The following is a 114095-nucleotide window of genomic DNA, read 5'->3' as shown; positions in this document are numbered from 1 at the left end:
CGGCCCGGTGGCCGACAACTATCCGGACACCGTCGGCCTGCTGCAGATCCAGGCCATCACCCTGGGCGGCAGCCTGATCACGGCCAACATCCCGCTGCCCAAGCCGGGGCTGGACGGTTACGAGTTCAACCATTTCTTCACCACCGGCACCTTCGCCACCACCGAATTCGCCGAGATGTATCTGTTCGCGCTGGCCTGCAACGATGCCGGCGACTGCCACGCCTTCGACAGCAACCAGGGCCAGTTCGCGCTGGACAACCTGATCGTCAGCGTCTCGGCCGTGCCCGAGCCGCGCACCTGGCTGCTGATGGGCGCCGGCCTGATGCTCATGGGCCATGCCGCACGCCGCCGCAACCGCGCCTGATCCCGACGACTACAAGGAATCCTGTCATGAAACTCCGTACCATCCCGGCAGCCGCCATGCTGCTCTCCGGCGCCATGTCCGCCGCCCAGGCCCAAGAGGCCCGCCTATCCTATCTGGTGCAGTTGAGCGACAAGCCGGTGACCACCTACAGCGGCGGCATCAGCGGCATCGCCGCCACCCAGCCGCCGGCCGGCAACCGCATCGACATGAGCAGCGCCAATGTGCAGCTGTACGCCAGCTACCTCGGCCAGAAGGCCAGCGCGGTCAAGGCGCTGGTGCCGGCGGCCCAGATCGAATACGACTACAAGGTGGTGCTGAACGGTTTCTCGGCGCGCCTGACCGCGGCCGAAGTGCGCACGCTGCAAGCCAGCAGCGCGGTCAGTTCGATCCAGGCCAATGCCGAGCGCCACCTGGACACCAGCTACACCCCGACCTTCCTCGGCCTGGACGGCCCCGGCGGCTTGTGGGAACAGGCCGGCGGCAAGGAGCATGCCGGCGAGGGCATCATCGTCGGCATCATCGACAGCGGCCTGTGGCCGGAAAATCCGGCCTTCGCCGACCGCATCGACGGCGCCGGCCGACCGACCTTCGCCAACGACGGCACCTTGAACTATTCCATGCCGGCCGGCTGGCACGGCAGCTGCCAGACCGGCCAGGGCTTCACCGTGGCCAACTGCAACAACAAGCTGATCGGTGCGCGCTACTTCAAGAGCGGCTTCAACGCCAGCGGCAACACCCTGCACTGGAGCGATTTCATCTCGCCGCGCGACTCGATCGGCGGCACCGCCGGCCAGGGCAGCCACGGCACCCACACCGCGTCCACCGCCGCCGGCAACCACGGCGTGGCGGCCCAGCTGGGCGGCATGGCCATGGGCTCGATCTCGGGCATGGCGCCGCGCGCCCACGTGGCCGCGTACAAGGTGTGCTGGACCTACGTCGACGGCACCACGCCCGGCAAGAACAGTTGCTGGGAACAAGACAGCATCGCCGCGATTGAAACCGCGGTCAGCGACGGCGTCCACGTGCTCAACTATTCGATCAGCGGCGGCACCACCGCCAACAACAGCGTCGAAATGGCCTTCATGAACGCCGCCAGCGCCGGCGTGTTCGTTGCGGTCTCGGCCGGCAACGACGGCCCGGCGCGCGCGGTCAACCACGTCGGCCCGTGGCTGACCACGGTGGCGGCGGCGGCCCACAACCACTTCCGCAGCGCCACCGTCACCCTCGGCAACGGCGCCGGCTACACCGGCGCCTCGCTGAACGGCACGGCGCTGCTGGCCGGCACGCCCATCATCCGCTCGGAAGACGTGCGCAAGAGCGGCGCCAGCGCCGCCGCCGCCTCGCTGTGCTACAGCACCAGCTGGAACGGCGGCGCGCCGGCGCTCGATCCGGCCCTGGCCGCCGGCAAGATCGTCACCTGCCTGCGCGGCACCAACGACCGCGTCGACAAGAGCCTGGCGGTGAAGCAGGCCGGCGGCGTCGGCATGGTGCTGGTCGACAACGGCGGCGGCCTGGTGGCCGAGCTGCATTCGGTGCCGACCGTGCACGTGAGCGCCGCCGACGGCGCCCTGATCAAAGCCTACGCCGTGGCCGGCGGCGGCACCGCCGCACTGTCGCCGTTTTTCGAAGCGGTGGGCACCGGCCCGGTGATCGCCGGCTTTTCCTCGCGCGGCCCGAATGCGTATGACGCCAACCTGCTGAAACCGGACCTGGCCGCGCCCGGCGTCGACATCCTGGCCGGCGCCACGCCGCAGCTGACGCCGGCCCAGCAGGCCAGCCTGAACACCGGCACCCTGAATCCGGTGCCGCTGGAATGGAAGCTGCTGCAAGGCACCTCGATGGCTTCGCCGCACGTGGCCGGCGTCGGCGCCCTGCTGCGCCAGGCGCATCCGACCTGGTCGCCGGCGATGATCAAGTCGGCGCTGATGACCAGCGCCACGCCGACCTTCGCCGACGCCCAGCCCGGCATGGCCGCCGGCGCCCTGCCCTGGGCCCAGGGCGCGGGCCACATCAACCCCAACGGCAGCATGCTGCAGCCGGCCGGCGTCAGCACCAATCCGGGCGGCGCCATCGATCCGGGCCTGGTGTTCGACATCGCCGCCGCCGACTACCGCAAGTACCTGTGCGGCGCCGGCGTCAGCACGCAGTGCAGCTTCGGCACCATGCCGGGCCAGAACCTGAACCTGCCGTCGATCACGCTGAACAACGTGCTGGGCTCGGCCAGCGTGACGCGCACCGTCACCAACGTCGGCGCCAGCGCCGCCACCTACGAGGCCAGCATCGACCTCAGCGGCTACACCGCCTCGGTCTCGCCCACCAGCCTCAGCCTGGCGCCGGGCGCCAGCGCCAACGTCACGGTACAGCTGGCGCGCAACGGCGCGCCGGATGACGAGTGGCAATACGGCACGCTGACCCTGTCCGACGGCAGCCACATCGTGCGGGTGCCGGTGACGGCGCGCAGCAGCACGGCGGCCACCGCGCCGCGCCTGATCGCCAGCACGCGCGCCGCCGGCAGTTCGCTGCTGAACGTCGGTACCGGCTTCAGCGGCCGCATGACCACCAGGACCGGCGGCTTCAAGGCCGTGGCCAAGAGCGCCAGCCAGACCATCGGCACCTCCACGCTGCCGGTCGACACCGGCGCCGAGGTCGCCGCCGCCTGCAACGCCAACAATGTCGGCATCACGCGGATGCCGTTCGTCATCACGGCCGACAACGTGCTGGCCTCGTTCGAGCTGTTCAATGCCGACGCCGCCAACGGCAGCCTGGACGATCTCGACCTGGCGCTGCTGGACCCGTCCGGCGAGCTGATCGACTACAGCGGCCACGGCGGTTCGAACGAAGCGCTGCTGGACACCGCGCTGCCGGCCGGCACCTACCAGGTGTGCGTGATCGGCTACAGCACCAAGAGCCATGCGCCGACCAGCTTCAAGCTGTCGTATGCGGTGGTGGCGCGCAGCGACACCGGCGGCAACCTGCGCGCGGCCGCGCCCAGCCAGGTGTATGCGGGCTCCACGGCAACGGTCAGCACCAGCTGGTCCGGCCTGGCCAGCGGCCAGCGCTACTACGGCGGCGTGCAGTTGATCGATACGGGCGGCGCGGTGGCCGCGACCACCAGCCTGCTGGTGGAAACCAACAGCCCGCTGCCGCTGGTGGTGGGCGCGGACCGCACGGTGAAGAACGCCGGCGCCAAGTAAGCCGGCGCCGACCGCGAACGCCGCACCGCGAGGGGCGGCGTTTTTTTATGCCGCGCGCGCCAGCGGCTGCGGCGGACGGTCGAACAGGTCCAGCGCCATGCCGCGCGCGATCGCCTGCGCCCGGTTCGACACGTCCAGCAACCGGTACAGGCGCTGCAGGTGGTTTTTCACCGTCAGGCCACTGATGCCGAGGATCTGGCCGATCTCTTCGTTGCTCTTGCCTTCACGCACCCAGTGCAGGATTTCCGCCTCGCGCGCGCTGACCGGCCGCGCCAGCGTGCCCGCCCGCGCCTGCGCCTGCTGGCGGTTCACCCGTTGCAGGCCGATGTGCAGATAGGGCAGCAGCAGCGCCAGGAAGTAGCCGTGGCGCGCACGCGGACGGTGCGGCAGGCCGAACAACACGAAGAAGGTGGCGCCGCCCGGCAGGCGTTCGCTGCCGTGCATCAGCACATTCTCCAGGCCCAGCTCGCGCAGCTCGCCCTGGAACGGCGCCAGTCCCTGTCCGGCCTTGAGGGCGTCGGCGCCGGGACCGGCGTCCAGCATGGCCGGCAGGCGCTGCGACTGGCGGCAGTAGCGCGCCAGCCGCAGCGCCAGGCCGTCGTCGCGGTGGGCCAGGCGGGCGCGCAGCCCGGCGTCCAGCACCGTGCTGTGCAGGCACTCGACGTGCTGCAACTCATCCTGCGCGCCGAACTGCAGGCACACCATCACCTGGTGCGGCAGCAAGGCTTGCAACGGTCCCTGGCTCCACAGGAAAAACTGGCGCGCGTCCTGCACCGGCAGCGCCGCTTCGATGGCGTGCAGCAGGTACTCCTGCTCCCGATTGCTGAGGATGACCAACTGCTCCATCCTCACGCCTGCGCCGCGACAAAGCGGTAGCCGCTGCCGCGCACGGTTTCGATGCGGCGCTGGTAGCCGCTCGGCTGCAGCGCGCTGCGCAGGCGGCCGACGTGGGTGTCGACCGTGCGTTCATCGAGGTAGACGGCGCTGCCCCAGACCTGGTCGAGCAGCTGGGCGCGGGTGTGCACGCGCTCCGGGTGGCTCATCAGGAAATTCAGCAGCTTGAATTCGACCCGGCCCAGCGCCAGTTCGCGCGCGCCGGCCGTGACCCGCAAGGTGCAGGGATCAAGCCGCAGGCCGGCCAGTTGCACCGGCGCGTCGGCCGCGCCGGGCTGCGACCAGCGGCGCAGCAGGCAATGCACGCGCGCCACCATCTCGCGCGGGCTGAACGGTTTGGTCATGTAGTCGTCGGCGCCGGCTTCCAGCGCCATGATCTTGTCCGGCTCGCCGCAGCGGGCGGTCACCATCATGATCGGCAGGCTGCGCGTACGCGCCTGGGCGCGCAGGCGGCGCACCAGGGACAGGCCCGACTGGCCCGGCAGGTTCCAGTCCAGCAGCACCATGTCGGGCAGGCCGTCCTCCAGCATCAGCATGGCGCTTTCGGCATCGGCGGCGCGGCTGATGCGGTGGCCCGCCATGCCCAGGTTAAGGGCAATCAGTTCCTGGATGGCGGGCGTGCTTTCGACGACGAGGATATGGGCGGCTGGCATAGTGTTCCCCTGTAAAGGAATCACTATGCATTAAGCAATGGTGCATTACTAATATGATTTCCATCGCAAATTCAGCGATATAAATACCAGCCGTTTTAAATGTTTTACGACACTTGCTTACGACGACGAACCAGACCCAGCAGCGCCAGGCCGGCCGCCATCATGGCCCAGGTTTCCGCTTCCGGCACCGGCGCCGCCACCGCCGGGATGCTTGGCGCTTCCAGCAACGGCGCCGCTGTCACGGCGCCCTGGTTGGCCACCAGGCTGGCGGTCCAGTTCAGCTGCAGCAGCGAGCCGGAGATGTCGGTCGTGCCCAGGTAGGTGTCGGCGTCGGCATTCATCAGGCCGACCGCGAAGGTCGACTGGTTGCCGCCCTGGCCTGGATCGGCGTCGCCGCTGAAGGTGACGTTGAAGCCGACCGTGCCACCGAAATTCACCGCATGGAACAGGTCGTTCCAGCCGCTGGCATCGGTGTTGGCGATGGTGTAGCCGCTCGCCAGCGAGCCGCTGACGGCGCCGTTGATCTGGGCGCTGGCGGCGTCGCCGAAGCCGATGAAGTCGGTCAGGGTGACGGCCGCCACCGGCGTGTTGCTGTTGCCCGGATTGAACTGCAGGTCGATCCAACCGGTGCTGCCGTAGGTCGACACGAAACTCGCGGTGTTCAATTCGATATGGTAGGTGGCGGCGGAGGCCATGCCGGCCAGGGCGCTCAGGGCCAGCGCCAGCGCGCCGCGGCGCAGGGTCATCAGAGTGTTCATCTTGTTCATTCCTTACTGATTAAAAAGTGCCGCTGAAAATTTGGGTGGTGTAGTTGATGGCTGCGGTGCCGGTCCTGGTGAAGCTGACCGCGACGGTGGCCGTGGCGCCGGCCGCCAGGTTGGCGTTCAGCGTCAGGTACGGAGCACCGTTGCGCACGCCATTGGCGCCGGCCAGGGTCACGCCGGCCGGCAGGCCGTCCAGCACCACCTGCAAGGGGCCGTTGATGGCCTGGCCGCTGGTGTTGGTGAGGGTGAGGGTGCCGTTCCACTTATTGGTCGCGCGGTTCAGGACCAGGCCCGAACCGACCGTCTTGACGCCGGCGCTGACGTCGGTGTACGGCGCCACCAGGTTCAGGCTGACCACCACCGGATCGTGGTCCGAGGCGCGGTACGGTGCGCTGGTGTACTTGTCCTGCGGCTTGCCGTCGGTGTTGTAGTCCAGTACGGTCGGTTCGTCGGCGTTGTTGTGCCACTCGGCCGCGCCCACCACCTGCGGATTCAGCGCGGCACTGGCCTGGGCATGGTCCAGGTAGCCGGCCTCGCCGTTGAAGACGAAGGAGTACGGCATCTCGCCGGCGGCGCGCACGAAACGCTCCAGCTGGTTGACGTAGCCGGCGGCGTTGATGGCCGCGATCGGATCTTCCTGGCCGTAGGCGTTGAAGTCGCCCACCAGCAGCACCTTGGCGTCGCCCGCCGCCGCCACCACTTGCGGCACGAAGGTATTGATCAGGCGACGCGCCTGCGCCACGCGGGTACCGTTCCAGCACCCCTGGCCGTCGCCGGTGTCGGTGTCGGCGATGCCGTTGACCGGCAACGCGGTGGTCGAGCAGCTCCCCTTGGATTTCAGGTGGTTGACCACCAGCGAGAACTTGGCGCCGTTGGCGGCGCGGAAGGTCTGCGCCATCGGCGGACGGTTGTTGACGCTGTCGGCGTCGGACATCGAGCTGCCCACCAGGGTCAGCACGGACGGCTTGTAGATCATCGCCACGCGGATGGCGTCGGTGCCGGTGGCGGCCGGCTTCGGCACCACGGCGTAGGTCTGGAAGCCGGTGCCCGGCGAGATCGCTTCGTTCAGCGCGGTGACCAGGGTCGAGACCGCGTATTCACCGTTGTTCTGGATTTCCATCAGGCCGTAGACATCGGCGTCGATGGCTTTCAGCTCGCCGACGATCTTGGCGCTCTGGCGGTTGAACTCGTTCAGATTGTCGGCGCCACGGCAGTTCGACTTGTTCGAGACACCGCCCAGCAGGCAGCCCTGCCCGGTCTGGCCGGCGACATCGCTGCCGTTGGTGAAGGTGGTGAAGTAGTTCAGCACGTTGGCGCTGGCCACTTTCACATTGCCCGGCGCCAGTGCCGGCGGCGCGGCGCGCGGGTGGTCCTGCGAGAACACCGGTGCCGCGGTCGGCTGCAGCTTGAAGCCGGCGCCGCCGCCACCCTTGGCGCCGAAGTCGACCACGCCGGTCAGGCCGGAGACGGAGTCGCCGGCGCGCAGCGCGCCGTCTTCGGTCAGGTAAGGAATGGTGGCGGGCGCGACAAAGATGCCGTCGTCCAGGATGATCTGGTTGCGCAGGTTGGCGGCGGCTTGCGCAATCGCTTCCGGCGTGCCGGGACGGTAGCGGTTCGAGGCCAGCTCCAGGCGGCCCGAGGACAGCGTGATCTCGCCGCGCGAGCCGAGGAATTCCAGCTGCGACACGGTCAGGGCGTCGGCGAAGCGCACCAGCATGCCTTCCACCTGGCCCAGGTTGGCGTGCGGCAGCGCGATATTGGTCGGCGTGATGGCGACGCCGCCGGCCAGCTTGGTGATGGCGGTCACCGTGGTCAGCTCGGTGTACGAGCGGGTGGCGGCGGCCGGCGTGTATTCGGCCACGGTGGCGGTGATGCGCACCTTGTCGCCCACCTGCACCGTGCCGATGTTGGCGGCGGTGGTGAAGACGAAGATGCCGTCCGAGGTCAGCGGATTGCCGTCGCCCTGCTCATCCTGGATGAAGAAGCCGGAGCCGACCTTGGAGGTCACCACGCCCTCGGTGGTCTGGATGGTGTTGACCAGCGTGCTGGCGTCGCCCTCGCCCTGGATTTGCGGAATCGTGTGGGTGACGGTGGCCGGCGCGGCAATGCTGATGCTGATCTTGCAGCTGGCTTCCTGCGACTGGTCGTTGCCGAACTTGATGGTGACCGGATAGGCGCCGGCCTGCACGCTGGCCGCGATGCTCAGGCTGGCCGTGGCGACGCCGCCGGTGCCGGACGCGGCCAGGAAGTTGACCAGGCTGATGCCCGGCACGGCAGTCGACGTGATCACGGCGCTGTTGACGATGCCGTCGCCGTCGGTGGCGCTGAGGTCGGCAGTGCCGTTCACGCCGTAGGCCAGGGCCAGGTTTTCCGGGCAGGTGGCGACGATCGGCGGCGCCTGCACGCCGCAGCTGTTGAGCGCGCTGGAGCGGTTGCGCGGGGTCGGCGTGGTGATGCCGAAGTCGGCGCTGTTGTTGTCGGTGTCGACGCAGCCGCCGTTGTTGCGCAGCGCGCCGTTGGTGTTGCTCAGCACGGCCGTGGCCGTGCCCTCGGCGAAGTTGGCGCCGCCGAAGCCGACCAAGTCGATCACCGCGCCGCCGGTCGGCGAGGTGCCGGCCAGCGCTGCGGTGCTGTTCGACAACGCCACCTTGCCAGCGGTGGCGCTCATCGCGATGCTGCCCGACGCATCCGACGTCGGCAAGGCGTCGGTGCCGCCGCTGCCGGCCGCTTCCTGCACCAGATAGTACTGGCCAGGCTGCAGGGACACGTTGCCCAGGTTGGTCACCTGCCAGGTGTTGCCGCTGGCGCTGGCGTATTGCACGCTCCAGCCGCTCAGGTCGACGGCGGTGGCGCCGCGATTGAACAGCTCGATGAAATCGTTCTTGTATTTGGAGCCGCCGTTGCCGCCGCCGCCGTACACCTGGCTGATGACGACCGAGGAAGCGGCAAAGGCCGGCGCCACCAGGGCGCCCAGCAGCGCGGCGGCGATCACGGTACGACGGTGCGGCAAATCGAGCCCCAAGGTCGGGACGGAAAGACATGGTTTCATAAAGCTCCTGGAATATCGTATAGGTGTTCGTTGGCGAACGGGTGTAGTCACTGCGCACATACTAAGCGTCACCGGTGACGACATAATGACAACACTTTAGTCCGTTTGAACTAAAGCGAGCGTCCACCGCACCACGCGGCGGAGCGATGCCACATTTTTGTGCTATACTTATTTCCAATACGTAACAATAATTGTAATTTTGAAACCGATCGGTGCTACCGGCGGAGACGCCGGCAGCCATTTGCCGAAGGATGAGGCCATGAACCGTATCGCCAGAGTGATCACCATCTTGTTGCCCCTGGTCCTGGGGCTGGGCATCGACGCCCGCGCGCAAGGGGCACCGGAGGCCGTCGAGGTCGCACCGGCAGCCTGCCTGACTCAGAGAGAGGTCGAGTCGGAGGTCGGCAGTCCGTTCCGACACGATCCGTGCCGCCTGGACGACGCCGACCGCGTCATCAGCTACGCGGAGGGCTTGGAAAACCGGTCGCCGGCGCACGTCCAGCGCGCCAGCGACTGGATCGTGCCGCGCACCGGGGTAACCGAACAGGATGTTGGACTGCGCCGTACCGACGCGCCGACGCAGCCAATCACAGCAGCGATTCCAGCGGTACCGGAGCCGGCTACCTACGTGACCATGCTCGCCGGGCTGGTCGTTGTCCTGCTGGCGTCCAGAAAAAAAGGCAGCCGAAGCTGCCTTTATAACCCGCCAACGCGCGGAGCGTCGTTCAGCGTTCAGCGCCGCATCGACGCCGCATACGGCGCCGCCAGCGGCTCGCCGACAAACACGCCCTGCATCGGCCACGCCACGCTGCGCCAATAGGCCTCGATCGCCGTCGCGCCGCCCAGGTAATGCCGCAGCAGGACGGCCGGCTGCGGGAACTTTTGCCAGTAGTTGCACGGCTCGCTGACCGTGCCGTAGGTCGCGGTGGCGCCAGCCTCCAGCCAGCGCAGGCTGCTCATCTGCCCCGTCCCGTACAGATCACCGCCGTAGGAAGTCAAATGGTCGGCCAGCGCGCCGGGCAAAAACCGCAAGGTATCGAGTTTGTCGACCTTGGCCGCGCCGGTCTGGTACACCAGGATCGCCTCTTCCCCGCTGATGAAATCGGCCGAGACCCGCTTGATGTTCACTTTGCGCCCTTTCACCTCGCCGGCAGGCGGGAAATAAGGTGCGCGGCTGTTGCGCGCGCGGTCGCCGGTGGTGACATAAAATGCGTTGGCGCCGGGCACGGCGACGGCCTGCACACCGCGATCGATCAGGGCTTTGGACTGCGCCACAGAGTCGGTCGGCAGCAGCATCGACAGGCGCATCGCCATGCCGCTATAAGGCCGCGCGGTGGTCGCGTTAAAGTAGGGGCTAGGCCTGGTCTGCGGGCATGCGGGGCGGCAAACGCTGGCGTCAAAACCCATGGTGTAAGCGGCCGTGATCGAATTGCATTCGACCGCGTACGGCGCCGTCCACACCATCAACACCGCTTGCACGCCGCCCCCCAGGCGCGCATCGATCTGCGCCTTGAGCTTGGCGAAGCTGTCGGCGTCGAGCTTGCGCGGCTTGTCCGGAATCTGGACATGCACCACATTCTCCGGCGGGATGCCGCGCTGCTGGCGGTAATATTCGCCAATTTCGACACTATTGGGCTCGGCATCATTGATGACCAGGCCCAACTGCGCGGGCAGCAGGTGCCCGCCCTGCAGAAACTGCGCCCGCGCCGCCGGCGCCAGCAGCGCCAGCGCCAGCAGGAGGGCCGTCCCGGATGACGTCGACCGCATCAAGCGCGCTGGTAGACGTCCTCGAAGCGGACGATGTCGTCTTCGCCGAGATAGCTGCCGGACTGCACTTCGATCAGGTGCAGCGGCAACCTGCCCGGATTCTCCAGACGGTGGTTGACGCCGATCGGGATGTAGGTCGATTCGTTTTCGGTGAGCAGCGTGACCTGGTCGCCGCAGGTGACGCGGGCGGTGCCGCTGACCACGATCCAGTGTTCGGCGCGGTGGTGGTGCATCTGCAGCGACAGCTTGCCGCCCGGGTTGACGGTGATGCGCTTGACCTGGAAACGCTCGCCCAGGTCGATGCCTTCGTAGCATCCCCATGGGCGGTACACCCGGGTGTGCTGCAAGTGCTCGGTGCGCTGCTGTTGCTTGAGGTGGTCGACCACCTGCTTGACCCGTTGCACCTGGTCGCGGTGCGCCACCAGCACCGCGTCGTTGGTTTCCACCACGACCAGATCCTTCACGCCGATCAGGGCCACGATGCGGCTTTCGGCGCGCACCAGCGAACCGCTCACGCCGTCGAGATAGACGTCGCCGCGCACCGCGTTGCCGCTGGCGTCGTGCGCTTGCACCTCGTGCAGCGCGGACCATGATCCGACGTCGCTCCAGCCGATGGCGGCCGGAATGACCACCGCGTCACGCGTGCGCTCCATGACCGCGTAGTCGATCGAATCGGACGGCGACGCGATAAACGCCTCGTCGTTCAAGCGGCAGAAATCGAGGTCCTTGTAATCGCCGCGCACGGCGGCCTCGCAGGCGCTGGCCATGGCCGGCTGGAACTCGGCCAGTTCCTCCAGGTAGCGGCTGCTGCGGAACAGGAACATACCGCTGTTCCAATAGTAATTGCCGGCGGCGACAAAACCCTCGGCGGTGGCCAGGTCAGGCTTCTCGACGAAGCGGTCGACTACAAAGCCGCCAGCGGCGCCGGCCGCGTTGCCGCTCTGGATGTAGCCGTAGCCGGTTTCCGGGCCGGTCGGCACGATGCCGAAGGTCGCCAGCTTGCCCTGCTCGGCCAGCACGGCAGCCTGCTCGATGGCGCGGTAAAAACCGTCGACGTCCTGGATCACGTGGTCTGCCGGCAGCACCAGCATCAGCGCTTCCGGATCGACACTCTGCAAATAATGGGCGGCCACCGCCACCGCCGGCGCGGTGTTGCGGCCGACCGGCTCGAGCAGGATGGCCAGCGGCGTGATGCCGCTGGCGCGCAGCTGTTCAGCCACCAGGAAGCGGTGGTCGTTGCCGCACACCACCAGCGGCGCCATCACGTCGGGGCGCCCGGCCAGGCGCAGCACGGTTTCCTGCAACATCGTCTGCTCCGACACCAGCGGCAGCAGCTGCTTGGGCAGCGCCGCGCGCGACAGCGGCCAGAGGCGTGTGCCGGCACCGCCGGACAGGATAACGGGATAAATCTTCATTCTGCTTTTCTTCCTTTAAAATCTTCGGCCACATCGCCCTCCGTGCGGCGCTTGTTGCGGCGGTCGCGGGCATTGTTCCATTCGTCGGGATTGTACTCCGAAACATGGCGCATCTCGCCGGCGCGGTTGACACTGTAATCCTTGAAAACAATCTTTTCCTCCAAGGTTACATCATGTAACACCCGGGTGTACTCGAACAGGATGCTGCGCACAATGGTGGCGCCGCTGCAGATATGGCTGCCGTGGCCGATCCAGGTGGGGCCGATGATGGTGCTGCCGGCCTCGATCTTGCAGCCCGAGCCGATGTAGACCGGCCCCTCGATGGTGGTGCCTTCCCAGTCGATGGAGGTGTTCAGGCCGCTCCAGATGCCGTCGGCCAGCTGGATGCCCGGCACGTCCATGTGCGCGACCTCGCCCATCATCACACTTTGCGACACTTCCCAGTAATCCTTGACGCTGCCGATGTCGATCCAGCTGAAGGCGCGGGTCTGGGCGTAGAACGGCAAGCCCTTTTCCACCAGCAGCGGGAACAATTCGGAGCCGATGTCGAACGGCACGCCGCTCGGGATCAGGTCCAGCACTTCCGGCTCGAAGATGTAGATGCCGGTGCTGACATTGTTCGAGCGCGCCTCGCTCTGTTTGGGTTTTTCCTGGAAGGCGGTGACGCGGCCGGTGTTGTCCGACACCACCACGCCATAGCTCTCGACTTTGTCCCACGGCACTTCGCGGGTGATCACGCTGGCCAGCGCGCCCTTGCGGCGGTGCTCGAACAGCGCCGAGGTCAGGTCCAGGTTGATCACGGCGTCGCCGCACAACACGATCGTGGTGTCGTCGAAGAAGCCGCCGAACTCCTGGATTTTCTTCATGCCGCCGGCCGAGCCGATCGGCTGCGGCACGATTTCGCCGTCGCTCTTGGTATAGCCTTCGAAGGAATAGCCGATCTGCACGCCGTACTGGTGGCCTTCGCCGAAATAGTCCTCGATCTTTTCGTGCAGATAGCTCACATTGCACATGATATCGCGCACGCCATACTTGGCCAGGTGTTCAATCAGGTAAGCCATGACCGGCTTGCCCAGGATAGGAATCATGGGCTTCGGCAGATCGTAGGTCAATGGCCTGACCCTGGTGCCCTTACCCGCTGCCAATATCATTGCTTTCATCGTTTATCCCTTTTCAATGTAGACCTTCGCTGCCGCCGACGGCGCCAGCATGGATTGATAGAGCGCCGCAACTTCCTGATTCATGCGCGCGGCGCTAAACAGTGTTTCAAAACGAACTCTACCGGCCGCCCCCATGGCGGCGGCGCCGTCCGCCGTGCAGCGCCGCAGCGCCGCCACCAGCTCCGGCACGGAGTCGGGCGCAATCAGGTAGCCGTTGCCGCCGTCCTCCACCAATTCCTGCAAGCCGCCGACCCGGCTCGCGATCACCGCCTTGCCGGCGCGCAGCGCTTCCAGCGCGGCCAGCCCGAAGCCCTCCCAGCGCGACGGAATCACAAACACGTCGCAGCTCTGCAGATGCGCCTGCACCGCCTGGCGCGACAGCCAGCCGGTCTGGCGCACGTTGTCGGCTTGCCGCGTCAGTTCGAAATCGCCCAGGGCGGCGTCGCCGATGGCGATGGCCGCGTACTCCGGCCCCAGCTCCCGCATGGCGCCGAAAAACACGTCGACCCCCTTCTGGTAGTCGAAGCGCCCGGCGAACAAGATGCGCAGCCGGCTGGCCGGCCACGCCACCTCGCCGGCAACCGGCCCCTGCTCGCCGATGCCGTTGCGTATGGTCAGCAGCTTGGCGGCCGGCAGGCCGCGCGCCAGGGCGCTGCGCCTGTCATGCTCGGAAATGCAGACGATGCTTTCGCAGCGCAGCGCCAGCAAGCGCTCGGCCCACGCCACCAGCGCCAGCTTCCAGCCGGCGGCGCGGCGGTCGAAGGCCCAGCCGTGCGCGCAATACACCAGCGGCGGGCGCCCGCCCGGCCACCACATGGTACGCAGCGCGGCACCGGCGAAGGTGCTGTGCGCGTGGACCAGGTCAAACGCGCGGCGCCGCAGCAGTTGCCGCAGCGCCCGCTGCATGGCGCGGATGTTGTGGAGCCGCCCGCCGTTGGCGAACGTCACCACCTCCACCCCGCCGAGGGCGCTCAGGTGTGCGGCCTCGCTGGCAGGCACCAGCACGCACAGGTTTTGCTCGCCGTAGCGGCGGGCCTGATCGGCGATCAGCTCGTCGAGGTACGAGGCGATGCCGCCCTTGAGTACCTCGGCAACGTGTAGGACGGTCGTCATCGGATTGGCGGCCCGATGGCTTAACGGCGGCCGATGGCGAAGTATTCGAAGCCGTGCTCGCGCAGCTGCGACGGCTGGTACAGATTGCGGCCGTCGAAGATCACCGGCTCGCGCAGGCCGGCCTTGACCTGCTCGAAATTGGGCACGCGGAATTCCTTCCACTCGGTGACGATCACCAGCGCGTCGGCGCCGCTCAGCGCCGCCATCGGCGAATGCTCGTAGCGCAGGCGCGCGTCGTCGCCGAAGATGCGGCGTGACTCGTCCATCGCCACCGGATCGTAGGCCGTCACCGTGGCGCCCATCTGCCACAAACCTTCGATCACCACCCGGCTCGAGGCCGCGCGCATGTCGTCGGTGTTGGGCTTGAACGCCAGCCCCCACAGCGCGAAGTGCTTGCCGCGCAGGTCGCTGCCGTAGCGTGCCCGGATCTTGTGCAACAGCAGATGCTTCTGCGCGTCGTTGGCCGCCTCCACCGCGTTGAGCACGCGCACCGGCGAGTCGTTTTCCTCGGCCGTGCGGATCAGCGCCTGCACGTCCTTCGGGAAGCACGAGCCGCCGTAGCCGCAGCCCGGATACAGGAAGTGGAAGCCGATGCGCGGGTCCGAACCGATGCCCACGCGCACCTGCTCGATGTCGGCGCCGAGCTTGTCGGCCAGGTTGGCCAGCTCGTTCATGAACGAGATGCGGGTCGCCAGCATGGCGTTGGCGGCGTACTTGGTCAGCTCGGCCGAACGCACGTCCATCACGATCACGCGGTCATGGTTGCGGATGAACGGCGCATACAGCTCGCGCATCAGCGCCACGGCGCGCTCGTCGTTGGCGCCCACCACCACCCGGTCCGGGCGCAGGAAGTCCTCGACCGCCGCGCCCTCTTTGAGGAACTCGGGATTGGACACCACCGAATACGGCAGCGTCAGGCCGCGCGCCGCCAGCTCCTCGGCGATCGCCGCCTGCACGCGGTCGGCGGTGCCGACCGGCACGGTCGACTTGTCGATCACCACCTTGTAGTCCGTCATGTGGCGGCCGATATTGCGCGCCGCCGCCAGCACGTACTGCAAGTCGGCCGAGCCGTCCTCGTCCGGCGGAGTGCCGACCGCGATGAATTGCAGCTGGCCGAACGCCACGCTGTCCTCGATGCTGGTGGTGAAGCGCAGGCGCCCGGCGGCGACATTGCGGCGCACCATCTCCAGCAGCCCCGGCTCGTGGATCGGAATCTCGCCGTCATGCAGAATCTGGATTTTGCGGGCATCCAGGTCCAGGCACAGCACCTCGTTGCCCATTTCCGCCAGGCAGGTGCCCGTCACCAACCCCACATACCCCGTACCGATGACTGTAATCTTCATTTTTTCTCTGGTTAAATAGTTAAATATTTAAGTCTGCCCCGGACGAGCGGGGCGCCACACTACTTGCTCAATGCTGCGCGACAGCTGGCAGCGGCGCGAACGCCACCGCCGGCGCGGCGATCCCACAGGCGGCCAGCACTTCGCGCGCCGCCCGGTCCCACGAAAAGCGCTGCGCGCGCTGATAGCCGCGCTCGCGCATCTGCTCCCGCAGCGCACCGTCGCCGGCCAAGCGCAGCATGGCGTCCTTGAGCGCCACCGCATCATGCGGATCGAAATACAGGCCGGCGTCGCCGCACACCTCGGGTATCGAGGCCGCCGTCGACACCAGCACCGGGCAACCGCAGTTCATCGCTTCCAGCGGCGGCAGGCCATAGCCCTCGTACAGCGACGGGAACACGAAACCGAGCGCGCCGCCGTAGAGGGTGCGCAGGTCGACGTCGCTGACGTAGCCGAGCCAACGCACATTGGCGGTCTCGACATTGCCGGCGTTGCCGAACACGCGCGGGTTGGCGCCGCCGGCGATGGCGATGTCAAACGGCGGATGGTCCAGCAGCGCCAGGGCCTCGACGATCAGGCGGAAATTCTTGTTGGCGGCCATGCTGCTGACGGCCAGCAGGTAAGGCCTCTGGTGCAGGCCGAAGCGCTCCAGCGCGCCCGGGTCAGGCTGCACCCGCAAGATATGCTCGCCGCCTTCCGGCACCACCACCGTCTTGCCGGTGGGGAAAGCGTACACGGCCTCGAGCTCGCGGCGGGAAAACTCCGACACCGTGAGCAGGTGGCGGGCTCGGCGGCCAAGGGTCGGCATCAACACCCGGTACCACCAGCGGAAGCCGCGGCTATAGGCTTGCGGCATGCGCTCGGTGCCGGCGTCGTGGATCACCACGGCGTGTTCGCGGCGCAGCGCCGGGCCGGTGTTGCACAGGCTCAGCAGCAAGGCGCCGGACGGCACTGCGCGCGGCAACTCGAGCTGCTCCCACGCCGCGCCCTGGCGCTTGCCGACCTGGCGCACCGCGATGTGGCGGTATTGCTCCACCGGCTGCTCGGACTGCGGCACCAGCATCGTGACCGTCAGCCCGGCGACCTGGGGGTCGCCGGCGGCCAGCATGCGGTCGATGGCCGACGCCACCTCGCGCGCGAAGCGATCGACCCCGGTCATGCGGCGGGTCAGGAAGCGTCCGTTGATATACAGCTCTGCCACTATGGCTCCTTATCGATGGCCGGCGCTCAGCGGCGGCCGATGGCGAAGTATTCGAAGCCGTGCTCGCGCAGCTGCGACGGCTGGTACAGATTGCGGCCGTCGAAGATCACCGGCTCGCGCAGGCCGGCCTTGACCTGCTCGAAATTGGGCACGCGGAATTCCTTCCACTCGGTGACGATCACCAGCGCGTCGGCGCCGCTCAGCGCCGCCATCGGCGAATGCTCGTAGCGCAGGCGCGCGTCGTCGCCGAAGATGCGGCGCGACTCGTCCATCGCCACCGGATCGTAGGCCGTCACCGTGGCGCCCATCTGCCACAAACCTTCGATCACCACCCGGCTCGAGGCCGCGCGCATGTCGTCGGTGTTGGGCTTGAACGCCAGCCCCCACAGCGCGAAGTGCTTGCCGCGCAGGTCGCTGCCGTAGCGTGCCCGGATCTTGTGCAACAGCAGATGCTTCTGCGCGTCGTTGGCCGCCTCCACCGCGTTGAGCACGCGCACCGGCGAGTCGTTTTCCTCGGCCGTGCGGATCAGCGCCTGCACGTCCTTCGGGAAGCACGAGCCGCCGTAGCCGCAGCCCGGATACAGGAAGTGGAAGCCGATGCGCGGGTCCGAACCGATGCCCACGCGCACCTGCTCGATGTCGGCGCCGAGCTTGTCGGCCAGGTTGGCCAGCTCGTTCATGAACGAGATGCGGGTCGCCAGCATGGCGTTGGCGGCGTACTTGGTCAGCTCGGCCGAACGCACGTCCATCACGATCACGCGGTCATGGTTGCGGATGAACGGCGCATACAGCTCGCGCATCAGCGCCACGGCGCGCTCGTCGTTGGCGCCCACCACCACCCGGTCCGGGCGCAGGAAGTCCTCGACCGCCGCGCCCTCTTTGAGGAACTCGGGATTGGACACCACCGAATACGGCAGCGTCAGGCCGCGCGCCGCCAGCTCCTCGGCGATCGCCGCCTGCACGCGGTCGGCGGTGCCGACCGGCACGGTCGACTTGTCGATCACCACCTTGTAGTCCGTCATGTGGCCGCCGATATTGCGCGCCGCCGCCAGCACGTACTGCAAGTCGGCCGAGCCGTCCTCGTCCGGCGGAGTGCCGACCGCGATGAATTGCAGCTGGCCGAACGCCACGCTGTCCTCGATGCTGGTGGTGAAGCGCAGGCGCCCGGCGGCGACATTGCGGCGCACCATCTCCAGCAGCCCCGGCTCGTGGATCGGAATCTCGCCGTCATGCAGAATCTGGATTTTGCGGGCATCCAGGTCCAGGCACAGCACCTCGTTGCCCATTTCCGCCAGGCAGGTGCCCGTCACCAACCCCACATACCCCGTACCGATGACTGTAATCTTCATTTTTTTCTCTGTGAACAGTGGATTGACTTTTCCTGAGCCGCGCCACCAATGCGCCGCCCGTTTGTTTTTCACTCTGTCTCCACGGCCACTGCGTCCATTCTGAGGGACGCTACGCTTACAAGCGCGGACCGGGAAACCACTTCAGGCCAGCCTCGTCATTCGCGTCGCAAGCATGCCTACTGTAAACGAAAACCTACATCTTTGACAATCTTTATACTATCGTGCGCGCCCCCGGCAGCAGCGTTTAGAATACCCGGCTTGCCGCTTGCAAGCGGAGTATCGCATTGCAGCAAACTTTACCCCGCACGACATTGCAACGCATAACTTTTTTATATTGAGTATGGCATGATAGTCAACAATGCGCGGTTCTGCAAATCGACCGGCAAACGCGGCGTCATGTAATATCCAGGTGGCAACTTTGCAGAAGCTTGCATATTTGCAGTATTGCCACCATGATGTTTTTTTTACACGGCGTCAATCATTTCCGATACAATCACGCGACGCCCCAAGCATTTCCGGGGAGCGGCTACCGAACGGCGTGGTGATACATTTCTCTTCAGGCGGCCCCATTGAACATCTTATTTTTGAGCCATACGCCGATGGGCGGCACCTTCGTAGTGGGCTCCCACCACTTGGCCAAGGGCTTCGCCCGCCAGGGCCACGCGGTCACACATCTTAGTCCCGCTGTCACGCCCGCCCACGCCTTCAAGGCCAAGGATCCCTTCGAACGTGAACGACTGCGCCGCTGGTGGCGCGGCGGACGCCTGATCAACGGCGTGCGCGACCTCATTCCTGGCGCCTTGCTGACCTGGGGCATGGCACGCCGGCTCGGCGACCCCTTCCGCTACTACGGACGCGGGGTGTACCAGTCGGCCATGCGGCAATTGCGCCGGGCCGCGTCGGCGCCGCCGGACGTAATCTTCATCGACGAACCGCGACTGGGCTATCTACTACAGGCCTGGCCACAGGCGCGCGTGGTTTACCGCCCGACCGACCTGTATGCGCAGATTCGCGGCGACGCCAGCATCACCGATGCCGAGCGGGCCGTGATCGCGCGCGCCGACGCCTTCATCGCCACCTCCGAGCCGGTCGCCGCGCACCTGCGCGCGATGGGCGCCAGCGACGTGCTGGTGCTGGAAAACGGCGTCGACCTGGCGCATTTCACCGCCGGCCCCGACTACGATGTTGAAAGCGAGCTGCCGCCGACCCCGCGCGCAGTGTACGCGGGAGCGCTCGACAACCGCTTCGGCCTCGACAGCCTGGAGGCGGCGGCCCGGCACAATCCGGCGGTCAATTTTGTCGTGATCGGCCCAGCCAACAAGGACATCGGCACGCGCTTGAGCGCCCTGCCCAACGTCTTCCCGATGGGGGCCATCCCCTATGAAAAGCTGCCCAGCTACCTGCGCCGCTGCCAACTCGCGTTGCTGCCGCTGTCGGACGATCCGTCCAACCGCGGCCGCAGCCCGATGAAGATTTTTGAATACGCATCGCTCGGATTGAGCATTGTCGCGACTGCAACAGAAGAGTTAGAAAGACGAAGATTGCCGTTTTTGCTCGTTGCACAATCTCCACAGGATTTTTCTTTCCATGTGGCACAAGTCGTTTCAGATGGCTTACTATATCAACGTGCTGACGCAATCGCATACGCCGCAAGCCAGGATTGGCTGCAGAAATGCGACGACGCTTTGGCACATTCCACGAAGGCAGCACAGCATCATGATTAAACGGAAAAAAGTCGTTCCCCTGCAAGGGCCCCTTGCTTTCGCCCGGCCTGTATGGTGGTTACACCCATCGGCCCTGGTCTGCGGCGTCTTAATTCCCATCTATCTGTTGCTGTGGTGGGCTGGTTTGCGGACGCAGGGGGCGATTTCGACCGCGAAGAGCCTGTTTTTCCTGGAAGGGCCAATCGCGGTGCTCGGCTTGCTGGGTTTGCTGGCGCTGGCGCTCGGGACATTTTCCCCGGTGCGGGCGACGCCGGTACAGCAACTCGCAACGCGCAAGTTCTGCTCGCCGCGCGTGTTGACGCTGCTGGCCTTGCTGGCGCTGTTTGGCTATGTGTATTGGTTCAAGGATTTGATATTGCACCCGGCCACGTTGCTGACGGCATTGAAGAGCAAGGGTTCGATCACGTATGCGCTGCGGTCATCGACCGAACGCAGCGCGGGGTTGGCGAGCATGGCCCAGCTGGGCTTGCCTTTCCTGGTGTTGTACTCGCATGCCCGCTGGGCCGGCGGCGCAGCGATGCTGGGTAGGCGGCACCACTGGCTGTTCGGGGCCTTGCTCTGCTGCATGTTTTTCCGGGCCTTCGCGTGGGGCGAGCGGGTGGCCTTGATCGAGGCGGCGATTGCGATTGGTTTTGTTTGGGTGTCTTTTGCCCCCATTAAGTCGACCTTGCTCAAACGACTGCTGCCATGGCTGCCGTTGTTGGGCGGGGTGGGGGTGGTGTTGCTGTTTGCGGCCGGAGAATATTTCCGCTCGTGGGGCTACTATGCGAAATCCCATGCGTCGTTCTGGGACTTTATCCTGCAGCGATTGATGAATTACTACTTCACGGCGCTGAACACCGGCGCCGGGATTTTAACGATGTATGACTGGCCGACGTATTCGATGGAAAGCGTGCTGCGGTGGCTGCACAAACTGCCGATCCTGGGACCGATTTTCACGTTCCTGGTTCACGGCAAGCCACTGAACCTGCTGTTCTTGAGTATGTACGGCGACCCGGAATTCAACAATCCTTCCGGCCTGTTTTTCGTGTTCTCCGATCTGGGCATAGTCGGGGGGCTCGCGCTGTTCCTTCTGATCGGGGCCACCGCGAAGTACGTTTATGCCAACTGGCGCAATTCGGCCACGGCTGTTGGCGCAATGTATTTCGTGTTCCTGATGATGTTCATGGAATTATTCCGCTATTTTTACCTTGGCGATCCGAGATGTTTCATGGTCGTCCTCGGTTTTGCCCTTGGCGCACTTAACTTTGTAGAGGTAAATCATGAAACATCTATCCCGCCGAAACTTTCTGGCAACCTCCGTCGCAGGCACCACGCTCCTGCTTAACAGCCCGTTCGCTTTCGGGCAAGTCACCGTCACCCGCACTCCGTGGCCGTCGGCTGCCAGCGAGGGTTCGGTGTCGGCGCAAACCACCGAGCTGCAAAGTCTCATTAACCGCGGCATCCCGGTCCTGATCCGCGCCGGTGCCCCGCGCGCCATCTCCAAGCTGGTGATCGCCAATGCTATAGCGGTTGATATCGCCGGTGAAACGGGCGCCGTGATCAATGTCATGACCACCCTCGACGGCGCTTTCCGCGTCTACAGCGCACCGCGCGCCTACTTCAGCAACTTCTCGATCGTCTGGCCGGGTACCGGCCGCGCCAGCCCGCGCAACAACGCCGCGCCGGGCATCTATGTGGCCGGATCGCCCAACGTCGTCATCGACAACGTTTCGGTGAGCCGTCCTTCCGGCGCCGGCATCCTGCTGAACGGCTGCACCGCGCCGAAAGTGACCAATACCAAGGTCGACAACACCGGCGCCGATGGCATTCACTTCGCCAACTGCAGCGACGTGCTGGCCTCCAACCTGACCACCGCCTTCACCGGCGACGACGGCGTCGCTTTCGTCGACTACGACGACCGTGCCGCCCCGGGTGGCTTCACGCTGGTGGGCGCCAAGATCACGGAATCGCTGGCGCGCGGCCTGGCCATCGTCGGCGCCTCGCGCGGCACGGCCACCGATATCATCATTGACGGCTGCGCCTCCAACAATATCCACATTGAACAGGATCCCGCTTACAAGACGCGCTTCCCGTCCGACATCACGGTACGACGCGTGACCGCTACGCGCTCCGGCGGCACCCTACCGAAAGCCGGCAATCAGTATGGCATCAACGTGCTGCGCGCCACCAAGGTGCTGCTCGACGACATCCAGGTCAGCAACGGCACCGGCATGGGCATTTCCGTGGTCGCCTCGCAAAACGTGGCACTGAGCAATGTGCGCTCGAGCGGTTCGCCGGTCAACGGCATGCGCATCATCAACTGCACCACGGTCACGCTGAGCAAGGTGAAGCTCCAGGACACCGTCTCGCAAATCATCTACATTGGTGACTCCAACGGGGTGACCGGCGATGCTGAAGTGACCTACGTGCGCACCACCACCCTGCCGGCAGTGCAGATCTCCAACAGCAAGAATATCGGTATCAATGCACTGAGCTATGTCGGCTTCCCGATTAACACCTTGAAGCTGGCTTCGACCAGCAACACGGGTACCCTGGTCATTAAAGACACACCGCCGGCGGCCACCTCGCTGGTCAACGGCGTGCTGGCGGTCGTAACGCAGACCTACAACGGCGTGCGCCAGGCAACCGATAGCCTGGCGATTACTTTCCCGAAATAAGCAGTGCTGCGTCAGCATGGAAAACGGCGCCCGCGGGCGCCGTTTTTTATTATCTGAGCAGCATTTCCCGCGTCTTCGGCGGCACGGCCTGACTCAGCTCGACCAGAAAGCGGTCCAGCACCGGCCACGCTTGCTGAACCTCCTGCGGATCGCGCACCGACTGCGAGGCCCGCACCAGGATGCCGTCCGGGATGGTGCCGTTGAAGCCGTCCTTGAGGATGCGCATCCGCGTTTCCATGGCGTTTTCGCTGTAAAGCGAACCGATGCGGATCCAGTAGCTGACCGCTTCGATATTCCGCCCCGAGGTCGCCACCATGTGCTTGCCGGTGGCCGCAGCGCCGCTCGGACCGCTGAGCGGGAACACCGCCGGCGCCAGACTGTTGACTTTGTAGCCTTGGGCCACGTAGCACAGGTCCGGCCGGTGCACCTTCACTTCCTGCTGTTGCTTGTGCCCCCAGGCCAACGCCAGCATGACCACTTCGCCCTTGCTGTTGGAATAGGTGCGCATCACGGTCTGGTCATACGGCTGGTCGATATTCGGTTCGCCAGTCGAGGTGCTGACCTGGGCGCCCACAGTCGGCACCAGGCGCCAGTCACCGAAGGACTTGGGTACCGTGGTCTCGAGATCGGGCGGATTCTGCACGCTGATCAGGGTCGGGCGCGCTACCACCGCGCCAACACCGGCGGCCACCAACAGCGCCGCAGCGACCACGCTGGTCTTGAGCGCCAACACGGGAAGTTGGAATTTCATTTGCCCTCCTTGGCAACAGCACGGCCGCGCCAGCGGCCCCAGGTGGTGGAGATGGTGCGCAGCATGGTATCCATGCCGATGATCAGCATCAGGCCGCACAGGAACAGCACCATGCCGGAGAAACCGTGCAAGAAGCCCTGCCCCGCCTCGTCGCCGAGGTGGAAGGTGATCAGCGCCAACACGATGACGCGGGTGACGTTCGAGGCGAACGAAATCGGCACGATCAGCAACGCCAGCATGATGTTGCGGAACGCCGACTCATGGCGCATCACGTTCAGGTACAGCAGGCCCAGCGCTTCGAGCGTGAACAAGGAGTTCAAGCCCGAGCAGGCATCCGCCACCAGCAACTGGTAGGGTCCGATATTGATGATGACGCCGGCGCGCGAAACCGGGTAGCCGAGCAGGTACAGCAGTTCTTCGGCCGAGTAGGACACCGCCACTTTGAGCGGCTGTGTGACGGCGTCGACCAGCGAACCGGGCAGCGGCACCATAAAGCACAGGAAGAAAAAGGCGAACCATAGATGGCGGGCCACGGCGCCGCCGAAAAACAGCAAGGTTAGCCCCAGCAGTACCGGCATCAGCGAGCCGACCTCAAAGATCAGCACCGATTGCGAGCGGCCCACGATGAACAGCAGCAGGCCGATCACCAGCACGGTGTAGCCGGCCAGCGGCGCCGGCCGCACCGGCACCGCCTCGACGGCGACGCTCTTGGCGCGGTACCACAATAGCCACAAGGCCACGGCCAGCACAATCGGGCCGTGGGCGTTGCGGTCGGTACTCCAGACGCCCTGGAACAGGTCGATGAAGCTGGGCACATAGGCCGCGAGCAGGCCCAGCAGCACAACCATGGCGCCCGCCATAGGGCGCCAGCCGGCGCCGGCCTGCGGCACGTCGGGGGCGATCGCACGCATCGTTTCCACCTTAGAAATCAACCAATACGGTGCCGATCACCACCGCGCCGCTTTGCGTGACCTTGTCGGCCATTGCGTTCAAGTCATCGAGCCGTGTCTTGTCCTTGCGGGCCACCAGCAGCACGCCTTTGGCACGCATGGCCACGGCCAGCGGATCGGCGCCGAGGGCCCAGGCCGGCGCATCGTACAGCACCACGTCGTACAGCGATTCCAGGCGCGTGTTGAGGGCGCCGAAGGCGGAGCGGTTGAGCATCTCCTGCGGGTTCGGCGGCACGGTGCCGGCCGGCAGCACCGACAGCGACAGGAAATGCTCGATCTTGGCCACCGCCTCCAGATCGGCACGCCCGGCCAGCACGTCGGACAGGCCGGCGCGTCCCTTGAGCGCGAAAATCTCGTGCTGGCTCGGCGCGCGCATGTTGGCGTCGACCAGCAGCGTGCGCTCGCCCAACTGGGAGAACACCACCGCCAGGTTGGCCGCCAACAGGCTGGCGCCGTCGCCGCTGTCCACCGCCGCCACCAGCAGAGCGCTGTGACCGCGCGTAAACCAGCTCAGCATCAGCTGGCTGCGCACCGCGCGCAACGATTCGACCTGGGCGCTGAACGGCTCGTAGGCCGCCTTCAGGTGCGGCGAGTAGCCGCCCTCGCCGACCTGCAGGTACGGATAGTCGAACTGGCGCGCCAGGATTTGCTGAATGTCGGCTTCGGTGATCAGGCCCAGACGCATGGCAGCTTCGCCGAAGCGTATGCCCAGCTCCTTCTGCATGCGCAACACGCGCTCGGCGTTCTCCGGCGTGATTTTGCCGGAGTCGAGCAGCAGGCCGCCGATGCTCGATTCACGGCGCGGGGCGTTCTCGCCCGCTTCAGTATTAACGATCGCTGGTTGTGTCATCATGTTTTCCATATTTTAGTTCAGCTGCAACGCGCGCGAGGCAGCCCGGGAGCCCAGACGGCGCTTCGAGCGGCGCACGGTGGAACCGTTCCAGTCGATGCTGCCCAGTACCGGCAGCTGCGCCAACTCCACCAGGTCGTGTTCCGAACGCACGCGGCGGTCGAACATCTCCAGCACCAGCGTCAGGATCACACCCAGCATGGTGCCAACCAGCGCGGCCACCAGCGTATTGAGCCACACGATCGGAGTGGCCGGGTACAGCGGCGACACGGCCGGATTCAGCAGCGACACTTCCGACTGCTCGTAGGCGCCTTCGATGCTGGTCTGCGACAGGCGCAGCGCGGTGGCGTCGAGCGCGCGTTGGGCACTTTCCACATCGCGCTGCAGCACGCCGAGTTCATCGCGGGTACGATTGAGTTCCAGCAGACGGGTCTTCTGCTCCTGCAGGGCGGCGCGGATCGAGGCTTCGCGCTGTTGCAGGATCTGGGCGTTGTTGCCCACCGAGCTGCCGGCCAGGCCGGACTGGGCGGCCAATTCCGAGCGCAGCTTGTCCAGTTCGGCCTTGCTGCTCTGGTACAGCGGGTGGTTCTGAGCCAGGCGCGACGACACTTCGGCGAACTTCGCCTCGGCCGAGGATACCTGGGTTTTCAGGTTCAAGATCAGCGGGTTACCAGCTACATCCGGGGATTCGCCGCCGCTGCGCACCATGCGGTCGCGCGAGTTCGCTTCCATCAGGGCGCCCTGGGCCGCCACCAGCTGCGACGACAGGTCGTTGAGGCGGTTGGACTCGACGTCGAGACGGTTGTCCACGCTCACCAGGCCGTGCTCCTGCTGGTACTTCGACAGACGGCTTTGCGCCGCCTCATAGTTGTCGCGCAGCTGCTTGATCTGCACCGCGAAATACGAGCTGGCCTTGCGCGACGGATCAACCTTGAGCGCCACGTTGGCGTTCTGGTACTCGTGGGCGAAGGCGTTGGCGATCGCGGCCACGAAGTCGGGGTCGGAACCGCGGAAGCTGATCTCGATCACGCTGCTTTCGCGCGACGGCGTGATGTCGAGCTTGCGCAACAGCAGATCGGCCAGCCAGTCGCGGATATCGCCGCGGCCTTCGGTGGCGTCGCGGAACTGCTCGACCACCGCCGGCGCCTGCGCCAGCTTGAGCGCATCGACCACGCGCAGGGCGACGTTCTTGCTGCCGATGATGTCGATCTGGGTGGCGATGAAGCCCGGCATCATGGAACCGGCCGACGGCTGGCCGGTGACCGGATCGAGACCTTTGTAGTTCAGCACAACCGTGGCGGTCGCCTTGTATGACTTGGGCCACAGCAGGCTGCCGACCAGCACCAGTACGATCGTGGAGATCGCCACCGACAGCAGCACGACTTTGCGTGCCCGCAGTATCATTAGAAATTGAGAAAAATTCATGGCCAATGCTCACGTTGTAGTACTAAATTTACCGGCCGCCTTGCGCGGCCGGGACGAAGTTAAAACAGGCTTTCCTTGACGTAGACCACGTCGTCGACCTGCACCAGGTCGTCGTGCTTGGCGTCGAGCACCTGCAGCTGGCCATTGGCGTCGCGGCGCTTGATGCGGATGCCGCGCTCGGTGCCGCGGGCGGTCAGGCCGCCGCCGGTCGAGAGCGCCTGCAGCACGGTCATGCCACGCTCGAGCTTGAAGGCGCCGGCACGCTGCACTTCGCCGTAGATGTAGAAGCGCGGAGCGCGTTCGATGTACAGCACGTCGCTGCCGCTGAGCTCGTAATTGCGCGACAGGTCGCCGGTGCGCATCATCTCCACCACGTCGACCGTTTCCTTGGTGGTCTGGCCGTTGCGCTTGCGGATCACCGAGATGCTGTCGCCGCCTTCAGGCAAGATGCCGCCGGCCTGGGCCAGCAGGTCCAGGATGGTGCGGCGCGCTTCGAGCGGATAGCGGCCCGGACGCAGCACCTGGCCCAGCACCGACACCTGCTGGCTCTGTACCAGGCTGACCAGGATGTTGACCTGCGGCTGCTTGACGATCTTCTTGCTTTCCAACAAACCCGCAATCTTGCGCTCCGCGTCGGGCACGGTCAGGCCGTCGACGTTCACCTGGCCGAGCAGCGGGAAGCTGATATTGCCGCCTTCGGCAATTTTGGTCTCGACCGTCAGGTCAGGATTGTTATAGACGCTGACCCGGACCACGTCCCCCGCGCCCAGCACCACATCGGCGGCGGCGGCGTGGCCACCGAATACCGCAGTCACCGCGACCACCAAACCCAGCAAGAGTCGTTTCATCATAGCATTCTTTCAATATTATTATAAAAAGGAAAAGCGCTGCATTACTTCAGCCCGGCCACGCCACGCGCGGTCGAATCGGTCGCCTGCGCTGGCGCCGAGGCCGCAGGGGCGGCCGGCGCCGGCGTCTTGGCGCCCGGCGTCATGGCGGGATTGAGATAGTCGATCTTGGCCAGTCCGCGCAATTTCGCCAGTTCGGCTTCGGCCACCTGCTTGGTCTGCTGATTGGTCAAGAACTGCTGAATCTGCGGCGTGGCCTGCGCCAGCGTGACCGGCGCGTCCTTGACGTCGACGACCTGGCTCAACACGCTGCGTTCGCCTTCGCGGACGATGAAGAGCTGCCCCGGCTTCATGGCCAGCAGGCGCGCGCTCAGCTCCGGCGGCAGGTCCGAGCTGCTGCGGCTGATCTGGCCGCGCGCGTACTTGACGCCGTTGGCGTCGAACCAGGCGGCAACCTGCTCAAGCGACGTGGCCTTGTCGATGGTTTCCTTGGCCTTGTCGTTCAGCTCGGCCGTCGGCAGCACCAACTGGCGCATGTCGAACTGCTTGCGCTGCGCGAAGAACTGCGGGTTCTTCTCGAAATACGCGCTGACGGCGGCGGCGCTCGGCGGCGTCGGCGCGCCGACGCGCTTCTGCAGGTAAGCCTGCGCGATGATCTGCGCCTTGGCGCGCTCGATCGCCTGCACCACCTTGGGATCGCGCTCGAGCTTTTCTTTGCCGGCGGCGTTCAGCAACAGCTGACGATCCACCAGGCTGCTCAGCACCTGCTTGCTGGCGGTCTCTTGCTGGGCCGGCTGCACGCCGGCGCGCTGCAGCTCTTCGTTCAGCTGCGACACCGTGATTTCCTCGCCGTCAACGCGGGCCAGGGCCTGACCGCTTTTCGGGCTACCCTTCTCGCCGCCGCAAGCACTCAACACCGCAGCGGACACCACCGCCAGCACCAGGCTACCTGCACGCACCGCCATTTTTTTATGCACGATATTCATTGTTTCCATCATTAGTAAGAGTTAAAGCCTGCGCGGCCAGACCATGAACGAGTATGCAAGACACAACGTTGATTGTCAAACTTGCAAATTATAAACACCTTAAGGACACCAAAAAACGACAACGCTTCAGTGCGCGTTCTCGCGCTTGAGAACCACGGCCACTGTACGGAAGATAATCCACAGATCGAGCCACAGCGACCATTTGCGCACGTAGTCGAGATCGTACCGGATGCGCGCTTCCATCTTGTCGAGCGTCTCGGTCTCCCCGCGCATGCCGTTCACCTGCGCCCAGCCCGTGATGCCGGGCTTGACCTTGTGGCGCAGCATATAACCTTTGATCAGCTTGCGGTACTGCTCATTGTGCGCCACCGCGTGCGGGCGCGGACCAACGATGCTCATCCGGCCTTGCAGGACGTTGATGAACTGCGGCAGCTCGTCCAGCGAGCTACGGCGCAGGAAGGCGCCGATCGGCGTGACCCGGGCGTCGTTCTTGGTGGCCTGGGTGACCTTGGCGCCATCTTCCGTGACCCGCATCGAACGGAACTTGTACACAATGATCTCCTCCCCGTACAGGCCGTAGCGGCGCTGGCGGAAGATCACCGGCCCCGGCGACGACAGCTTGACGGCGATGGCGATCACCAACATGATCGGCAGCAGCATCAGCTGGATCACCGCGCCGATGACGATGTCGCTCAGGCGCTTGATCACGCTGTCGACCCCGGTAAATGGCGTCTCGCAGATGGCGATCACCGGCATGCCGCCGACATTGTCGAAGCGCGCCTGCATCAGGTCGAAGACGTAAATATCCGGCAGGAAATAGACCGAGGCCGTGGTGTCCTGCAGCTCTTCGAGTAATTTGCGGATGCGCGGCTGGGCCGACAGCGGTTGGCTAATGTAAATCATTTTGATCTGATTGGCGCGCACATAAGCGGCCACATCGCCCATCGCGCCGAGCACCGGATGCCCCATGTTGGACGGGTGGCGGTCCGCCGTGCGGTCGTCGAAGTAGCCGACCATGCGCATGAACAGGTTGGGGTTGCGCTCCATGACGCTGGCGAACTTCATGCCGACGTCGTTGGCGCCGACGATGATGGCCGTGCGCAGCTCGCCCTTGTCGGCCGGGCGCCCGCCCAACAGGCCGGACACCAGATGGCTGGCCAGCATGACCACCGGCGTGGCGATGAACCAGGCCAGCAGCACGCGGCGATCGAAATGGCGGCCCATGCCGGCGACCACGCCCAGCAAGCACAGGATGGCCACCGTGATCATCCAGCCCGTGACCACGTCGCGGGTGTAGGCCAGCATGCGGCCGGCGCGCCAGTTGCGGTACGGTTCGATCATCTGGTAGACCGACGAGGAGATGAAAAACGCCAGGATCATCAGGATCAAGGCGTAGCCATCACAACGCTGGACAAACAACAGCGAGCAAAGGTAAAGCGTGCCCATGACGATCAGCGGGTCGACCACCCGCTGGAAGAACGAAATAATCGGGATATCGGAAAATGTCATGGATGGTTCCGTCTAAAACTGGACGCTGGCGGTCAGCGAAGCACCATTGGCGCGATAACGGTTGGTAAATGTGGAGTTGCTCGAGCGCGATTCGCGGAAAGCATTCAAGTTGAGCGACAGGCTCTCGTGGAACACATAGCTGGCGCCGGCCGACACGCGGCGGAAACTATCCTCGGGTCGCAGCGCCGGCGCCGCGCCGGCGGCCTGGAACAGGTCGCGCTTCACATAGCGGGCGTCGGCGTTCAGGCGCACGCGCGCCTGCACCGACCATACGCCGCTCACGCTGGCGCCCTTGTCCTGGCTGTAGGCCACTGTACTGATGCCGTCGAACGGTGTGTATTCCCGCCACAGATTGCCGGTCAGCTTGACGGTGGCGGCGGGCGACCAGTCGACCACGAGACGACCGTCGAGCCCGCTGGAATCATTGCTGGTGAAGACCTCGTTGCGGCGCCGCGCCCAGCCGCCGAGAAACTCGACTTGCGTCACCGGGCTGTACTTCCACGAGATCTTCAGCTTGGCCTCGTCCTGGCGGAAGCTCTGGGTCGACACCACGCCATTGACGCGGCGCGGCTGCAGGTAGTCGGTATCGATGCGGCCGAACTGCAAGCCGACCGAACTGCCGCTCGCGGCCAGGTAATCGAAACCGACCGTCGAGCTTTTGCCGTCGCGGTCGAGGTAGGCCTGCGACGGCAGGTCGTTGCGCGAATCATTGCGACTGACGCCGCCGCGCACTTGCCAGCTCGGGTGGAAACGGTAGCGCAGTTCAAAATTCTGGCCGCGGTTGGTGCGCAGATTGCGGTCGGTCGAGTGGTAATCGGTGAACGCCGGCAGCGACTCGGTGTAGTAAGCGCCCAGCGTACCGCTGAGGTGGGTACCCAAGGCCCACAGCCAGTCGCCGTTGACTTGCTTGCCGGTGTAGTTCAGCACTTCCAGGCGGTCGAAGTCCACCTTGCTGGCTTGCGCGGTAACGACGAAACGCTGCAGCCCAACCGGGCGATCCAGCCGCAAGCCGGCGTACTTGGTCACGTATTTGTCCGAGCGCTCGCCGGTATCTTGGCTGCCGTCGTCGCGCAAGCGCAGCAAATTGTCGTCATAGCTGTAGATGATGCCGCCAAACGGATGCAGCGTATCGCTGAGCGCGGCATGCGCCGGCAAGATGCTGGCGATGCTCAGGGTCAAAACCGAGGCCAGTTGCAGCCCGCGGCGCGCTGCGAAAGGCACGCCCATATTTTCTCGCATGGAATTCAGCATGATGACTTATCTGTAGGAGATTTTTCTTATGAAATTTACCAGTAACTCCACTGGCCCGTGGCCACCACCCATATGCCAAGCAGACCATTGGTCGTGGCGTGCGCCAGAACCGGCGACCACAACGACCCGCTGCGCACATACAACAGACTGTATACCAGTCCGGCAACGATCCCTGCAAGCCACAAAGTGTGCTCAAAACCAAATAATAACACCGTAACAACAATTGCCCATTTTTTCACTTGTGCGGGACGCACGGACAGGAAATCGACAGCGGTGAGCCAACGCATCAGGAAGGAGCGCCAGAACAACTCCTCCATCACCGGCACCACCAGCGCCGCGCCACACCAGCGCGTCACCACCAACACCCAGTTGAGCCGGTCGCCGTCGCGCGGATCGAAACCGGCGGCGTCGCCGACAACCATCCAGCGCGCATCCAGGTTCACCCACAGCACCAGGACCACCGCCCCTGCCAACACGGCAATCATAACATTCCGCCAATTAAACGGCCATTTCGTTAACTCTTGATAGTCACGCCAAAAATAGGCCAGCGCCACACCCACCGCAGCGATTTTCACCGGATAGAGCCAGCGCATCTGTTGCGCATCGACCCCGGCACGTGCAAGCAGATCGGCCAGGACGATGAAGCCCATGTACAGGGCGAACGGCAGGATCCGGGCCAGCGAAGCGCGTTCAACCATTGGCGTGCCGTTTCTCGATCTCTTCCCAGCGCTCCAAGGTCTGCAACAGCTGCGCCTCGATTTCATCGACGCGGGCGCTGATGCGGCGCGCTTCCGCAGCGTTCTTTTTGTAAAAGTCGGGGTCGCTCAGCTGCAGCGTCAGCGCGCTCTGCTCGTCCTCGAGCGCGGCAATTTGCTTAGGCAATTCCTCAAGCTCGCGCTGTTCCTTGAAGCTGAGTTTTTTCCCCTTGCTCGCCGGCGTCGGGACCGGCGCGGCCACGCTGACCTTGGCCGGCGCCGCCTTGGCGCTGGCGGCCACGGTGTCGCGCACCCGCTCCCAGTCGCTGTAGCCGCCAACGAACTCGCGCCAGTGCCCCTCGCCTTCGGCGACGATGACCTGGGTCACCACGTTGTCGAGGAAGGTGCGGTCGTGGCTGACCAGGAACACGGTGCCGGTGTACTCTTCCAGCAGCTCTTCCAGCAACTCCAGCGTATCGATATCGAGGTCGTTGGTCGGTTCGTCCAGCACCAGGCAATTGGCCGGCTTGGCGAACAGGCGCGCCAGCAGCAGGCGATTGCGCTCACCGCCGGACAGCGACTTGACCGGCGAGCGCGCGCGTTCGGGCGAGAACAGGAAATCGTTCAGGTAACTCATCGAATGCTTGCGCTGGCCATTGACCTCCACCCAATCGCTGCCGGGGGAAATGGTGTCGACCAGGCTGGCCTCCTCGTTGAGCTGGGTACGCATCTGGTCGAAGTACGCCACCTGCAACTTGGTGCCGAGCTTGGCCACGCCGCTGTCGGGAGCCAGTTCGCCCAGGATCATCTTCAACATGGTGGTCTTGCCGGCGCCGTTGGCGCCGATCAGGCCCACCTTGTCGCCGCGCAGGATGGTGCCGGTAAAGTTGCTGACGATGGCGCGGCCGCCATAGGTCTTGCTGATGTTTTCCAGTTCGGCCACCACCTTGCCCGAGCGCTCGCCGGAAGACACCTCCAGTTTGACCTGCCCCTGCTGTTCGCGGCGCGCGGCGCGCTGCAATCGCAGCGCCTCGAGACGGCGCACGCGCCCCTCGTCGCGCACCCGGCGCGCCTTGACGCCCTTGCGGATCCAGATTTCTTCCTGCGCCAGCACCTTGTCGAATTTGGCGTTCTCCACCTCTTCGTTCTCCAGCAGCTCGGCCTTGCGCGCCTGGTAGGTGGTGAAGTTGCCGGGGAACGACAGCAGGCGGCCACGGTCGAGCTCGATGATGCGGGTGGCGACGTTGTCGAGGAAGGAGCGGTCGTGGGTGATGAACAGCACGCTGCCCTTGAAGTCGCGCAGCAGGCCTTCGAGCCACATGATGGAGGTGAAGTCGAGGTGGTTGGTCGGCTCGTCGAGCAGCAACACGTCCGGCGCCGACACCAGCGCGCGCGCCAGCGCCACACGCTTTTGCATGCCGCCCGAAAGCTCCTTCATCAGCAGGCTGCCCGGCAGGTTCAGCTTGTCCAACACGGTTTCCACCTTGTTGTTGACGTTCCAGGCGTCGGCAGCGTCGAGCTGCACCTGGATATCGTGCATGCGCTCCATCAGGGCGTCGTCGTCGCCTTGGCCGAACTGCCCGGTCAAGGCCTCGTACTCCTTCAGCAGTCCCGGCAGCTCGCCGAGACCGGAAGCAACCGCGTCGTGGACGCTCATGTCCGGATCAAACACCGGTTCCTGCTCGACATAAACAATGCTCAGGTTCTGCTGCATGACCAGCAGGCCGTCGTCGAGCTTGAACTTGCCCGAGATGATTTTCAGCAGCGACGACTTGCCGGTGCCGTTGCGGCCGATCAGGCCGACGCGCTCGCCGACTTCGAGGGAGAATTCCGCGTGATCAAGCAGCGCGACGTGGCCGAACGCAAGTTGCGCCGAGGATAAAGAGATGACTGCCATAGTGATATGAGAAGCTGCCGGACGCTGCGACAAGCCAGCGAAAGCGGCGGGTTGAATTGAAACGGCATTGTAACGCTATCAACCCTTGGCGCGGCAAAACAATTGTGCATTGCAGTAGAAACAAGCAACGCTAGTAGCACGGCTACGGCTCCGCTATAATGGCGCGCGTTGTCTCCCCGTAGCACAATGGATAGTGCACATGCCTCCTAAGCGTGGGATACTGGTTCGATTCCAGTCGGGGGGACCATCTCACATCGCTTGCAACTATAAGTTGCTCAGAGTATTATTTCTGATAATAAACTTATTATCTAAATAACTCCATGTCCCGCACCGCTGCCTTTATCCTACTACTCCTGCTTTTCGCTTGCATTTGCTGGGCCGCTGCAAACGGGGATTTCTGCGCAACCCAACACGATTGCAAATAGCAGCCGCAGACTGCGGCTCCCGCATAACATGCATCGGAATGGTGTGGCGCAGCAAAAATCCGCACTATCCGCACACGCCTCACAGGGCAGAGCACGATTGCACTGCAACGAAATACGGTGCCATCAGGCATAGCTGGGTTAAAATTGCAGCAATTGAAAGTATTTGCGCAGCAATAAGAAACCAGACCCCATGACCCGAAGCGTAAAATCCATCCTCACTTCTCTCTACGTCCGTGCCTCCGATGTCTATCTGAAGGCCGCGCTACGCCGCAGCTGGGCAAGTCGGGCGCAAGCCTTGCGTGCCGAGCAGGCGGCGCTTGGCGACACTTTCGACGTGGTGATCTCGCTCACCTCCTATCCGCCGCGTTTCGCCACCCTGCACCTGACGCTGCAGTCACTGCTGTTGCAGGCCCACGCGAAAAAAAGGGTGGAACTGTGGATCGCGGAAAAGGATATGGGCCAACTGCCCCAGCAGGTGAAGGATCTGACAGCCTATGGCCTGCAGATTAGCAGCTGCGAGGACACGCGCTCGTATAAGAAATTGATTCCCGCATTGCTCAAGTATCCGACGCTGCCGATCGTGATCGCGGACGACGACGCTTATTACTGGCCAAGCTGGCTCGACGAATTGATCGACGCCGGCAAAGCCAACGGCGACAAGGAAGTGATCTGTCATCGCATGCACTACATCCGGCACGGCGCGGGTGGCCTGCCGCTCCCCTATCGCCAATGGGAAAGCGAGTCGCAACGCCGCGACGCCAGCGCGCATCACTTCCCGACCGGCTTGGGCGGCGTGCTGTATCGCCCCGGCGTCCTGCCGCCGGAAGTGTTTGATCGCCAGGCCTACATGGAACTGTGTCCGACCGGCGACGACATCTGGTTTTATTGGATGGCGCGCCAGAACGGTGCAACCTTCCGATGCGTGCAGGTCACCAGCTATATCCATAACTGGCGTGGCTCGCAAAAGGCGGCGCTGGCCAATCACAACGTCGGCAACGATATGAACGATGTGCAGTTGAACGCGATGATCAAACGCTTTGGTTATTTCACCTGATTCATGCCCGCACAGTTCGTTGCTCCACTATTTGAAATCTTGTATACTGCACAACGAACTTCCCCTTAACGCCCACGTCCCACCTCGCCCATGCCTAGCATCCGAAACGTGACACCTCTCGCCAAGAAAGTCGCCCCATGATCGAATCGGCTCAAATCGAGCAGCCGCTGTTTGCAGTCATCGTGCCGCTTTATAACAAGCGGAATACCGTGGAACGCACCATTCGCTCCGTCTTGGCGCAGACCGAACAACGCTTCGAACTGATCATTGTGGACGACGGCGGGACGGATGACAGCGTGGAACTCGTCGAGGCTTTTTCCGATCCCCGTTTGCGCTTGATTCGCCAGCCGAACATGGGTCCCGGCGGTGCCCGCAACCGTGGCGTAGCGGAATCCACTGCGCCGTTTTTGGCATTTCTGGATGCGGACGACAACTGGCGTCCACGGCATTTGGAGCGCGCCCTGGCGGCGCTCGAGGAAAATCCTCAAGTGGCGGCTTTCGTCTCCTCATTCGATGTGGGCGATTACGCGCAGATCTATCCCAACAAAATACCGATGCTGGTCAATCAGTCCGGCGTTTGGACCATGCCCCAGGACTCCACTCCCGAGCAAGTGAAATTGGGGGTGGACGCCAGTCAGACCAGCTGCATGGTTGTGCGCCGGTCTTCCTTCGAGAAATACGGCGGATTTTACGAAAAAAATCGATGCACGTACGGTGAGGACACTTATATGTTTGCACCGATGTTCATCTGCGAGCCCATCTATTTCTCGCTGCATCAAGAAGTGGACTTTCATGTGGAGGATTCCGCCTTGGGGCAAGCGCACGCTGGCGCCCATCCACCCCACCCTTCGCTGGTCGATCCGGAGCCATTCAAAAAGCTCGGTGCGTCGCAGCCCGTTTTGCTTGCCAAATATCTGGCAATTCAACGGCAGATCTACACGCGGCGATTGGCGAAGTTCGGCCGTTATCGAGACATTGCGCGCCTTCGCAAGGCGTTTCCCCCACCCCCTCCAGGCGCGAACTTCATCAAGGAGCGCAAGGTGGATTTGCTTTGCCTCCTAGCGAGTTTAGGTTTGCGTAAAGGCAAAGGCAAAGTTCCGGCGCCGCTGTGGATGTAGCATTTTCAGGACTTCATTATTGTGAGTGACCACGCACCAGATAGCCCCAAGAAATCCCTTGCACGAACAGCCGCCATAGGCGTCGTCTGGTCGGTCGCGGCGTCCTTCGGGACGCAAGCCGTGTCGTTTCTGGTATTTGCCGTATTAGCGCGCCAGTTAACGCCACTGGAATTCGGCGTCGTCGCCCTGGCCACGGTTTTTCTTGACTTGCTCACCCTGGTCGGTCGCGGCGGATTGACCGAAGTGCTGATTCAACGCCCAACGCTCGACCAGACGGACAAATCCACTGCATTCTGGAACAGCCTTGCGCTCGGCCTTGTGGGCACCGCCGTGATTTGGCTTGGTGCGCAGGCTGCCGCAACCTATTTCCACTCGGCCGACCTGGCGCCGGTAATGCGCGGGCTTGCCATTGCCTGCACCTTGAATGTCGTGGGTACGGTGCATGAGGCTATGCTGAAACGTACCTTCGGCTTCAAGGCACTCGCGATCCGCACGCTGCTGGCGGCCTTGATCAGTGGCGCAGCCGCGTTGGCTGCAGCCTATGCCGGCTGGGGAGCCATGAGCCTGGTCGTGCAGCGCATTGTCGCTACCGTCCTGCTGACCGGCATCATGTGGTGGGCAGTGCGTTGGTGGCCCACCCTGAGTTATTCGCGGCAAAAAGCCGTGGAACAGATGCGCATGGGGCTGGTGCTGTGCGGCTCGGCGCTGCTCGGCGCCGGCAATCAACGCATCATTGATATCGTCATTGGCCGCCTGCTGGGCGCCCAAGGGGTCGGCCTGTTCCGGATCGCCTGGCGTGGCCTGGATCTGCTGATGCAGATCGGCCTCACGCCGATCAACCAGGTCACGCTGCCACTGTTCTCTCGCCTGCAAAACGATCCGAAGAGCCTGGGCGCGGCCTACCTGCGGGTTGCGCGCGTCACCGCATTGGTGATCTATCCCGTATTTATAGGCTCGGCAGTCATCGCGCCTGAATTCATCCGCCTTGCGTTCGGGTCGCAATGGGACGGCAGCGTACAACTGATGCAAATCCTTGCGTTGGGTGTGGTGGCCATGCCGATGATTTGGTTCAAGAGCAATGCGCTGATTGCCATCGGCAAGTCGCGCGCGGTGATGTGGCTCAATATCGTTGAGTTCTCGCTGAGCTTGGCGGTTGTCATCATTGCCTGCCAATGGGGAGTGACCGGCGCGGCGTGGGGCAACACGATTCGCCTGATCATCGCCGTGCTGCCGATCTGGCTGGCATTGCGCCATTTCTTCGGCATTCGGTTGAGCGCACTGTTATACAGTCAGTTCCCGGCATTTGTATGCACAGTGATGATGGCATCGGTGACTTTACTTGCGGATTTCTATCTGAACATGCCTTCGCCGCTGCTGAAATTGGTGGTGCTCTCCGTGCTCGGCGCCGTCACCTATGCGGCTTCGTTGCGCCTGTTGCATCAACACGCATGGCGCGAGTTGCTGGACATGGCCCCTGGGCCAGTGCGCGGACTACTCAAGCGCTTCTAATTTCGGTGAATGATGGCCTAATCCAATGGCAACGCTAAAATAGCCGGTCCACTCCTGCAACATCTTCATTTCACAAGACCGGCACCACCGCCGTCACCTCGATCTCCACCTTGGCCCGGTCCTCCACCAGTGCCGCCACCTGCACCGCCGTCATGGCCGGGTAGTGGGCGCCGATGATGTCGCGGTAGGCCGCGCCGATGGCCTTGTAGGCGCCGACGTATTCGTTCTTGTCCACCACGTACCAGGTCATGCGCACGATGTGCTCGGGGCCGGCCTTGGCCTCGGCCAGCACGGCGACGATGTTGAGCAGCGCCTGGCGCACCTGGCCGGCGAAATCGTCGGTGTGGAACACGCCGTCGCCGTCCCAGCCGATCATGCCGCTGACGCACACCATGCGGCCGCTGGCGGCCACGCCGTTCGAGTAGCCGCGCGGACGCGCCCAGCCCGGCGGTTGCAATATCTCCATCAGGTCTCCTTCAGCAGTTCGCGCGCGATGATCAGCTGCTGCACCTCGGTCGCGCCTTCGTAAATGCGCAGCGCGCGGATTTCGCGGTACAGGCTTTCCACCGCCTGGCCGCTGACCACGCCCTGGCCGCCGAACATCTGCAGCGCCGCGTCGATCACCTGCTGCGCGGTTTCGGTGGCGTGCAGCTTGGCCATCGCCGCTTCTTTCGTCACTTTTTCACCCTGGTCGCGCTGCCAGGCGGCGCGGTAGGTCAGCAAGGCCGAAGTGTCGATGCCGGTCGCCATGCCGGCCAGCTTGGCCTGCGTCAGCTGGAAGTCGGCCAGCACCTGACCGAACATCTGGCGCTGTTTGGCGTGGGCCAGGGCTTCGTCCAGCGCGCGCCGCGCAAAACCCAGCGCCGCCGCCGCCACCGAGGTGCGGAACACGTCCAGCGTCGCCATCGCCACCTTGAAGCCTTGCCCCGCCTCTCCCAGGCGTTTGGATGCCGGCACACGGCAGTCAGTGAACGTGAGCCGCGCCAGCGGATGCGGGGCGATCACCTTGATGCGTTCGGCGATTTCCAGGCCGGGCGTGTCGGCATCGATGATGAAGGCGCTGATGCCGCGCGCGCCGGGCTGCTCGCCGGTGCGCGCAAACACCACATAGAAATCGGCGATGCCGCCGTTGGAAATCCAGGTCTTCTCGCCATTGAGCACATAGTGGTCGCCATCCTGCACCGCCGCGCACTGCATGGCGGCGACATCGGAACCGGCCTGCGGCTCCGATAGCGCGAAGGCCGCAATCGCTTCGCCGCGCGCCACGCGCGGCAGGTAGCCGGCGCGATTGGCCTCGCTGCCGAACAGGCTGATGGCGCCCGAGCCCAGGCCCTGCATGGCGAAGGCGAAATCGGCCAGGCCGTTATGACGCGCCAGCGTTTCGCGGATCAGGCAGATGGCGCGGGTGTCGATGCTGTCGCCGGCGCCGCCATGCGCCGTGCCGCCGATGGCGTGGCGCAGCCAGCCGCCCTCGCCCAACTGGCGCACCAGTTGGCGGCAGGCGGCATCGACGTCGTGCGCGTGCGCGCCGGCCACGTGTTCGGCAGCCCAGGCGTCGAGTGCCTGCTCCAGCGCCGCGTGGCGCGGTTCGAAGAACGGCCAGGCCAGGTAATTCTTGTCGCTCATCTAGTTGCCCTCGAACTGTGGTTTTTGCTTGGCCACGAAGGCGTGATAGGCGCGGTGGAAGTCCTGCGTCGCCATGCAGATGGCCTGCGCCTGCGCTTCCGCTTCGATGGCTTCGTCCACGCCCATATTCCATTCCTGCTGCAGCATCGTCTTGGTCATGCCGTGCGCGAAGGTGGGACCGTTGGCCAGGCCTTGCGCATAGTCGCGCGCGGCGTCCAGCAGGGCTTCCGGTTCCTGCACGCTGTTGAAGAAGCCCCAGCGTTCGGCCTCCGTGCCGCTCATGGAACGTCCGGTGTACAGCAGCTCGGCCGCCCTGCCTTGGCCGATCACGCGCGGCAGCAGCGAGCAGGCGCCCATGTCGGCACCGGCCAGGCCCACACGCGTGAACAGGAAGGCGGTCTTGCTGCGCGCCGTGCCGAGGCGGATATCGGATGCCAGCGCGAGGATGGCGCCGGCGCCGGCGCATACGCCGTCCACCGCCGCGATGATCGGTTGCGGACAGTGGCGCATGGCTTTCACCAGGTCGCCCGTCATGCGCGTGAAGGCCAGCAAGCCTGGCATATCGAGCTTGGTCAGCGGACCGATGATATCGTGCACGTCGCCGCCGGAGCAGAAGTTGTCGCCGGCGCCGGTCAGCACCACGGCCTTGATCTCGGTGTCATAGGCCAGCGCGCGGAACAGGTCGCGCAGTTCGGCGTAGGAGTCGAAGGTGAGCGGGTTCTTGCGCTCGGGGCGGTTCAGCGTCAGCGTGGCGACGCCGCCGCTGACCTCGAACAGGAAATGACTGGGGGTGTACTGCATGGTGTGTCCTTATTTCAGTTGCTGCTTGATGGTCGACAGCATGTCGATCAACTGCGCCTTGTCCGTGCTGGAGACGTCCCGCAGCAGCTCTTCGATCCAGCTTTCATGCTCCGCCGCCATGGTGGCGAAGGCTTTGCGGCCGGCCGCCGTCAGCTTCACGCTGTAGGCGCGGCCGTCCTTCGGATCGGGCACGCGCACCACCAGCTTTTCCTGTTCCAGCTGGTCGGTGATGCCGGTGATGTTACCGCCGGTGACCATCATGCGCTTGGACAGCTCGCCCATGCGCAGCCCGTCCGGGTGGCGCTCCAGCTGCGCCATCAGGTCGAAGCGCGGCAGCGTGATGCCGAAGGTGGAGCGCAGGCGGCTGCGGATCTCGTTCTCGATCTTGACGGTGCACGACAGCATGCGCAGCCACAGTTTCAGCGACTGGTGGTGGTCCTGTGTCAGGCGGCTGGCCAGGTCCAGTTGTTCTTCTTCATCTTCCATTTTGTCCTCTTGCCAGATTTCTTTCCAATTGCTGTTTGCCGGGCAGGTATTGCTTCGGCCATGCCACCGCTGTGTAACCGATGCGCGCCGCCTCGGCCAGCGTCCACGCCGGATTGGCGAGGTGCGGGCGGCCGACGGCGCACAGGTCGGCGCGGCCGGCGGCGATGATGCTGTTGACGTGGTCCGCTTCGAAAATCGAACCGACGGCGATGGCGCCGATGCCGGCTTCGTTGCGGATGCGGTCCGCGAACGGGGTCTGGAACATGCGGCCGTACACCGGCTTTTCCAGCTTGCTGACCTGGCCCGACGAACAGTCGATCATGTCGGCGCCGGCGGCCTTGAACAGGCGCGCGATTTTCACCGCGTCGTCAGGCGTGATGCCGCCCTCCACCCAGTCGTGCGCGGAGATGCGCACGCTCATCGGCTTGTGCGACGGCCACGCCGCGCGCATGGCCTGGAATACACGCAGCGGATAGCGGCAGCGGTTTTCCAGGCTGCCGCCGTATTCGTCGCTGCGCTGGTTGGTCAGCGGCGAGATGAAGGACGACAGCAGATAGCCGTGCGCGCAGTGCAGCTCCAGCCAGTCGAAGTCTGCCTCATTTGCGGCCAGCGTGGCGCGCACGAAGTCGTTCTGGATGCGGTCCATGTCGGCCGCCGTCATCTCGCGCGCCGGTTGCGATACGCCTGGCAGGTATTGCTGCGGCGAGGCGGAGAACAGCGGCCAGTTGCCGTCGTCGAGCGGGCGGTCGATGCCGTCCCACATGGCGCGTGTAGAACCCTTGGCGCCGGCGTGGCCCAGTTGCAGGGCGATGACGGTGTCGCTGTGCTGGTGCACGAAGTCGACGATGCGCTTCCATGCCTGCGTGTGCTCGGGCGTGTACATGCCGGGGCAATATGGCGTGATGCGGGCGTCGGCCGAGACGCAGGTCATTTCGGCGAACACCATGGCGGCGCCGCCCAGTGCGCGCGCACCGAGGTGGGCCAGGTGGTAGTCGCCGGCGACGCCGTCCACCGCGCTGTATTGCGCCATCGGAGAGACCAGGATGCGGTTTTTCAGCACCAGCTCGCGCACCTTGAAGGGCGTGAACATGGGCGGCGGTACGGCGGCGGCCTGCCGAGCGACGACGCCGGCCTGCGCGGCGGCGCGGCCGGCGAACCAGCGTTCGTAGCCGCTGACGTAGGCGGCGTCGCGCAGGCGCAGGTTTTCGTGCGACAGGCGCTGGCTGCGTGTCAGCATGGAGTAGGCAAACTGCGGCGCGTCCATCGCCGTGTAGCGCTCGACGTTCTCGAACCATTCCATCGAATTGCGCGCCGCGCTTTGCAGCTTGAGCACCTCCACCGCACGCACCTCTTCATACGCAGCCAGCGCGTCGGCGGCATCGCTGTGCGTGCCGAAGCAGCGCGCCAGTTCGATCGCGTCTTCCAGCGCCAGCTTGGTGCCGGAGCCGATCGAGTAGTGCGCGCTGTGGGCGGCGTCGCCCATCAGCACCACCGGCACCTGTTTGCCATCGGCAGCGTGCCAGTGCACCCACTTGCCGCACACGATGCGCGGGAAGGTGATCCACATGGCCGAGCCGCGCAGGTGGCTGGCATTGGACATCAGCGCGTGGCCGTCCAGCTCCTCGGCGAACAAACGCTCGCAGAAGGCGATCGATTCTTCCTGCGTCATGTCTTCCAGGCCCGACGCGCGCCACACCGGTTCCGGCGTCTCGATGATGAAGGTGGAGGTGTCGGCGTCGAACTGGTAGATGTGCGCCTGGAACCAGCCGTGCTCCGTCTGTTTGAAGGCGAAGGTGAAGGCGTCGAACTTCTTGCGCGTGCCCAGCCACACGAAGCGGCAGCGGCGCGGCTCGATCTGCGGCTGGTAGCTGTCGGCATAGCGCGCGCGGGTGCGGCTGTTCAAGCCATCGGAGGCGATCACCAGGTCGGCGCCGTAGCGCGTGGCCAGCGCCTGGTCGTCGGTGACATCGGTCTCGAACACCAGCTCCACGCCCAGCTCCTCGCAGCGGTGCTGCAGGATATTGAGCAGGTGCTTGCGTCCGATGCCGCAGAAACCGTGGCCGCCCGAGGTCACTTTCTCGCCCTTGAAGAAGACGTCGATATCGTCCCAGTGGTTGAAGGCCGCCTCGATGGCTTGCGCGGTCTGCGCGTCCGCCTCGGCCAGGTTGCCCAAGGTCTGGTCGGAGAACACCACGCCCCAGCCGAAGGTATCGTAGGGACGGTTGCGCTCCACCACCGTGATCTGGTGGGACGGGTCCTGCTTCTTCATCAGCAGGGCGAAATACAAGCCCGCCGGGCCGCCGCCTATGCACAGTATTTTCATCTTATTCTTCACACTATTCAGACCGCAATTTGAATCGCTGCAGCTTGCCCGTTTCAGTGCGCGGCAAAGCCTCCATGAACTTCACCGAGCGCGGATATTTGTACGGCGCGATCTGCGCCTTCACAAACTCCTGCAACTGCGCCGCCAGTTCCGGCGTCGCTTCCACTCCCGCGCGCAGCACCACGTGCGCCGCCACGATCTGGCCGCGCTCCTCGTCCGGCTTGCCGATCACGCCGCATTCGGCCACCGCCGGATGCCGCAGCAGCACATCCTCCACCTCCGGCCCGGCGATGTTGTAGCCGGCCGAGATGATCATGTCGTCGGTGCGCGAGCGGTAGTAGAAATATCCGTCCGCATCCATCTCGTAGGCGTCACCGGTCAGGTTCCAGCCATCGAGCACATAGTCGCGCTGGCGCTCGTCGTCCAGGTAACGGCAGCCGGTCGGGCCTTTCACCGCCAGCCGTCCTATCACGCCCGGCCCCACCGGTTTGCCATCCAGGTCGAGGATGCAGGCCTGATAGCCCGGCACCGGCTTGCCGGTGGCGCCGGGCCGCACCTGGTCGCCGGCGGCCGAGATGAAGATGTGCAGCAGTTCCGTCGCGCCTATGCCGTCGATCATCACCAGCCCGGTGGCCTGGCGCCAGCTTTCGCGCGTGGCCAGCGGCAGCGCTTCGCCGGCCGACACGGTTTTGCGCAGGCTCGCCAGGTCGAACTGCGGCGCCAGCGCCGCCATCTGACGGTAAAACGTCGGGGCAGTAAAACATACCGTCGCGCGATACGTCTCTATCGCTTTCAGCAGAGTTTCCGGCGTCAGCTTCTCCAGCAACACCGCCGTCGCGCCCACCCGCAACGGGAACAGCAGCAGACCACCGAGGCCGAAGGTAAAGGCCAGCGGCGGCGTGCCGATGAAGACGTCGCTGCGCTCCGATTGCAGCACCGAGCGCGGGAAGCAGTCACAGATCACCATCACGTCGCGATGGAAATGCATGGTGCCTTTCGGGATGCCGGTGGTACCCGAGGTGAAACTGATCAGGCAAACGTCGTCGGCCGCCGTGTCGATCGCGTCGAACTGCGCCGGCTGCGCCGCCATCAAGGCCTCCAGCGATCCGGCGCCAGTATCGGCGGCGGCGCCGAACCACAGCGTGTTGGCGCGCGCCGCTTCCGGCAATGCGGTCGCCTCCATTTCCGCGCGCAGGCTGTCGGCGCACAGCACCGCGTTCACTTGCGCCTTGCCGGCGATCGCTCCCAGTTCGCGCGCGCGCAGCAGCGGCATGGTCGGCACCGCGATCAGCCCGGCCTTGATCACCGCCAGGATGCAAGCCGCCATCATCGGCGTATTCGCGCCGCGCAGCAGCACGCGGTTGCCCGCCTCCAGCCGCATCGGGCCACGCAGCACGTGGGCGATGCGGTCCACCTGCTCCAGCAACTGCGCATAGGTCCAGTCGCCGCGCGCGCCGCGCAGCGCCACGCGCATACCGTCCTCGCGCGCACTTGCCAGCAACTGCTCCACGCAATTGAGGCGCGGCGGATAGTGCAGTTCGGGCAGGTCGAAACAGAGTTCCGGCCACAGTTCGGGCGGCGGCAAGTGCGCGCGCGCGAAATGGTCGGTGTAGGCGCTGGCTGCGAAAGGTCTGGTCATGATCGCCCTGTAGTTGAAAGTCGAAAGAGATCCGCTGCTCAGCAGATACTTTAAACCTAAACTATCCCGGCATCAAGCGTACATTTAGCCGATCAGGCGAAATTTCCCTGTCGTGTCAGCCCGGCTTGATGAATGACAGCGCGCACCACGTCCGACAGCGCGGCCTGCACCGCCTCGTTGGAGAGCTGGCCCGGCGCGATGGTCTTGAGCGCGTCGGCCGCACCGTGCAGGCCCAGCGTGACGCAGCCTGCGTGCAGGCGATCGATGCGCACTTGCGCCTCGGCCTGTTCGCCCTTGGCCAGCATGGCTTCCAGATCGGCGGCGGCGGCGGTCAGCTGGTTCTGGAAACCACTCAGGTACACCAGCAGGCGTTCGCCGTTGATGCCGAGGCGGCGTAGCGTTTCGGCCGGCGCCTCGGCCATGTGTTCGTGGCCGCTGGCCGCCTGGTCGAGGAATTTGGCGAGGTGAACGCGCACCTGCTCGGCCTGGAACGGCTTGACGATATAACCGGCGGCGCCGAGTTGGTTGGCTTCCTGTACGGTGTCCTTGTCGTTGGCCGATGTCACCAGCACGAAGGGCATGCTCTCAAGTTCCGCATGCGCCTTCACGCGCTGTAGCAACTCCATGCCGGACAGGCGCGGCATGCGCAAATCGCAAAAGCAAATGGCCGGACGTAAACCGCCCTCCAGCTGCTGCCATGCATCGGCGCCATCCTCCGCCTCAACGATGTCAAAACTGCCGCAGCCATCGATCAGGTGCATCAGCACCATGCGCGAGACGACATCATCGTCTACTACCAGAACTTTCATGTAGCTCCCTGTGTCGTATTGTAATGATCTTACATCAATAAACGCGACTTGCAACGTCCTGGACAAGAAAGTTTGCGTGGGTTTTGCACCTTCCAGACCGCTAGCCTCGCGCCGCCGCGCGCACCCGTTCCAGCAGGCGCCGCAACTGCGGCATGGCCGACTCCACCTGAGCCCAATTGCCATGGTCGGCCTCGTGTTCGAGGTCGCCGCACAGCGCCTGCAATTCCTGTTCCTCCAGGTAGCCGGCGCTGCCCTTCATGCCGTGCAGCAGGCGGCCCGCCACTTCGCGGTCGCGCTCGCGCAGCGCCAGCTCCAGGTCGGCCAGGCGCATCGGCGCGTCCTGATTGAAGACGTTGCGCAGGCGGGTTTTCAGGTCGCTGGCGCCGCCGCTGTGCTGCGCCAGGCGCGAGGTCTCCAGCGACGCCGGCGCCACGCCGAACATGGAGTCGAGTTCCGGCGTGCCCAGCGCCGGGTTGCGGCGCGACTGCATGCGCGGCAACTGGAAGCCGCGCTGCAACTGACGCTCGATCGCCCTGCTTAACTGGAAATGCAGTTTGTCCTCGTCGATCGGCTTGGTCAGGAAGTCGTCCATGCCGGAGGCCAGATAGCGGCTGCGGTCTTCCTCGCTGGCGTTGGCGGTCAGCGCGATGATCATCAGTTCCTGGTCGCGCACGGGCGCGTCGTCCGGGCCGCCGGCGCGGATCAGGCGCGTGGCGCTGGCGCCGTCCATCTCCGGCATGCGGCCGTCCATCAGGATCAGGTCATAGCGCGTCAACCCGCAGGCCTTCACCGCCAGCGCGCCGTTGGCCGCGATGTCGACCTTGTGGCCCAGGTCTTCCAGCATCATGCGGATGATGATCTGGTTGGTCGGGAAGTCTTCCGCGCACAGCACCTTCAGCTGGTGGCTGTGCGGTTCGCGCGGCACGTGCGGCACCACCGGCGGCGCCACGCCGTTCGGCAGCTGCAACTCAAACATGAAGACGCTGCCCTGGCCCGGTGTGCTGACGGCGTTGATGCTGCCGCCCATCAGCTCCACCAACTGGCGGCAGATCGCCAGTCCCAGGCCGGTGCCGCCGTAGCGGCGCGTGGTGGAGGCGTCGGCCTGTTCGAACTGCTGGAACAGGCGCGGTATGGCCTCGGCCTCGATGCCGATGCCAGTGTCGCTGACGCTGAAGCGGATGCGGTTGTCGTCCTCGTCCAGGCCTTCGCCGGACAGGCGCTCGACGCGCATCCGCACCGAACCGCGCTGGGTGAACTTGAAGGCGTTGCCGACCAGGTTGACCAGCACCTGGCGCAGGCGCGATGGATCGCCCACCACGAACTGCGGCAAGCCCTCGTCGAACTCCAGGCTGAAGCCGACGCTGTGCGCGGCCGCCTGTTCCTCGAACAGGCTGACCACGTTCTCCACCGCCGCCGACAGCGAGAAGTCGATGTTCTCAATGGTCAGCTTGCCGGCTTCGATCTTGGAGAAATCCAGCAGGTCGTTGATGATCGACAGCAGCGACTGCGCATTGGCCTGCCCGCGCAGGATCTGCTCGCGCGTGCCGGCCGCCAGTTGCACGTCGCGCAGCGCGAAACCCAGCATGCCGATCACACCGGCCAGCGGCGTGCGCATCTCGTGGCTCATATTGGCCAGGAATTCCGATTTCTGGCGCGTGGCGTCTTCCGCTTTTTTCTTGGCGTAGCGCAGGCGTTCCTCGTTGTCCTGCAAGGCGCGGTTGGTGCGCGCCAGTTCCTCGGTGTGCAACCGCACCTGGCGCTCCTGCGCCATCAGCTGTTCCTGCGTCCGGCGCAGGGTTTGCAGCGTGTCTTCCAATTGCTGGTAGGCGCGGGCGTTTTCCAGGCCGGCGGCGGCGTGGGACGCCAGGGTTTGCAGCATGTCCATGTGCACGCGCTGGTAGCTGTTGCGCTCCGTGCTTTGCACGCACAGCAGGCCGACCACGCGGTCGCTGACCACCAGCGGCGCGTACATCATCGAATGCGCGGTCGCCACCGGCATGCCGTCCTCGCGCTCGCACGGCACCAGCGACGCCAGTCCCGATTCATCCATGTAGTCGCGGTACTCGCGGCCGAAGTCGTTGATGAAGATCGGCTTGCGGTGGTTGATGCACCACACCGCCAGTTGGTTGGGCAGGTCCAGGCGGCGCTGGTAGGGCAAGGTGCGCACGCCGCCCTCGATGGCGAACGGGAAGTCGATCACGCCCGCCTCCTCGCGCACGAAGCCGATGCCGAAGATCTGCGCGTTCATCAGGTGGTTGACGTGGCGGTACAGCGTCTGCATGGTGGTTTCCATGTCCAGCGAGGCGCTCATCTCGCGACCCAGTTCGCTCAGCACCGAGATGTTGCGGTGGGCCTGCTCCACTTCTTCCTTCTGGCGCTCGGTGTCGATGCGGCGCTGCTCCGCCTCGGCGCGTTGCGCCTCCGCTTCCAGGCGGCGCCGTTCCAGTTCGTGCTTCTGCTGCTGCAGCTGCTGGTTCTTGTACTCCACTTCCGCCGTGCGCGAGCCGACCAGGTGCTCGAGCCGCAGCTGCTGGTGGCGCAGCGCGCGCACGCGCGCGTGGTACATGGCGTAGGCGCCGCCGGCCGCGGCCAGCGCCAGCAGGCTGCGGAACCACCAGGTTTTCCAGAACGGCGGCTCGATGGTGATTTCCAGCGTGGCGGCGTTGTCGTTCCAGATGCCGTCCTTGTTGGCGGCCTTCACCCGGAACACGTACTTGCCGGCGTCGAGGTTGGTGTAGGTGGCGAAACGCTTGGTGGAATCGGTGACCACCCAGTCCTGGTCGAAGCCCTGCAACTGGTAAGCGAAGCGGTTGCGCTGCGGTGCGGCGTAGTGCAGCGCCGCGAACTCCAGCGAGAACACCGAGTCGCGCTCCGGCAGCGTCAGCGCGGCGGTGTGCTCGATGGCGGTTTTCAGCACGTCGCCATGCTCGCCCTGCCCCGGCCGCAGCGACTTGTTGAAGATCTGGAAGTCGGTGATAACCACCGTCGGCGCCACGCTGTTCTCGCGCACCTCGGCCGGCGCGAACGCGGTGATGCCGTTGAAGCCGCCGAAGTACAGCGTGCCGTCCAGCATGCGCAGCGCCGCGCCGTCGAAGTAGGCGCCCTCGATGGTGCCGTCGGCGCCGCTGTAGTTGCGCACCAGGCCCGTGCCGATATTCAGGCGCGACAAGCCGCTGTTGGTGCTCAGCCAGAGATGGCCGGCGTCGTCCGGCAGGATGGAGGCGATGGCGTCGTCGGCGATGCCGTCCTTGCGCAGGTAGCGGCGGAACGACACGCTGCCGTCGGCCGCCACTTCCATCTTGTTCAGGCCTGCCGCCGTGCCGACCCAGATCACGCCGCGCGCATCCTCGTACAGGTAGTGCACTTCATCGTGACTGAGGCTGCGCGGGTCCTTGGGATCGCGCCGGTAGTGGCGGAACTTGCCGGTCTTGCGGTCCAGCAGATCGAGGCCGTTGAAGGTGCCGATCCACAGCTGGCCGCGCCGGTCTTCCAGGATCGGCCGCACCACGTTGTCGGACAGGCTGGCCGGGTCGGCCGGATCGTGGCGGTAGGTGCGCGACTCCAGCGTGGCCGGGTCGAGCCGGTGCAGGCCGCCGCGCGAGGCCACCCACAGCACGCCACTGCGGTCGCCGACGATGTTGCGGATGGTGTCGCTGGACGCATCGCCGCGCACGAAGGACAGCGAGCGGATCGCGCCGGTGGCCAGGTTCAGGTGATTGACGCCGGCCGGGCCGCCCAGCCAGATATTGCCGTTCTTCTCGCGCCACAGGGTGGTGACCTGGTCGCTGCTGATGCTGTTGGCGTTGTTCGGATTGTGGCGCCACACCTGGCTCTCGCCGGTGAGCGGGTCGTACAGGTTCAAGCCGCCGCTGCTGCCCAGCCACAGCTTGCCGCGGCCGTCGGCGACGATGCCGCGTATCTTGTTGTCCGACAGCGAGTTGGGCTGGTCGGCCTGGCGCACGATGCGCGCGAAACCGCCGCTGCCCATGTCGACCCGGCTCACGCCGTCGTTCCAGGTGCCGACCCAGAAGGTGCCGACGCGGTCGCGGTACATGGCCGAGATCTGGTTGTCGGCCACGCTGTGGGTGTCGCCGACCTGGTGGCGGTACTGCACCAGGCGCTCGTCCGCCGACTGCCAGCGGAACAAGCCGTCGGCCAGCGAGCCGACCCACAGGTTGGCCTCGGCGTCCTCGTACAGGCTGGTGATGGCGACGCCGGCCTTCAAGCCTTCACGCGGGCCGAGGCGGCGGCGCTGCGGCTCGGCGCCCAGCAGGCGCCATTGCTCCAGGCCCGCCTGCGTGCCCACCCACAGGGTCTGCGCGCTGTCGACCTGCAGCGCGACGACGGAATTGAATTTGCTGTCGCCGTTGGCATTGGCGGCGTCGATGCTGTAGTGCTGGAAGCGCGTGCCGCCCGGCGCCAGCATGTCCAGGCCGGAGGCGGTGCCCACCCACAGGCGGCCGGCGGCATCGCGCGCCAGCGCGTTCACATGGTCGCTGGCCAGGCTGGCCGGATCGGCTGGGTCGTGATACCAGCTGGTGAAGCGCTTGCTGGCCGGGTCGAAGTGATGCAGGCCGTCGGCGCTGGCCACCCACAAGCCGCCCAGGCCATCGTCGATGATGGCGCGCACGTGACGGTTGCCGTTGCCGCGATGGGCCGACTCGCGCGGCAGGAAGTGGGTGAAGGTCTTGGTGGCCGGGTCGTAGCGGTCAAGGCCGCCGTCGGTGCCGACCCACAGCTGGCCGGAGGGATCGAGGTGCAGCACGCGCACCCAGTTGTCGGCCAGGCTGCGCGGATCGGAGACGGCGCTCTTGTAGGTGATGGTGCGGTAGCCGTCGAAGCGCGTCAGGCCGGCCTGGGTGCCGAGCCAGATGAAGCCCTGCTTGTCCTGCGCGATGGCCAGCACGGTTTCCTGCGCCAGGCCGTGCTCCACGCTGAGCTGCTCGAAACGCAGGGTGCGAGGCGGCGCGGCGGCCATGGCGGCGGCGCTCCATAGCAGCAACAACGGCAACAATAAGGACAACAGCGACTGGCGGACAAAAAACAGCATCAGGACTCGAAAAAGGCCAGCACGTCGCTCTTGCGCGCGTGGGTGTCACGCTGGCCGAGGCGGATCAACTCGCAGGTGTAGGTGGATTCAAACAGCAGATACGACGCCAGCGCGGCGCCGCGCGTTTCGGTGGCGCCGATGCCGGACAACATGGCGCGGATCGGCGACGGCAGGCTGGCGATGTGGCGGCTGGCGATATCGTCCAGCCGTTCGGACGGCGCGATCACCAGCAGCTCGACCGGCTTGAGCGGCGTCTGCGCCAGATACTCCGGCGGCAGCATGGAGAGCGTCTTGTTGATGCGCTCCAGCCGCTCGATGTCCACCGCCAGGCTGTCGAGGAAGATCGACGACATGGCGTGGCCGGCGATCTGCGCCAGGCTCGGATAGCGCGCCGCGTTTTTTTCGGCGGCGCTGCGCGGCGGCTCGGTCAGGCGTCCCGCGCCCACCACCAGCACCTTGGACGCGCCCAGGTGGATCGCCGGCGAGATCGGCGCCAGCTGGCGCATCGAGCCGTCGCCGCAGTATTCGCGGTGGCCGCCCAGGTACAGCGGCGTGGCCGGGAAGATGAACGGAATCGCCGACGACGCCAGCAAATGCTCGACGCCGATCTGGTCCTGCAACGCCACGCGCTGCATGCGCACCCACGGCGCGATGTCGGCGGCGGTCTGGTAAAAGGTCAGGTGATTGCCGCCGGTGTAGGACGAGGCGGTGACGGCCAGCGCATGCAGCAGGCCTTCGGACAGCACGGCGTCCAGGCGCGGCAGGTCGAGCATGCGGTGCAGCAGGCCGACCAGAGGTGTGTTGTCGAGTAGCGACGCCGGCGGCGCGGCGCGCCATTTGCGCAGCAGCCAGCCGAACGACAGCAACGACAACCAGCGCGCGCCGGAGCGGATCACGCCCAGCGAATCGGCGCGATAGACCTCCTCCACCGAGATGTGCTGCCAGACGTCGAGCAGCTTTTGCACGCCCTCGCCGAAGTTATCGGCGCGGCAGGCCAGCGCCGTGGCGTTGATCGCGCCGGCCGAAGTGCCGCAGATGATGTCGAAGGGATTGCGGGCCGGCGGCCAGCCCTCCTCCCACAGAATCTCCGATATGGCCTGCAGCACGCCCACCTGGTAGGCAGCCCGGGCGCCGCCGCCCGTGAGGATCAAGCCTGTTTTCTTTTGTATTCCCATCTGACAAGATTAACAGCCTCTCCGCCATTTGTGGAGATATAGCATCGCTGGCGAGACAATTCGACAAGGTTCCCAGCTTGAACGCCACATGGGTGCGGCGCCCGTGGCTCAATCATGCGCCGGTTTGCTCTCTGCCGGCGCGGGTGCCGCCGGGACCGGGCGGGCGAAGATGGCAGCGCCGCTACTCATGCCGAGCCAGCGTTCCCACTTCAGCTTGTAGAGCAGATAGTAGGTGAACACCGGGAACGCGATGCCTGCGATCAGGCCGGCGACCACGTGCAACGGCAGGCTGACGACGTGCAGTTTCATCAAGAATATCCGCATGCCGGCGGTCGCCAGTACATGGGTCAGGTAAATCGGCATCGACAGCTGGCCCAGCAACTCGACTGCCAAACCAACGCCATTTTCCGGCAGCACGTAGGCCAGCTGCAACACCAGGAACATGCCAAGGAAGGACGAGCACAAGGCGGTGGGTGCGTAATAGCCACCGAGCTTGAAGGCCACGAACACCGCGATGCCGAAGCCCAGCATCGTGGTCGCCACGCCTTCGGAACTGGACATGCGTACGATCATGTTTTTCAAATAGGGCTGCAGAAAACCGCCGAGCGCGTAGTACAGGAAAAACAGCAGCGCGCTGGAGATGATGCCGACCGACCCCGTGGTGTAGATGCCCACCGGGTAGGCCACCAGGGCGAAGATGCCTATGCGCACCACGTCGCCCCGGGTGACCCAGGCGAACACGTGACACAGGTAAATCGCATATAAAAACCAGAACTGGGCCGTGGGCCGCCACGGGATTGACGTCAGGTCGCTGACGCTCATGCCGTGGTTGGTGGTACCACTCAGCAACAGCTGTATGCCGCCCTGCAACAAAGACCACAGGAAATACGGATAAACGATGGTCGCCAGCTTGCTCGTAAGGAAACCGCCCTTGGCCAGGCTGCGCTGCGCGTTCATACCGGCCAACAGGAAGAACAGCGGCATGTGGAAGGTGTAGATGACGAAATCGGAGATCGCCAACGGATGATCGACGGGCACCAGCCCAGCGGAGACCAGGCCTCGAAGCATATGTCCATACACCACGAGGATGATGCCAAGCCCCCGCGCCTTGTCCCACAGTCCTTCCCGCATACCAATCCTCGCCTACATTTTGTGCACCACAACATTACAGCAAAAATAAAATTTTTACAACACAAATCGTATCAGGTTCATGGCTTAGTCGCCCAGAACAATGCCCTCCCGGCGTGGATCGGCGCCGCCGAACCATTCTTCCCTGCCGTTGACGGTGCGGCGCTGCAGGCCTTGCAGGCCGGAGTTCTGGTCATATTCGCGGATATCGTGGCCGCGCGCCTTCAACTGCTCGACCACGGCGCGCGAGACGCGTCCCGCTTCCAGCTCGGTCGGACCATTGCGGCTGCCGAAGTTGGGCAGGCTGATGGCCTGCTGCACGTCCAGGCCCCAGTCCAGCGTCCCCACCAGCACCTTGGCCACGTAGTTGATGATCGCCGAGCCGCCCGGCGAGCCGGTGGCCAGCACCAGCTTGTGCGTGCCCTTGTCGAACACCAGCGTCGGCGACATGGCGCTGCGCGGGCGCTTGCCCGCCTGGACGCGGTTGGCGATCGGGCCGTTTTCGTCTTTCGAATCGAAGGAGAAATCGGTCAACTGGTTGTTCAGCATGAAGCCGTCGACCATCTGGCGCGCGCCGAAGGCGTCTTCCACCGAAGTGGTCATGGACAGGCCGCCGCCGAAGACGTCCACCGCCACCAGGTGCGAAGTGGACGGCTTGTCGATGGCGGTGTCCGCGCCCCAGGCCACCTGCATGCCGTCCGGCGTGCCGAACCTGGCGCGGCCCATGGACTGGCTGCCGATCAGCGCCGCGCGCTGTTTCAGGTAGCCCTTGTCCAGCATGGCGTCCACGCCCTTGCCGGGCAGCGGCACGAAGTCGGTGTCGGCGACGTAGCGGTTGCGGTCCGCATAGGCCAGGCGGCTGGCCTCGGTGAACAGGTGGATGCCCTCCGCCGTCAGCTGCCCGTTCACCGGCCGCGCCGCGCCGATATCCTTGCTCTCCAGGATGCCCAGCATCTGCGCGATGGCGATGCCGCCCGACGAAGGCGGCGGTGCACCGCACACGGTCCAGGCGCGGTAGTCGCTGCACACCGGCGCGCGTTCCTTGGCCTGGTAGCCGGCGATGTCGGCGGCGGTCAGCTTGCCGGGATTGGTCGGATGGGATGCGACCTTGGCGGCGATGTCGCCGGCGATGCGGCCCTTGTAGAAGGCATCGGCGCCGCCGGCGGCGATCTCGCGCAGGGTGCGCGCCAGTTCGGGATTCTTCAGCAGGTAGCCCACGGGACGCGGCTTGCCCTGCTCGTCGAAGAAGTAGACGCGCGCCACCGGATCGCGCGCCAGGAATTTATCGTAGGAGATCAGCGCGTTCAGGCGCGGGCTGACCGCAAAGCCGTTATCCGCCAGCTTGATGGCCGGCTGGAACAGGGTTTTCCACGGCAGCTTGCCGTGCTGCTTGTGCGCCAGCTCCAGCATGCGCAACACGCCCGGCGCGCCGGTGGAGCGGCCGCCGACCACGCCCACTTCGCGCGATACCGGCTTGCCGTCCCGGTCCTGGAACAGCGTTTCGTCCGCAGCGGCGGGCGCGGTCTCGCGGCCGTCGTAGGATTGCACGCGCTTGCCGTCCGAGTAGAGCAGGAAGGCGCCGCCGCCGATGCCCGACGATTGCGGCTCCACCAGCGTCAGCACCAGCTGCATGGCGATGGCGGCGTCGATCGCGGCGCCGCCCTGCTTGAGCATCTGGTAGCCGGCCTGGGTGGCCAGCGGATTGGCGGCGGCCACCATGAATTTTTGCGCCGACTTGCCGGCCTTCTCGGCATAGCCGGTGGCGATTTCCGGCGCGGCGTCCGGCGTGGCGCGCTGCGCGTGGGCCGGCGCCTGCAGCGCGGCGAAGGTTGCGACGAACATTGCGGCGCCGAGCGCCAGGTTTTTCAAACGATGCATGGACTCTCCGAGGTTTAACGCGCCACCACAAAAGCACCGGCGGCAATCAGGAGCAGTCCGAGGATTTTTACCGGTGTCAGGGCTTCATGCAGCAGCAGGGTTCCGAGCAGCGTCACCATCACGATGGTCACGGCGGTCATGAAGGGATAAGCGAGACTGATTTCCAACCGCTCCAGCGCCACGGCGTAGCAGATGAAGCCCAGCGCATACGCGCCGCCGGCGCCGCCCAGCCACGCCAGGCGCGCCAGCGTGACGCCGGCGCCGGACTGGGTGGAGAGTTTGATCAGGAAGGTGGCGGCGGCGCTGGCGACGGAAGCCAGCACCAACCAGAGATAACCTGCGATAGTTGGATTCATGCGGCAGATTATACCGCCCGGCCCGTTTACTTGGGCTGCATGCGAATCGCGCCGTCCAGGCGGATGGTCTCGCCGTTCAGCATTGGATTCTCGATGATGGCTTTCGCCAGCAGCGCGTATTCGACCGGCTTGCCCAGGCGCGGCGGGAACGGCACCATGGCGCCCAGCGCGTCCTGCACTTCCTGCGGCATGGCCGTCAGCATCGGCGTCTCAAAGATGCCGGGGGCGATGGTCATCACGCGGATGCCGTTGCGCGCCAAGTCGCGCGCCATCGGCAGCGTCAGGCCGGCAACGGCGGCCTTGGAGGCGGCGTAGGCGGCCTGGCCGATCTGGCCGTCGAAGGCGGCCACCGAGGCGGTGTTGATGATGACGCCGCGCTCACCGGTTTCCAGCGGCGCGTTCTTGCTCATGGCGTCGGCCGCCAGGCGGCACATATTGAAGGTGCCGATCAGGTTAATCGACACCACTTTCTGGAACAGTTCCAGCGGGTGCGGGCCGTCTTTGCCGACGGTCTTGGAGGCCGGCGCCACGCCGGCGCAGTTGATCACGCCACGCAGCGTGCCTTGCGCCAGCGCGGCCGCCACCACGGCCTGGCCGTCGGCTTCCGAGGTGACGTCGCACTTGACGAAGACGCCGTTCAATTCGGCGGCCAGGGCCTGGCCGGCCTCTGCCTGCACGTCCGCCAGCACCACTTTGCCGCCCTGCTCCACGATCATGCGCGCCGTGCCCGCGCCCAGACCCGATGCGCCGCCGGTGATGATGAATACCTGATCCTTGATCTGCATGCCTGTCTCCTTGCTCTTGATTGACGTTTACGTAAACGTCAGCATTATAGCAAGGCAGGGACGATGGCATTCAAGTGAGCGACTTCATAGGTGGGCCGAGCCTCGGAACCATTAGCCAGGCGGCCCGGATTGAACCAGCAGCTGTCGATGCCGTAACGGTTGGCGCCCAGGATATCGGCATCCAGGCGGTCGCCGACGATGATGGTTTCGGCCTTGTTGAAGGCGCGCGCCATGCCGGTGGTGTATTCGAAAAAGCGGCTGTCCGGCTTGGCGTAGCCGCAAGCTTCCGAGGTGGCGACGAAGGATATGTGATCGCCCAATCCGGAAGCGGCAATGCGGCGCTGCTGGATCGAATCGACGCCGTTGGTGATGATGCCCACCTCCCCCACCGCCGCCAGCTGCGCGCACAGCGCCTGGGCGCCGTCGATCAGCACCACGGTTTCGGACAGCGATTCCAGGTACAGCAGGCTGGCCGCCTCGGGATCGATGTCCAACGCGTTGGCGGTGAAGGTCTTGCGGAAGCGTTCGACCTTGAGGAAGTCCTTGCTCACCTCCCCGTGCTCGAAGCTGCGCCACAGCGCCGTGTTGATCGCCTGGTATTGCGCGAACAGGCTTTCGGACACCGTATGGTGGCCCAGCTGCTGCAGGGTGCGGACGAAGGACAGCTGTTCGGAAGCCTTGAAATCGAGCAGCGTGTCGTCCAGGTCAAAAAGAAAAAGTTGATGTCTCATAGCCCGACAGTTTAACCGAAGGGCGAGTCGCGCTACACTTGCTGCTCACAGGAGGATGCATGACGGCGCACAACTACAAACTGACAGTTACATGGACCGGCAATCGGGGCAGCGGCACCTCGGGCTACCGCGACTACGACCGCGCGCACACGATCGCCGCAGCGGGCAAGCAGGACATCGCCGGCTCGTCGGACCCGGCCTTCCGTGGCGACGCCACGCGCTGGAACCCGGAGGAATTGCTGGTGGCGTCGGCTTCTGCCTGCCACAAGCTGTGGTATCTGCACTTGTGCGCCGATGCCGGCATCATCGTCACCGCCTACGAAGACCATGCCGAAGGCACGATGAACGGTGACCGCTTCGAACGCATCATCCTGCGCCCGCAAGTCACCGTCTCCGCCGGCGACACCGACCTGGCCAAGCGCCTGCACCACGAAGCGCACGAGAAGTGCTACATCGCCAACTCGCTCAACTTCCCGGTACTGTGCGAACCGGCCATCGTCAGCAGCTGATTACTTCTGCAGCACCACGATGCCGGCCATGTGGCGCGAAAACAGGACGCAGAAGGTCGCCACCAGGCTGCGCATGCCGGGGATGCGGAACAGTTTGCCCATCAGGCCGCCCTGGCTGCGGCGGTAGAGCGAGATGTACAGATAGGACGCGTGCGGATGCACGCTCCAGCTGCGGAAGCCGACCTTTTTGGCGGCGCGGATGATCTTGGCCGGGTGCATATCGCGCTCGGTCACGTCGAATTCTTCCATGATCTTGGCGGAACGGCGCGCGTGGCCGATGCCCGGTTCCGAGGTGATGCAAATGCCGCCCGGCTTGAGCGCGCGCCAGGCGCTGGCCAGGGCGCCCTGCTCGTCCACCGCGTGGTGCAGGCAATCGAAGAAGACCACCACGTCGAACGCGTCCTTGAACTGCAGCGATTCATAATCGCTGACCACGAAGTCGAGATTGGCCAGGCCGTTGGCCTGCTTGAGGCCGTGCGCGGCGGCAATGGCTTCCGGCACCAGGTCCTGCCCCACCACGTCGAAACCTTTTTTTGCGAATAGCACGCTGGTCCAGCCGGTGCCGCAGCCCATGTCGAGCAGGCGGCCGGTTTCCGGCATCAGCGCCATCATGGCGCCCAGCTCCATCAGGTACAGGCCGCACTGCGCGTCCGACCACGGCTTGTTGGTGGCATGCTGCATGCCGTCGTCGCCGATGCGCTTGAAATAGTCCAGCTCTCCCTGTGTTGCCATGCCGCCTGCCCCGATACCAAAAATCGCATTCTATCGGATCGGGCGGCGAATTACCTATTATTTAAGATTCAGCACTGGATCATGCCGCCGGCCTTGTTGCAGACCTTGCCGGACGGGGTGATGACACCATTCGGGCCGGCATTGTTGTAGCGCACGCCGTTGGCGCCATTGCAGCCGGCGGCGTCGCAGCCGGTGGTCGGCACCGGCGCCTTGGCGCGCATGTCGAGCTTAGGCGGAGTGGGTGGGACCGGCATGGCCACCTTGGGCGGCGGCTGGCTTTGCGGCATGCGTTGTATGGTCTGCGGCACCGGGCGGCGCGGCATGGGGTCCTGAGCCGGCGCGGTACGGCATGGCTCGACCGCCAGCGACTTGCCGTCCGCACCCAAGGTGCAGACCGGCAATTTGAGGTAGTCATCCCTGGCTTTGTCCTCAGCCGCTCCGGCCCAGGCATACTCGCACACCAGCATGCCGAACAGGAACAGGACGGTAAAAGCCGCAGGCTTGGCGATGTTCATGGTCTTCCCTCCTCCTCTCATTATTAGCAGATTCATCGCAGGAGGGAAGCCACCGAAACAATTCGTAACCTACTGCTGGACCGGCAACGGCGGTGGCGGCGGCACTTCGGCCGGCTGCACGATGGCCGGCGGATGCGCCATCGGCGGCACCGACACCGCCAGCCAGCCCGAGGCCGGCAGCAGCGGCACCAGCAGCAGCGCCACGATGTTGATGATCTTGATCAGTGGATTGACCGCCGGACCGGCCGTATCCTTGTAGGGATCGCCCACGGTGTCGCCAGTGACGGCCGCCTTGTGCGCATCCGAGCCCTTGCCGCCGAAGTGGCCGTCCTCGATATACTTCTTGGCGTTGTCCCAGGCGCCGCCGCCGGTGGTCATGGAAATCGCCACGAACAGGCCGGTGACGATGGTGCCCATCAGCATGCCGCCCAGCGCGGCCGAACCCAGCAGCATGCCGACCAGGATCGGCACCACCACCGGCAGCAGCGACGGCACGATCATTTCCTTGATGGCCGACGCGGTCAGCATGTCGACCGCCTTGTCGTACTCCGGCTTGGCCGTGCCTTCCATGATGCCCTTGATGTCGCGGAACTGCCGGCGCACCTCGACCACCACCGCACCGGCCGCGCGGCCCACCGCCTCCATCGCCATGGCGCCGAACAGGTAGGGAATCAGGCCGCCGATGATCAAGCCGACGATCACCATCGGATTCGACAAGTCGAAGGAGATGCTGCGCCCGGCCGATTCCAGCGCGTGCGTGTAGTCGGCAAACAGCACCAGCGCGGCCAGGCCGGCCGAGCCGATGGCGTAACCCTTGGTGACGGCCTTGGTGGTGTTGCCCACCGCGTCCAGCGGATCGGTAATCGCACGCACCGAATCCGGCATGCCCGACATTTCAGCGATGCCGCCGGCGTTATCGGTGATCGGGCCGTAGGCGTCCAGCGCCACGATGATGCCGGCCATCGACAGCATGGCGGTGGCGGCGATCGCCACGCCGTACAACTGGCCCAGCTGGTAGGACACCAGGATGGCCGCGCACACGGCCAGCACCGGCCACGCGGTCGACTTCATCGACACGCCCAGGCCGGCGATGATGTTGGTGCCATGGCCGGTGGTCGAGGCCTCGGCGATGTGCTTGACCGGATGGAAGTCGGTGCCGGTGTAGTACTCGGTGATGTAGACCATCAGCCCGGTCAGCACGATGCCGACCACGGTGCAGCCGATCATGCGGTAGCGCATGGCGTCGTCCGGCCACATCTGCCAGGTCACGGCCACGAAGCCGATCAGCGACAGGCCGGCGGCCCACCACAAGCCGGTGTACAGCGCCGACATGATCTTCTTGCCCGGCTTGGCCTTGACCATCGAGCAGCCGATGATGGAGGCGATGATGGACACCGCGCCCAGCAGCAGCGGATAGATCACGGCCGTCGTACCGCTGGCGCCCATCAACAGCGCGCCCAGCAACATGGTGGCGATCAGGGTCACCACATAGGTTTCGAACAGGTCGGCCGCCATGCCGGCGCAATCGCCGACGTTGTCGCCGACGTTATCGGCGATCACCGCCGGATTGCGCGGATCGTCCTCGGGAATGCCTGCTTCCACCTTGCCCACCAGGTCGGCGCCGACGTCCGCGCCCTTGGTGAAGATGCCGCCGCCCAGTCGCGCGAAGATCGAAATCAACGAAGCGCCGAAGGCCAGGCCGATCATCGGCTCGATGGTCTTGTGCAGGTTCATGTCCGGCCCCAGGCCCGCCACCAGGTACATATAAAACAGCACCACGCCCAGCAGGCCGAGGCCCACCACCAGCATGCCGGTGATGGCGCCGCCCTTGAAGGCCACGTCCAGCGCCTGGTTCATTCCCTTGGTGGCCGCCTGCGCCGTGCGCACATTGGCGCGCACCGAGACGTTCATGCCGATGAAGCCGCAGGCGCCCGACAACACCGCGCCGATCAGGAAACCGATGGCGGTGCTCATGTCGAGCAAGACGGCAATGAGGATGAGGAGAACCACGCCGACGATGGCGATGGTGCGGTACTGGCGCGCGAGGTAAGCGGCGGCGCCCTGTTGAATCGCCAGTGCGATTTCCTGCATGCGCGGATTGCCCGCGTCCTGTCGCAAAATCCAGCTACGCGACCATAATCCATAAACCACGGCGATAACGCCGCACGCGACTGCCAACCATAAGCTGCCTGCCATAGTGTCCCCTTTATTTTTGTTTATCAAGCCTACAAACCACACTTCAACGTGCGAACTGCAAAACTTCAAAAATCGGGATGGCATCCGGCAAAAAAAAAGCGGACCATCGGTCCGCTCTACTTTACCGCTTATTCCGCCAGCGCGGCAAACGCGCTGTCGCGAATTTGCTCCACGGGGCCGACGCCCTCGATGCGGCGGTACTTCGGCGCGCCAGGTTCGCCCGATTGTGCCCAGGTGTTGTAGTAACCCAGCAGCACTTCGGTTTGATTGTGGTAGACGTCCAGGCGCTTCTTGACCACTTCGGCCTTGTCGTCGTCGCGCTGCACCAGGTCTTCGCCGGTGACATCGTCCTTGCCTTCGACTTTAGGCGGGTTGAACTTGACGTGGTAGACGCGGCCCGAGGCCGGGTGGCAGCGGCGGCCGTCCATGCGCTCGATGATCGATTCGTCCGGCACGGCGATTTCCAGCACGTAGTCCACGGTCACGCCGCTGTCCTTCATGGCGTCGGCCTGGGCGATGGTGCGCGGGAAGCCGTCGAACAGGTAGCCGTTGGCGCAATCGGGCTGGGTCAGGCGATCCTTGACCAGGCCGATGATCAGATCATCCGACACCAAACCACCCGCGTCCATCACCTTCTTCGCGGCGATACCCAGCTCGGTGCCGGCCTTGATGGCGGCGCGCAGCATATCACCAGTGGAAATTTGCGGGATGTTGTATTTTTCTTTGATGAAGTTAGCCTGAGTGCCCTTGCCGGCACCTGGTGCTCCTAACAGAATGAGACGCATGAAGTTTCCTAAAAACAGATATGGAGTATGGGTTAGTTAGTGTGAGATCGTACGAAACTTACCACAAAACTTAGTTGTTACGCCAATTTCTGGGCGATATTCCGTATGAATATCGCACAGTTACAGCCGTTATAACAGTCATAGCTGACGGCGAACTGACGTGAATTAATATAAATTAATAGTGGCGACGCACGCGTTCTAGGTCTTCCGGCGTATCGACGCCGGCGGCCGGGGCCGAATCGGTCACGTGCACGGCGATAGGATAGCCGTGCCACAGCACGCGCAGCTGCTCCAGCGCCTCGATCGATTCCAGCGGCGACATCTCCAGCGCCGGGTAGGCCTGCAGGAAGTCGTTGCGGTAGGCGTACAGCCCGATGTGGCGAAGCGGTACGTAGCTGGCAGGCAGGCTGTCCCGGGTCTGGGCGTAGCCGTCGCGGTGCCACGGGATGGTGGCGCGCGAGAAATACAGGGCACGGCCGGCCTTGTCCAGCACCACCTTCACCACATTCGGGTTGAAGGCGTCGGCGGCGTCGTGCAGCGGGTGGGCGCAAGTGGACATCGGCACCTCGGCGCCGATGCGCGCGGCGGCCGCCTGCAGCAGGGCCGGATCGATCAGCGGCTCGTCGCCTTGCAGGTTGACGATGACGGCGTCGGCCGCCAGGTTCAGCGTGCGCGCCACTTCGGCGATGCGGTCGGTGCCGGACGGATGGTCGGCGCGGGTCATGCAGACTTCCACGCCGTGCTGTTCGCAGGCGGCGCGGATGTCGTCGTGATCGGTGGCGACGATGATGCGGGAAGCGCCGGACAGCTGCGCGCGTTCGGCCACGCGCACGATCATCGGCTTGCCGCCCAAGTCGGCCAGGGGTTTGTTCGGCAGCCGGGTCGAGGCCAGGCGGGCCGGGATGATGACGATGAAGGACACGGGCTTATTCCGCCTTGTCCTGCAGGGTGCGCGCCTCGTCGGCCCACATGATGGGGATACCGTCGCGGATAGGATAGGCCAGGCGATCGCCTTTGCAAATCATCTCCTGCGCCTTTTTATCGTACTCCAGCGGGCCTTTGCAGACCGGGCATACCAGGATATCAAGCAATCGAGCGTCCACGACATTTCTCCACAATTTGGTCGGCCAGCGCGCGGTCGATGCGCGCCGTAACCGGGACGACCCATAGTCGCGGGTCGTCTCTGAGTTCTTCAATTTGCGCACATTTTACTGCATCCTTCTCGGTCATCAAGATAAGGTCGGCGTCCAGGGCGGCGAATGGGCGGTCCTGGAAGTCGTGATGATCGGGAAGCGGCAGTTCAATAACGTGCAGACCGGCCGCTTTCAGCATGCCAAAGAAGCGTGCCGGATTGCCGATACCGGCAGCGGCGGCGATGCGCAGACCGTCACGGCCGGCGCTTTCCGCCAGCCCGGCCAGGGTGCGGCGCTGGCTGCGGTCGCGCAGCTGTTCGGCCACGTCGCCGGCCAATACCATCTGCACCGGCGCACCCTGCGCGCCGACGGCAGCGGCCAGGCCGGCCGTCAGTTGCGGCGCATTGATGACGGTGAAATCGCGCCGGCGTGTCACCGGCTCGCGCAGCGGCCCGGCCGGCAGCAACCAGCCGTTGCCGGCGCCGCGTCCGTCGAACAGGATGATCTCCACATCGCGCTGCAGCTTGTAGTGCTGCAGCCCGTCGTCGGTCAGCAGCACATCCACCTCGGGGTGCGCGGCCAGCAGCGCCAAGCCCGTGGCCGCGCGATCGCGCCCCACCATCACCGGCGCACAAGTGCGCTGCTTGATCAACAACGGCTCATCGCCCACCTGCGCCGGAGTCGAGGCCGCCGTCACTTCGCGCGCGCCCTGCTCCGCGCTGCCAAACCCGCGCGAGATCACCCCCGGCCGCATGCCCGCCGCCTGCAAGGCCTGCACCAGCCAGATGGTCAGCGGCGTCTTGCCGGTGCCGCCGATGTAGATATTCCCCACCACCACCACCGGCACCGGCAGCCGCGACGACTTCAGCACGCCGGCCTTGAACAAGGCCGCGCGCACGCCGCTCAGCAAACGAAATATCAGGGAGACCGGCCACAAGGCGCAAGCCAGCGGGCCGCGCCGCAGCCAGTTACGTGTCAGCGTGGATTCCAACGCCGACGATTTATTTTGAGCCACCGGTTTGCGCCGCGAAAGTAAGTTTCTCGTAGCCGGCGATGCGCGCGGCTTCCATCACGTTGATCACCATCTGGTGCATGGCGAACTGGTCGGCGTTGACGATCACCACCGGCGATTTGCCGGCATCACCCGCAGTGGCGGCCTTGCCGGCCGCCGCCCGCAGCGACTGCGCCAGCCCGCTCACATCGCGGAACGACACCGGCTCGCCGTTGATGGTGTAGTTGCCCTTGGCGTCCACCGTCACGTTCAGCTCGAACGGCTTGTCGACCGCCTTCTGCGCGTCGGCCGTCGGCAGCGTGATCTGCAGCTCGGTAAACTTGCTGTAGGTGGTGCTCACCATCAGGAAAATCAGGATCACCAGCAGCACGTCGATGAACGGGATCAGGTTGATCTCCGGATCCTCGCGGCGCTGGCCTTTGCGGAAATTCATGGCGCGTCCTTATTTGCGCTTGCTGTGGACGATGTCGACGAACTTCACCGCCTGCTGTTCCATGTCGATGATGAAGCTATCCACCAGCGCGCGGAAGTGGCGGTAGAACACCAGGGTCGGCATCGCGATCGCCAGGCCGAAGCCGGTGTTGTACAAGGCCACCGAAATGCCGTGCGCCAGCGCCGCCGGATTGGAACCGGCCGCGTTCTGCGAACCGAAGATCTCGATCATGCCGACCACCGTGCCGAACAGGCCCATCAGCGGGGCCAGGGTGGCGATGGTGCCCAGCGTGGTCAGGAAGCGCTCCAGCGTGTGCGCGACGCCGCTGCCGGCCTCCTCGATCGATTCCTTCATCACCTCGCGCGGCGCGTCGACGTTGCGCAGCGCGGCCGACAGCACGATGCCCAGCGGCGAGCTTTTCTCCAGCTTGTCGATGATGTCCGGCGTGATGTGATTGTTGCGGTAGACCAGGACCACCTCGTCCAGCAGCTTCTTCGGAATGATCTTGCTGCGGCGCAGATACATCAGGCGTTCGACAATCAGGGCCGTCGCGACGATGGAAGCAATCAACAACAACCAGATAGGCCAACCTGCAGCTTGGAATATGGCGAGCAAAACGAACTCCTGTAGATATGAACAACCGAATGGCGCAATGTATCTTGTTGGGCCGATGTCGGCAAGTGTCTGGCGGAGTTCTCAACATTTTCTGTGGACAATAATGTGAGCAAGCCCAGTCCTTCAGCGCTAAACTATTGATCTGTAAGGGAATAGTTGTCCAGCCTAAAAATCGCGCAGATGGGTACGAGCTTACTCCAGTTATGCCCAAATTCTGTGGACAACATTGTGCGCAACATGCTGGCCAATCCCTATCATATTGATTTAAAAGGATATTCTCTTCCTGCGCAAAAAACACGCAGCCGTGCAGCGGTGAATAAGTAGCCAAACTACGCGGCTCACTTCTGCACACTTAATGTGGATAAGATTGTTAGCAAGCGATCCCACAACATGAAAAAGCCTTGATTTATAAGGGTTTTTTTGCCTTGAGTAAAAATTTGGCACGAGGGTGTTTTTCGCCCTTTTCTAGGGTGAAAACCGGCTTATCCACCGGACGCCACCGGAAAGCGACTGATCGTTTTCAGCTATCGCCGGCCACGCCGCAGTTCTGCACACTTTATGTGGATAAGATTGTTAGCAAGGCACAAGTTGACCATTCAAGTCATTGATTCATAAGCCGATTGTTACCATGCGCAAAAATAAAGCAGGCGATTTCAAGCCGGCGTCCAGGGAGCGCCATGCTATCAAGTTGACAATGCCGACTATTCACTGCCCGGCGCGCAATGTGGGCAAGAACAGAGTTTTGCACAAATTCTGTGGATAAAAGTGTGCGGAACAGGGGATGACCTCCCTTAAGTCATTGATTTGTCACAATATACTTTCCGTGCGTAAATTTTGAGCATGACAAAAACAACAACAAGAAAAAGGCTATCGCTCACCAAAGTTTCGCACATCTTTTGTGGATAACTTTGTGCGTAACCGGGCGCCGCATGGGCAAAGTGCTTGATCCATAAGGGTTTTTCCTCAATGCACGCAAATACGGCAGAAATGTTTACCCTTTAAAATCATGGATTTACCTATAATAGCTGGCGCCAAACCTATGCTGTTACCGCTGTGTGACAGAACTCACATAGTGTGGATAGTTTCCAATTTTGAAATCCTATGAACTTCGACGACCGCAACGATTCCGCCCCCGTAGCCAATGCCGCGCCCGTGATGACCGTCAGCGCGCTGAACCAGGCCGTGGCGCGGCTGCTGGAGCGTACTTTTCCACTGAGCTGGATCGGCGGCGAGATCTCCAACTTCACGCGCGCCGCTTCCGGTCACTGGTACTTCACGCTCAAGGACGACGGCGCGCAGGTGCGGGCCGTGATGTTCCGTGGCCGCGCGCAGTACGCCAACTTCGTGCCGCGCGAAGGCGACAAGGTCGAGGTGCGGGCGCTGGTAACCCTGTACGGGCCGCGCGGGGATTACCAGATCAATGTGGAAGCGATCCGCCGCGCCGGCGTGGGCTCGCTGTTCGAGGCCTTCCAGCGGCTCAAGGAAAAGCTCGATGCGGCCGGCCTGTTTCACGCAGACCGCAAGCGCGCGTTGCCGATGTTCCCGCGCACGGTGGGCATCGTCACCAGCCCGCAGGCGGCGGCGTTGCGCGACGTGCTGACGGCGCTCAAGCGCCGCGCGCCGCATGTGCGGGTGGTGCTGTATCCGACGCCGGTGCAGGGCCAGCTGGCGGCCGAAAAGATCGCGGCGGCCATCGACACGGCATCGTTGCGCGGCGAATGCGAGGTGCTGATCGTGTGCCGGGGCGGCGGCAGCATCGAGGATCTGTGGTCGTTCAATGACGAGGAAGTGGCGTATGCGGTGGCCAACTGCCGCATGCCGGTGATCTCTGGCGTGGGCCACGAGACCGACTTCACCATCTGCGACTTCGCCGCCGACCTGCGCGCGGCCACGCCGACGGCGGCGGCCGAACTGGCGGTAACGCCGCGCACCGACTGGATCGGTTCATTGAAGGCGGACGTGATCGATTTGCGCCGCGCCATGCGCCGCGCGCTGAACGATGCGGAGCAGACGCTGGATGGTCACACCCGCAGGTTGCTCAATCCGGGCGCGCAGATTGCGCAGCAACGTCACAAGCTGGTGGCGCTGTCGACCGCCCTCACCCACGCCAACCGCGCGCCGCTGACGCAGGCACGCCACCAGCTGGACCGCTTCAGTGGACGCCTGGCGGCGCGCAAACCGGACGTAACGGCGGTACGCGCGACGATGCAAGGCCTGCGTCACCGCGCGGCCATCAGCATCAACACGCAACTGAGCCAGCGGCGCGAAGCGCTGGCGGCCTTGTCGTCGCAACTGGAGATGTTGAATCCGCAGCGCACGCTGGAGCGCGGATATGCCATCGTTACCGACGACCAGGGCGCCGTCATGCGCGCGCCGTCGCAGCTCAAGCCGCACAGCACCCTCACCGTGCGCCTGGCCGAAGGCAGCGCACAGGTAGGGATCGACAGCGTCAACTAAACCGGGGTCAGTTCTGCCAATCGTACACGAGCTCTGCCGTAGCAGCTGCTACGGCAGAGCTCGTGTACGATTGGCAGAACTGACCCCGGTTTTCAGGCGGCGGACAGCATGGAAGACATGCCGATCAGCACGGGGTTGGGTTCCGTGATGACATAAGTAGGAATATGCGCCAGGTAATCCGAGAAGCGCCCCTTCTGCTCGAAGCGCGCCCGGAAGCCCGAGCGTTCGAAGAACTCGCTCATCTTCAGCACCGTGCGGCCGCCGATGTAGATGCCGCCCTTGGCCCCAAGGGTCAGCGCCACGTTGCCGGCCACCGTCCCCAGCATCTCGCAAAACGCCAGCAAGGTCTCCTCGCACACCGGATCGAGCCGGTGCACGCCACGCTCCATGATCTCGGCCGTGGTCAGGTTCTGCGGCTCCACCCTGGCCCGCTCGCTCAACGCGCGGTACACCAGCGCAATGCCGATGCCCGACACCAGCCGCTCGCTCGACACATGCTCGTGATAGCGCCGCGCATAGCGCAGGATATCGATCTCGCGCTCATTCATCGGCGCAAAGGTGGCGTGGCCGCCCTCGCTGTCGATGGCGATCCATCGATCGCCCGCCGGCACCAGCCCCGACACGCCGAGCCCCGCATCCGCCCCCACCAGCCCGATGGTGGTGCCGATGCGCGCCACGCCGCCGCCCACCTGGTGCTTGTGCTCCGGCGCCAGGTAAGGCAAGGCGCTGGCCAGCGCGGTGAAGTCGTTCACCACCACCAGCGATTTCAAACTGAATTGCGAACACACCGCCTCGATCGAAAACGACCAGTGGTGATTGGTCATGGTGACCCAGTCGCCGTCGATGGGGTTGGCGATGGCAATGCCTGCAAAGCGCGCCTGGTAGCCGCCCGCCGCCACCGTCGCCGCCTGCGACAGATAGGCCACCAGCGCCGCACCCAAGGTCGGGTAGGCCTGGCACTCGGTCACCCACACGGCCTCGATCTGGTTGGGGGCGGTCTCCAGCCCGAAGCTGGCGCTGCTGCCGCCGATGTCGGCCAAAATGCGCGGGCCGTGCGCGAGGTGCGAAAAAGCGTCGCGTTTCATGTCTCTTTCCGTTTTTCTCTTATGTCTGGCTGCGATGATTATATGCCAGATAACGCCATGAAAACGTTTTCAAGCACTACCCCATTAAATACCGCCGGCGGCCGAAAGTCAATCGCCGGCGGGCGGCCAAATTGGCGGAAAGCATGGGGATTATGGTAACCTTTGCCGAAAAGGTTTTCATAACTACATCCACAAAGGAAATACTTTGGCAGACACCTCCCATTCCAACGGCCCATCGACTTTGATGGATGTCGCCCGCCAGGCCGGAGTGTCGCCCAGCACCGTGTCACGCATCCTGAACGGCACCGCCAAGGTGTCGGATGAAAAGCGGCAAGCCGTGCTGGCCGCCATCGAGCAGATGAATTTCGCGCCCAACCAGATGGCGCAGGGCCTGAAAAAAGGCCGCTCCATGACCATCGGCATCGTGGTGCAGGATATTTCCTCCCCCTTCTTCGATGAAACGCTGCGCGGGGTCGACGACGGCCTGAAAGGCACGGGCTTCGCCTCGGTGATCGTCAGCGGCCACTGGAACGCCGACGAGGAAGCCGAACGCATCCGCCTGCTGCTGGCGCGCAAGGTCGATGGCATCATCCTGCTGTCGGGCCGCATGTCCGATGAAACGGTGCTCAAGTTCGCGGCGCAGCGCCCCATCGTTTCCACCGGCCGCGCGCTGCAGACGCGCACTGCGCTGGGCTTCAAGATGGACAACGAGTCCGGCGCCCACATGGCCGTGCACCACCTGATCGAACTGGGCCACCGCCACATCGCCTTCATTTCCGGCCCCGCCAACAACATCGACGCCGCCGACCGCCTGGCCGGCTACAAGCGCGCGCTGGAGGAAGCCGGGATTCCGATCGAAGAGCAGCTGGTGGTCGAGGGCAACTACCACGAGGCCAGCGGCATGTTGGCCATGAACCGCCTGTTCGACACCCATCAGCATTTCACGGCCGTGTTCGCAGCCAACGACCTGAGCGCCTATGGCGCGCGGCTGGCGCTGTACCGCAAGGGCATCCGCGTGCCGGACGATATTTCGCTGGTCGGCTTCGATGACCTGCCCGGTTCGTCGTACACGACGCCGCCGCTGACCACCATCCGCCAGCCGCTGTACGACATCGGCCGCATCGCCACCCATGCGCTGCTGCGCATCATCAACGGCGAGGCGGTGCGCGGCGAAGTGCCGCCGCTGGAACTGATCGTGCGCGAGACCACGCGGCGCGTGCGCTAGGGCCGGCTAACCCACACGAAACGCGGGCCTTTTCAGCGGCGCGCGCCTATCCGTTTTACAATGATGGACGTTTCAATAAAATTACCCGGTTTTTAAGACCACCTAATCAAAGGAAGAACAATGGAACATACCCTGCCACCTCTGCCATACGCCATCGACGCCCTGGCGCCATCGATCTCGCAAGAGACCCTGGAATACCACTACGGCAAGCATCACCAAACGTATGTCACCAACCTGAACAACCTGATCAAGGGCACCGAGTTCGAAAACCTGTCGCTGGAAGAAATCGTCAAGAAATCGTCGGGCGGCATCTTCAACAACTCGGCTCAGGTTTGGAACCACACCTTCTACTGGAACAGCCTGACGCCAAACGGCAAAGGCGCACCGGACGGCGCGCTGGCTGACGCCATCAACGCCAAGTGGGGTTCGTTCGATAAGTTCAAGGAAGAGTTCACCAAGTCGGCCGTCGGCAACTTCGGTTCGAGCTGGACCTGGCTGGTGAAAAAAGCCGACGGTTCGCTGGACATCGTCAACACCTCGAACGCCGCCACCCCGCTGACCACCGATGCCAAAGCGCTGATCACCTGCGACCTGTGGGAACACGCTTACTACATCGACTACCGCAACGTGCGTCCTAAGTACCTGGAGACCTTCTTCAAGCTGGCCAACTGGGACTTCGCTGCCGCCAACTTCGCGTAAGCGACACCGGCAGCCTCCACAAAAGCCCGCTACGGCGGGCTTTTTTACGCCCGTTTGTGTTGCGACAAGGGCCGGCCAACATGCTAGGATATCTTTGCAGGACGGAGGATGTCATGAAAAAACTGCCCGACCACGATCTTGAAGTTGCCCCGAATTCCGGCAAGCCACCAAAGCACCTCGCTATTAAGCGAGTGCGGGCGCATGAAATCGATCCCGAACTCTACCGCGCCCCCTTGAAGGTTAGAGCCTTCAAGGAGACGACTCCGGAAGACTTCGATCGCATCATCGCCGAGCTCCAACATGAGCTGGGTAAAGTTTGATATAGAAAGCGACGGGCGATTTCTGGCATCGGTCAAAGACCTGGGCGCCTCCCCGGCACAGCGTATCCTGTCAAAGCTGAGGGATATGAGCCGCAGTGTCTCCTGGACCGGAATGTGCAAGGATTACGGCTGGCACGAAATCACCATCGCGCCAACAGATTGCTTCCCTGGCGCGAGCAACCCGGCTTGTGTGAAGTTCCTCCTGCACGACTATAATCGGCAAGGTCCAACTTCCCATGGAGACAGTTAATGACTTACCTCGCTTCGCCGCACCGCTATGATGCGATGCAGTACCGCACTTGCGGTCGCAGCGGCTTGAAATTGCCGGCGATGTCGCTCGGCTTGTGGCATAACTTTGGCGACACCAACAACCTGGCCTCGCAGCGCGAGATGCTGCGCACGGCGTTTGACTTGGGCATCACCCACTTCGATCTGGCCAATAACTACGGGCCGCCCTACGGTTCGGCCGAAGCCAATTTCGGCCAGCTGTTCAAGCAGGATTTCAAGCCGTATCGCGATGAGCTGATCATCTCCACCAAGGCCGGCTGGGATATGTGGCCCGGTCCCTACGGCCAGGGCGGCGGCTCGCGCAAGTATGTGCTGGCCAGCCTCGATCAGTCGCTGCAGCGCATGGGCCTCGATTACGTCGATATCTTTTATTCGCACCGCTTCGATCCCGATACGCCGTTGGAGGAAACCATGGGCGCGCTGGCGCACGCGGTCCAGCAGGGCAAGGCGCTGTATGTGGGCGTGTCGTCGTATTCGGCCGAGAAAACCGCCGAAGCCGCGCGCCTGCTCAAGGAGTGGAAGGTGCCGTGCCTGATCCATCAGCCGTCCTACAATATGCTGAACCGCTGGATCGAAACCGAAGGCCTGCTCGATACGCTCGGCCAGGAAGGCATAGGCTGCATCACCTTCACCGCGCTGGCGCAGGGCATCCTGAGCGACAAGTACCTGAACGGCGTACCGGCCGATGCGCGCGTCAACCGTCCGGGCGGCGGCTCGCTGCAGCAGTCGCATCTGAGCGAGGCCAATCTGGATCGCGTACGCGGCCTGAACGAGATCGCCCGCCGGCGCGGCCAGACCTTGGCGCAGATGGCGCTGGCCTGGGTGCTGCGCGATCCGCGCATCACGTCCACGCTGATCGGCGCCAGCAACGCCGCGCAGATCCGCGAGAACGTCGCCGCCCTCGCCAACCTGCAATTCAGCGCCGAAGAACTGGCGCAGATCGATGCGCAGGCCCAGGAGGGTGCGATCAATCTGTGGGCCGGTTCCTCCGCGCACCGCTAAGGCCGGCCGCAGTCTTTAACTGTTAGCTGGTGCGAGCCCAGTCGCGGCGCTCCATGCGCCGGGGCTGCGGCGGCTGCGCGCGCTGCGCCGTCTCGTCGTCATCGTCCGGCACGACGTCGCGAAACTCACCGTCCACCAGCGGGATGGTTTCGATATGATCGAAGCCGATGTCCGACTCTACGCTTTCCCGCCCCACACCGGCGCGCTCGCCCGTGCCTTCGGCGTCGGTGTCGCTATCCATTTCGCTGCCGGGTTCGCCCGCCACATCGCTGCCGCTGTCGGAATTGTCGCTCGGTCCGAGGGCGCGCGTGCCGTGGCCGCTGCCCAGCGAGCGGTCCGTACCGACCGGAATGTTGTCCGGATCCAAGGTGCTGTCTGCCATGATGCCCTCCGTATCAAAATACCATTGAAACACTTCGCCCACCGCTGGGTCGGTGTGCAAACGCACATAAGGCTATCGTCCTCATAGGAATTTTTTACTTTACAAATGTACTGTTCATCTCTATAGTTACTACATCAACCAACGGAGAACATCATGAGCACAACTACCAAACACCTCTTGACCGCCGCCGCTACCGTGGCTTTCGCGATCGCCGCCACCGCCACCACCGTGAGCAGCGCCTTCGCCCAAACCGCGCCGGCAACGACCAGCACCGCCGCCACCGCCGCTGCGACCTCGGCCGCCAAGAACGCCGTCGCCACCAGCGCCCTGGCCAGCGTCAAGATCGATCAGCCGGTTGGCAAAACCCGCGCTGAAGTGCAGGCCGAATTCCTGGAAGCGCGCAAGAACGGCACGCTGCTGGAAACCGAAGCCGACTTCGACGTCGCCCGCACCCGCAAGCACTACACCAAGTAAGCGTTGAAGTTGACCATGCCGCACATGCTCCCTACGCACGCCGCCCGCAACTTCGCCGCCCCCATGCTTGCATGCGCGCTGGCGGTGCTGGCCGGCTGCGCGGACATGGGCAACATCCAGCCGCAAGCCGTGCAGCTGCGCCCCGCCGAGCTGAATCCGGGTAAAGCCATCGCCGCAGCCACCAGCGCGGAAGTGGCCTGGCCCGACGAGCACTGGTGGGAAGCGTTGCACGACGCGCAGTTGAACCAGTTGGTCAACGCGGCACTGCATGACAATCCTTCACTGCGGGCGACGTTGGCCCGCGTGCGTCAGGCCGAAGCGCTGGCCGGCGTGACGCGCGCCGCCACCCAACCGCGTGTGGACGCCACGGCCAGCGCCGACCGCGAGTTGTACTCGGCGCACAGCACCGTCCCCGCTCCGCTCGCAGGGAACTACGCGTGGAAGAACACCGCCGCGCTATCCGGTTCCTACGATCTGGATCTGTGGGGCCGCAACCGCGATGCGCTGGCCGCCGCGCTGGATGATGTGCACATGGCCGCCGCCGAATCACAGATGGCGCGGCTGACGCTGGAGACTTCCATCGTGCGCGCCTACATCCAGCTGGCGCTCACGCACACGCTGCAGGACAGCGTGACGGAAAACCTGGCGCAGCGCGAACGCATCCTGGAGATCACGCGGCGGCGCAAGGCGGCCGGCCTGGCCAGCGAGATAGACGTAACAAGCATCGAGACTACGCTGCCGGCGGGACGGCGCGAGCATGAGCAATATGGCGCGTCCATCGCTCTGCTGCGCAACCAGCTGGCGGCACTGATCGGCAAGGGACCGGGCGACGGCGAAACGATCGCCCGGCCAATGCTGGCCTTATCGGCCGACGCGCAGGCGGTGTTGCCGGCGAATCTGCCGGCCGAACTGCTGGGCCGCCGGCCCGACATCGTGGCGCAGCGCTGGCGCGTGGAAGCGGCGTCGTCGCGCATCGAAGTCGCGAAGAAGGACTTCTACCCGAACGTCAACCTGGCGGCGTTTGTCGGCATGCAGTCGCTGGGCTTCAGTCACTTCCTGGATGCCAGCTCGCACACGCGCGGCATCACGCCGGCCATCAGCCTGCCGCTGTTCGAAGGCGGCCGCCTGCGCAGCCAGCTCGGCAACCAGACCGCGATGTACGACGGCGCGGTCGAGCAGTACAACGCCACCGTGGTCCAGGCGATGTCGGACGTCGCCAACGCGGTGGTCACGATGGAATCGGTCAAGCGGCAGGACGTGCTGGCGCAAGCCGCGCTGAAGTCGGCGCGGCGGCAGCAGCAATTGGCCGAGCGCGCGTATCAATCCGGCTTGACCGACACGCTGAACGTGATCAATGCGCAGCTGGCGTTGTTGAACGAACAGCAGCAAATGGCGCAAGTGGCGAGCAAACAACTGGAGAACTTCGCATTGTTGATGTCCGCCTTGGGCGGCGGCATAAAACTGGATTCACCTTGATACTTCGATAGTACAATCAATCCTTTCCAAAAATATCAGAGGAGTGGCAATGAGTAGTTTTGAAGCGACTAAAAAGCGCCTTAAAAACATCCATGGCCGAATACCGGAGTTCCCAGAGGAGTTGATGCGCCTGTTGCGCATGACTTACCACATCCAGAAACGGATGAAAGATTTGAGTAACGCCGCACTGCGCAAGTACGAGCTGGTGGACGCAAGCTACATGGTACTGGCGGTGCTGTACGGTTCGGACAATGAAACATCGACCGCGTCCACGCTGGGCGAAGCCTGCATGGAAAAGCCGGCCAATCTCACGCGCGTGTGCAACGACCTGGAGTCGCAAGGCCTGATCACGCGCGGCAACCGTCCCGGCGACCGCCGCTGCGTGATGATTTCGCTGACCGATGAAGGCCGCGCACTGGCCGAGAAAGTACTGCCGGAAGTATGGGGCACCACCACGCGCGCCTACGACGGCTACAGCGCGGAAGAAGTAAAACAACTGGAAGCGCTGCTGAAACGGCAGCTCGATAACTTAGAATCCATTACATAGACCCGCACCCATGAATGCTACTCCCGCCGCCCAGCCCTCCCAGGACCACAGCGCGGCGCGGAGAGCCCTCACCTGGTTGCACACGCAGACCAACGACTGGCTGCGCACCGAAGGCGAACGCTGGATCTTTGTCGCCAAGGCCATGCTGGCCTCCTTCTCCGCCTTGTGGCTGGCCTTCCGCCTCGGCCTCGACGCTCCCTACACCGCACTCGCCACCACCATCATCCTGGCCATGCCCAGCAGTGGCATGGTGCTGGAAAAGGCCTTCTACCGTTTTCTCGGCACCCTGGTCGGCTGCGCCGCCGCGCTGGCGCTGGTGGGCTTTTTCCCGCAGGCGCCGATCATGCTGTTCATCGGCCTGGCGCTGTGGGTGGCGCTGTGCACCGGCGGCGCGGCGATGCACCGCAACCAGCAATCCTACAGCTTCGTACTGGCCGGGTACACGGCCGTGATGATCGCGGTGCCGGCCGTCGATGCGCCGGCCCACGTGTTCACGCTGGCCGTTACGCGCGTGACCGAGGTCGGGCTGGGCATCATCTGTTCGGCGGTGGTGCACGACGTATTCTTCCCGCGCCGCCATTCGCGCGCCGTGATGCGCACCGTGCAGGCACGCTACGCCGGCTTCATCGATTTTTGCCGCCAGGTGCTGGAGCACCGCATCACGCCGGACGACGCGGAGCTGAACCACCTGCGCTTCGCCGCCGACATCGCCGCGCTGGAATCGGGTCGCGCCGCTGCCTTCTTTGAAGCGGGACATTCGCGTTCGCACACGCGCCAGCTGCATGCCTTCAATGCGGCCTTCATGACCGCGCTGACCACTTTCTATACGCTGCACCGCCTGAGCCACCGGCTCGGCCATCGCCCGCCGGGCGTCGATGCGGGCGTCGATGATGGCGCCAGCAAGCGCGCCGAAGCGGGCGTCGACGCAGGCGCCGGCTTACGCGTCGCTGTAGGCGCCGCCGAGCGCGCCGGCACGCGCGCCGATGAAGGCCCGGTGCTAGCGCTGCTGGCGCCGATGTATGCGCACATGGCACGCGCCCTGCGCGACGACCTGACGCCGGCGCGGCTGGCGCAGATGCGCCACGGGTTGGCCAAGGACATCGCCGCCGCCCGCGCGCAGCTGGCGGCCGGGCCGGCGCTGGAACGCCCGCAGCAGATCGACTTCGACACGGCGGCCGAACTGCTGGAACGCTTCGCCGCCAACCTGGCCGACTTCGCCGCGCTATACCACGGCCTGGCGCAGGAGAAGCGCCAGCAGGTCAGCGATCCCGGCGCCTACTCGCCGAAGACGCCACCCGCCATCATCTTCGCCAGCGGTTTCCGCGCCGGCGCCGCGCTGCTGATCACTGCGGCCATGTCGTATTGGCTGGCGTGGCCGGCCGCCGTCAACTCGCTGCTGATGGCGACCATCTTCTGCGCCCTGGCCTCATCCTCGCCGCGCCCCACGGTGCTGGTGCAGCAAGTAACGACCGGCTTCCTGATCGCCACGCCGCTGGCCTTCGTCACCGAATTCCTGATGGTCGCCAAGGCCGACAACTTTGCCCCGCTGGTGCTGGCCGCGCTACCGCTGTTCGCTTTCGGCGCCTACCTGAGCAGCGGTCCGCGCTGGGCCGGCGTGGGCATCGGCGTTGGCATGTTCTCGGCCACGCTGGTGGTGCCGACCAACTTGATGCGCTACGACGTCGAGGCCTTCATCGGCAGCGAGTTGTCGATGATCCTGGGCGTGGTGGTGGCCTATCTGATGTTCAAGGTGGTACTGCCCGAGCACACCATGGGCCATCGCGGCCACGTCGCCGCCGCGCTGTGGCGCGAGGCACAGCAGGCCTGCGACGCGCGCCTGCATCGCCTCAAGCATCGCTTCGACAACCGCGTGCGCGACCTGCTGAGCCAAATGAACGCCGCCGCCGGGCCGGCGCCCAACGCCGAAACGCGCGCCGTGGTGCGCCAGGGCCTGACCCTGCTGGAACTGGGCCACGCCGTGATCGAACTGCGCCAGTTGCTGGACGCGGCGCACGCCGGCGCCGCGCGCGACAGCCTGCAAGCGGTGCTGGACCGGCTGGCCGCCTACTTGCACGCACCGCAGCGCGAACGCCATCAGCACGGCGAGCGCGCACTGCAAGCCATCCTCGACGCCGGCACCGCCGTGCGCGCCGCGCTGGCCGATACACAGCCCGATACGCATCACGAGCGGCGCGCGCGCCTGCACACGGCGCTGACCGACCTGCATTCCATCTATACGTCCTTGCTGGACCAGTTTTCCGGAGATTGACCATGTTCCCTACCATGCCGCGTGAAGTGGATTTTTTTGGCGTGCTGCTGCCCGGCGTGCTGCCGGTGTTCCTGGCCGCCATGCTACTGCAACTGGTGCTCGACGCGGCGCTCAGCCACGTCGGCGCCTACCGCAACAGCTGGCACCCGGCGCTCGTGCGGCTATGCATGTTCGTCTGCATCTTCAGCGCCCTGCTAGTCACCCTGTACAACTAATTTACTTTTCTGAGAGCCCGCTGTGAGTGCATCTAAAATTTTCCGATTCTGCCTGACCATGCTGCTGCTGGCGGCGGCCCTGTGGATGGGCCACGCCGCCTGGAACCACTACATGGAGTCGGCCTGGACCCGCGACGGCCGTATCAAGGCCGACGTTGTCACCATCAGCGCCGACGTCGCCGGCACCGTGACCGAAGTGCTGGTGCGCGACAACCAGCTGGTGCACAAGGGCGACGTGCTATTCGTGGTCGACAAGGCGCGCTACGCCAACGCGCTGGCGCAGGCCAGCGCCATGCTGGCTTCGCAGCAGGTGGAAAAAGGCCGCCGCGCGCAGGAAGCCAAGCGCCGCACGGCGCTCGACAACGCCATCGTCTCGGCCGAGAGCAAGGAAACCGCCGTGGCGGCGGCCGATACGGCGTCGGCCCAGTATCAGGCGGTGCTGTCGGCACGCCACCTGGCGCAGCTGAATCTGGAACGCACCGAGGTGCGGGCGCCGGTGACCGGCTACGTCACCAACCTGAACGTGCATGCCGGCGATTTCGCCGCGGTCGGCGCGGCCAAGCTGGCGCTGATCGACAGCGAGTCGTTCTACGTGGTGGGCTATTTTGAAGAGACCAAGCTGCCGCTGCTGAAGGTGAACGACAAGGTGGCGGTGCGCATGATGAGCGGCGAGGCGCAGCTGCAAGGCCACATCGAGAGCATCGCGCGCGGCATCACCGACCGCGACGCGAGCCTGGGTCGCGAACTGCTGGCCGATGTGAATCCGACCTTCAACTGGGTGCGGCTGGCGCAGCGCGTGCCGGTGCGCATCCACATCGATGACAAGCCGAAGAACCTGGAACTGGTGGCGGGCACCACCTGCACGGTGGTGATCCACGGCTAGCGCAAACGCTTAGCGCGCGCCGCCGGCATCGACGATGGCGCCGCTGACGTAGGAAGATTGAGGGCCGAGCAGCCACAAAATGGTTTCTGCGATTTCCTCGGGCTGGCCGCCGCGCCCCAGTGGCACGCTGGAGGCCAGCTTGTCGACACGGCCGGCGTCGCCGCCGCTGGCGTGGATGTCGGTGTAGATGATCCCCGGCCGCACGCAGTTCACGCGTATGCCTTCCGGGCCGACCTCCTTCGACAGGCCCAGCGTCAGCACATCGACCGCGCCCTTGGAGGCCGCATAGTCGACATACACATTGCCGCCGCCATGGCGCGACGCGCCCGACGACACGTTGACGATGCCGCCGCCCTGCCCGCCGCGCGCGGTGGACATGCGCCGCACCGCCTCGCGGCTGCACAGAAAGTAGCTGAGGATATTGGTGTTGAAGACGCGCTGCAGGCGCTCGGCCGACATGTCGGCCAACTGGCCCTGCTGTTCCAGCACGCCGACGTTGTTGACCAGCGCCGTCAGCGGCCCCAGTTCCTCGTCGATGGCGGCGAACAGGCGCAGCACGTCCGCTTCCACGCCGACGTCGGCCTGCACGGCGATGGCCTCGCCGCCTTCGGCCACGATCTGCGCGCGCAGGCGCGACGCGGCGTCGGCGTTGCTGTGGTAGTTGATGCAGACCGCGTAGCCGCGACGGCTGGCCAGCAGCGCGGTCGCCGCGCCGATGCCACGGCTGCTGCCGGTCACCAGCATCACCTGCTTCATCTTATTTCGCCGGGCTGAGGTTACCCAGCGCGTAGCTCAGATGCTCCCACCAGTGGTCGCGCGACTGCACCGTGCGCAGGCACTTCTTGTCGATCTCGGTCTTGAAGATCGGATCGCGGCACTGCTTGGTGGCCAGCGCATTGCGCTGGTTCTCGGCATTGACCAGGGCCACGCTCAGCCACAGGATCAGACCGAGGAACACGATTACCAGGCTCCACGCCACGTGGTTGATATACGCCCATTCAAACAGGTTCTCCAGCGCCGGCGAAGACTCCTTGTAAATCTTCATGACCTGGGCTTCCGCCTCTTCCCGCTCGTTCCTTGGGAATTTCATTACCTTACCCGTCCTTCCTTGATTACTTCTTGGCGGCGCGTTCCTGTAGCGACTTCGCCACCAGGCTATCGACAACCGCGAACATCGCTTTGTGTGCTGCATCGGCCGACGTCAGGCCGTGGCCTGCCACCGCCGGCGAGGTCGTGTAATGACCATCGATCACCAGTGCCGGCACACTATCCAGTTTATACTGAGTTGCCACCTGCTGCGCGCGTTTCAGCTTGGTCTGCACGCCGAAGGAATTGAAGGCTTCGACGTACTTGGCCTTGTCCACGCCGTTCTTGACCACGAAGTCCTGCAAGGCCGCGTCGGTGTTGAGGCGGTTGTGGTCGACGTGGATGGCGCGGAAGATTTTCTCGTGCATGCCGTTGCCCAGCGCGTTCATCGCTTCCAGCGTGTAGAAGGCCTTGGCCTGGGCGTCGTCGCCCATGTGCATGCGGCGGAATACGATCTTGTCGTTGTTCTTCTTCACCCAGTCGGCCAGCACCGGATCGAGCACATTGCAGTGCGGGCAGTGATACATGAAGAACTCCAGCACCTCGACCTTCTTGCCGGTGTCCGGACGCGGCGTGTTGACGGTGTTGTAGTCCAGGCCATCCTTGAAGTCGGCGGCGGAAGCGCCGGCGGCGGCCACAAAGGCGACGGTGGCTAACAGTGGGCGCAAGAGACTCAGCAAACGCATGGCATTCCTTCGAATAGATAAGTGGCAAACGCCGCGAGATTACCACTTTTTGCGCGCGCCGGCCCAAGTATTCAGCTGACGATTAAGCTGGCTTTAAGGGCGATGCCGACGCGCCGTCTCCAGTCTTTCGCACAGCACGGCGACCCCGTCGGCAATGCGCGGGCTGGCGCGCACCATCAGTTCGCTGTCGAGCATGAACAGGTTGTTGCGCTGGACCGCCAGCAGTCCCTTGTAGGGCTTCCAGATGTTGATGCCCGACTGGCCGTCGTGGCGCTCGCCGCCGACGATGGCTTCCGGATTTTCCTGCAGCACGGCCTCGGTGCTGACCGAGGGCGCGGTCACCTTCAGCGCGCCGAATACATTGCGGCCGCCGCAGACGCGCAAGGCGTCGCTGACGATATGCTCGCCGTTGAGCGTGAACAGCGGCTTTTCCCAGATCTGGTAGAACACCCTGACCGGCGCACGCTGGGCGTAGTCGGCGCTGAGCCTGGCGATTTTCTGGCGGTAGTCGCGCGCGGCGGCTTGCGCGACGGCGTCCTGGCCCAGCAGCTGGCCCAGGCGGGTCAGGCTGGTGGCCACTTCGTCGAGACGTTTCGGTTCGCTGTAGAACACCGGGATGCCCAGGCTTTTCAACTGCGCCAACTGGCGCTCGGTGTTCCCGGTCTGCCAGACCACCAGCAAGTCCGGGCGCAGGGCCAGCAGGCGCTCCATGTCGATGATGGCGTCGCTGCCGATCACCGGCAGGCGCTTGGCCGCTTCCGGGTAGTCGCTATAGCTCATGACGCCGACCACGCGCTCGCCGCCACCGGCGGCAAACAGCAGTTCGGTGATGTGCGGCGCGGTCGAGATCACGCGCTGTGCGGGTTTGGCCAGCGTGATGGTGTTGCCGGCGTCGTCCTGCACGGTGATGGCGGCGCCGGCGCCAGCGCCCAGGGCGACGCCCAGCACGGCCAGCGCAAACCGGCAACGGCGCAGCGCGGAAGAAATCATGGTGTTGACTTTCAAAATTCGGGGCACCGGCATTATACGCCCGGGCCCATCATTCAGTTTTTAGATATGATCTATCATCATTTACCGTATTGATTGCATGGACGCGGGTGCTTATAGTGGGGATATTGAAAAGGAAATCGCCATGAAACTCCCAACTTACTTTCTGTCGCACGGCGGCGGACCCTGGCCATTCATGATGGACCAGGTCGGCCATTTGTACTCTGAACTGGACGCCTCGCTGCGCGATATTCCGCGCCAGCTCGGCGTCACGCCCAAGGCTGTGCTGGTGGTGACGGCGCACTGGGAAGGCCGCGAGTTCATGCTGTCGTCGTCGGCCAGACCGCCGATGATCTACGACTACGGCGGCTTCCCGGCGCACACCTACGAGGTGCAATACAGCGCGCCGGGATCGCCGGAGCTGGCGGCGCAGGTGCAGGGTTTGCTGGAGGCCGGCGGCCACAAGGCGCTGCTCGATCCCCAGCGCGGCTTCGACCACGGCACCTTCAGCGCCATGTATCCGGTGTATCCGCAGGCGGACGTGCCGATCGTGCAGCTGTCGCTCAAGCAGGGACTGGATCCGCAAACGCACCTGGAAGTGGGACGCTTGCTGGCGCCCTTGCGCGAACAGGGCGTGCTGATTATCGGCAGCGGGCTGAGTTACCACAATCTGCGGGCGTTCAATGCCAGCGGCGCGGCCGCCTCGCACTCGTTCGACAAGTGGTTGGGCGATACGATGGCGCTGCCGCCGCGGGAACGCAGCGCGCGCTTGATGGAGTGGGAAAACGCACCGGCGGCGCGCATCGCGCATCCACGCGAAGAGCACCTGCTGCCGCTGATGGTGGTGCTGGGCGCGGCCGAAACCGACCCCGCCACCATGCCCTACCACGAAGACGCCTTCATGGGTGGAATCGCTGTCAGTAGTTACCGCTTCGGACAGGCCGCAGCTTAAAGCTCAGCGTTGTACCCCGAGGCGAGGCTGGGTCAGACCAGAAGGGTCTGACCCTTGCTTGGATCTGCGGGTCGGGTACTAAGTACCGCGCTTGCCGTTGGCGGCGGCTTTGGCCTTCTCGGCGGCGATGGCGGCTTTTTCCGCGGCCTTGGCCGCCATTTCTTCTTCATGCTGCGCCAGGCGCACTTTGCGCGTGTCCGGCGTCTCCAGCGAAATCCGGCCCAGGATGCCGCTGCGGTAGTCGCCCAGGAAGGTGTGCGCGGCCTTTTCGTAATCGAGGTCGCCGCCCTTCTGGCGGAAGCCGCGCTTGGCGCCCACGCCTTCCACCACGGCGATGGCATCAAACGTTTCGATGTCCTTGAAGCCGTAGCGCGCCACCAGCAACTGCGGGTAGTGCACCAGCAGCTCACCCGCCAGGAACTCCGCCACTTCCTCTTCGATCAACGCGTTCGAGCCGATCGCGTGGCTGGCCGCCAGCATCAGGCCATCGCTCGGCAGCGCGATCTTCGGCCACAACATCCCCGGCGTATCGACCAGGATCGTGTTCTTGTCCAGGTAAAGCTTTTGCTGCTGCTTGGTCACGGCCGGCTCGTCGCCCACCTTGGCCACGCGTTTTTTCAGCAACGCGTTCATCAAGGTCGACTTGCCGACGTTGGGGATCCCCATGATCATGATGCGCAGCGGTTTGGTCGGCACGCCGCGATGCGGCGCCAGCTGCTTGGCCAGGTCCGGAATGCGCGCCACGTCGGCCGGCTTCTTGGTGGTCATGGCGTAGGCGGTCACGCCTTCCTGCGCATTGTAATAAGCGCTCCAGGCGGCGGTGGCGGCGGGATCGGCCAGGTCGATCTTGTTGAGGATCTTCAGGCACGGACGCTGGCGGAACTTGCGCAACTCGTCGACCATCGGGTTGGTGCTGGCCTCGGGCAGGCGCGCGTCGACCACCTCGATCACGAGATCGATGTTCTCCATCTGTTCCGCCGCCTTCTTCTTGGCGGCGTTCATATGCCCCGGGTACCATTGTATCGACATGCTCTGACCTTCAAAATCGTTCTGACAACCTGCTATTTTACCTGCTTACGGCGGCGGGATTCGTTTATCATTGGGCGCGCCACCCCTTTGATTAATCAAACAACAACTCAATTACAAACCGGAGTGCTGAAGATGAGCATAGCTGCACCGTCCAACCCGAGGGAAATCACCGTTCGCGGGATTATTCTGGGCATTCTGATTACGCTGGTGTTTACCGCCGCCCAGGTCTACCTGGGCCTGAAGGTCGGCCTGACCTTCGCCACCTCGATCCCGGCCGCCGTGATCTCGATGGCGCTGCTCAGCGCCTTCAAGGACGCCACCATCCAGGAAAACAACATCGTCCAGACCATCGCGTCGGCGGCCGGCACGCTGGCCTCGGTGATCTTTGTGCTGCCTGGCCTGTTGATGATCGGCTGGTGGGCCAACGTGCCGTTCTGGCCGACCTTCGGCGCCTGCGCCGTCGGCGGCGTGCTCGGTGTGATGTACACGGTGCCGCTGCGCCGCGCGCTGGTGTCGCAGTCGTCGCTGCCATATCCGGAAGGCGTGGCCGCCGCCGAAGTGCTGAAGGTGGGCATGGCCTCGCGCGAAGGCGCGGCCGAAGGCAAGGCCGGCCTGCGTGCGGTGATCTGGGGTTCGCTGACGTCGGCGCTGTTCGCCGCCGCCGCCGCCGCAAAATTGATGGCCGCCGAAGTGGCGGTGTTCTTCCGCACCGGCGCCGGCGCCACCGGCATCGGTGCTTCGAGCTCGCTGGCGCTGATCGGCGCCGGCCACCTGATGGGCATCACGGTCGGTATCGCCATGCTGGCCGGCCTGGTCATCGCCTGGGGCATCCTGGTGCCGCTGATGAGCAACCTGACGCCGATGGCGGCCGGCGCGGAAGCGGCCGGCCATGCGCTGGGCATCTGGTCCAAGCAGGTGCGCATGATGGGCGCCGGCGTGATCGGCATCGCCGCCATCGTCACCCTGGCCGGCCTGGCCAAGCCTATCCTGGGCGGCCTGAAGTCGGCCATGGAAGCGGCGCGCAAGGCCAAGCTGGAAGGCGCTTCGCTGGACCGCACCGAACTCGATATCCCGATCTTCATCGTCGGCCTGGTCACCCTGCTGTCGATGGTGCCGGCCGGCTGGCTGCTGGCCAGCTTCCTGCAAGGTGGTCCGCTGGCGTCGCTGGCGGTGCCGCTGGTGGCGGTCGGCGTCGGCTACGTGCTGGTGGCCGGCATTTTCGCCGCCGCCGTATGCGGCTACATGGCGGGCCTGATCGGCTCCTCCAACTCGCCTGTGTCGGGCATCGCCATCCTGACGGTGCTGGGCGCCGCGCTGAGTGTGGGCGTGGTGGGCCGCAGCGTGATGGGTCCGGAAGTGGCGCAGGCGCTGATCGCCTACGCGCTGTTCGTCACCACCGTGGTGCTGGCGGTGGCCGTGATCGGCAACGACAATCTGCAGGATCTGAAGACCGGTCAGCTGGTCAACGCCACCCCGTGGAAGCAGCAGGTCGGCCTGCTGATCGGCGTGGCCGCCGGTTCGTGCGTGGTGCCGCCGGTGCTGGAATTGCTGAATCGCGCCAACGGCTTCGTCGGCGCGCCGAACCTGGAATCGATCTCCGACCAGCCGCTGGCCGCGCCGCAGGCGCTGCTGATTTCCACGCTGGCCAAAGGCGCCATCGGCGGCGACCTGCCGTGGGATCTGCTGGGCTATGGCGTGATGATCGGCCTGGCGCTGGTGGTGATCAACTTCGTGCTCAAGCAATCGAGCGACGGTAAATACAGCCTGCCGCCGTTGGGCGTGGGCCTGGCGATCTACCTGCCTAGCGCGGTGATCACGCCGGTGGTGATCGGCGCGGTGGCCGGCTACCTGTTCGACCGCGCGGTCGAGAAGAAGGTGGGCGGCGAATCGGCCAAGCGCATCAGTGTGCTGGTGATGTCGGGCTTCATCGTCGGCGAGAGCTTGTTCAACGTCGCGCTTGCAGGGCTGATTGTGTTGTCGGGCAAAGGCGAGCCGCTGGCCATCGCCACCGGCATGGGCGAAGGCCAGGGCATGACCGTGGCGCTGATCGTCGGCACGGCGATTGTCTGGGGTCTGTACCGCTGGTCGGCCAAAAACGGCCAGGCGGTGCAGGGATAAAACTGGCACGGGGGCCAGCCCACCGGCGGACGTCGCGCAAGTCTCGTCCGCCGTACCCCGCTTTAAATCTCCGCTAGCGCCTTCAGATGCGCCACTACGCTGCGGCCCAGCGCCGACAGGTTGTAGCCGCCCTCCAGGCAGCTGACGATGCGCCCTTGCGCGTGCTCGCGCGCGACGGCCATCATCTGTTCCGTCATCCACGCGTAGTCCGCCTCCACCAGCCCCATGCCGCCGATGTCGTCCTCGCGATGCGCGTCGAAGCCGGCCGAGATGAAGATCATCTGCGGCTTGAACGCGTGCAGCGCCGGCAGCCATTGTTCCTGCACGAGCTTGCGCACCACGTCGCCCTTGCTGTGCGCCGGCACCGGCACGTTGACCTGGTTGGCGGTGATCGGCGGCGGGTCGGTGTACGGGTAGAGCGGGTGCTGGAAGAAGCTCACCATCAGCGCGCGCGGTTCGTTGATGAACGCTTCTTCGGTGCCGTTGCCGTGGTGGACGTCGAAGTCGACGATGGCCACCCGCGACAGGCCGCGCACGTCCAGCGCGTGCTTGGCCGCCACCGCCACGTTGTTGAACAGGCAGAAGCCCATCGGTTCGATCGGCCGCGCGTGGTGGCCGGGCGGACGCACGGCGCAAAACGCGTTGTCGATTTCGCCGTCGATCACGGCGTTGGTGGCCGCCACCGCCGCGCCGGCCGCGCGCTGCGCCGCGCGCCAGCTCCAGGCGTTGAGCGAGGTGTCGCCGTCGATCGGGTAGGTGTCGCCTTCGGCCGGCACGTTGTCGCGCACGATGGCGATGGCGTTTTTGCTGTGGTTGCGTTCGAGGTCGGACAGTTCGACCAGCGGCGCTTCGCGGTGCTCCAGCAGGTCGCTGATGTGCGATCCGATCAGCTGGTCGGCGATGGCCTGCAGGCGTGCCGGCGATTCAGGGTGCCAGTCGCCCATGTCGTGGCGCTGGCAGTCGGGATGGCTGTAGATGGCTGTGGTCATGTTATGTTTACTGCTGCGAGCTGTTTCTCGCATAGAATCCCCTCAGGCGCTAATCTACCATACATATCATGACGACAAAATTGCATGCCGTGGCTCGGCAGGTGGGCGAGATCATCGTCGGCAAGGATTTGCAGATCCGCCAGGCCTTGACTTGCCTGCTGGCCGGCGGCCATCTGCTGGTGGAGGATGTGCCGGGCGTGGGCAAGACCACATTGGCCCATGCGCTGTCGATTTCGCTGGGCTTGCGCTTCAACCGCGTGCAATTCACCAGCGACCTGCTGCCGGCCGATGTCAACGGTATTTCGATTTATGAGCGCGAGAAGAATGGCTTCGTGTTCCATCCGGGCCCGATCTTCACCCAGGTGCTGCTGGCAGATGAGATCAACCGCGCCACGCCGAAGACCCAATCAGGCCTGCTGGAGGCGATGGAGGAACGGCAGGTCAGCGCCGACGGCGTCACGCGCGCCCTGCCCGAGCCTTTTTTCGTGATCGCTACCCAGAATCCGACCCACCAGATCGGCACCTTCCCGCTGCCCGAGTCGCAGCTGGACCGCTTCCTGATGTGCCTTTCGCTCGGCTACCCGGACGCCGCCGCCGAGCGCGCGCTGCTGATGGGCGAGGACCGCCGCCTGCTGCTCAAGTCCCTGCCCGCCGCCATGACGCCGGCCGAACTGGCGCAGGCGCAGCAAGGCCTGCGCCGCATCCACGCCTCGGCCGCGCTGATCGATTACGTGCAGGCGCTGGCGGCGGCCTCGCGCCAGAACGGCATGTTCGCCGAGGGCCTGAGTCCGCGCGCGGCCATCGCGCTGCTGCAGGCGGCCCGCGCCTGGGCCGCGCTGGAGGGCCGCGACCATGTGCTGCCCGAGGATGTGCAGGCGGTGCTGGTGCCGGTGTGTGCGCATCGTCTGCGGCCTTTGAAGTCGGCGCACGGTGTGGCGCTGGCCAGCCGCGACCTGGTGTTGCAGCTGCAAGAGTCGGTGCCGGTGTAAAGGACCATGGCCGGCGCGCTGCAATCGCTGTATCGCATGGGCCGGGCGAAGGTCCGTGATCAATGGCTGTTCCAGCTGCGCGACAGCGAGCCTGGCACGGTGACCCTGACCATGCGCCGCGTGTTCATCCTGCCCACCCGCGCCGGCATCGCGTTTGCCGTGCTGCTGCTGGTGATGCTGATCGGCGCTCTCAATTACAACCTGGGCCTGGGCTTTGCGCTGACCTTTTTCACCGGCGCCTGCGCGGTGGCCGATATGTACCTGACCGCCAAGAACCTGGCCTTGCTGCAGCTGGCGCCGGGCCGCGCGCAGCCGGTGTTCGCCGGCGAGGAGGCGCAGTTCGAACTGCACATCCTTAACCGCAGCAAGCAGGATCGCTTTGCCGTGTGGCTGGGCTTCCAGGCCGACGGCGAGCCGCGCCAGGTGACCGATATCGCGGCCGGCGCGGACAGCGCGGTGCGGCTGTCGGCCGCCACGCGTGAACGCGGCTGGCTGGCGGCGCCGCGCGTGCGGCTGGTGACGCGCTTTCCGCTTGGCCTGTTCCGCGCCTGGAGCTACTGGCGGCCGGATGCGAAGGTGCTGGTGTATCCGGCGCCGGAGTCGCCGCCGCAGCCGTTGCCGTCGAGCGGCGCGGCCAGCGAGGATGGGCATGGCACGGTGGGGCTGGATAATTTCGCCGGCATCCGCAGTTATCAGGCCGGCGATCCGCTCAAGCATCTGGCGTGGCGGCAGATCGCGCGCCACGATCCGGCGCTGGGCGGGCAGCTGGTGACCAAGCATTTCGAGGGCGGCGCGGTGGCCGAACTGACGCTGGACTTTGGCGCGCTGCCGTTGCAGATGGACCTGGAGCAGAAACTGTCGCGCATGGCCGGCTGGGTGCTGGCGGCCGAGCAGCGCGCCCTGCCCTACACCTTCCGCCTGGCGCAGCACGAGTACGGCCCGGCCCTCGGCGACGCCCACCGCGCCGCTTGCCTGCGCGCGCTGGCCCTGTTAGACCGCGAGGGCGCGCAATGAAGCGGCTGGCGCTGCGCCTGACGCGCGACAAGTCGGACACGCTGCTGTTGCTGGCCGCCGCGCTGATGGTGCTGGCGCCGCACGTGGCCCATCTGCCGCCGTGGATCAGCGCCCTGGCCGGCGTGACGCTGCTGTGGCGCGCAGCCATCACCTGGCTGGGCCGGCGCATGCCGCCGGTGTGGCTGCTGGCGCCGATCGCGGTGGCGGCCATGGGCGGCGTCTACCTCACCTTCCGCACCCTGCTCGGCCGCGACGCCGGCGTCGCCATGCTGGTACTGCTGCTGGCGTTCAAGCTGCTGGAGATGCACGCCAAACGCGACCTGTTCGTGGTCACCTTCCTCAGCTTCTTCGTCCTGCTGACCAATTTCCTCTACTCGCAAACCATCCCCACCGCGCTGTTCGTGGCGCTCACGCTGGTGGTGCTGCTGACCGCCCAGCAATCGTTCCAGTACACCGGCGCCGTGCCGCCGCTGGGCCGGCGCCTGCGCACCACGGCCAGGCTGTGCGCGCTGGCCGCGCCGCTGGCGGCGCTGCTGTTCGTCGGCTTCCCGCGCATCCAGGGCCCGTTGTGGGGCCTGCCGGGCGATGCGCTGGGCGGCAAGACCGGCTTGAGCGACAGCATGGCGCCCGGCACCCTGTCGACGCTGGCGCAGTCCGACGAGCCGGCCTTCCGCGTGCGCTTCCTCGACGCCGCGCCGCCGCAGCAGCAGCTGTACTGGCGCAGCATCGTGCTAGGCGACTACGACGGCCGCACCTGGACCCGCGTGCCGCGCAAGCGCGGCCTGCAGCGGCTGGAGATCGCCATCCAGGCGCGCGGCAGGCCGGTGCGCTACGAGACCACCATGGAGGCCAGCAACACGCGCTGGCTAGCGCTGCTGGAGCTGGCCGGCCCGGATTTCCGCCTGCCCGGCCACCGCGTGCGCGACACCGACGAGATGGAGCAGTTCACCGCCGATCCCATCGAACGCCGCCTGCGCTTCAGCGCCAGCGCCTATCCCGAGTACGCGCTGCAAGCCGGCGAACTGCCCGAGCGCATGACGCGCTGGCTGGAACTGCCGTCCGGTTTCAACCCGCGCACGCTGGCGCTGGCGCAGCAGCTGCGCGCGCAACTGCCCGGCGCCGACGCCGCCCGCCTCAGCGAGGCCGTGCTGACCCGCTTCCGCACGTTCGGCTACGACTACACGCTGGAGCCGCCGCTGCTGGGCCGCGATGCGGTCGACGATTTCCTCTTCACCAGCAAGGCCGGCTTTTGCGAGCACTACGCCGGCGCCTACGTGGTGCTGATGCGCGCCATGGGCGTGGCCGCGCGCGTGGTCACCGGCTACCAGGGCGGCGAGCGCAATCCGGTCGACGGTTACCTGACCGTGCGCCAGTCCGACGCCCACGCCTGGGCCGAGATCTGGTCGCCGGAGGCCGGCTGGCGGCGCGTCGACCCCACCGCCGCCGTCGCGCCGGAACGGGTGCAGCGCAACCTCGCGCGCGCCCTGCCGCGCCCCGCCGCCTTCGGCCTGGCGCCGCTGCTCGACCTGCAAAACAATCCCGATTCGTGGCTGGCGCAACTCAGATTCAACTATGGCGCGCTGAATAATTCTTGGAATCAATGGGTCCTGGATTACAATCCCGAGAGGCAGCGAAGTTTCCTCGAAGAATTAAGCTCCGTGCTGCTGAATGGGCGCAGCGCGCTCGGTGCGACGCTGGTGCTCGGCCTGCTGTACGCTTGGCGCTGGCGGCGTCGGCTGCGGCCGGCCGATCCGCTCGACGGCCTGTACGCCGCCTTTTGCCGGCAGCAGGCGCGTCACGGTTATGCGCGCCGCCCGGACGAAGGGCCGCAGCGCTACGCGCAGCGCCTGCGGGCGATGGCCGGCAGCCCGGAAAAGCACGCTGCCATGGACCAGTTTTTACACCTGTACGGTATGCTGAAGTATGGCGCCGGCGGGACCGAATCACGCAAGGCGTCGCTGACGACCTTGAAAACACTGTTACCTAGATGCCGATGAAGACTTTGATGACCGCCCTGCTGCTCAGCGCAGCCACCCTCAGCGCCGGCGCCGCCAGCGCCCAGGTCGACCGCTACGGCTATACCCTGCCGCCGAGCATGCAGAAAAAGAAAAAGCCGGCCGCGCCGAAGAAGAAGGCCGTGCCGGCCATCGACTACGTCGGCGAGTACGTCAACTTCGGCGACTGGAAAGAGGTGCGCGCCTTCCTCGACGACCTGGCGGCCCGCCAGGGTTTCGACCGCGCCGCGCTGGACACGCTGATGGCGCAGGTGCGCTACGTCGACGCCGCCGTGCAGCTGGTCAAGCCGGCGCCGCCGGGCAAGCCGAAGAACTGGCAAGCCTACAGCAAGCTGATGATCGACCCGGTGCGCATCGACGCCGGCGTGAAATTCTGGAACGAGAACAGCGACGCGCTGGCGCGCGCCGAATCGCAGTACGGCATTCCGGCCGACGTCATCGTGGCCATCATCGGCATTGAAACCGTGTACGGCCGCAACACCGGCCGCTTCCGCGTGCTCGACGCGCTGACCACGCTGGCCTTCTCCTATCCGGAGGCGCCGCAGCGGCGCGAGCGCATGGCCTTCTTCCGTGGCGAAGTGGAGGCGACCTTGCTGTTCGCGCGCCAGACCGGCATCGATCCGCTGTCGCTCAAGGGCTCGTTCGCCGGCGCGGTCGGCATGCCGCAATTCATGCCCAGCAGCGTGATGAAATACGCGGTCGATTTCGACGGCAACGGCGCCATCGACCTGCTCGGTTCCAGCAGCGACGCCATCGGCAGCGTGGCGGCCTTCCTGGCCGGCCACGGCTGGCAGCGCGAACAGACCGGCCCGCTGGTGGTCGCGGCCAGCGTGTCGCCCAACCGCGCCTGGGAACCGATGATCAACCAGGGCCTGGAAGCCAAGTACCGCCCGCAGGAATTGAACGCGGCGGGCGTGACGCCGGCCGCGCCACCGCCGGATCAGCTGTATGGCCTGGTGGATTTGCAGAACGGCGCCGAGCCGACCGAGTACTGGCTGGCGAACAGCAATTTCTTCGCCATCACGCAATACAACCGCAGCTATTTTTATGCGATGTCGGTGGTGGAGCTGGGCCGCGCGGTGCGCACGGCGCGCGCCGGCTCGGGCGCGTCAGGAATTACTTCAGGAATGTAAGCAAGCGTAAAAAGCTTAGGCCCGTGGGCTTGCCCACGGTATCGTTAAGTTGACACTTGGAAATTATTACTGCCTGCGCACGATAGGCGGGCGACTTGAGCAACTTTACAACGAAATTGCTTTACAATTAACTTTAATTGTTAAACAAAGTGTGCACAACAGAGCTTAACATACTAGTCGGTGTATAATTCTCACACAATGTTGCAGTCGGACAACAATACCTTGCGGGAAGAGCTTTTTTTTATTGCTGCCAAGTATTAGATTGCAGATTGTTGTACAATTGTGTATATATTATGAAACTTGTTATCCTGGAACCCGTGTCCGTGTGTGAGTCTCCCTGGTAAGGATGGACATAGACGCAGCAAAGCCCCGAGTGTTGTACTTTGCAGGACAACTTTACAGAAGGAAAAGACGACATGACAAACCAAGTCGGCATAGACATGAACAACGATGCGGATGGCGATGATCTGCTGCAATACAATCCCAACCGCCTGCTCGATACCCTGATCGAGAACCTGCGTCTGAAAAACGACGCGGCACTGTCGCGTGCGCTGGAAGTCGCGCCGCCTGTGATCAGCAAAATTCGTCACCACCGTCTGCCGGTCGGCGCTTCGCTGCTGATCCGCATGCACGAGGTGAGCGACCTGAGCATCCGCGACCTGCGTTACTTGATGGGCGACCGCCGCAACAAGTTCCGTATCAGCGACAAGCAATTCAAGCCGAAAGAAGGCGAAACCCCAGGCGGCGGCCAAGGCTGATCCAGCCCTAGGCGCAGCACCCGCTAAGTGCCCTCCTCCCTTTACGCAAGGGACGAGGGCATTTTGCTTGGGCGCTTGGTTTTATGCAGGAAACACGCCGGTCGACAGGTAGCGGTCGCCGCGGTCGCAGACGATGAACACGATGGTCGCGTTCTCCACGGTTTGCGAAATGCGCAACGCGATCTCGCAGGCGCCGGCGGCCGAGATGCCGCAGAAGATGCCTTCCTCGGCGGCCATGCGGCGCGCCATGCGTTCGGCCGCCGCCTGCGACACCGCCTCCACGCGGTCCACGCGCGAGCGGTCGTAGATTTTCGGCAGGTAGGCTTCCGGCCACTTGCGGATGCCGGGGATGGACGAGCCCTCTTCCGGCTCGGCGCCGATGATCTGGATCGCCGGATTCTGTTCCTTCAGGTAACGTGAAGTGCCCATGATGGTGCCGGTGGTGCCCATGGCGCTGACGAAGTGCGTCACGCGGCCGTCGGTGTCGCGCCAGATTTCCGGGCCGGTGCTGTCGTAGTGGGCGCGGGCGTTGTCCTGGTTGCCGAACTGGTCGAGGATGATGCCCTTGCCGTCCTTCTGCAACTGCTCGGCCATGTCGCGCGCGTATTCCATGCCGCCGGTCTTGGGCGTGAGCATGATCTGCGCGCCGTAGGCGGCCATGCTCTGGCGCCGTTCCACGCTCAGGTTCTCCGGCATCAGCAACAGCATCTTGTAACCACGGATGGCGGCAGCCATCGCCAGCGCGATGCCAGTGTTGCCGCTGGTCGCTTCGATCAGGGTGTCGCCGGGCTTGATGTCGCCGCGCTCCTCGGCGCGGGTCAGCATCGACATGGCGGCGCGGTCCTTGACGGAACCGGCCGGATTATTGCCTTCCAGCTTGCCCAGGATGATGTTGTTGCGTGCGGCCGCATCGGCGCCGGGCAGACGCACCAGTTGCACCAGCGGCGTGTTGCCGATCGTATCCTGCAAAGTCTTGTAAGCCATTGTCTTCTTGTTTGAGTTCGCCAAAACAACCATTTTAGCCCACTTGCAGGAAAGGGGCCGGCCCTCCCATAAGACTTTGGACTGGGCGACCTGCATGCGCTAGACTGGCAACACTTGTGCAACCATCTTCATAGCGGATTTCCCATGGCAACCACCTCTTCCGACCTGCTGCCCGAACTGACGCCGGACGAACCCGCGCCGAGCAGCGCGCTCAACCTGGAGCAGCGCCGGCATCAGATCTTCCCCACCCTGAGCGCGGCCGACGTCCGCCACATGCAGCGCTTCGGCCACGTCATGTGCTTCAAGAACGGCGAGACCATCTTCGAGGCCGGCAAGACCAGCTTCGGCCTGGTGCTGGTGCTGAAAGGCGGGATCGAAGTCAATCGCTATGACGGCCTGGGCAACACCTCCTACGTCACCACCCACCAGCCGGGCCAGTTCAGCGGCGAGGTGGCGCAACTGTCGGGCCGACCTTCGCTGGGCAACGGCCACGCCGTGGGCGACGTCGAGGCGCTGGTGGTGCCGTCGGAATCGCTGCGCGCGCTGCTAGTGGCGCACGCCGAACTGGGCGAGCGCATCGTGCGCGCGCTGATCCTGCGCCGCGTCGGCTTGATCGAGGAAGCCTCGGGCGGCCCGGTGATCGTCGGGCCGCGCGGCCACGGCCGCATTCACACGCTGCAAACCTTCCTGGCCGCCAACGGCCACCCGCACATCGTGCTCGATCCCACGCAGGACCGCCAGGCGGCCGACCTGATGGAGCACTACCGGCCGACGCCGGAAGAACTGCCGCTGGTGGTGTGCCCGGACGGCGAGGTCAAGAAAAATCCCACCGTGGTCGAGATCGGCCGCTGCCTGGGCATGCTGCCGCAACTCGACAGCGACAAGGTGTGGGATGTGATCGTGGTCGGCGCCGGCCCGGCCGGGCTGGCGACGGCGGTGTACGCCGCCTCGGAAGGCCTGTCGGTGCTGGCGCTGGAAACCCGCGCCTACGGCGGCCAGGCCGGCGCCAGCGCCCGCATCGAAAACTACCTGGGCTTCCCCACCGGCGTCTCCGGCCGCGCGCTGGCGGGCCGCGCCTACGTGCAGGCGCAGAAGTTCGGCGTGGAAGTGGCCATCCCGGCGCCGGCCGGGCGGTTGATCTGCGACACCTACCCGCTGCAAGTGGAAATGTGCGGCAGCCTGCAGCACCTGAAGGCGCGCACGGTGGTGCTGTCCTGCGGCGCGCGCTACCGCCGGCCGTCGCTGGCCAACCTCAAGCAGTTCGAGGGCAAGGGCGTGTACTACTGGGCCTCGCCGGTGGAGGCCAAGCTGTGCAAGACGGAGGAAATCGTGCTGGTCGGCGGCGGCAACTCGGCCGGACAGGCGGCGGTCTTCCTGTCGGGCTACGCGGCCAAGGTGCACATGCTGATCCGCAAGGAAAGTCTGTCGTCCACCATGTCGAGCTACCTGATCGAGCGCATCCAGGCCACGCCGAATATCGAACTGCATACCTGCACCGAAATCATCGCGCTCGAAGGCGACGAGGACGGCCTGAAACAGGTCCGCATCCGCAACGCCAAGACCGAAGAGGAATGCGACTACGACGTCTGCCGCGTGTTCCTGTTCATCGGCGCCGATCCGAACACGGGCTGGCTGAGCGACTGCGGCGTCGACGTCGACGCGAACGGCTTCATCCGCACCGGCTTCGACGTCACCAAAGCGCAGTGCAAGGCCAACTTCGCCAACGGCGTCTACCCGAAAGAGCTGCCGTCGCGCGCGGCGCTGGAAACCAGCGTGCCGGGCGTGTTCGCCATCGGCGACGTCCGCGCCACCTCCACCAAACGGGTCGCCGCAGCGGTGGGCGAAGGCGCGGCAGTGGTCTCGCAAATCCACCAATTCCTCGCCAACTTGCCGGCAGACAAGTTGAGGGCATAGGCACGGGGAGCCTGCGCGAGAGCGGTAAAGCAAGTTGCCGACGATGGCCGCAATGCGTGGCTTGAAACTTGGGTACTCATGCCCGGGTTGCACGCTCCTTGATGCGGCGTAGTTGGGCGGCCTGGTAGGCGGCGAAGGCGTCGTTGAACAGGGTGCGGATCAGCGGGTCGTCGACGATGTCGGCGTCGGCCGGTGCGCCGGCTATGCGCACGTACATGGAGGTCAGCGATTCGCCCAGCGCCAGGCCGGCGTACAGCTTGGCCATCGGGATCTCGGTCATCCACGTCGGCGCTTCTTCATCATCCACCAGCGCGATGCTGTCGCCGTGGATGCGGTAGCGGAACTGCTGCACCGCGCCGGCATGGTCGTAGACCGACAACTGCCATACGCATGGCGTGGCGAAGTAGCTGTCTTCCGGCAGCTCCATGTCTTCGTAGCGTTCCAGCAGTCCGCTGCGGCAGAACGCCAGCACCTGCGCGGCCTGCTCCGCCGTCAGCGCCGCAAAGTGCTGCGCGATTTCCGAGGTCGGCGGCGGCACGATGTCCGGATCGTAGGCGAAGTCGATGTCCTGGTCGCCCACCGGCAGTACCCACGGCAGCGGCGATGACGGCACCAGCGCATCGGCCGTCAACTCCACCGCCACCGATGGATTCAGCCGCAGCACGCGCGCCGACGGCAGCCACTCGCCCACCGCCTGCTCGAACCGCCGGTAGGTGATCGGGAACATCGCATGGTTGTACCACGACCATGGCTCCTGATTGAACTGGCAGGAACTCGGCACCACATAGCGTGGCGCCAACGCCTGCAACTGTTCCGGCCACTCCTCCGGCAGCTCCACCGGCCCGGGCACCGCGCGCGATGGCGCGATCACGTCCACCTCGCGCATGGTCTGGAAAGGCCACAGCACCATGTCCCACGGCGCGTAGGGCTTGAGCTGCTCCAGCGTCTCCGGGTCCATCCACGAATCGACCACGTTGAGCACATTCAGTCCCTCGGCGCGGATCTGGAACATGGAGTCCACGTCGGCATCGAGCGCACGGCGCGTAATCACCTCGAAGCCGCCCACCAGCACCGGCACATCCAGCACCAGCGGCCGCACATCGGCGAAGCCCAGCTCACGGATCATCGCAAAGAGTTCGTCGAACAGGCAGTAGAGATAAATCGGCGTCGCGCGGTCCAGCAGGTCCAGGCTCTCCAGCGAACAGTGGTCATCGTGGAAGTGCGAGATGAACACCGCATCCGGCCGCAGCGCGCACACCTGCGCCAGATCGAAGCGCACATCAGGAAACGCATGGCAGTTCCTGCTGAACGGATTCTCGAACACCGGATCGAACATGATCCGCGTGCCGCCGCTGTCGAACACATAGCCGGCGTGGAGGATACGCGAAATCTTCATCAGCGCAGCGGCGTCGGATAGCTGGCCGGGCTGACGTTGCCGTCAACGTCGATCGCCTGCACGCCGAAGAACACATTGTCCTTCGACAGCGGCAGCGTGAACTCGGTGGCCTTGCCGACGAACTTCGAGCCCTGCCAATCGGCCGCCGTGGTGTCGCGCCAGACGATGCGGTAACCCGCCAGATCCGGCTCGCCGTTGGCCTGCCAAACCAGTTCGGTATCGTTCTGCAGCTTGGAGGTGCGCACCTGCACCTTCTGCGGCGCGGCCGGCGCCAGCGCCAGCGTCGACAGCGCCGCCGCGTTCACGCGCGCCACCTTGGCGATGTAGTTGTAGTCGTTGTACTGCGGCAGATCGCCGATCAACACACCGTTCTCGGTACGGATGTTCTGGTGCTGATGATTGAAATCCTCGGCCGGCTCGGTGAAGCGCAAGGCCGCATAGCCGCGCTCCAGGAACGGCATGTGATCGCCGCCGCGCAGATAGCGGTCGCGCCGCTGGATTACGTTCACTTTAAACTTCGGCACATAGCGCTCGCCGGCCTCCTTCACCGCGCGCGCCAATTGGCGCGACAGCGAATCGTTCTCGCCGCCGGTCTGGATCAGCGTGCGCACCGCGTCGCTGGCCTCCTTCTGCACCGGCAGCCCTTCGGCGAACAGACGCACCTGCGTGTCGTCCTTCTTGCCATGTTCATCGCGCGAACTGCCGATGATATCGTTGGTGAACATGCCGGCGATGTTCAGGTTCTTCTGCTTAGCCTGCTCGGCCCAATGCGCCGCGCCCAGCAAGCCCTGCTCCTCCGCCGCCACCGTCATGAACACCAGCGTGGCGTCGAATTTGTACTTGGCCATCACGCAGGCCATCTCCATCACCGCCGCCGTGCCGGAAGCGTCGTCGTTGGCGCCGGGGGCGTCGCCCGCCGCGTCCATCACATCGGTGTTGCGCGAGTCGTAATGGCCGCTGACCACGTACATGCGCTCCACCGATGCCGCCTGCGTGCCCGGCAAGGTCGCCACCACGTTGACGATCTCGGTCGGCTTGCTGATGCGCGCGGAGACCGGCGCGATATGGCTGTCGAAGTCCACCTTCAGCGCGGTGCCGGCGCCGCAGCGCTCCAGCTCCGTCTTGATCCAGCGCCGCGCGGCGCCGATGCCCTCGGTCTCCGACACCGTGTCCGACATCGTATGGCGCGTGCGGAAGCCCACCAGCTTGCGGATGGTGGCCTCAATGCGGGCGGGGGAAATTTCCTTGACGATGCGGTCGATCTGAGCCTGATGACGCTTGGTATCAGGCGTAACAGGTTCGGCGGCCATGGCCGGCACTGCGATCAGCAGGGCCAGCGCGAGAGGTTTGTACTGCATGCGGCGGTCTCCGTTTGGAAAGCCCGCAGCGGGTCGCCACGGGCCGTTGGGAAACCACTATCTTACTTGCTGGCTTTGGCCGGCGCACCATCTTTCGACTTGCCGTTCACCTGCAGGCCGGCTTCCGACAGCTTGGCGGCGTTTTTATCGCCGATGCCCTTCACGCGCTGCTCGAAATCGGCCCAGTCCTTGAAATCGCCCTTCTTGCGTTCTTCCAGGATGGCCTTGGTCTTGGCCGGCCCCAGGCCGCGTACACTGTCCAGCGCGGCCGCGTCGGCCTTGTTGACGTCGACCTGGGCCCAGGCCATGCCCATGGTGGCCACCAGCGCGGCCACCGCCATCAGTAGTTTCTTGTACATAAGTGTCTCCGTTAAAGTGAACAAGGGCGACCATCGCACCTTGAATCACCTTAACGGCGACCACTTGCGGCGCGGTTGACAGCGCCGGCTTGAGGCAAATCAAAACGGCGCCAGCCGATCAGGCGCCGAACAACTCCTCGCGCGTGACGGTCGCCGTGCCCAGCTTGCCGACCACGATGCCGCCGGCGCGGTTGGCCGTTTCCACCGCCTCCTGCCAGCCGGCGCCGGTGCCCAGCATGCAGGCCATGGTGGCGATCACGGTGTCGCCGGCGCCCGAAACGTCGAACACTTCGCGCGCCTGGGCCGGCATGTGGAACTGCTCGCCATCGGTGTACAGGGTCATGCCCTCTTCCGAGCGGGTCAGCAGCAAGGCGTCGAGTTTCAGTTCGGCACGCAAGGCCTGCGCCTTGGCGGTCAGCTGCTCTTCGCTGTTCCACGAACCGACGATGCGCTTGAACTCCGACTTGTTCGGCGTCAGCACCGTGGCGCCGGCATAGCGCGTGAAGTCGTCGCCTTTCGGATCGACCATCACCACCTTGCCGGCCGCGCGCGCCGCCGCGATCATGTCGGCCACCGCAACCAGGCTGCCCTTGGCATAGTCCGACAGCACGATCACGTCGTAATCGGCCAGCAGCGTCTTGAACTGCTCCAGCTTGTCGCGCAACACCGTGTCGGTCGGCGCTTCCTCGAAATCGATGCGCACCATCTGCTGCTGGCGGCCGATCACGCGCAGCTTGATGATGGTGGAAATGGCCTGGTCGCGTTTCAGGTAGCTGCGGATGCCGCAGCCTTCCAGCAATTGCGCCACCTCGTCGCCGGCTTCGTCGTCGCCGACGATGCCCAGCAGGCCGGCCTGCGCGCCCAGCGCCGCCGCGTTGCGCGACACGTTGGCGGCGCCGCCCAGGCGCGCTTCGCGCCGCTCGATGCGCACCACCGGCACCGGCGCCTCGGGCGAAATGCGGCTTACTTCGCCGAACCAGTAGCGGTCCAGCATCACGTCACCCACCACCAGGATGCGTACTTTGTCCAGATTCTTCGTCAAAATGGGGCCTCGTTAAGTGCGGGGCGATATGCAACGGCGATGCCGTGGCCATATCAATTCATAACATTCAGTTCTTCGGTGCGGCGCGGCGGATAGCTCTCCCACCGGCTGCAACCAGGACACTGCCAGTAGAACTGGCGCGCCTTGAAGCCGCACTGGCCGCACTGATAGCGCGCCAGCTTTTGCGTGTAGCTGTGCACCAGGTTCTTCACCATCGACAGCTCCGGCATCACCGACGCCGGCGCGTCCATCAGGCGCGCCTCCAGAAACTTGTCCAGTCCCAGCAGCGTCGGCGTGCGGCGCAGCTCATCGCCCACCAGCTGCTTGGCCGCTTCCACGCCGTCGAGCTCCAGCACCGCCTTGTACACCACCTCCACCAGGTCGATCGACGAGGCCTGCTCCAGGTAGGACTTCAGCAGGTTCACGCCTTCCTGCGGGCGGCCCACCTTGCGGTAGCCGTCCATCAGGCGCTGCGCCACCAACGCCACGTGCGGCACGCTGATCTGCTCGACGCGGCGCCAGGTCTGCAACGCGCCTTCGATATCGCCCTTGGCCAGCAGGGCGTCGCCGCTCAGCATGGTGGCGCGCACGTTCACGCGGTCGGCCTGCAGCGACTTCTCCAGCAGCGCCAGGGCCTCTTCCGGATGCATCTGCACCAGCGCATCCTGCGCCAGCTCGCAGTAGAACTGCGCGATTTCCTTCTGGCGCGAACCGGCGCCGGCTTCCTGCAGGCCGATCGCCGCCTCGATGGCGCGCGGCCACTCCTTCTCGCGCTGGAAGATCTCCAGCAGCGCGCGGCGCGCCTGCACCGCATACTGGCCGTTGAGCAGCACGTTGAAGGTCTCCTCGGCGCGGTCCAGCAGGCCGGCCTTCAGATAATCCATGCCCAGCTCATAGCGCGCCTGGTCCTTCTGCTCCTGCGGCAGGTCGGGACGCGCCAGCAGGTTCTGGTGAATGCGGATGGCGCGCTCGGTCTCGCCGCGACGGCGGAACAGGCTACCGAGCGCGAAGTGCATCTCGGCCGATTCCGGATCGAGCCGCACGATGTCGATGAAGGCGTCGACCGCCTTGTCGGCCTGGTCGTTGAGCAGGAAGTTCAGGCCCTTGTAATAGCCGCGCGGCAGGGTGCGCGATTCCGACAGCAGTTGACGGATGTCGACCCGCGCCGCGACCCATCCCAGCCCGAAGAAGACGGGGATGCCCAGTAACCACCAGAGTTCTAATTCCATGCTATGTCTTTGTACTTGTTATTGTGTATTGACGCTGTCCGGCTGCGGCTGGCGGGTGGCCTGCTGCGCCGACGATTGCAGCGTATGAATGGTGACCTTGTGCTTGTTCGTTTCGCGGCGGTGGCGGAACACGGTGGGCGTCAGCGCCAGCACGCCGAGCACGGCGCCGGCCACGAAAAAGCCCAACAGCATCAGCACCAGCGGGCCGCGCAGCTCATAGTGCAGGAACAATTGCAGATCGACTTCCTGCGAGTTTTTCAGGGCGAAGCCGAAAAACAAGACGAAAATCACGAAGCCTATGATGGGGGAGATGAATTTCATCAGCCAGGGTCCTGTTGTAGTGTTCTGAGAGCGCCAGTATCGCACCACGGGCGATAAAAAAAGCGGCATCCCGAAGGACGCCGCTTTGTCTAACTAATGGAATGCTTCAGTCCTCGATGATCGGCTGCCCGACCATCGCGTCAACCCGCTCGCGCAATTGCTTGCCCGGCTTGAAGTGCGGCACCCGTTTTTCAGGCACCATCACCTTGTCGCCCGACTTCGGGTTGCGCCCGATGCGCGGCGGCCGGCTGTTGAGGGCAAAGCTGCCAAAACCACGGATCTCGATGCGCTGACCGGTCGACAAAGCGTTGGTCATCGCATCCAGAATGGTCTTGACGGCATACTCCGCATCTTTGGCCACCAGCTGAGAATAACGCTCAGCCAGGCGGTTGATTAACTCGGACTTAGTCATCGACTAGTTCTTAGTTCTTGTTGTCCAGCTTTGCTTTCAGCAGTGCGCCCAGGCTGGTGGTGCCCGAAGCGGCGCTGCTGTCCGAAGCGATGTTTTTCATCGCTTCAGCGGTGTCGGCCGAATCTTTAGCTTTGATCGACAGCTGGATCGAACGTGCTTTGCGGTCGATGTTGATCACCAGAGCTTCGACGGCATCGCCGACTTTCAGGTGGGTGCCAGCATCTTCAACGCGGTCACGCGAGATTTCCGAAGCGCGCAGGTAGCCTTCAACTTCTTCCGACAGTTGGATCACGGCGCCTTTAGGCTCAACCGATTTCACGGTGCCGTTAACCAGCGAACCTTTGTCGTTCATGGCGGCGAAGTTGTTGAATGGGTCGCCTTCCAGTTGCTTGACGCCCAGGGACACGCGCTCGCGCTCAACGTCGATGGCCAGAACCACGGCTTCCAGTTCGTCACCTTTCTTGAACTTGCGCACGGCTTCTTCGCCGGACTCGGTCCACGACAGATCCGACAGGTGCACCAGACCGTCGATGTTACCGGCCAGGCCGATGAACACGCCGAAGTCGGTGATCGACTTGATGGCGCCACGGACTTTATCGCCCTTCTTGTGGGTTACGCCGAAGTCATCCCATGGGTTGGCTTTGCACTGTTTCATGCCCAGCGAGATACGACGACGCTCTTCGTCGATCTCCAGAACCATCACTTCTACTTCGTCGCCCAGTTGGACAACTTTGTTTGGAGCGACGTTCTTGTTGGTCCAGTCCATTTCCGACACGTGAACCAGGCCTTCGATGCCTTGCTCGACTTCCACGAACGCGCCGTAGTCGGTCAGGTTGGTGACTTTGCCGAACAGACGGGTGCTTTGTGGGTAACGACGCGACAGACCGGTCCATGGGTCATCGCCCAGTTGCTTCACGCCCAGCGAAACACGGTTCTTCTCTTGATCGTATTTCAGGACTTTCGCGGTGATCTCTTGACCAACGGTCAGCACTTCCGATGGGTGACGCACACGACGCCATGCCAGGTCGGTGATGTGCAGCAGGCCGTCGATGCCGCCCAGATCCACGAACGCGCCGTAGTCGGTGATGTTTTTCACAACGCCGGTCACCACGGTGCCTTCTTTCAGCGTTTCCATCAGTTTCTGACGCTCTTCGCCCATCGAAGCTTCGATGACGGCGCGGCGGGACAGAACGACGTTGTTACGCTTGCGGTCCAGTTTGATAACTTTGAATTCGAGGGTCTTGCCTTCGAATGGGGTAGTGTCCTTGACTGGACGGGTGTCGACCAGCGAACCCGGCAGGAAGGCGCGGATGCCGTTGGTCAGAACGGTCAGGCCGCCCTTGACTTTGCCATTGACGGTACCGACGACGATCTCGCCCGATTCCATGGCTTTTTCCAGTGCCAGCCACGAAGCCAGACGCTTGGCTTTGTCGCGCGACAGGATGGTATCGCCGAAACCATTTTCCAGCGATTCGATGGCCACGGAAACGAAGTCACCTACTTTGACTTCCAGTTCGCCTTGGTCATTCTTGAATTCTTCAACAGGGATGAATGCTTCCGATTTCAGGCCGGCGTTGACGATCACGAAGTTGTGATCCAGACGAACGACTTCAGCCGAGATCACTTCGCCCGAACGCATGTCTTGACGCGACAGGGATTCTTCGAAGAGGGCTGCAAAACTTTCCATATTAGACATTGTATTTCCAGGTTGCCAGCAAGGTTCGCGGTATGCGTCTTCAGCTGGGTTAGGGTTGATAAAAGTATTACTTTGCTACGGCGGCATACCATGCCAGGACTTGATGAACCGCTTCGTCAGCGGTCATTTCAGAGGTTTCCAGCAAGTACGCGCCTTCCGCTGGCGCCAGCGGCGCGATGGCCCGGTTCGTATCCCGGTCGTCACGCGCCTGCAAATCCACCAGTAGGTCTTGCATATTAGCAGAAATTCCCTTGTCTATCAATTGCTTATAACGGCGCCCGGCGCGCGCCGCCACGGAGGCGGTCAAAAACACCTTCAGCGGGGCGTGCGGGAAGATCACCGAGCCCATGTCGCGGCCGTCGGCCACCAGGCCCGGCGCCTTGCGGAAACCGAGCTGCAGCCCGGTCAGCGCATGGCGCACGGCCGGGAAGGTAGCGATCTTGGACGCCGTGTTGCCGACCTCCTCGGCGCGGATCGCCTCGGTGACGTTTTCGTGCGACAAAATGATATCGCCGCCCTGGAAACTGCAATGCAGGTGCTCGGCCAGCTTGGCCAGCGAGTGCTCGTCGGCGAGGTCGGTGCCGCGGCGCAGGGCCGACAGCGCCGTCAAGCGATAGAGTGCGCCCGAATCCAGGTAATGGAAGCCGAGCTTATCGGCAACGCGATGTGCGACCGTGCCCTTGCCGGATGCGGTAGGGCCGTCGATGGTAATGACTGGAATCTGGGAAGTTGGCATGGTGATTATTTTGCTATTTCAGCAAAGACGTTAAAGTAGTCGGGGAAAGTCTTGCCCACGCACTTGGGATCGTTGATGCGCATGACATTGCCCTTGCGCGCGGCGCCGTCCAGCGACACCAGCGAGAAGCACATCGCCATGCGGTGGTCGTCGTAGGTATCTATGGTAGCAGGGGTGATCACGGCCGGCGGCGTCACCTTGATGTAGTCGGCGCCCTCCTCCACGATGGCGCCGACCTTGCGCAGCTCAGTGGCCATGGCGGCGATGCGGTCGGTCTCCTTGACGCGCCAGCTGGCGATATTGCGCAGCGTGGACGGGCCGTCGGCGTACAGCGCGGCGATGGCGATGGTCATGGCGGCGTCGGGGATGTGATTGAAATCGGCGTCGATGGCTTTCAGCACGCCGTTGCCGCGCGCCTCGATCCAGTTATCGCCCATGGTGATCTGCGCGCCCATCTGCTCCAGCGCGGCGGCGAAGCGCACGTCGCCCTGGATCGAATCCTTGCCCACGCCTTCGACGCGCACCGGCCCGCCGCCGATGGCGCCGGCGGCCAGGAAGTACGACGCCGACGACGCATCGCCCTCGACGTGGATGGTGCCGGGCGACTGATACACCTGGCCCGGCTGGATGGTGAACGACTCCCAGCCGTTCTGCTCGACCTTCACGCCGAAGCGGCGGATCAGGTTCAGCGTGATCTCGATGTAGGGCTTGGAAATCAGTTCGCCGACCACGTCGATGGTGATGGCGTGTTCTGTCGCCATCAGCGGCGCCACCATCAGCAGCGCGGTCAGGAACTGGCTCGACACATCGCCGCGCACGGACAGGCGCTGGGTGGTGATCTTGCCCTGCTTGATATGCAGCGGCGGGAAGCCGGGGTTGCCGGTGTACTCGACGTTGGTGCCGGCGGCGTTGAGCGCATCGACCAGATCGCCGATCGGACGCTCATGCATGCGCGGCACGCCGTGCAGCGTGTAATCGCCGCCGATGACGGCCAGCGCGGCGGTCAGCGGGCGGATCGCCGTACCGGCATTACCCATGAACAGATCGGCCGACTTATTCGGCAACACGCCGGCCACGCCGGTCACGTGGTGTATGGTGCCGGTGGCGGTCTTCTCCTCGGACCAAACGACGCCGAGCGAGCGCAATGCCGCCAGCATCACGGCGGTATCGTCGGAGGCCAGCAAATCGACAATCGCCACCTGCCCTTGCGACAGCGCCGACAACAGCAAAATGCGGTTGGAAATGGATTTGGAACCAGGCAGGCGCACCACGCCTTGCACATGAGGGACCGTTTGCAGGTCAATAAATTCGTGAGTCATGCTATATCCTTTTGCGGCCGCCCCGTCGCCCTCGCGAAAGCGGGGGCCCATGCGGCATATGCTCAGCATGGACTCCCGCCTGCGCGGGAGCGACGGCACTACGGCCTGTTAATCTGCTTTATCCTTCGATGGCGGCGCTTCCGCCGTTTCGATCGCGGTAATCCATTGATGGCGGGCGCGCTGGGCTTTGCTGTAGACGCTCTCCAGTCCCGCGCCGTCGCCGGCTGCCAGGTGCGCGCGCAGCACCGTCAGCTGCGCCATGTAGGCATCCAACTCCACTAGCAACGCCGGCTGATTGGCCAGGCTGATATCGCGCCACATCTCCGGCGACGAACCCGCGATCCTTGTGAAATCGCGGAAGCCGCTGGCGGCATACTGGAACAGCAAATCCGCATGCGGCTTCTTCGCAATATCGTCCACCAGCGCATACGCCAGCAAGTGCGGCAAATGGCTCACCGCCGCGAACACCTTGTCGTGCTCCTCCGGCGTCAAGCGGTGAATGATCGCGTCGCAGGCGCGCCAGGCGGCCGCCACGCGCTCGATATCAGCCTCCGTATTCTCGGCCAGCGCGGTGATCACCACCTTCTTGCCGACATACAGATTGTCGATGGCCGCATCCGGCCCGTTGGTTTCGCGGCCCGCAATCGGATGGCCCGGCACAAACTGCGCCACCTTGCCGCCCAGCGCGCGCCGCGCCGCAGCCACCACGTCCGACTTGGTGCTGCCGGCGTCGGTCACCACGGTGCCCGCTTGCAGGTGCGGCGCGATGGCCGCCAGTATCGCCTCGGTCTGCGCCACCGGCGCCGCCAGCAGCACCAGGTCCGCGTCGCGCAGCGCTTCGGCCAGCGATGCCGGCTCGCCGGCCACGCCGACCGCGTCGACGATGCCCAGCTCCAGCGCGCGCGCCATCGATGCGGCGCTGCGGCCGACACCGACGATGCGCCCGACCGCGCCCGCCTTCTTCAGCGAGCGCGCAAACGAGCCGCCGATCAGGCCTACGCCAAATATAACGACCTTGTTCAGCATTACTCCGCCAATGCCTTCGACAGCGCCGCGATGAAGACGGCGTTTTCCTGCGGCAGGCCGATGGAAATACGCAGCCATTCAGGCAGGCCGTAGTTGCCGACCGGGCGCACGATCACGCCCTGCTTCAGCAAGGACAGATTCACACGCGCACCGGCGCCCGCATCCGCACCCACTTTCACCAGCACGAAGTTGCCATACGATGGCACATATTCCAGGCCCAGTTTCTCGAACGCTTCCACGAATTGCTGATAGCCGGCCGTGTTGTTGGCCGCGCTTTGCGCCAGGAATTCCTTGTCGTTCAGCGCCGCGATGGCCGCAGCCTGCGCCAGCGAGTTCACATTGAACGGCTGGCGGATGCGGTTCATCAGATCCGTCAGCGCCGGCTGCGCGATCGCGAAGCCCACGCGCAGGCCCGCCAGGCCGTAGGCCTTCGAGAACGTGCGCGACACCAGCAGGTTGGGATACTTCTTCACCCACTCGGCCGATTCGAACTGGTTTTCTTCGGCCAGGAATTCGTTGTAGGCCTCGTCCAGCACCACCACCACGTGCGCCGGCACCTGGGCCAGGAAGGCCTCGATCTCGGCGGCCGGGATGAAGGTGCCGGTCGGGTTGTTCGGGTTGGCGATGAACACCAGGCGCGTATCTTCGCGGATCGCCGCCAGCATGGCCGGCAGGTCGTGGCCGTGCGACTTGGCCGGCACCACGATGTGCTGCGCGCCCACGCCCTGCGTCGCCAGCGCGTACACCGCGAACGAATATTGGGCATACACGATGGACTGGCCGCGCTCCACAAACGCGTGCGCGGCGATTTCCAGGATGTCGTTGGAGCCGTTGCCCAGCGTGATCCAGTCGGCCGGCACGTCGTAGCGTTTCGATAGCGCGCCTTTCAGATCGAAGCCGTTGGCGTCCGGGTAGCGGCCCAGTTCCGCCACGGCGGCCGCCATGGCCTGCTGCGCCGATGCCGGCACGCCGAACGGGTTTTCATTGGAGGCCAGCTTGACGATGCTTGCTTCGTCAAGACCGAATTCACGCGCGACTTCAGCGATCGGTTTGCCGGCCTGGTAAGGGGCGATGGCGCGGACGTATTCCGGGCCGTAGTTCTTGGTCATGTGGTTCTCTTTTCTGATTCAGGTCAGGCTGACGGGATACGATCCCAGCACCTTGAAGAAGGCGGCGTTCCCTTGCAGCTCGTCGAGCGCCTTGGCGACGGCCGGGTCCTGCACGTGGCCTTCGACGTCGACATAGAAGTAGTACTCCCAGGTGCCGGTGCGCGCCGGGCGCGATTCGAAGCGCGTCATCGATACGCCGTGCTGCGCCAGCGAACCAAGCAGGCGGTAGATGGAGCCCGCCTTGTGCGGCGCCGCCAGCGCCAGCGAGGTGCGGTCTTCGCCCGACGGGCCGGCCTGCAGCGAGCCGATGACGGCAAAGCGCGTGCGGTTGTGCGGGTCGTCCTGGATGTTGGCCTTCACCGTGCCCAGGCCGTAGCGCACGCCGGCGCGTTCGCCGGCAATCGCGGCGATGCCGTGGTCGTCGCGCGCCATGCGCGCCGCTTCGGCGTTGGACGAGACGGCGCGGCGTTCGATGTCCGGATAATTATTGTTCAACCAGATCTGGCACTGCGCCAGCGCCTGCGCGTGGGCGCAGATGGCGGTGATGCCGTCCATGGTGCCGGTGGCCGTCAGCAGGCTGTGACGCACGGCGATCGAGACCTCGCCGCTGATGGTCAGCGGCGTATGCAGCAGCAGGTCGAGCGTGCGGCCGATGGCGCCTTCGGTCGAGTTCTCGACCGGCACCACGCCGAATTCCGCCGTCCCCGCCTCGGTGGCGCGGAACACTTCATCGATCGATGCGCACGGCAGCACATCGACGGCGGTGCCGAACTGCTCGTACACGGCTTGTTCGCTGTAGGTGCCGGCCGGGCCGAGGAAGGCCACGGTCACGCGTTTTTCCAGCGAGCGGCAGGCGGACATGATTTCGCGCCAGATGGTTTGCAGCTCGGCGTTGCCCATCGGGCCGGGATTGCGTTCGGCCACGCCGCGCAGCACCTGCGCCTCGCGCTCGGGACGAAACACCGGTGCGCCGGTTTCGGCTTTCACATGGCCGACTTCCTGCGCCACCTTGGCGCGTTGGTTCAGCAGGTGCAGGATCTGCGCGTCGATCGAATCGATCTGTTCGCGCAAGGGTTTGAGTTTATCGTTCATGGGTTGTTGGCTGCGAATTCGTTCAAGTAGTCTACGAGCGCTTGCACGCCCTCGATAGGCATCGCGTTATAGATCGATGCGCGCATACCGCCGACGGACTTGTGGCCCTTCAGTTGCAGCAGGCCGCGCGCTTTGGCGCCGGCCAGGAATGCTTCGTTCTTGCTTTCGTCCTTCAGGTAGAAGGGCACGTTCATGCGCGAGCGGCTTTGTGGCGCTACACGCGTTTCATAAAAATCGCTGGCGTCGAGCGCGGAGTACAGCAGCGCGGCCTTGGCCTTGGCGCGCTGCTCCATCTCGGCCACGCCGCCCTGCCGCTTCAGCCACTGGAACACCAGGCCGGCGATATAGATGCCGTAGGTCGGCGGCGTGTTGTACATCGATTCGTTGTCGGCCACCAGCTTGAAGTCGAAGGCCGACGGGCAGGCCGGCAGCGCCTTGCCCAGCAGGTCGTCGCGCACGATGACGATGGTGACGCCGGCCGGGCCGATGTTCTTTTGCGCGCCGGCGAAGATCACGCCGTATTTCGACACGTCGACGCGGCGCGACAGGATGTGCGAGGACATGTCGGCCACCAGCATCACGCCGTCGACCGATGCCGGCACGCCGGCGTCGAAATCGTACTCGACGCCGTCGATGGTCTCGTTGGTGCACATGTGCAGATAGGCCGCGCCGGGCGTGAGCTTCCACTCCGACTGCGGCGGCACCGACGTCATGGACGACGCGGCGACGTTGACGTTGGCGTACTTGGCGGCTTCCTTGATGGATTTGCCCGACCACGAGCCGGTATGGATAAAATCGATGGTCGCTGGCTGCGGCTTGTGGCCGACGAGGTTCAGCGGAATCAGGGCGTTCTGCGACAGTCCGCCGCCCTGCATGAACAAGATCTTGTAGTTGTCCGGTACTGCCAGCAGCTCGCGCAGGTCGCGCTCGGCCGCCTTGTAAATCGACATAAACTCCGGCCCGCGGTGGCTCATCTCCATGACGGACATGCCGCTGCCATGCCAGTCCAGCATTTCAGCGGCAGCTTGCGCCAGCACTTCCTTCGGCAATACGGCAGGGCCGGCGGAGAAGTTGTAGATGTGAGTCATTACGTTCCTTAAAAATAAAAGCGGAGCCAGTTCTATTGACGTGCAATAGTCGTGGCCCCGCTGTCTCGATGCTCTGAGCTTTACTCTGCAGCTGAATCCGGGCCTGGTTCCAGCTCGACTTCGTCGATGTCGGTTTCCACCACGCGCTGCAGGCCGGACAGCTTGGTACCGTCTTCCACTGCGATCAGGGTCACACCCTGGGTCGCGCGGCCCATCTCGCGGATTTCCGACACGCGGGTGCGAATCAGCACGCCGCCGGTGGTGATCAGCATGATCTCGTCGGTCGAATCGACCAAGGTCGCCGCCACCACCTTGCCGTTACGCTCGGAGGTCTGGATGGCGATCATGCCTTTCGTGCCACGGCCGTGACGGGTGTACTCGGTGATCGGCGTACGCTTGCCGAAGCCGTTCTCGGTCGCGGTCAGCACCGACTGCTGCTCGTTCTCGGCCACCAGCAGCGCAATCACGCGCTGGCCTTCGTCCAGGTTCATGCCGCGCACGCCACGGGCGTTGCGGCCCATTGGACGCACGTCGTTTTCGTCGAAACGCACGGCCTTGCCGGAGTCGGAGAACAGCATCACATCGTGTTCGCCATCGGTCAGCGCGGCGCCGATCAGGAAGTCGCCCTCGTCCAGGTCGACCGCGATGATGCCGGCCTTGCGTGGATTGCTGAAGTCTTTCAGCGGCGTTTTCTTCACGGTGCCCAGGCTGGTGGACATGAAGACGTAGTGGTCTTCAGGGAAGGTGCGGTTCTCGCCCGACAGCGGCAGGATGACCGTGATCTTCTCATTGTCCGCCAACGGGAACATGTTGACGATCGGCTTGCCGCGCGAGTTGCGCGAGCCTTGCGGCACTTCCCATACCTTGAGCCAGTACATGCGGCCACGGTTGGAGAAGCACAGGATGTAATCGTGCGTGTTGGCGATGAACAGCTGGTCGATCCAGTCCTCATCCTTGGTGGCCATGGCCTGCTTGCCGCGCCCGCCGCGCTTTTGCGAGCGGTACTCGGTAATCGGCTGCGCCTTCATGTAACCGGTGTGCGACAGGGTCACCACCATGTCCTGCGGCGTGATCAGGTCTTCGGTATTCAGGTCGCTGGCGTTGTGCTCGATGTTGGAACGGCGCGGGTCCTTGTTCGGGTCGCCGAACTCGGTCACCACCGAGGTCATCTCTTCGGTAATGATGGTGGTCACGCGCGACGGTTTGGACAGGATGTCCAGCAGGTCGGCGATTTCGGCCATCACGTCCTTGTACTCGTTGACGATCTTGTCCTGCTCCAGGCCGGTCAGGCGTTGCAGGCGCATCTGCAGAATCTCTTGCGCCTGGTCGTCCGACAGCTTGTACATGCCGTCCGGCTGCATGCCGTAGTGCTTAGGCAGGTGCTCGGGACGGAAGGCGTCGATGCCGCCCAGGGTCTCGCCTTCGCCGGTACGGGCCAGCATCTCGCGCACCAGCGAGGAATCCCACGAACGGTCCATCAGGGCGCTCTTCGCCACCGGTGGCGTCGGCGCGGCCTTGATCAGGGCGATGAATTCATCGATGTTGGCCAGCGCTACGGCCAGGCCTTCCAGCACGTGGCCGCGTTCGCGCGCCTTGCGCAGTTCGAACACGGTACGGCGCGTCACCACTTCGCGGCGGTGCGACAGGAAGCACGACAGCATTTCCTTCAGGTTCAGCAGGCGCGGCTGGCCGTCGACCAGCGCCACCATGTTCATGCCGAAGGTGTCCTGCAATTGCGTTTGCTTGTACAGGTTGTTGAGCACCACTTCCGGTACTTCGCCGCGCTTCAGCTCGATCACCACGCGCATGCCCGACTTGTCGGACTCATCGCGGATGTCGGAAATGCCTTCGAGCTTCTTGTCGCGCACGTTTTCGGCGATGCGTTCGAGCAGCGATTTCTTGTTGACCTGGTACGGCAGCTCGTCAACGATGATGGCCGTGCGGCCGCCGTCCTTGCCGTATTCTTCGTAGTGGGTCTTGGCGCGCATCACCACGCGGCCACGGCCGGTGCGGTAACCGTCGCGCACGCCGGAGACGCCGTAGATGGTGCCGCCGGTCGGGAAGTCCGGCGCCGGGATCAGTTCGATCAGTTCATCGATCGAGCAGTCCGGATTGTTCAGCACGTGCAGCGCGCCGGCAATCACTTCATGCAGGTTGTGCGGCGGAATGTTGGTCGCCATACCCACCGCGATACCGGACGAACCGTTGATCAGCAGGTTGGGGATACGGGTCGGCAGGACGGTCGGCTCTTTTTCCTTGCCGTCGTAGTTCGGCTGGAAGTCGACCGTGTCCTTGTCGATGTCGGCCAGCAGTTCGCTGGAAATCTTGTCGAGACGGCACTCGGTGTAACGCATCGCCGCCGCGCCGTCGCCGTCGACGGAGCCGAAGTTGCCCTGGCCGTCGACCAGCATGTAGCGCAGCGAGAAGTCCTGCGCCATACGCACCAGCGTGTCGTAGATCGAGGCGTCGCCGTGCGGGTGGAACTTACCCATGGTCTCGCCCACCACACGGGCGCATTTGACATAGGGACGGTTCCAGACGTTGTTCATTTCGTGCATCGAGAACAGGACGCGGCGGTGTACCGGCTTCAAGCCGTCACGCACGTCCGGCAAGGCGCGGCCGACGATTACGCTCATGGCGTAATCGAGGTAGCTCTTGCGCATCTCTTCTTCGAGGGAAATTGGGATTGTTTCTTTTGCGAATTGATCCATTGGCCGGTCGTTTTACTGTGGTTTATTAAGCCTCTCCAAAGAGACAGGCAAGCGGTCGATTTTAGCATGGGCGCAAGGCAACAAGCGGATTTCCGCGTTGGCCCAGCAATCATGCGGGGTCGCACACTATTGGTGCGAGTAACAACTTGTAATATTCATGACACATTACTCAATTATTATCGACAATCGCGTTGCAACAAAACAACATTTTGGTTGAACCCGAAACAGCGCCATGTTGGAGCCCGCCAAACGAATTGCGGCGCTTGTGGCAAAATGGACGAGAAGTCAATTGCTTGAATCACAAGCGGAAAACGGGTCCGACGCCCCTGCGTGGTAGAATTCGCCCCACGCAAAGAACTACGACGCGCAGTTTTCTGCAGATATCACCCCCGAAAGGAAAAAAAATATGAAAAAACTGATTTCGATGCTGGCCATCTCGGCTGCATTCGCTGCCTCCGCCATCGCCCAGACCACCCCGACCGCGCCACCATACGCACCGGTCACCACCGACATCAAGGCTTCGACCCCGAAAAGCGCCTACGTTCAGGACGCCCGCGGCATCATCGCCCGTGACCCGTTCGGTCTGTGCTGGCGCACCGGCTACTGGACCCCGGCTGATGCCGTGCCAGGTTGCGATCTGCCACTGTGCGTAGAGCCAGAGAAGCTGGAAAACGGCAAGTGCGTAGCGCCTCCGCAGCCACCAGTCGCTCCAGCACCTGCTCCAGCACCGGCCCCAATGCCAGCACCTGCGCCAGCACCAGTGCCAACCGCACAAAAAGTGAGCTTCGCAGCTGACGCGTTCTTCGACTTCGACAAAGCCGTCCTGAAACCAGAAGGCAAAGCCAAGCTGGACGACGTAGCGTCGAAACTGGGTTCGATCAACCTGGAAGTCATCATCGCCGTCGGTCACACCGACTCGGTGGGTTCGGACGAGTACAACCAGAAGCTGTCGGTACGCCGCGCTGAAGCCGTCAAGGCCTACATCATCTCCAAAGGTGTTGAAGCCAACCGCGTGTACACCGAAGGCAAAGGCGAGAAACAGCCAGTTGCCGACAACAAAACTGCAGAAGGCCGCGCTAAAAACCGTCGCGTAGAAATCGAAGTAGTCGGCACCAGCAAGTAATTCGCTGACCGCTACATGAAGGGCCCCGTCGGCCTGAGCGCGCTCAAGATCGCGCTCAGTGCAGACGGGGCTTTTTTTTGTCCGCTTGCTTTAGAATAGCGGGATTAGTCTTTTAAAATCGTTGCCATGAACGCTGATCCATTAGAACTGCAAAAATTCGCCGAACTCGCCCACCGCTGGTGGGACCCGACCTCGGAGTTCCGCCCGCTGCACGAGATTAATCCGCTGCGCCTGGAATGGATCAACGCGCGCGCCCCGCTGGCCGGCAAGAACGTGATCGACATCGGTTGCGGCGGCGGCATCCTGTCCGAATCGATGGCGCGCAAGGGCGCCACCGTCACCGGCATCGACCTCGGCGAGAAAGCCCTGAAAGTGGCCGACCTGCATTCGCTCGAATCCGGCGTGCAGGTGCGCTACAAGCTGATCGCCGCCGAAGACATGGCCGCGCAGGAAGCCGGCCAGTACGACGTGGTCACCTGCATGGAAATGCTCGAACACGTGCCGGACCCGGCCGCCATCGTGCGCGCCGCCGCCGCGCTGGTGAAACCGGGCGGCCAGGTGTTCTTCTCGACGCTGAACCGCAATCCGAAAGCCTATCTGTTCGCCGTCATCGGCGCCGAGTACATCCTCAACATGCTGCCCAAGGGCACCCACGACTACGAGAAGTTCATCACGCCGTCCGAGCTATCGCAGTTCATCCGCAGCGCCGGGCTGGAAGTGCAAGGTTTCAAGGGCATGGGCTACAATCCGCTGACCAAGATCTACTCGCTCAACGACGACACCAGCGTCAACTACCTGGTGGCCGCGCGCCGCCCACTGTAATCATCATGACCATGACCTTGCCCGCCGTTCCCCGCGCCATCCTGTTCGACCTCGACGGCACACTGGCCGACACCGCGCCCGACCTGGCCGCCGCCGTCAACCTGCTGCGCACCGCGCGCGGGCTAACGCCGACCGACTACGCCATCCTGCGCCCGACCGCCTCGGCCGGCGCGCGCGGCATGATCGGCGCGTCCTTTGGCCTGAAGCCGGAGGACCAGGGCTACGATGAACTGCGCGAAGGCTTCTTCGCCAACTACGCAGCGGCCATGGCCGTGCACAGCGGCCTGTTCGACGGCATCACCGAGCTGCTGGCGGGCATTGAAGCGGCGGGCCTGCAATGGGGCATCGTCACCAACAAGCCCAAGCGCTTCACCGACCCGCTGCTGCCGCAGATCGGCCTGGCGCACGCGGCCTGCTCGATCTCGGGCGACACCACGCCGCACGCCAAGCCGCACCCGGCCCCGCTGCTGGAAGCGGCACGCCGCCTGGACCTGGCGCCGGAGCAGTGCTGGTACGTCGGCGACGACCTGCGCGACATCCAGGCCGGCAAGGCCGCCGGCATGCTGACCATCGGCTGCGGCTGGGGCTATTGCGGCCCGGCCGAACCGCAACATTGGCAAGCCGATTATGTATTCCAGCAACCGCCCG

Annotated in this window: 100 protein-coding genes and 1 tRNA gene (2 of these 101 cut by a window edge); 33 read left to right on the top strand and 68 right to left on the bottom strand. The window is 64.5% G+C overall.

Features of this window, described 5'->3' with window-relative positions; genetic code table 11:
- Together ACXZ1M_RS21785 and ACXZ1M_RS21780 are read left to right on the top strand one after the other, a co-directional pair.
- Positions 1 to 364: the 3' portion of an NF038120 family PEP-CTERM protein gene (locus ACXZ1M_RS21785; RefSeq protein ID WP_459049716.1), read on the top strand. Its footprint begins 377 nt before the window's first position; only the last 364 of its 741 coding nucleotides appear in the window; its start codon lies off the left edge, out of view; its stop codon occupies positions 362 to 364.
- A 26-nt stretch (positions 365 to 390) separates the two neighbouring features.
- Entirely contained in the window at positions 391 to 3558 is a 3168-nt protein-coding gene (locus tag ACXZ1M_RS21780; protein WP_459049715.1) for a S8 family peptidase, read from the top strand.
- A 45-nt stretch (positions 3559 to 3603) separates the two neighbouring features.
- Here ACXZ1M_RS21780 and epsA read toward each other — a convergent pair whose 3' ends face one another.
- From epsA to ACXZ1M_RS21760, 4 genes are all read right to left on the bottom strand, one after another.
- Positions 3604 to 4404, bottom strand: coding sequence for an XrtB/PEP-CTERM-associated transcriptional regulator EpsA (gene epsA / locus ACXZ1M_RS21775; protein ID WP_459049714.1), 801 nt, complete (start codon positions 4402 to 4404; stop codon positions 3604 to 3606).
- A 2-nt stretch (positions 4405 to 4406) separates the two neighbouring features.
- Positions 4407 to 5105: a winged helix-turn-helix domain-containing protein gene (locus tag ACXZ1M_RS21770; protein ID WP_459049713.1), complete on the bottom strand. Its 699-nt coding sequence runs from the start codon at positions 5103 to 5105 to the stop codon at positions 4407 to 4409.
- A 104-nt stretch (positions 5106 to 5209) separates the two neighbouring features.
- Entirely contained in the window at positions 5210 to 5863 is a 654-nt protein-coding gene (locus ACXZ1M_RS21765; protein WP_459049712.1) for an NF038129 family PEP-CTERM protein, read from the bottom strand.
- Positions 5864 to 5882: 19 nt separating this feature from the next.
- Positions 5883 to 8918, bottom strand: coding sequence for an ExeM/NucH family extracellular endonuclease (locus ACXZ1M_RS21760; RefSeq protein ID WP_459049711.1), 3036 nt, complete (start codon positions 8916 to 8918; stop codon positions 5883 to 5885).
- Positions 8919 to 9177: 259 nt separating this feature from the next.
- Here ACXZ1M_RS21760 and ACXZ1M_RS21755 point away from each other — a divergent pair, with 259 nt between their 5' ends.
- Positions 9178 to 9738: a PEP-CTERM sorting domain-containing protein gene (locus ACXZ1M_RS21755; protein ID WP_459049710.1), complete on the top strand. Its 561-nt coding sequence runs from the start codon at positions 9178 to 9180 to the stop codon at positions 9736 to 9738.
- On the opposite strand, the gene ACXZ1M_RS21750 is transcribed toward ACXZ1M_RS21755, so the two are convergent.
- The 7 genes from ACXZ1M_RS21750 to ACXZ1M_RS21720 all read right to left on the bottom strand — a co-directional run bounded on the left by ACXZ1M_RS21750 (position 9651) and on the right by ACXZ1M_RS21720 (position 18263).
- Positions 9651 to 10685: a TIGR03790 family protein gene (locus ACXZ1M_RS21750; protein ID WP_459049709.1), complete on the bottom strand. Its 1035-nt coding sequence runs from the start codon at positions 10683 to 10685 to the stop codon at positions 9651 to 9653. The two genes, ACXZ1M_RS21755 and ACXZ1M_RS21750, sit on opposite strands and share 88 nt — an antisense overlap.
- Positions 10685 to 12100: a mannose-1-phosphate guanylyltransferase/mannose-6-phosphate isomerase gene (locus ACXZ1M_RS21745; protein ID WP_459049708.1), complete on the bottom strand. Its 1416-nt coding sequence runs from the start codon at positions 12098 to 12100 to the stop codon at positions 10685 to 10687. Before ACXZ1M_RS21745 ends, ACXZ1M_RS21750 begins: the two co-directional genes overlap by 1 nt.
- Complete coding sequence (locus tag ACXZ1M_RS21740) at positions 12097 to 13260, bottom strand: sugar phosphate nucleotidyltransferase (protein WP_459049707.1); 1164 nt, start codon at positions 13258 to 13260, stop codon at positions 12097 to 12099. The genes ACXZ1M_RS21745 and ACXZ1M_RS21740 overlap by 4 nt, the downstream gene beginning before the upstream one ends.
- A 3-nt stretch (positions 13261 to 13263) precedes the next feature.
- Positions 13264 to 14373 carry a glycosyltransferase family 4 protein gene (locus ACXZ1M_RS21735; protein WP_459049706.1) on the bottom strand — a complete coding sequence of 370 codons (1110 nt, stop codon included), beginning with the start codon at positions 14371 to 14373 and terminating at the stop codon, positions 13264 to 13266.
- A 20-nt stretch (positions 14374 to 14393) separates the two neighbouring features.
- A complete protein-coding gene (locus ACXZ1M_RS21730) occupies positions 14394 to 15716 on the bottom strand; it encodes a UDP-glucose dehydrogenase family protein (protein WP_459049705.1) in 1323 nt (440 codons plus the stop codon).
- A gap of 67 nt (positions 15717 to 15783) precedes the next feature.
- Entirely contained in the window at positions 15784 to 16914 is a 1131-nt protein-coding gene (locus tag ACXZ1M_RS21725; RefSeq protein ID WP_459049704.1) for a glycosyltransferase family 4 protein, read from the bottom strand.
- A gap of 26 nt (positions 16915 to 16940) precedes the next feature.
- Positions 16941 to 18263: a UDP-glucose dehydrogenase family protein gene (locus ACXZ1M_RS21720; protein WP_459049703.1), complete on the bottom strand. Its 1323-nt coding sequence runs from the start codon at positions 18261 to 18263 to the stop codon at positions 16941 to 16943.
- 569 nt (positions 18264 to 18832) lie between these two features.
- Between ACXZ1M_RS21720 and ACXZ1M_RS21715 the strand changes: the two genes are divergently transcribed.
- From ACXZ1M_RS21715 to ACXZ1M_RS21705, 3 genes are read left to right on the top strand one after another with little or no spacing between them, the layout of a single operon-like run.
- On the top strand, positions 18833 to 19987 hold the full coding sequence (locus ACXZ1M_RS21715) for a glycosyltransferase (RefSeq protein ID WP_459049702.1): 1155 nt from the start codon (positions 18833 to 18835) through the stop codon (positions 19985 to 19987).
- Entirely contained in the window at positions 19980 to 21314 is a 1335-nt protein-coding gene (locus ACXZ1M_RS21710; protein ID WP_459049701.1) for a hypothetical protein, read from the top strand. Before ACXZ1M_RS21715 ends, ACXZ1M_RS21710 begins: the two co-directional genes overlap by 8 nt.
- Positions 21250 to 22647 (top strand): right-handed parallel beta-helix repeat-containing protein, encoded by a 1398-nt coding sequence (locus ACXZ1M_RS21705; RefSeq protein ID WP_459049700.1) that lies wholly within the window; start codon positions 21250 to 21252, stop codon positions 22645 to 22647. Before ACXZ1M_RS21710 ends, ACXZ1M_RS21705 begins: the two co-directional genes overlap by 65 nt.
- Positions 22648 to 22696: 49 nt before the next feature.
- On the opposite strand, the gene ACXZ1M_RS21700 is transcribed toward ACXZ1M_RS21705, so the two are convergent.
- The 10 genes from ACXZ1M_RS21700 to ACXZ1M_RS21655 form a co-directional block, all read right to left on the bottom strand.
- Complete coding sequence (locus ACXZ1M_RS21700; protein ID WP_459049699.1) at positions 22697 to 23398, bottom strand: exosortase C-terminal domain/associated protein EpsI; 702 nt, start codon at positions 23396 to 23398, stop codon at positions 22697 to 22699.
- Positions 23395 to 24309, bottom strand: a complete 915-nt coding sequence (gene xrtB / locus ACXZ1M_RS21695; protein WP_459049698.1) for an exosortase B — start codon at positions 24307 to 24309, stop codon at positions 23395 to 23397. The genes ACXZ1M_RS21700 and xrtB overlap by 4 nt, the downstream gene beginning before the upstream one ends.
- A 10-nt stretch (positions 24310 to 24319) precedes the next feature.
- Positions 24320 to 25198: a chain length determinant protein tyrosine kinase EpsG gene (gene epsG, locus ACXZ1M_RS21690; RefSeq protein ID WP_459054061.1), complete on the bottom strand. Its 879-nt coding sequence runs from the start codon at positions 25196 to 25198 to the stop codon at positions 24320 to 24322.
- A 15-nt stretch (positions 25199 to 25213) separates the two neighbouring features.
- Positions 25214 to 26623 (bottom strand): chain length determinant protein EpsF, encoded by a 1410-nt coding sequence (gene epsF / locus ACXZ1M_RS21685; protein ID WP_459049697.1) that lies wholly within the window; start codon positions 26621 to 26623, stop codon positions 25214 to 25216.
- A gap of 59 nt (positions 26624 to 26682) precedes the next feature.
- A complete protein-coding gene (gene epsE, locus ACXZ1M_RS21680) occupies positions 26683 to 27471 on the bottom strand; it encodes a polysaccharide export protein EpsE (protein ID WP_459054060.1) in 789 nt (262 codons plus the stop codon).
- Positions 27472 to 27515: 44 nt separating this feature from the next.
- A complete protein-coding gene (locus ACXZ1M_RS21675) occupies positions 27516 to 28457 on the bottom strand; it encodes an EpsD family peptidyl-prolyl cis-trans isomerase (protein WP_459049696.1) in 942 nt (313 codons plus the stop codon).
- Positions 28458 to 28583: 126 nt separating this feature from the next.
- Positions 28584 to 29966, bottom strand: a complete 1383-nt coding sequence (locus tag ACXZ1M_RS21670) for an undecaprenyl-phosphate glucose phosphotransferase (protein WP_459049695.1) — start codon at positions 29964 to 29966, stop codon at positions 28584 to 28586.
- A gap of 12 nt (positions 29967 to 29978) precedes the next feature.
- Positions 29979 to 31205: an XrtB/PEP-CTERM-associated polysaccharide biosynthesis outer membrane protein EpsL gene (epsL, locus tag ACXZ1M_RS21665; RefSeq protein WP_459049694.1), complete on the bottom strand. Its 1227-nt coding sequence runs from the start codon at positions 31203 to 31205 to the stop codon at positions 29979 to 29981.
- A 47-nt stretch (positions 31206 to 31252) separates the two neighbouring features.
- Entirely contained in the window at positions 31253 to 31915 is a 663-nt protein-coding gene (locus tag ACXZ1M_RS21660) for a CAAX prenyl protease-related protein (RefSeq protein WP_459049693.1), read from the bottom strand.
- Positions 31908 to 33809, bottom strand: coding sequence for an ATP-binding cassette domain-containing protein (locus ACXZ1M_RS21655; protein WP_459049692.1), 1902 nt, complete (start codon positions 33807 to 33809; stop codon positions 31908 to 31910). The genes ACXZ1M_RS21660 and ACXZ1M_RS21655 overlap by 8 nt, the downstream gene beginning before the upstream one ends.
- A 172-nt stretch (positions 33810 to 33981) precedes the next feature.
- On the opposite strand from ACXZ1M_RS21655, the gene ACXZ1M_RS21650 reads away from it, so the two are divergent.
- The 4 genes from ACXZ1M_RS21650 (at position 33982) to ACXZ1M_RS21635 (ending at position 37915) form a co-directional block, all read left to right on the top strand.
- Positions 33982 to 34056: transfer RNA gene (locus ACXZ1M_RS21650), tRNA-Arg, on the top strand.
- A 368-nt stretch (positions 34057 to 34424) separates the two neighbouring features.
- Positions 34425 to 35288, top strand: coding sequence for a hypothetical protein (locus ACXZ1M_RS21645; protein ID WP_459049691.1), 864 nt, complete (start codon positions 34425 to 34427; stop codon positions 35286 to 35288).
- A gap of 137 nt (positions 35289 to 35425) precedes the next feature.
- Positions 35426 to 36406: a glycosyltransferase family 2 protein gene (locus ACXZ1M_RS21640; RefSeq protein ID WP_459049690.1), complete on the top strand. Its 981-nt coding sequence runs from the start codon at positions 35426 to 35428 to the stop codon at positions 36404 to 36406.
- A gap of 21 nt (positions 36407 to 36427) precedes the next feature.
- Complete coding sequence (locus ACXZ1M_RS21635; RefSeq protein ID WP_459049689.1) at positions 36428 to 37915, top strand: lipopolysaccharide biosynthesis protein; 1488 nt, start codon at positions 36428 to 36430, stop codon at positions 37913 to 37915.
- 70 nt (positions 37916 to 37985) lie between these two features.
- On the opposite strand, the gene ACXZ1M_RS21630 is transcribed toward ACXZ1M_RS21635, so the two are convergent.
- From ACXZ1M_RS21630 to ACXZ1M_RS21565, 14 genes are all read right to left on the bottom strand, one after another.
- A complete protein-coding gene (locus ACXZ1M_RS21630) occupies positions 37986 to 38381 on the bottom strand; it encodes a RidA family protein (protein ID WP_459049688.1) in 396 nt (131 codons plus the stop codon).
- Positions 38381 to 39541 (bottom strand): acyl-CoA dehydrogenase family protein, encoded by a 1161-nt coding sequence (locus ACXZ1M_RS21625; protein ID WP_459049687.1) that lies wholly within the window; start codon positions 39539 to 39541, stop codon positions 38381 to 38383. The genes ACXZ1M_RS21630 and ACXZ1M_RS21625 overlap by 1 nt, the downstream gene beginning before the upstream one ends.
- Positions 39542 to 40342: an enoyl-CoA hydratase family protein gene (locus ACXZ1M_RS21620; protein ID WP_459049686.1), complete on the bottom strand. Its 801-nt coding sequence runs from the start codon at positions 40340 to 40342 to the stop codon at positions 39542 to 39544.
- A 9-nt stretch (positions 40343 to 40351) separates the two neighbouring features.
- Entirely contained in the window at positions 40352 to 40828 is a 477-nt protein-coding gene (locus ACXZ1M_RS21615; RefSeq protein WP_459049685.1) for a MarR family winged helix-turn-helix transcriptional regulator, read from the bottom strand.
- Positions 40818 to 43151, bottom strand: coding sequence for a bifunctional salicylyl-CoA 5-hydroxylase/oxidoreductase (locus ACXZ1M_RS21610; RefSeq protein ID WP_459049684.1), 2334 nt, complete (start codon positions 43149 to 43151; stop codon positions 40818 to 40820). Before ACXZ1M_RS21610 ends, ACXZ1M_RS21615 begins: the two co-directional genes overlap by 11 nt.
- A 13-nt stretch (positions 43152 to 43164) precedes the next feature.
- Positions 43165 to 44790: an AMP-binding protein gene (locus tag ACXZ1M_RS21605; protein WP_459049683.1), complete on the bottom strand. Its 1626-nt coding sequence runs from the start codon at positions 44788 to 44790 to the stop codon at positions 43165 to 43167.
- A 92-nt stretch (positions 44791 to 44882) separates the two neighbouring features.
- Positions 44883 to 45599, bottom strand: a complete 717-nt coding sequence (locus ACXZ1M_RS21600) for a response regulator (RefSeq protein WP_459049682.1) — start codon at positions 45597 to 45599, stop codon at positions 44883 to 44885.
- A gap of 100 nt (positions 45600 to 45699) precedes the next feature.
- Positions 45700 to 50649, bottom strand: coding sequence for a two-component regulator propeller domain-containing protein (locus tag ACXZ1M_RS21595; RefSeq protein WP_459049681.1), 4950 nt, complete (start codon positions 50647 to 50649; stop codon positions 45700 to 45702).
- Positions 50649 to 51824: a patatin-like phospholipase family protein gene (locus ACXZ1M_RS21590; protein WP_459049680.1), complete on the bottom strand. Its 1176-nt coding sequence runs from the start codon at positions 51822 to 51824 to the stop codon at positions 50649 to 50651. The genes ACXZ1M_RS21595 and ACXZ1M_RS21590 overlap by 1 nt, the downstream gene beginning before the upstream one ends.
- Positions 51825 to 51932: 108 nt before the next feature.
- Positions 51933 to 52955, bottom strand: coding sequence for an acyltransferase family protein (locus ACXZ1M_RS21585; protein WP_459049679.1), 1023 nt, complete (start codon positions 52953 to 52955; stop codon positions 51933 to 51935).
- Positions 52956 to 53039: 84 nt separating this feature from the next.
- Positions 53040 to 54830 carry a gamma-glutamyltransferase gene (ggt, locus tag ACXZ1M_RS21580; RefSeq protein ID WP_459049678.1) on the bottom strand — a complete coding sequence of 597 codons (1791 nt, stop codon included), beginning with the start codon at positions 54828 to 54830 and terminating at the stop codon, positions 53040 to 53042.
- Positions 54831 to 54844: 14 nt separating this feature from the next.
- Positions 54845 to 55186: an SMR family transporter gene (locus ACXZ1M_RS21575; RefSeq protein ID WP_459049677.1), complete on the bottom strand. Its 342-nt coding sequence runs from the start codon at positions 55184 to 55186 to the stop codon at positions 54845 to 54847.
- Positions 55187 to 55212: 26 nt separating this feature from the next.
- On the bottom strand, positions 55213 to 55971 hold the full coding sequence (locus tag ACXZ1M_RS21570; protein WP_459049676.1) for an SDR family NAD(P)-dependent oxidoreductase: 759 nt from the start codon (positions 55969 to 55971) through the stop codon (positions 55213 to 55215).
- Between the two features lie 44 nt (positions 55972 to 56015).
- Positions 56016 to 56702: a YjjG family noncanonical pyrimidine nucleotidase gene (locus ACXZ1M_RS21565; protein WP_459049675.1), complete on the bottom strand. Its 687-nt coding sequence runs from the start codon at positions 56700 to 56702 to the stop codon at positions 56016 to 56018.
- Positions 56703 to 56761: 59 nt separating this feature from the next.
- On the opposite strand from ACXZ1M_RS21565, the gene ACXZ1M_RS21560 reads away from it, so the two are divergent.
- Positions 56762 to 57211 (top strand): OsmC family protein, encoded by a 450-nt coding sequence (locus tag ACXZ1M_RS21560; protein ID WP_459049674.1) that lies wholly within the window; start codon positions 56762 to 56764, stop codon positions 57209 to 57211.
- Here the strand turns inward: ACXZ1M_RS21560 and ACXZ1M_RS21555 are convergent, their stop codons facing one another.
- From ACXZ1M_RS21555 to ACXZ1M_RS21515, 9 genes are all read right to left on the bottom strand, one after another.
- On the bottom strand, positions 57212 to 57943 hold the full coding sequence (locus ACXZ1M_RS21555; RefSeq protein ID WP_459049673.1) for a class I SAM-dependent methyltransferase: 732 nt from the start codon (positions 57941 to 57943) through the stop codon (positions 57212 to 57214).
- Between the two features lie 68 nt (positions 57944 to 58011).
- Positions 58012 to 58458, bottom strand: a complete 447-nt coding sequence (locus tag ACXZ1M_RS21550; RefSeq protein WP_459049672.1) for a hypothetical protein — start codon at positions 58456 to 58458, stop codon at positions 58012 to 58014.
- A gap of 69 nt (positions 58459 to 58527) precedes the next feature.
- Positions 58528 to 60654: a sodium-translocating pyrophosphatase gene (locus ACXZ1M_RS21545; protein ID WP_459049671.1), complete on the bottom strand. Its 2127-nt coding sequence runs from the start codon at positions 60652 to 60654 to the stop codon at positions 58528 to 58530.
- Between the two features lie 128 nt (positions 60655 to 60782).
- Positions 60783 to 61439 (bottom strand): adenylate kinase, encoded by a 657-nt coding sequence (adk, locus tag ACXZ1M_RS21540; RefSeq protein WP_459049670.1) that lies wholly within the window; start codon positions 61437 to 61439, stop codon positions 60783 to 60785.
- Between the two features lie 175 nt (positions 61440 to 61614).
- Positions 61615 to 62361 (bottom strand): 3-deoxy-manno-octulosonate cytidylyltransferase, encoded by a 747-nt coding sequence (gene kdsB, locus ACXZ1M_RS21535; protein ID WP_459049669.1) that lies wholly within the window; start codon positions 62359 to 62361, stop codon positions 61615 to 61617.
- Positions 62362 to 62365: 4 nt separating this feature from the next.
- Positions 62366 to 62542 (bottom strand): Trm112 family protein, encoded by a 177-nt coding sequence (locus ACXZ1M_RS21530; RefSeq protein WP_008446346.1) that lies wholly within the window; start codon positions 62540 to 62542, stop codon positions 62366 to 62368.
- A complete protein-coding gene (lpxK, locus tag ACXZ1M_RS21525) occupies positions 62523 to 63587 on the bottom strand; it encodes a tetraacyldisaccharide 4'-kinase (RefSeq protein ID WP_459049668.1) in 1065 nt (354 codons plus the stop codon). Before lpxK ends, ACXZ1M_RS21530 begins: the two co-directional genes overlap by 20 nt.
- Positions 63574 to 64017, bottom strand: a complete 444-nt coding sequence (locus tag ACXZ1M_RS21520; RefSeq protein WP_459049667.1) for an ExbD/TolR family protein — start codon at positions 64015 to 64017, stop codon at positions 63574 to 63576. Before ACXZ1M_RS21520 ends, lpxK begins: the two co-directional genes overlap by 14 nt.
- 9 nt (positions 64018 to 64026) lie before the next feature.
- Positions 64027 to 64632 (bottom strand): MotA/TolQ/ExbB proton channel family protein, encoded by a 606-nt coding sequence (locus tag ACXZ1M_RS21515; protein WP_459049666.1) that lies wholly within the window; start codon positions 64630 to 64632, stop codon positions 64027 to 64029.
- 1101 nt (positions 64633 to 65733) lie between these two features.
- On the opposite strand from ACXZ1M_RS21515, the gene xseA reads away from it, so the two are divergent.
- Entirely contained in the window at positions 65734 to 67089 is a 1356-nt protein-coding gene (gene xseA, locus ACXZ1M_RS21510; protein ID WP_459049665.1) for an exodeoxyribonuclease VII large subunit, read from the top strand.
- Between the two features lie 92 nt (positions 67090 to 67181).
- Here the strand turns inward: xseA and glk are convergent, their stop codons facing one another.
- Complete coding sequence (glk, locus tag ACXZ1M_RS21505) at positions 67182 to 68174, bottom strand: glucokinase (protein WP_459049664.1); 993 nt, start codon at positions 68172 to 68174, stop codon at positions 67182 to 67184.
- A gap of 244 nt (positions 68175 to 68418) precedes the next feature.
- Here glk and ACXZ1M_RS21500 point away from each other — a divergent pair, with 244 nt between their 5' ends.
- The 4 genes from ACXZ1M_RS21500 (at position 68419) to mgrA (ending at position 71708) form a co-directional block, all read left to right on the top strand.
- Positions 68419 to 69399 carry a LacI family DNA-binding transcriptional regulator gene (locus ACXZ1M_RS21500; protein WP_459054059.1) on the top strand — a complete coding sequence of 327 codons (981 nt, stop codon included), beginning with the start codon at positions 68419 to 68421 and terminating at the stop codon, positions 69397 to 69399.
- A 120-nt stretch (positions 69400 to 69519) separates the two neighbouring features.
- Complete coding sequence (sodB, locus tag ACXZ1M_RS21495; RefSeq protein WP_459049663.1) at positions 69520 to 70098, top strand: superoxide dismutase [Fe]; 579 nt, start codon at positions 69520 to 69522, stop codon at positions 70096 to 70098.
- A gap of 113 nt (positions 70099 to 70211) precedes the next feature.
- Positions 70212 to 70418, top strand: coding sequence for a hypothetical protein (locus ACXZ1M_RS21490; protein ID WP_459049662.1), 207 nt, complete (start codon positions 70212 to 70214; stop codon positions 70416 to 70418).
- A 249-nt stretch (positions 70419 to 70667) separates the two neighbouring features.
- Positions 70668 to 71708 carry an L-glyceraldehyde 3-phosphate reductase gene (gene mgrA, locus ACXZ1M_RS21485; protein WP_459049661.1) on the top strand — a complete coding sequence of 347 codons (1041 nt, stop codon included), beginning with the start codon at positions 70668 to 70670 and terminating at the stop codon, positions 71706 to 71708.
- A gap of 22 nt (positions 71709 to 71730) precedes the next feature.
- Here mgrA and ACXZ1M_RS21480 read toward each other — a convergent pair whose 3' ends face one another.
- Positions 71731 to 72090, bottom strand: coding sequence for a hypothetical protein (locus ACXZ1M_RS21480; protein ID WP_459049659.1), 360 nt, complete (start codon positions 72088 to 72090; stop codon positions 71731 to 71733).
- 153 nt (positions 72091 to 72243) lie between these two features.
- On the opposite strand from ACXZ1M_RS21480, the gene ACXZ1M_RS21475 reads away from it, so the two are divergent.
- The 6 genes from ACXZ1M_RS21475 to ACXZ1M_RS21450 all read left to right on the top strand — a co-directional run bounded on the left by ACXZ1M_RS21475 (position 72244) and on the right by ACXZ1M_RS21450 (position 77954).
- Positions 72244 to 72564, top strand: a complete 321-nt coding sequence (locus ACXZ1M_RS21475) for a DUF4148 domain-containing protein (RefSeq protein ID WP_459049658.1) — start codon at positions 72244 to 72246, stop codon at positions 72562 to 72564.
- 15 nt (positions 72565 to 72579) lie between these two features.
- Complete coding sequence (locus tag ACXZ1M_RS21470) at positions 72580 to 74040, top strand: efflux transporter outer membrane subunit (protein WP_459049657.1); 1461 nt, start codon at positions 72580 to 72582, stop codon at positions 74038 to 74040.
- Positions 74041 to 74203: 163 nt separating this feature from the next.
- Complete coding sequence (locus ACXZ1M_RS21465; protein WP_459049656.1) at positions 74204 to 74587, top strand: MarR family winged helix-turn-helix transcriptional regulator; 384 nt, start codon at positions 74204 to 74206, stop codon at positions 74585 to 74587.
- A gap of 10 nt (positions 74588 to 74597) precedes the next feature.
- Entirely contained in the window at positions 74598 to 76856 is a 2259-nt protein-coding gene (locus ACXZ1M_RS21460) for an FUSC family protein (protein WP_459049655.1), read from the top strand.
- A gap of 2 nt (positions 76857 to 76858) precedes the next feature.
- Positions 76859 to 77071: a DUF1656 domain-containing protein gene (locus ACXZ1M_RS21455; protein ID WP_459049654.1), complete on the top strand. Its 213-nt coding sequence runs from the start codon at positions 76859 to 76861 to the stop codon at positions 77069 to 77071.
- Positions 77072 to 77093: 22 nt separating this feature from the next.
- The gene (locus tag ACXZ1M_RS21450; RefSeq protein ID WP_459049653.1) at positions 77094 to 77954 is read left to right on the top strand and encodes an efflux RND transporter periplasmic adaptor subunit; all 861 of its coding nucleotides are present in this window, start codon (positions 77094 to 77096) and stop codon (positions 77952 to 77954) included.
- A gap of 9 nt (positions 77955 to 77963) precedes the next feature.
- On the opposite strand, the gene ACXZ1M_RS21445 is transcribed toward ACXZ1M_RS21450, so the two are convergent.
- The 4 genes from ACXZ1M_RS21445 to ACXZ1M_RS21430 all read right to left on the bottom strand — a co-directional run bounded on the left by ACXZ1M_RS21445 (position 77964) and on the right by ACXZ1M_RS21430 (position 80716).
- Positions 77964 to 78710 carry an SDR family oxidoreductase gene (locus ACXZ1M_RS21445; RefSeq protein WP_459049652.1) on the bottom strand — a complete coding sequence of 249 codons (747 nt, stop codon included), beginning with the start codon at positions 78708 to 78710 and terminating at the stop codon, positions 77964 to 77966.
- A gap of 1 nt (position 78711) precedes the next feature.
- A complete protein-coding gene (locus ACXZ1M_RS21440; RefSeq protein WP_459049651.1) occupies positions 78712 to 79044 on the bottom strand; it encodes a hypothetical protein in 333 nt (110 codons plus the stop codon).
- A 22-nt stretch (positions 79045 to 79066) separates the two neighbouring features.
- A complete protein-coding gene (locus ACXZ1M_RS21435) occupies positions 79067 to 79708 on the bottom strand; it encodes a thiol:disulfide interchange protein DsbA/DsbL (protein ID WP_459049650.1) in 642 nt (213 codons plus the stop codon).
- A gap of 111 nt (positions 79709 to 79819) precedes the next feature.
- A complete protein-coding gene (locus ACXZ1M_RS21430; protein WP_459049649.1) occupies positions 79820 to 80716 on the bottom strand; it encodes a cobalamin-binding protein in 897 nt (298 codons plus the stop codon).
- Positions 80717 to 80858: 142 nt separating this feature from the next.
- Here ACXZ1M_RS21430 and ACXZ1M_RS21425 point away from each other — a divergent pair, with 142 nt between their 5' ends.
- Positions 80859 to 81665, top strand: coding sequence for a DODA-type extradiol aromatic ring-opening family dioxygenase (locus tag ACXZ1M_RS21425; protein WP_459049648.1), 807 nt, complete (start codon positions 80859 to 80861; stop codon positions 81663 to 81665).
- 78 nt (positions 81666 to 81743) lie between these two features.
- Here ACXZ1M_RS21425 and ylqF read toward each other — a convergent pair whose 3' ends face one another.
- Positions 81744 to 82694, bottom strand: a complete 951-nt coding sequence (gene ylqF / locus ACXZ1M_RS21420; RefSeq protein ID WP_459049647.1) for a ribosome biogenesis GTPase YlqF — start codon at positions 82692 to 82694, stop codon at positions 81744 to 81746.
- Between the two features lie 132 nt (positions 82695 to 82826).
- Between ylqF and ACXZ1M_RS21415 the strand changes: the two genes are divergently transcribed.
- On the top strand, positions 82827 to 84812 hold the full coding sequence (locus tag ACXZ1M_RS21415; protein WP_459049646.1) for an OPT family oligopeptide transporter: 1986 nt from the start codon (positions 82827 to 82829) through the stop codon (positions 84810 to 84812).
- 62 nt (positions 84813 to 84874) lie between these two features.
- Here ACXZ1M_RS21415 and ACXZ1M_RS21410 read toward each other — a convergent pair whose 3' ends face one another.
- Positions 84875 to 85801 (bottom strand): histone deacetylase family protein, encoded by a 927-nt coding sequence (locus ACXZ1M_RS21410; protein ID WP_459049645.1) that lies wholly within the window; start codon positions 85799 to 85801, stop codon positions 84875 to 84877.
- 68 nt (positions 85802 to 85869) lie between these two features.
- Here ACXZ1M_RS21410 and ACXZ1M_RS21405 point away from each other — a divergent pair, with 68 nt between their 5' ends.
- The 5 genes from ACXZ1M_RS21405 to ACXZ1M_RS21385 all read left to right on the top strand — a co-directional run bounded on the left by ACXZ1M_RS21405 (position 85870) and on the right by ACXZ1M_RS21385 (position 91710).
- Complete coding sequence (locus ACXZ1M_RS21405; RefSeq protein ID WP_459049644.1) at positions 85870 to 86790, top strand: AAA family ATPase; 921 nt, start codon at positions 85870 to 85872, stop codon at positions 86788 to 86790.
- Positions 86791 to 86796: 6 nt separating this feature from the next.
- Positions 86797 to 87804 carry a DUF58 domain-containing protein gene (locus ACXZ1M_RS21400; RefSeq protein WP_459049643.1) on the top strand — a complete coding sequence of 336 codons (1008 nt, stop codon included), beginning with the start codon at positions 86797 to 86799 and terminating at the stop codon, positions 87802 to 87804.
- Complete coding sequence (locus tag ACXZ1M_RS21395; RefSeq protein ID WP_459049642.1) at positions 87801 to 89801, top strand: transglutaminase family protein; 2001 nt, start codon at positions 87801 to 87803, stop codon at positions 89799 to 89801. The genes ACXZ1M_RS21400 and ACXZ1M_RS21395 overlap by 4 nt, the downstream gene beginning before the upstream one ends.
- Positions 89792 to 90952, top strand: a complete 1161-nt coding sequence (gene mltB / locus ACXZ1M_RS21390) for a lytic murein transglycosylase B (RefSeq protein WP_459049641.1) — start codon at positions 89792 to 89794, stop codon at positions 90950 to 90952. Before ACXZ1M_RS21395 ends, mltB begins: the two co-directional genes overlap by 10 nt.
- A gap of 416 nt (positions 90953 to 91368) precedes the next feature.
- On the top strand, positions 91369 to 91710 hold the full coding sequence (locus ACXZ1M_RS21385; RefSeq protein ID WP_373991074.1) for a hypothetical protein: 342 nt from the start codon (positions 91369 to 91371) through the stop codon (positions 91708 to 91710).
- Between the two features lie 81 nt (positions 91711 to 91791).
- Here ACXZ1M_RS21385 and cysM read toward each other — a convergent pair whose 3' ends face one another.
- Complete coding sequence (gene cysM / locus ACXZ1M_RS21380) at positions 91792 to 92694, bottom strand: cysteine synthase CysM (protein ID WP_459049640.1); 903 nt, start codon at positions 92692 to 92694, stop codon at positions 91792 to 91794.
- Positions 92695 to 92838: 144 nt separating this feature from the next.
- Here cysM and ACXZ1M_RS21375 point away from each other — a divergent pair, with 144 nt between their 5' ends.
- On the top strand, positions 92839 to 94608 hold the full coding sequence (locus ACXZ1M_RS21375; RefSeq protein WP_459049639.1) for an FAD-dependent oxidoreductase: 1770 nt from the start codon (positions 92839 to 92841) through the stop codon (positions 94606 to 94608).
- A gap of 76 nt (positions 94609 to 94684) precedes the next feature.
- Here ACXZ1M_RS21375 and ACXZ1M_RS21370 read toward each other — a convergent pair whose 3' ends face one another.
- From ACXZ1M_RS21370 to gyrA, 15 genes are all read right to left on the bottom strand, one after another.
- Positions 94685 to 96004: an MBL fold metallo-hydrolase gene (locus ACXZ1M_RS21370; RefSeq protein WP_459049638.1), complete on the bottom strand. Its 1320-nt coding sequence runs from the start codon at positions 96002 to 96004 to the stop codon at positions 94685 to 94687.
- Entirely contained in the window at positions 96004 to 97362 is a 1359-nt protein-coding gene (locus tag ACXZ1M_RS21365) for a M28 family peptidase (RefSeq protein ID WP_459049637.1), read from the bottom strand. The genes ACXZ1M_RS21370 and ACXZ1M_RS21365 overlap by 1 nt, the downstream gene beginning before the upstream one ends.
- A gap of 62 nt (positions 97363 to 97424) precedes the next feature.
- Positions 97425 to 97721, bottom strand: a complete 297-nt coding sequence (locus ACXZ1M_RS21360; protein ID WP_459049636.1) for a ComEA family DNA-binding protein — start codon at positions 97719 to 97721, stop codon at positions 97425 to 97427.
- Between the two features lie 118 nt (positions 97722 to 97839).
- Positions 97840 to 98763, bottom strand: coding sequence for a D-glycero-beta-D-manno-heptose-7-phosphate kinase (gene rfaE1 / locus ACXZ1M_RS21355; RefSeq protein WP_459049635.1), 924 nt, complete (start codon positions 98761 to 98763; stop codon positions 97840 to 97842).
- Positions 98764 to 98816: 53 nt separating this feature from the next.
- Complete coding sequence (gene lapB, locus ACXZ1M_RS21350) at positions 98817 to 99992, bottom strand: lipopolysaccharide assembly protein LapB (RefSeq protein ID WP_459049634.1); 1176 nt, start codon at positions 99990 to 99992, stop codon at positions 98817 to 98819.
- 18 nt (positions 99993 to 100010) lie between these two features.
- Positions 100011 to 100313: a LapA family protein gene (locus ACXZ1M_RS21345; RefSeq protein WP_373991064.1), complete on the bottom strand. Its 303-nt coding sequence runs from the start codon at positions 100311 to 100313 to the stop codon at positions 100011 to 100013.
- Positions 100314 to 100419: 106 nt separating this feature from the next.
- Positions 100420 to 100725, bottom strand: a complete 306-nt coding sequence (locus ACXZ1M_RS21340; protein ID WP_072787195.1) for an integration host factor subunit beta — start codon at positions 100723 to 100725, stop codon at positions 100420 to 100422.
- A gap of 10 nt (positions 100726 to 100735) precedes the next feature.
- Complete coding sequence (gene rpsA / locus ACXZ1M_RS21335; RefSeq protein WP_459054058.1) at positions 100736 to 102412, bottom strand: 30S ribosomal protein S1; 1677 nt, start codon at positions 102410 to 102412, stop codon at positions 100736 to 100738.
- Positions 102413 to 102488: 76 nt separating this feature from the next.
- Positions 102489 to 103157 carry a (d)CMP kinase gene (cmk, locus tag ACXZ1M_RS21330; protein ID WP_459049633.1) on the bottom strand — a complete coding sequence of 223 codons (669 nt, stop codon included), beginning with the start codon at positions 103155 to 103157 and terminating at the stop codon, positions 102489 to 102491.
- A gap of 5 nt (positions 103158 to 103162) precedes the next feature.
- Positions 103163 to 104476 carry a 3-phosphoshikimate 1-carboxyvinyltransferase gene (gene aroA, locus ACXZ1M_RS21325; protein WP_459049632.1) on the bottom strand — a complete coding sequence of 438 codons (1314 nt, stop codon included), beginning with the start codon at positions 104474 to 104476 and terminating at the stop codon, positions 103163 to 103165.
- Positions 104477 to 104584: 108 nt separating this feature from the next.
- Positions 104585 to 105502 carry a prephenate dehydrogenase gene (locus ACXZ1M_RS21320; protein ID WP_459049631.1) on the bottom strand — a complete coding sequence of 306 codons (918 nt, stop codon included), beginning with the start codon at positions 105500 to 105502 and terminating at the stop codon, positions 104585 to 104587.
- Positions 105502 to 106611, bottom strand: coding sequence for a histidinol-phosphate transaminase (gene hisC / locus ACXZ1M_RS21315; protein WP_459049630.1), 1110 nt, complete (start codon positions 106609 to 106611; stop codon positions 105502 to 105504). Before hisC ends, ACXZ1M_RS21320 begins: the two co-directional genes overlap by 1 nt.
- 18 nt (positions 106612 to 106629) lie before the next feature.
- Positions 106630 to 107703: a prephenate dehydratase gene (gene pheA, locus ACXZ1M_RS21310; RefSeq protein ID WP_459049629.1), complete on the bottom strand. Its 1074-nt coding sequence runs from the start codon at positions 107701 to 107703 to the stop codon at positions 106630 to 106632.
- The gene (gene serC, locus ACXZ1M_RS21305) at positions 107700 to 108791 is read right to left on the bottom strand and encodes a 3-phosphoserine/phosphohydroxythreonine transaminase (RefSeq protein WP_459049628.1); all 1092 of its coding nucleotides are present in this window, start codon (positions 108789 to 108791) and stop codon (positions 107700 to 107702) included. Before serC ends, pheA begins: the two co-directional genes overlap by 4 nt.
- Before the next feature lie 80 nt (positions 108792 to 108871).
- The gene (gyrA, locus tag ACXZ1M_RS21300; RefSeq protein ID WP_459049627.1) at positions 108872 to 111502 is read right to left on the bottom strand and encodes a DNA gyrase subunit A; all 2631 of its coding nucleotides are present in this window, start codon (positions 111500 to 111502) and stop codon (positions 108872 to 108874) included.
- 406 nt (positions 111503 to 111908) lie between these two features.
- Here gyrA and ompA point away from each other — a divergent pair, with 406 nt between their 5' ends.
- The 3 genes from ompA to ACXZ1M_RS21285 form a co-directional block, all read left to right on the top strand.
- On the top strand, positions 111909 to 112625 hold the full coding sequence (ompA, locus tag ACXZ1M_RS21295; RefSeq protein WP_459049626.1) for an outer membrane protein OmpA: 717 nt from the start codon (positions 111909 to 111911) through the stop codon (positions 112623 to 112625).
- A 126-nt stretch (positions 112626 to 112751) separates the two neighbouring features.
- Positions 112752 to 113447, top strand: coding sequence for a bifunctional 2-polyprenyl-6-hydroxyphenol methylase/3-demethylubiquinol 3-O-methyltransferase UbiG (ubiG, locus tag ACXZ1M_RS21290; protein ID WP_459049625.1), 696 nt, complete (start codon positions 112752 to 112754; stop codon positions 113445 to 113447).
- A gap of 11 nt (positions 113448 to 113458) precedes the next feature.
- Positions 113459 to 114095, top strand: partial view of an HAD family hydrolase gene (locus tag ACXZ1M_RS21285; protein WP_459054057.1) — the 5' portion only. Its footprint extends 53 nt past the window's final position; only the first 637 of its 690 coding nucleotides appear in the window; the start codon lies at positions 113459 to 113461; its stop codon lies off the right edge, out of view.

It is taken from the genome of Duganella paludis (assembly GCF_054461335.1).
Note: the sequence above shows the minus strand (reverse complement) of the source record. Positions and strands in the feature narration are given on the sequence as shown.

Excerpts from the sequence above, each read along its gene's own strand:
- sodB (WP_459049663.1), top strand. The coding sequence starts at position 69,520 with ATGGAACATACCCTGCCACCTCTGCCATACGCCATCGACGCCCTGGCG.
- pheA (WP_459049629.1), bottom strand. The coding sequence starts at position 107,703 with ATGAACGATAAACTCAAACCCTTGCGCGAACAGATCGATTCGATCGAC.
- ACXZ1M_RS21595 (WP_459049681.1), bottom strand. The coding sequence starts at position 50,649 with ATGCTGTTTTTTGTCCGCCAGTCGCTGTTGTCCTTATTGTTGCCGTTG.
- ACXZ1M_RS21490 (WP_459049662.1), top strand. The coding sequence starts at position 70,212 with ATGAAAAAACTGCCCGACCACGATCTTGAAGTTGCCCCGAATTCCGGC.
- ACXZ1M_RS21430 (WP_459049649.1), bottom strand. The coding sequence starts at position 80,716 with ATGATTTCTTCCGCGCTGCGCCGTTGCCGGTTTGCGCTGGCCGTGCTG.
- ACXZ1M_RS21360 (WP_459049636.1), bottom strand. The coding sequence starts at position 97,721 with ATGTACAAGAAACTACTGATGGCGGTGGCCGCGCTGGTGGCCACCATG.
- ACXZ1M_RS21520 (WP_459049667.1), bottom strand. The coding sequence starts at position 64,017 with ATGAATTTCCGCAAAGGCCAGCGCCGCGAGGATCCGGAGATCAACCTG.
- ACXZ1M_RS21560 (WP_459049674.1), top strand. The coding sequence starts at position 56,762 with ATGACGGCGCACAACTACAAACTGACAGTTACATGGACCGGCAATCGG.
- ACXZ1M_RS21555 (WP_459049673.1), bottom strand. The coding sequence starts at position 57,943 with ATGGCAACACAGGGAGAGCTGGACTATTTCAAGCGCATCGGCGACGAC.
- ACXZ1M_RS21655 (WP_459049692.1), bottom strand. The coding sequence starts at position 33,809 with ATGGCAGTCATCTCTTTATCCTCGGCGCAACTTGCGTTCGGCCACGTC.
- lapB (WP_459049634.1), bottom strand. The coding sequence starts at position 99,992 with ATGGAATTAGAACTCTGGTGGTTACTGGGCATCCCCGTCTTCTTCGGG.
- ACXZ1M_RS21620 (WP_459049686.1), bottom strand. The coding sequence starts at position 40,342 with ATGCAGTACACCCCCAGTCATTTCCTGTTCGAGGTCAGCGGCGGCGTC.
- ACXZ1M_RS21395 (WP_459049642.1), top strand. The coding sequence starts at position 87,801 with ATGAAGCGGCTGGCGCTGCGCCTGACGCGCGACAAGTCGGACACGCTG.
- ACXZ1M_RS21765 (WP_459049712.1), bottom strand. The coding sequence starts at position 5,863 with ATGAACACTCTGATGACCCTGCGCCGCGGCGCGCTGGCGCTGGCCCTG.
- ACXZ1M_RS21425 (WP_459049648.1), top strand. The coding sequence starts at position 80,859 with ATGAAACTCCCAACTTACTTTCTGTCGCACGGCGGCGGACCCTGGCCA.
- adk (WP_459049670.1), bottom strand. The coding sequence starts at position 61,439 with ATGCGTCTCATTCTGTTAGGAGCACCAGGTGCCGGCAAGGGCACTCAG.
- ACXZ1M_RS21630 (WP_459049688.1), bottom strand. The coding sequence starts at position 38,381 with ATGGAGATATTGCAACCGCCGGGCTGGGCGCGTCCGCGCGGCTACTCG.
- glk (WP_459049664.1), bottom strand. The coding sequence starts at position 68,174 with ATGAAACGCGACGCTTTTTCGCACCTCGCGCACGGCCCGCGCATTTTG.
- ACXZ1M_RS21600 (WP_459049682.1), bottom strand. The coding sequence starts at position 45,599 with ATGAAAGTTCTGGTAGTAGACGATGATGTCGTCTCGCGCATGGTGCTG.
- ACXZ1M_RS21590 (WP_459049680.1), bottom strand. The coding sequence starts at position 51,824 with ATGGGAATACAAAAGAAAACAGGCTTGATCCTCACGGGCGGCGGCGCC.
- ACXZ1M_RS21730 (WP_459049705.1), bottom strand. The coding sequence starts at position 15,716 with ATGAAGATTACAGTCATCGGTACGGGGTATGTGGGGTTGGTGACGGGC.
- ACXZ1M_RS21755 (WP_459049710.1), top strand. The coding sequence starts at position 9,178 with ATGAACCGTATCGCCAGAGTGATCACCATCTTGTTGCCCCTGGTCCTG.
- ACXZ1M_RS21670 (WP_459049695.1), bottom strand. The coding sequence starts at position 29,966 with ATGACATTTTCCGATATCCCGATTATTTCGTTCTTCCAGCGGGTGGTC.
- ACXZ1M_RS21710 (WP_459049701.1), top strand. The coding sequence starts at position 19,980 with ATGATTAAACGGAAAAAAGTCGTTCCCCTGCAAGGGCCCCTTGCTTTC.
- ACXZ1M_RS21750 (WP_459049709.1), bottom strand. The coding sequence starts at position 10,685 with ATGCGGTCGACGTCATCCGGGACGGCCCTCCTGCTGGCGCTGGCGCTG.
- ACXZ1M_RS21660 (WP_459049693.1), bottom strand. The coding sequence starts at position 31,915 with ATGGTTGAACGCGCTTCGCTGGCCCGGATCCTGCCGTTCGCCCTGTAC.
- ACXZ1M_RS21545 (WP_459049671.1), bottom strand. The coding sequence starts at position 60,654 with ATGGCAGGCAGCTTATGGTTGGCAGTCGCGTGCGGCGTTATCGCCGTG.
- ACXZ1M_RS21320 (WP_459049631.1), bottom strand. The coding sequence starts at position 105,502 with ATGCTGAACAAGGTCGTTATATTTGGCGTAGGCCTGATCGGCGGCTCG.
- ACXZ1M_RS21375 (WP_459049639.1), top strand. The coding sequence starts at position 92,839 with ATGGCAACCACCTCTTCCGACCTGCTGCCCGAACTGACGCCGGACGAA.
- ubiG (WP_459049625.1), top strand. The coding sequence starts at position 112,752 with ATGAACGCTGATCCATTAGAACTGCAAAAATTCGCCGAACTCGCCCAC.
- ACXZ1M_RS21780 (WP_459049715.1), top strand. The coding sequence starts at position 391 with ATGAAACTCCGTACCATCCCGGCAGCCGCCATGCTGCTCTCCGGCGCC.
- ACXZ1M_RS21720 (WP_459049703.1), bottom strand. The coding sequence starts at position 18,263 with ATGAAGATTACAGTCATCGGTACGGGGTATGTGGGGTTGGTGACGGGC.
- ACXZ1M_RS21565 (WP_459049675.1), bottom strand. The coding sequence starts at position 56,702 with ATGAGACATCAACTTTTTCTTTTTGACCTGGACGACACGCTGCTCGAT.
- cmk (WP_459049633.1), bottom strand. The coding sequence starts at position 103,157 with ATGCCAACTTCCCAGATTCCAGTCATTACCATCGACGGCCCTACCGCA.
- ACXZ1M_RS21645 (WP_459049691.1), top strand. The coding sequence starts at position 34,425 with ATGACCCGAAGCGTAAAATCCATCCTCACTTCTCTCTACGTCCGTGCC.
- ACXZ1M_RS21480 (WP_459049659.1), bottom strand. The coding sequence starts at position 72,090 with ATGGCAGACAGCACCTTGGATCCGGACAACATTCCGGTCGGTACGGAC.
- ACXZ1M_RS21745 (WP_459049708.1), bottom strand. The coding sequence starts at position 12,100 with ATGAAGATTTATCCCGTTATCCTGTCCGGCGGTGCCGGCACACGCCTC.
- ylqF (WP_459049647.1), bottom strand. The coding sequence starts at position 82,694 with ATGTCGATACAATGGTACCCGGGGCATATGAACGCCGCCAAGAAGAAG.
- ACXZ1M_RS21625 (WP_459049687.1), bottom strand. The coding sequence starts at position 39,541 with ATGAGCGACAAGAATTACCTGGCCTGGCCGTTCTTCGAACCGCGCCAC.
- xseA (WP_459049665.1), top strand. The coding sequence starts at position 65,734 with ATGAACTTCGACGACCGCAACGATTCCGCCCCCGTAGCCAATGCCGCG.
- cysM (WP_459049640.1), bottom strand. The coding sequence starts at position 92,694 with ATGGCTTACAAGACTTTGCAGGATACGATCGGCAACACGCCGCTGGTG.
- epsL (WP_459049694.1), bottom strand. The coding sequence starts at position 31,205 with ATGCGAGAAAATATGGGCGTGCCTTTCGCAGCGCGCCGCGGGCTGCAA.
- ACXZ1M_RS21770 (WP_459049713.1), bottom strand. The coding sequence starts at position 5,105 with ATGCCAGCCGCCCATATCCTCGTCGTCGAAAGCACGCCCGCCATCCAG.
- serC (WP_459049628.1), bottom strand. The coding sequence starts at position 108,791 with ATGACTCACATCTACAACTTCTCCGCCGGCCCTGCCGTATTGCCGAAG.
- epsE (WP_459054060.1), bottom strand. The coding sequence starts at position 27,471 with ATGAAACGACTCTTGCTGGGTTTGGTGGTCGCGGTGACTGCGGTATTC.
- ACXZ1M_RS21500 (WP_459054059.1), top strand. The coding sequence starts at position 68,419 with ATGGATGTCGCCCGCCAGGCCGGAGTGTCGCCCAGCACCGTGTCACGC.
- ACXZ1M_RS21345 (WP_373991064.1), bottom strand. The coding sequence starts at position 100,313 with ATGAAATTCATCTCCCCCATCATAGGCTTCGTGATTTTCGTCTTGTTT.
- gyrA (WP_459049627.1), bottom strand. The coding sequence starts at position 111,502 with ATGGATCAATTCGCAAAAGAAACAATCCCAATTTCCCTCGAAGAAGAG.
- ggt (WP_459049678.1), bottom strand. The coding sequence starts at position 54,830 with ATGCATCGTTTGAAAAACCTGGCGCTCGGCGCCGCAATGTTCGTCGCA.
- mltB (WP_459049641.1), top strand. The coding sequence starts at position 89,792 with ATGCCGATGAAGACTTTGATGACCGCCCTGCTGCTCAGCGCAGCCACC.
- ACXZ1M_RS21605 (WP_459049683.1), bottom strand. The coding sequence starts at position 44,790 with ATGACCAGACCTTTCGCAGCCAGCGCCTACACCGACCATTTCGCGCGC.
- ACXZ1M_RS21365 (WP_459049637.1), bottom strand. The coding sequence starts at position 97,362 with ATGCAGTACAAACCTCTCGCGCTGGCCCTGCTGATCGCAGTGCCGGCC.
- ACXZ1M_RS21400 (WP_459049643.1), top strand. The coding sequence starts at position 86,797 with ATGGCCGGCGCGCTGCAATCGCTGTATCGCATGGGCCGGGCGAAGGTC.
- ACXZ1M_RS21415 (WP_459049646.1), top strand. The coding sequence starts at position 82,827 with ATGAGCATAGCTGCACCGTCCAACCCGAGGGAAATCACCGTTCGCGGG.
- ACXZ1M_RS21640 (WP_459049690.1), top strand. The coding sequence starts at position 35,426 with ATGATCGAATCGGCTCAAATCGAGCAGCCGCTGTTTGCAGTCATCGTG.
- ACXZ1M_RS21570 (WP_459049676.1), bottom strand. The coding sequence starts at position 55,971 with ATGCAGATCAAGGATCAGGTATTCATCATCACCGGCGGCGCATCGGGT.
- hisC (WP_459049630.1), bottom strand. The coding sequence starts at position 106,611 with ATGACCAAGAACTACGGCCCGGAATACGTCCGCGCCATCGCCCCTTAC.
- ACXZ1M_RS21470 (WP_459049657.1), top strand. The coding sequence starts at position 72,580 with ATGCCGCACATGCTCCCTACGCACGCCGCCCGCAACTTCGCCGCCCCC.
- mgrA (WP_459049661.1), top strand. The coding sequence starts at position 70,668 with ATGACTTACCTCGCTTCGCCGCACCGCTATGATGCGATGCAGTACCGC.
- ACXZ1M_RS21760 (WP_459049711.1), bottom strand. The coding sequence starts at position 8,918 with ATGAAACCATGTCTTTCCGTCCCGACCTTGGGGCTCGATTTGCCGCAC.
- epsG (WP_459054061.1), bottom strand. The coding sequence starts at position 25,198 with ATGACACAACCAGCGATCGTTAATACTGAAGCGGGCGAGAACGCCCCG.
- ACXZ1M_RS21705 (WP_459049700.1), top strand. The coding sequence starts at position 21,250 with ATGAAACATCTATCCCGCCGAAACTTTCTGGCAACCTCCGTCGCAGGC.
- ACXZ1M_RS21340 (WP_072787195.1), bottom strand. The coding sequence starts at position 100,725 with ATGACTAAGTCCGAGTTAATCAACCGCCTGGCTGAGCGTTATTCTCAG.
- ACXZ1M_RS21475 (WP_459049658.1), top strand. The coding sequence starts at position 72,244 with ATGAGCACAACTACCAAACACCTCTTGACCGCCGCCGCTACCGTGGCT.
- ACXZ1M_RS21550 (WP_459049672.1), bottom strand. The coding sequence starts at position 58,458 with ATGAACATCGCCAAGCCTGCGGCTTTTACCGTCCTGTTCCTGTTCGGC.
- ACXZ1M_RS21700 (WP_459049699.1), bottom strand. The coding sequence starts at position 23,398 with ATGAAATTCCAACTTCCCGTGTTGGCGCTCAAGACCAGCGTGGTCGCT.
- ACXZ1M_RS21465 (WP_459049656.1), top strand. The coding sequence starts at position 74,204 with ATGAAAGATTTGAGTAACGCCGCACTGCGCAAGTACGAGCTGGTGGAC.
- ACXZ1M_RS21740 (WP_459049707.1), bottom strand. The coding sequence starts at position 13,260 with ATGAAAGCAATGATATTGGCAGCGGGTAAGGGCACCAGGGTCAGGCCA.
- ACXZ1M_RS21615 (WP_459049685.1), bottom strand. The coding sequence starts at position 40,828 with ATGGAAGATGAAGAAGAACAACTGGACCTGGCCAGCCGCCTGACACAG.
- ACXZ1M_RS21370 (WP_459049638.1), bottom strand. The coding sequence starts at position 96,004 with ATGAAGATTTCGCGTATCCTCCACGCCGGCTATGTGTTCGACAGCGGC.
- epsA (WP_459049714.1), bottom strand. The coding sequence starts at position 4,404 with ATGGAGCAGTTGGTCATCCTCAGCAATCGGGAGCAGGAGTACCTGCTG.
- ACXZ1M_RS21575 (WP_459049677.1), bottom strand. The coding sequence starts at position 55,186 with ATGAATCCAACTATCGCAGGTTATCTCTGGTTGGTGCTGGCTTCCGTC.
- rpsA (WP_459054058.1), bottom strand. The coding sequence starts at position 102,412 with ATGGAAAGTTTTGCAGCCCTCTTCGAAGAATCCCTGTCGCGTCAAGAC.
- ACXZ1M_RS21610 (WP_459049684.1), bottom strand. The coding sequence starts at position 43,151 with ATGAAAATACTGTGCATAGGCGGCGGCCCGGCGGGCTTGTATTTCGCC.
- ACXZ1M_RS21410 (WP_459049645.1), bottom strand. The coding sequence starts at position 85,801 with ATGACCACAGCCATCTACAGCCATCCCGACTGCCAGCGCCACGACATG.
- ACXZ1M_RS21460 (WP_459049655.1), top strand. The coding sequence starts at position 74,598 with ATGAATGCTACTCCCGCCGCCCAGCCCTCCCAGGACCACAGCGCGGCG.
- ompA (WP_459049626.1), top strand. The coding sequence starts at position 111,909 with ATGAAAAAACTGATTTCGATGCTGGCCATCTCGGCTGCATTCGCTGCC.
- ACXZ1M_RS21385 (WP_373991074.1), top strand. The coding sequence starts at position 91,369 with ATGACAAACCAAGTCGGCATAGACATGAACAACGATGCGGATGGCGAT.
- epsF (WP_459049697.1), bottom strand. The coding sequence starts at position 26,623 with ATGAATTTTTCTCAATTTCTAATGATACTGCGGGCACGCAAAGTCGTG.
- ACXZ1M_RS21405 (WP_459049644.1), top strand. The coding sequence starts at position 85,870 with ATGACGACAAAATTGCATGCCGTGGCTCGGCAGGTGGGCGAGATCATC.
- ACXZ1M_RS21585 (WP_459049679.1), bottom strand. The coding sequence starts at position 52,955 with ATGCGGGAAGGACTGTGGGACAAGGCGCGGGGGCTTGGCATCATCCTC.
- ACXZ1M_RS21735 (WP_459049706.1), bottom strand. The coding sequence starts at position 14,373 with ATGACGACCGTCCTACACGTTGCCGAGGTACTCAAGGGCGGCATCGCC.
- ACXZ1M_RS21440 (WP_459049651.1), bottom strand. The coding sequence starts at position 79,044 with ATGAAATTCCCAAGGAACGAGCGGGAAGAGGCGGAAGCCCAGGTCATG.
- ACXZ1M_RS21445 (WP_459049652.1), bottom strand. The coding sequence starts at position 78,710 with ATGAAGCAGGTGATGCTGGTGACCGGCAGCAGCCGTGGCATCGGCGCG.
- xrtB (WP_459049698.1), bottom strand. The coding sequence starts at position 24,309 with ATGCGTGCGATCGCCCCCGACGTGCCGCAGGCCGGCGCCGGCTGGCGC.
- ACXZ1M_RS21455 (WP_459049654.1), top strand. The coding sequence starts at position 76,859 with ATGTTCCCTACCATGCCGCGTGAAGTGGATTTTTTTGGCGTGCTGCTG.
- ACXZ1M_RS21675 (WP_459049696.1), bottom strand. The coding sequence starts at position 28,457 with ATGAATATCGTGCATAAAAAAATGGCGGTGCGTGCAGGTAGCCTGGTG.
- aroA (WP_459049632.1), bottom strand. The coding sequence starts at position 104,476 with ATGACTCACGAATTTATTGACCTGCAAACGGTCCCTCATGTGCAAGGC.